The sequence below is a fragment of the Enterobacter cloacae complex sp. ECC445 genome (genome assembly GCF_021892025.1).
In the GTDB taxonomy this organism is placed as follows: domain Bacteria; phylum Pseudomonadota; class Gammaproteobacteria; order Enterobacterales; family Enterobacteriaceae; genus Enterobacter; species Enterobacter chengduensis.
This window is the reverse complement of record NZ_JAKLRZ010000029.1, coordinates 1-82,963: the sequence shown is the minus strand read 5'-3', so window position 1 is coordinate 82,963 and position 82,963 is coordinate 1. Positions and strand designations below refer to the sequence as shown.

At 56.7% G+C, this 82,963-nt stretch carries 76 protein-coding genes and 5 tRNA genes; 20 read left to right on the top strand and 61 right to left on the bottom strand.

Translation table 11 applies throughout. The features are described 5' to 3' along the window. Window positions 1-285 precede the first annotated feature (285 nt). Genes hemG through pepQ form a run of 4 tightly spaced genes read right to left on the bottom strand, consistent with a single transcriptional unit; the run spans window position 286 to window position 4,276 of the window. Window positions 286-828, bottom strand: coding sequence for a menaquinone-dependent protoporphyrinogen IX dehydrogenase (gene hemG, locus L6R44_RS20520; RefSeq protein WP_237425256.1), 543 nt, complete (start codon window positions 826-828; stop codon window positions 286-288). A 10-nt stretch (window positions 829-838) separates the two neighbouring features. After that, a complete protein-coding gene (gene trkH, locus L6R44_RS20515; RefSeq protein ID WP_032644767.1) occupies window positions 839-2,290 on the bottom strand; it encodes a Trk system potassium transporter TrkH in 1,452 nt (483 codons plus the stop codon). Between the two features lie 40 nt (window positions 2,291-2,330). Next, window positions 2,331-2,945, bottom strand: a complete 615-nt coding sequence (locus tag L6R44_RS20510; RefSeq protein WP_032644768.1) for an IMPACT family protein — start codon at window positions 2,943-2,945, stop codon at window positions 2,331-2,333. Beyond that, window positions 2,945-4,276: a Xaa-Pro dipeptidase gene (gene pepQ / locus L6R44_RS20505; protein ID WP_237425259.1), complete on the bottom strand. Its 1,332-nt coding sequence runs from the start codon at window positions 4,274-4,276 to the stop codon at window positions 2,945-2,947. The genes L6R44_RS20510 and pepQ overlap by 1 nt, the downstream gene beginning before the upstream one ends. Window positions 4,277-4,465: 189 nt before the next feature. Between pepQ and fadB the strand changes: the two genes are divergently transcribed. Together fadB and fadA are read left to right on the top strand one after the other, a co-directional pair. After that, on the top strand, window positions 4,466-6,655 hold the full coding sequence (gene fadB, locus L6R44_RS20500) for a fatty acid oxidation complex subunit alpha FadB (RefSeq protein ID WP_032644770.1): 2,190 nt from the start codon (window positions 4,466-4,468) through the stop codon (window positions 6,653-6,655). A gap of 9 nt (window positions 6,656-6,664) precedes the next feature. Next, a complete protein-coding gene (gene fadA / locus L6R44_RS20495; protein ID WP_032644771.1) occupies window positions 6,665-7,828 on the top strand; it encodes an acetyl-CoA C-acyltransferase FadA in 1,164 nt (387 codons plus the stop codon). 182 nt (window positions 7,829-8,010) lie between these two features. Here fadA and fre read toward each other — a convergent pair whose 3' ends face one another. Both fre and ubiD read right to left on the bottom strand, forming a co-directional pair. Continuing rightward, window positions 8,011-8,712 carry an NAD(P)H-flavin reductase gene (fre, locus tag L6R44_RS20490; protein WP_008501516.1) on the bottom strand — a complete coding sequence of 234 codons (702 nt, stop codon included), beginning with the start codon at window positions 8,710-8,712 and terminating at the stop codon, window positions 8,011-8,013. Between the two features lie 42 nt (window positions 8,713-8,754). Further along, window positions 8,755-10,245, bottom strand: coding sequence for a 4-hydroxy-3-polyprenylbenzoate decarboxylase (ubiD, locus tag L6R44_RS20485; RefSeq protein WP_237425258.1), 1,491 nt, complete (start codon window positions 10,243-10,245; stop codon window positions 8,755-8,757). A 173-nt stretch (window positions 10,246-10,418) separates the two neighbouring features. Here ubiD and rfaH point away from each other — a divergent pair, with 173 nt between their 5' ends. Continuing rightward, complete coding sequence (gene rfaH / locus L6R44_RS20480; RefSeq protein WP_032644774.1) at window positions 10,419-10,910, top strand: transcription/translation regulatory transformer protein RfaH; 492 nt, start codon at window positions 10,419-10,421, stop codon at window positions 10,908-10,910. On the opposite strand, the gene tatD is transcribed toward rfaH, so the two are convergent. The 9 genes from tatD to udp all read right to left on the bottom strand — a co-directional run bounded on the left by tatD (window position 10,907) and on the right by udp (window position 18,818). Next, window positions 10,907-11,689 (bottom strand): 3'-5' ssDNA/RNA exonuclease TatD, encoded by a 783-nt coding sequence (gene tatD / locus L6R44_RS20475; protein WP_237425255.1) that lies wholly within the window; start codon window positions 11,687-11,689, stop codon window positions 10,907-10,909. The two genes, rfaH and tatD, sit on opposite strands and share 4 nt — an antisense overlap. 41 nt (window positions 11,690-11,730) lie before the next feature. Next, window positions 11,731-12,501 (bottom strand): Sec-independent protein translocase subunit TatC, encoded by a 771-nt coding sequence (gene tatC / locus L6R44_RS20470; protein ID WP_032644776.1) that lies wholly within the window; start codon window positions 12,499-12,501, stop codon window positions 11,731-11,733. 2 nt (window positions 12,502-12,503) lie between these two features. Continuing rightward, window positions 12,504-13,046 (bottom strand): Sec-independent protein translocase protein TatB, encoded by a 543-nt coding sequence (gene tatB / locus L6R44_RS20465; RefSeq protein WP_237425254.1) that lies wholly within the window; start codon window positions 13,044-13,046, stop codon window positions 12,504-12,506. A gap of 3 nt (window positions 13,047-13,049) precedes the next feature. Beyond that, on the bottom strand, window positions 13,050-13,304 hold the full coding sequence (gene tatA, locus L6R44_RS20460) for a Sec-independent protein translocase subunit TatA (protein ID WP_023309609.1): 255 nt from the start codon (window positions 13,302-13,304) through the stop codon (window positions 13,050-13,052). 76 nt (window positions 13,305-13,380) lie between these two features. Beyond that, window positions 13,381-15,021 carry a ubiquinone biosynthesis regulatory protein kinase UbiB gene (gene ubiB, locus L6R44_RS20455; RefSeq protein WP_237425253.1) on the bottom strand — a complete coding sequence of 547 codons (1,641 nt, stop codon included), beginning with the start codon at window positions 15,019-15,021 and terminating at the stop codon, window positions 13,381-13,383. Next, window positions 15,018-15,623 carry a ubiquinone biosynthesis protein UbiJ gene (gene ubiJ, locus L6R44_RS20450; RefSeq protein WP_032644779.1) on the bottom strand — a complete coding sequence of 202 codons (606 nt, stop codon included), beginning with the start codon at window positions 15,621-15,623 and terminating at the stop codon, window positions 15,018-15,020. The genes ubiB and ubiJ overlap by 4 nt, the downstream gene beginning before the upstream one ends. Before the next feature lie 13 nt (window positions 15,624-15,636). Next, window positions 15,637-16,392: a bifunctional demethylmenaquinone methyltransferase/2-methoxy-6-polyprenyl-1,4-benzoquinol methylase UbiE gene (gene ubiE, locus L6R44_RS20445; RefSeq protein ID WP_008501525.1), complete on the bottom strand. Its 756-nt coding sequence runs from the start codon at window positions 16,390-16,392 to the stop codon at window positions 15,637-15,639. 66 nt (window positions 16,393-16,458) lie between these two features. Beyond that, window positions 16,459-17,916: a DNA recombination protein RmuC gene (gene rmuC, locus L6R44_RS20440; RefSeq protein ID WP_237425252.1), complete on the bottom strand. Its 1,458-nt coding sequence runs from the start codon at window positions 17,914-17,916 to the stop codon at window positions 16,459-16,461. 140 nt (window positions 17,917-18,056) lie between these two features. After that, window positions 18,057-18,818 carry a uridine phosphorylase gene (udp, locus tag L6R44_RS20435; RefSeq protein ID WP_003860792.1) on the bottom strand — a complete coding sequence of 254 codons (762 nt, stop codon included), beginning with the start codon at window positions 18,816-18,818 and terminating at the stop codon, window positions 18,057-18,059. A 255-nt stretch (window positions 18,819-19,073) separates the two neighbouring features. Here udp and L6R44_RS20430 point away from each other — a divergent pair, with 255 nt between their 5' ends. Continuing rightward, window positions 19,074-19,880, top strand: coding sequence for a dienelactone hydrolase family protein (locus L6R44_RS20430; protein WP_237425251.1), 807 nt, complete (start codon window positions 19,074-19,076; stop codon window positions 19,878-19,880). A gap of 81 nt (window positions 19,881-19,961) precedes the next feature. Here the strand turns inward: L6R44_RS20430 and metE are convergent, their stop codons facing one another. Next, entirely contained in the window at window positions 19,962-22,223 is a 2,262-nt protein-coding gene (gene metE / locus L6R44_RS20425; RefSeq protein ID WP_237425250.1) for a 5-methyltetrahydropteroyltriglutamate--homocysteine S-methyltransferase, read from the bottom strand. Window positions 22,224-22,339: 116 nt separating this feature from the next. On the opposite strand from metE, the gene metR reads away from it, so the two are divergent. Further along, window positions 22,340-23,293 (top strand): HTH-type transcriptional regulator MetR, encoded by a 954-nt coding sequence (gene metR, locus L6R44_RS20420; RefSeq protein ID WP_237425249.1) that lies wholly within the window; start codon window positions 22,340-22,342, stop codon window positions 23,291-23,293. Here metR and L6R44_RS20415 read toward each other — a convergent pair. From L6R44_RS20415 to pldB, 5 genes are all read right to left on the bottom strand, one after another. Continuing rightward, entirely contained in the window at window positions 23,181-24,080 is a 900-nt protein-coding gene (locus tag L6R44_RS20415) for a carboxylate/amino acid/amine transporter (protein ID WP_237425248.1), read from the bottom strand. The genes metR and L6R44_RS20415 overlap by 113 nt on opposite strands. Before the next feature lie 125 nt (window positions 24,081-24,205). Continuing rightward, window positions 24,206-24,478 (bottom strand): hypothetical protein, encoded by a 273-nt coding sequence (locus L6R44_RS20410; protein ID WP_223561826.1) that lies wholly within the window; start codon window positions 24,476-24,478, stop codon window positions 24,206-24,208. Beyond that, window positions 24,478-25,488: a DUF4258 domain-containing protein gene (locus L6R44_RS20405; RefSeq protein ID WP_237425247.1), complete on the bottom strand. Its 1,011-nt coding sequence runs from the start codon at window positions 25,486-25,488 to the stop codon at window positions 24,478-24,480. The genes L6R44_RS20410 and L6R44_RS20405 overlap by 1 nt, the downstream gene beginning before the upstream one ends. A 254-nt stretch (window positions 25,489-25,742) precedes the next feature. Then, window positions 25,743-26,543, bottom strand: a complete 801-nt coding sequence (gene yigL / locus L6R44_RS20400) for a sugar/pyridoxal phosphate phosphatase YigL (protein WP_021242854.1) — start codon at window positions 26,541-26,543, stop codon at window positions 25,743-25,745. A 31-nt stretch (window positions 26,544-26,574) separates the two neighbouring features. Then, on the bottom strand, window positions 26,575-27,567 hold the full coding sequence (pldB, locus tag L6R44_RS20395; protein WP_237425246.1) for a lysophospholipase L2: 993 nt from the start codon (window positions 27,565-27,567) through the stop codon (window positions 26,575-26,577). A gap of 109 nt (window positions 27,568-27,676) precedes the next feature. On the opposite strand from pldB, the gene rhtB reads away from it, so the two are divergent. Then, window positions 27,677-28,297 (top strand): homoserine/homoserine lactone efflux protein, encoded by a 621-nt coding sequence (gene rhtB / locus L6R44_RS20390; protein WP_045417644.1) that lies wholly within the window; start codon window positions 27,677-27,679, stop codon window positions 28,295-28,297. Here the strand turns inward: rhtB and rhtC are convergent. The 3 genes from rhtC to pldA form a co-directional block, all read right to left on the bottom strand. Continuing rightward, on the bottom strand, window positions 28,294-28,914 hold the full coding sequence (gene rhtC, locus L6R44_RS20385; RefSeq protein ID WP_032644787.1) for a threonine export protein RhtC: 621 nt from the start codon (window positions 28,912-28,914) through the stop codon (window positions 28,294-28,296). The two genes, rhtB and rhtC, sit on opposite strands and share 4 nt — an antisense overlap. Window positions 28,915-28,975: 61 nt before the next feature. Continuing rightward, on the bottom strand, window positions 28,976-30,805 hold the full coding sequence (gene recQ / locus L6R44_RS20380) for an ATP-dependent DNA helicase RecQ (RefSeq protein WP_237425245.1): 1,830 nt from the start codon (window positions 30,803-30,805) through the stop codon (window positions 28,976-28,978). 90 nt (window positions 30,806-30,895) lie between these two features. Then, window positions 30,896-31,765: a phospholipase A gene (pldA, locus tag L6R44_RS20375; RefSeq protein WP_032644789.1), complete on the bottom strand. Its 870-nt coding sequence runs from the start codon at window positions 31,763-31,765 to the stop codon at window positions 30,896-30,898. Window positions 31,766-31,928: 163 nt separating this feature from the next. Here pldA and yigI point away from each other — a divergent pair, with 163 nt between their 5' ends. After that, complete coding sequence (gene yigI / locus L6R44_RS20370; protein WP_032644790.1) at window positions 31,929-32,396, top strand: acyl-CoA thioesterase YigI; 468 nt, start codon at window positions 31,929-31,931, stop codon at window positions 32,394-32,396. Between the two features lie 51 nt (window positions 32,397-32,447). Further along, window positions 32,448-33,344 (top strand): EamA family transporter RarD, encoded by an 897-nt coding sequence (rarD, locus tag L6R44_RS20365; protein WP_023309622.1) that lies wholly within the window; start codon window positions 32,448-32,450, stop codon window positions 33,342-33,344. Window positions 33,345-33,427: 83 nt separating this feature from the next. Here the strand turns inward: rarD and corA are convergent, their stop codons facing one another. The 8 genes from corA to lptM form a co-directional block, all read right to left on the bottom strand. Continuing rightward, window positions 33,428-34,378 carry a magnesium/cobalt transporter CorA gene (gene corA / locus L6R44_RS20360; RefSeq protein WP_008501540.1) on the bottom strand — a complete coding sequence of 317 codons (951 nt, stop codon included), beginning with the start codon at window positions 34,376-34,378 and terminating at the stop codon, window positions 33,428-33,430. Window positions 34,379-34,528: 150 nt separating this feature from the next. Beyond that, window positions 34,529-34,672 carry a YsgD/CorL family protein gene (gene ysgD, locus L6R44_RS25055; protein ID WP_350190275.1) on the bottom strand — a complete coding sequence of 48 codons (144 nt, stop codon included), beginning with the start codon at window positions 34,670-34,672 and terminating at the stop codon, window positions 34,529-34,531. A gap of 62 nt (window positions 34,673-34,734) precedes the next feature. Further along, window positions 34,735-36,897: a DNA helicase II gene (gene uvrD, locus L6R44_RS20355; protein WP_237425244.1), complete on the bottom strand. Its 2,163-nt coding sequence runs from the start codon at window positions 36,895-36,897 to the stop codon at window positions 34,735-34,737. A 76-nt stretch (window positions 36,898-36,973) separates the two neighbouring features. After that, window positions 36,974-37,690, bottom strand: a complete 717-nt coding sequence (gene yigB / locus L6R44_RS20350; protein ID WP_237425243.1) for a 5-amino-6-(5-phospho-D-ribitylamino)uracil phosphatase YigB — start codon at window positions 37,688-37,690, stop codon at window positions 36,974-36,976. Continuing rightward, window positions 37,690-38,592 carry a tyrosine recombinase XerC gene (xerC, locus tag L6R44_RS20345; RefSeq protein WP_237425242.1) on the bottom strand — a complete coding sequence of 301 codons (903 nt, stop codon included), beginning with the start codon at window positions 38,590-38,592 and terminating at the stop codon, window positions 37,690-37,692. The genes yigB and xerC overlap by 1 nt, the downstream gene beginning before the upstream one ends. Beyond that, window positions 38,589-39,296, bottom strand: a complete 708-nt coding sequence (locus L6R44_RS20340; protein ID WP_032644795.1) for a DUF484 domain-containing protein — start codon at window positions 39,294-39,296, stop codon at window positions 38,589-38,591. The genes xerC and L6R44_RS20340 overlap by 4 nt, the downstream gene beginning before the upstream one ends. Continuing rightward, on the bottom strand, window positions 39,293-40,117 hold the full coding sequence (dapF, locus tag L6R44_RS20335; RefSeq protein ID WP_008501545.1) for a diaminopimelate epimerase: 825 nt from the start codon (window positions 40,115-40,117) through the stop codon (window positions 39,293-39,295). Before dapF ends, L6R44_RS20340 begins: the two co-directional genes overlap by 4 nt. Window positions 40,118-40,152: 35 nt before the next feature. After that, window positions 40,153-40,356 carry an LPS translocon maturation chaperone LptM gene (gene lptM / locus L6R44_RS20330; protein WP_024907980.1) on the bottom strand — a complete coding sequence of 68 codons (204 nt, stop codon included), beginning with the start codon at window positions 40,354-40,356 and terminating at the stop codon, window positions 40,153-40,155. A gap of 135 nt (window positions 40,357-40,491) precedes the next feature. Between lptM and cyaY the strand changes: the two genes are divergently transcribed. Continuing rightward, window positions 40,492-40,812, top strand: coding sequence for an iron donor protein CyaY (gene cyaY / locus L6R44_RS20325; protein WP_032644796.1), 321 nt, complete (start codon window positions 40,492-40,494; stop codon window positions 40,810-40,812). A gap of 138 nt (window positions 40,813-40,950) precedes the next feature. Here the strand turns inward: cyaY and cyaA are convergent, their stop codons facing one another. Continuing rightward, a complete protein-coding gene (gene cyaA / locus L6R44_RS20320; RefSeq protein WP_032644797.1) occupies window positions 40,951-43,491 on the bottom strand; it encodes a class I adenylate cyclase in 2,541 nt (846 codons plus the stop codon). Between the two features lie 350 nt (window positions 43,492-43,841). Here cyaA and hemC point away from each other — a divergent pair, with 350 nt between their 5' ends. The 5 genes from hemC (at window position 43,842) to L6R44_RS20295 (ending at window position 49,323) form a co-directional block, all read left to right on the top strand. After that, window positions 43,842-44,783: a hydroxymethylbilane synthase gene (gene hemC, locus L6R44_RS20315; RefSeq protein ID WP_237425241.1), complete on the top strand. Its 942-nt coding sequence runs from the start codon at window positions 43,842-43,844 to the stop codon at window positions 44,781-44,783. Beyond that, a complete protein-coding gene (gene hemD / locus L6R44_RS20310) occupies window positions 44,780-45,520 on the top strand; it encodes a uroporphyrinogen-III synthase (RefSeq protein ID WP_237425240.1) in 741 nt (246 codons plus the stop codon). Before hemC ends, hemD begins: the two co-directional genes overlap by 4 nt. A 20-nt stretch (window positions 45,521-45,540) precedes the next feature. Then, on the top strand, window positions 45,541-46,737 hold the full coding sequence (gene hemX / locus L6R44_RS20305; RefSeq protein ID WP_237425239.1) for a uroporphyrinogen-III C-methyltransferase: 1,197 nt from the start codon (window positions 45,541-45,543) through the stop codon (window positions 46,735-46,737). 2 nt (window positions 46,738-46,739) lie between these two features. Further along, window positions 46,740-47,939 carry a protoheme IX biogenesis protein HemY gene (gene hemY / locus L6R44_RS20300; RefSeq protein ID WP_032644801.1) on the top strand — a complete coding sequence of 400 codons (1,200 nt, stop codon included), beginning with the start codon at window positions 46,740-46,742 and terminating at the stop codon, window positions 47,937-47,939. A gap of 172 nt (window positions 47,940-48,111) precedes the next feature. After that, entirely contained in the window at window positions 48,112-49,323 is a 1,212-nt protein-coding gene (locus tag L6R44_RS20295; protein ID WP_237425238.1) for an MFS transporter, read from the top strand. Window positions 49,324-49,829: 506 nt separating this feature from the next. Here the strand turns inward: L6R44_RS20295 and L6R44_RS20290 are convergent. The 17 genes from L6R44_RS20290 to trxA form a co-directional block, all read right to left on the bottom strand. Continuing rightward, window positions 49,830-49,906: transfer RNA gene (locus L6R44_RS20290), tRNA-Pro, on the bottom strand. 46 nt (window positions 49,907-49,952) lie between these two features. Beyond that, window positions 49,953-50,038: transfer RNA gene (locus L6R44_RS20285), tRNA-Leu, on the bottom strand. Window positions 50,039-50,060: 22 nt separating this feature from the next. Beyond that, a tRNA-His gene (locus L6R44_RS20280) sits at window positions 50,061-50,136 on the bottom strand. A gap of 64 nt (window positions 50,137-50,200) precedes the next feature. Then, window positions 50,201-50,277 (bottom strand) — tRNA-Arg (locus L6R44_RS20275). A 102-nt stretch (window positions 50,278-50,379) separates the two neighbouring features. Then, entirely contained in the window at window positions 50,380-51,765 is a 1,386-nt protein-coding gene (thrP, locus tag L6R44_RS20270; RefSeq protein ID WP_237425237.1) for a bifunctional threonine/serine APC transporter ThrP, read from the bottom strand. Between the two features lie 197 nt (window positions 51,766-51,962). Beyond that, window positions 51,963-52,703, bottom strand: a complete 741-nt coding sequence (wecG, locus tag L6R44_RS20265; RefSeq protein WP_237425236.1) for a lipopolysaccharide N-acetylmannosaminouronosyltransferase — start codon at window positions 52,701-52,703, stop codon at window positions 51,963-51,965. 12 nt (window positions 52,704-52,715) lie between these two features. After that, window positions 52,716-54,068 carry an ECA oligosaccharide polymerase gene (gene wzyE, locus L6R44_RS20260; protein WP_237425235.1) on the bottom strand — a complete coding sequence of 451 codons (1,353 nt, stop codon included), beginning with the start codon at window positions 54,066-54,068 and terminating at the stop codon, window positions 52,716-52,718. Beyond that, window positions 54,065-55,144: a TDP-N-acetylfucosamine:lipid II N-acetylfucosaminyltransferase gene (locus L6R44_RS20255; RefSeq protein WP_237425234.1), complete on the bottom strand. Its 1,080-nt coding sequence runs from the start codon at window positions 55,142-55,144 to the stop codon at window positions 54,065-54,067. The genes wzyE and L6R44_RS20255 overlap by 4 nt, the downstream gene beginning before the upstream one ends. After that, on the bottom strand, window positions 55,141-56,391 hold the full coding sequence (gene wzxE / locus L6R44_RS20250; protein WP_237425233.1) for a lipid III flippase WzxE: 1,251 nt from the start codon (window positions 56,389-56,391) through the stop codon (window positions 55,141-55,143). The genes L6R44_RS20255 and wzxE overlap by 4 nt, the downstream gene beginning before the upstream one ends. Before the next feature lies 1 nt (window position 56,392). Beyond that, window positions 56,393-57,523, bottom strand: coding sequence for a dTDP-4-amino-4,6-dideoxygalactose transaminase (gene rffA / locus L6R44_RS20245; protein ID WP_237425232.1), 1,131 nt, complete (start codon window positions 57,521-57,523; stop codon window positions 56,393-56,395). A gap of 4 nt (window positions 57,524-57,527) precedes the next feature. Further along, the gene (gene rffC / locus L6R44_RS20240) at window positions 57,528-58,205 is read right to left on the bottom strand and encodes a dTDP-4-amino-4,6-dideoxy-D-galactose acyltransferase (RefSeq protein ID WP_237425231.1); all 678 of its coding nucleotides are present in this window, start codon (window positions 58,203-58,205) and stop codon (window positions 57,528-57,530) included. Further along, window positions 58,202-59,464 carry a UDP-N-acetyl-D-mannosamine dehydrogenase gene (gene wecC, locus L6R44_RS20235; protein WP_237425230.1) on the bottom strand — a complete coding sequence of 421 codons (1,263 nt, stop codon included), beginning with the start codon at window positions 59,462-59,464 and terminating at the stop codon, window positions 58,202-58,204. The genes rffC and wecC overlap by 4 nt, the downstream gene beginning before the upstream one ends. Further along, window positions 59,461-60,591 (bottom strand): non-hydrolyzing UDP-N-acetylglucosamine 2-epimerase, encoded by a 1,131-nt coding sequence (wecB, locus tag L6R44_RS20230; RefSeq protein ID WP_237425229.1) that lies wholly within the window; start codon window positions 60,589-60,591, stop codon window positions 59,461-59,463. The genes wecC and wecB overlap by 4 nt, the downstream gene beginning before the upstream one ends. 55 nt (window positions 60,592-60,646) lie before the next feature. After that, complete coding sequence (wzzE, locus tag L6R44_RS20225) at window positions 60,647-61,693, bottom strand: ECA polysaccharide chain length modulation protein (protein ID WP_237425228.1); 1,047 nt, start codon at window positions 61,691-61,693, stop codon at window positions 60,647-60,649. 13 nt (window positions 61,694-61,706) lie between these two features. Further along, window positions 61,707-62,810: a UDP-N-acetylglucosamine--undecaprenyl-phosphate N-acetylglucosaminephosphotransferase gene (wecA, locus tag L6R44_RS20220; RefSeq protein ID WP_032644814.1), complete on the bottom strand. Its 1,104-nt coding sequence runs from the start codon at window positions 62,808-62,810 to the stop codon at window positions 61,707-61,709. A 242-nt stretch (window positions 62,811-63,052) separates the two neighbouring features. Then, complete coding sequence (rho, locus tag L6R44_RS20215; protein ID WP_008501566.1) at window positions 63,053-64,312, bottom strand: transcription termination factor Rho; 1,260 nt, start codon at window positions 64,310-64,312, stop codon at window positions 63,053-63,055. A 346-nt stretch (window positions 64,313-64,658) separates the two neighbouring features. Further along, window positions 64,659-64,988, bottom strand: coding sequence for a thioredoxin TrxA (trxA, locus tag L6R44_RS20210; RefSeq protein ID WP_006179218.1), 330 nt, complete (start codon window positions 64,986-64,988; stop codon window positions 64,659-64,661). A gap of 144 nt (window positions 64,989-65,132) precedes the next feature. Here trxA and rhlB point away from each other — a divergent pair, with 144 nt between their 5' ends. Both rhlB and gppA read left to right on the top strand, forming a co-directional pair. Further along, on the top strand, window positions 65,133-66,401 hold the full coding sequence (gene rhlB / locus L6R44_RS20205; RefSeq protein WP_032644815.1) for an ATP-dependent RNA helicase RhlB: 1,269 nt from the start codon (window positions 65,133-65,135) through the stop codon (window positions 66,399-66,401). A gap of 6 nt (window positions 66,402-66,407) precedes the next feature. After that, complete coding sequence (gppA, locus tag L6R44_RS20200; RefSeq protein WP_032644816.1) at window positions 66,408-67,892, top strand: guanosine-5'-triphosphate,3'-diphosphate diphosphatase; 1,485 nt, start codon at window positions 66,408-66,410, stop codon at window positions 67,890-67,892. Window positions 67,893-67,947: 55 nt separating this feature from the next. On the opposite strand, the gene rep is transcribed toward gppA, so the two are convergent. After that, the gene (gene rep / locus L6R44_RS20195) at window positions 67,948-69,972 is read right to left on the bottom strand and encodes a DNA helicase Rep (RefSeq protein WP_237425227.1); all 2,025 of its coding nucleotides are present in this window, start codon (window positions 69,970-69,972) and stop codon (window positions 67,948-67,950) included. An 85-nt stretch (window positions 69,973-70,057) separates the two neighbouring features. Between rep and ppiC the strand changes: the two genes are divergently transcribed. Then, window positions 70,058-70,339 (top strand): peptidylprolyl isomerase PpiC, encoded by a 282-nt coding sequence (gene ppiC, locus L6R44_RS20190; RefSeq protein WP_008501570.1) that lies wholly within the window; start codon window positions 70,058-70,060, stop codon window positions 70,337-70,339. A gap of 86 nt (window positions 70,340-70,425) precedes the next feature. On the opposite strand, the gene ilvC is transcribed toward ppiC, so the two are convergent. After that, on the bottom strand, window positions 70,426-71,901 hold the full coding sequence (ilvC, locus tag L6R44_RS20185; protein ID WP_023333828.1) for a ketol-acid reductoisomerase: 1,476 nt from the start codon (window positions 71,899-71,901) through the stop codon (window positions 70,426-70,428). A 152-nt stretch (window positions 71,902-72,053) separates the two neighbouring features. On the opposite strand from ilvC, the gene ilvY reads away from it, so the two are divergent. After that, window positions 72,054-72,944, top strand: a complete 891-nt coding sequence (ilvY, locus tag L6R44_RS20180) for an HTH-type transcriptional activator IlvY (RefSeq protein ID WP_237425226.1) — start codon at window positions 72,054-72,056, stop codon at window positions 72,942-72,944. Here ilvY and ilvA read toward each other — a convergent pair. From ilvA to ilvL, 7 genes are all read right to left on the bottom strand, one after another. Continuing rightward, window positions 72,941-74,485: a threonine ammonia-lyase, biosynthetic gene (ilvA, locus tag L6R44_RS20175; RefSeq protein ID WP_237425257.1), complete on the bottom strand. Its 1,545-nt coding sequence runs from the start codon at window positions 74,483-74,485 to the stop codon at window positions 72,941-72,943. The two genes, ilvY and ilvA, sit on opposite strands and share 4 nt — an antisense overlap. Before the next feature lie 2 nt (window positions 74,486-74,487). Then, a complete protein-coding gene (gene ilvD, locus L6R44_RS20170) occupies window positions 74,488-76,338 on the bottom strand; it encodes a dihydroxy-acid dehydratase (RefSeq protein ID WP_237425225.1) in 1,851 nt (616 codons plus the stop codon). 60 nt (window positions 76,339-76,398) lie between these two features. Next, window positions 76,399-77,328, bottom strand: coding sequence for a branched-chain-amino-acid transaminase (gene ilvE, locus L6R44_RS20165; protein ID WP_023326297.1), 930 nt, complete (start codon window positions 77,326-77,328; stop codon window positions 76,399-76,401). Window positions 77,329-77,346: 18 nt separating this feature from the next. Then, complete coding sequence (gene ilvM / locus L6R44_RS20160; protein WP_003860184.1) at window positions 77,347-77,610, bottom strand: acetolactate synthase 2 small subunit; 264 nt, start codon at window positions 77,608-77,610, stop codon at window positions 77,347-77,349. After that, on the bottom strand, window positions 77,607-79,253 hold the full coding sequence (gene ilvG, locus L6R44_RS20155; protein WP_237425224.1) for an acetolactate synthase 2 catalytic subunit: 1,647 nt from the start codon (window positions 79,251-79,253) through the stop codon (window positions 77,607-77,609). The genes ilvM and ilvG overlap by 4 nt, the downstream gene beginning before the upstream one ends. A gap of 2 nt (window positions 79,254-79,255) precedes the next feature. After that, window positions 79,256-79,306, bottom strand: a complete 51-nt coding sequence (gene ilvX, locus L6R44_RS20150) for a peptide IlvX (RefSeq protein WP_166792073.1) — start codon at window positions 79,304-79,306, stop codon at window positions 79,256-79,258. Between the two features lie 86 nt (window positions 79,307-79,392). Next, window positions 79,393-79,491 carry an ilv operon leader peptide gene (gene ilvL / locus L6R44_RS20145; RefSeq protein ID WP_001311244.1) on the bottom strand — a complete coding sequence of 33 codons (99 nt, stop codon included), beginning with the start codon at window positions 79,489-79,491 and terminating at the stop codon, window positions 79,393-79,395. A 341-nt stretch (window positions 79,492-79,832) separates the two neighbouring features. On the opposite strand from ilvL, the gene L6R44_RS20140 reads away from it, so the two are divergent. After that, window positions 79,833-81,353, top strand: coding sequence for a YifB family Mg chelatase-like AAA ATPase (locus L6R44_RS20140; RefSeq protein ID WP_237425223.1), 1,521 nt, complete (start codon window positions 79,833-79,835; stop codon window positions 81,351-81,353). Between the two features lie 30 nt (window positions 81,354-81,383). Here the strand turns inward: L6R44_RS20140 and L6R44_RS20135 are convergent, their stop codons facing one another. After that, a complete protein-coding gene (locus tag L6R44_RS20135) occupies window positions 81,384-81,722 on the bottom strand; it encodes a DUF413 domain-containing protein (protein WP_023309658.1) in 339 nt (112 codons plus the stop codon). Between the two features lie 118 nt (window positions 81,723-81,840). Between L6R44_RS20135 and hdfR the strand changes: the two genes are divergently transcribed. Continuing rightward, window positions 81,841-82,662 carry an HTH-type transcriptional regulator HdfR gene (hdfR, locus tag L6R44_RS20130; RefSeq protein WP_023309659.1) on the top strand — a complete coding sequence of 274 codons (822 nt, stop codon included), beginning with the start codon at window positions 81,841-81,843 and terminating at the stop codon, window positions 82,660-82,662. 97 nt (window positions 82,663-82,759) lie between these two features. On the opposite strand, the gene L6R44_RS20125 is transcribed toward hdfR, so the two are convergent. Continuing rightward, window positions 82,760-82,835, bottom strand: a tRNA-Trp gene (locus L6R44_RS20125). Window positions 82,836-82,963 lie beyond the last annotated feature (128 nt).

The window sequence follows — 82,963 nt, the reverse complement described above, 5'->3', positions numbered from 1 at the left end:
TTGTCCGAAGACATTAAGAATCCATGTCACTTTGAGTGCCCACACAGATTGTCTGATAAATTGTTAAAGAGCAGTGCCGCTTCGTTTTCGCTGCGGCGCGGGGTCTGCATATTACGCTTTCCCGCTTCAGAGTCAAGCGTTTATTTTCGCTTATCTCTGCTGACCCGGCGGCTTGCGTGCCGTTGTTCCGTGTCAGTGGAGGCGCATTATAGGGAGTTATTCTGACGTGACAAGCACAAAATACAAAAAACTTTTCGTTCGCTCACTTTTCAAACTTAACGCTTATTAATGTCGCGAATCGCCCGTTAAATGTGCGATTTCCCGCGCAAAACTGGCAACCTGAGACCAGTCGGTATAAACCACTTCTTTACGCGTGTCGGTTTCTCCCCCCGTCATCTTCATAATGAGGCGGATCATAAAGCGGTCATACCATTTGTAGCGAGGGTAACGCAGCGCACCAGCAAAGACGGCGCACCGGTCCGGCTGCCACGGTGAGCTAAGTAAAAACTTGCGCGTGTAGCTATTGGTCTGCGGCGTGCGCTTCTCGGCTTTACGCGCGACGAGATTGACCGAGTAAAAGGCGCCAGGCAACGCGTTGAGCGTCGCCGTGTGCTTTTTGACAAAGCGATCCAGTGCCGGGTGGAAATGCCCGTAACGAATAGATGCGCCAATCACCACGCGATCGTAATCCTGCCAGGCAATCTGCTCCGCACGGTTCAGGTTTACCACATCCGAATAGATCCCCAGCTCTTTAAGTTCAGATGCCAGGTAAGCGGCAATCTCGCGCGTTTGCCCGTCTCGCGTGGAGAAAAGAATCAGTGTTTTCATTAACGGCTCCTTACTCGCGCCAGAATGTAGGGGTGAACAGCACCAGCAGCGTAAAGACCTCAAGACGGCCAAACAGCATATTGGCGATGAGGATCCATTTCGCGACGGGGTTCATACTGGCAAAGTTATCCGCCACCACCCCCAGGCCAGGCCCGAGGTTGTTCAATGTTGCGACCACGGACGCAAAGGCGGAGAAATCATCGACTCCCGTCGCGATAATGGCCAGCATACTGACGATAAAGACCAGCGCATAGGCTGAGAAGAAACCCCATACCGCTTCGAGGATACGTTCCGGCAGCGCGCGGTTCCCCAGCTTGATGCTGTAGACCGCGTTCGGGTGGACCAGGCGCTTCAGCTCTCGGTTTCCCTGCTTAAACAGCAGCAAAATACGAATGACCTTCAGGCCACCGCCCGTAGACCCCGCGCAGCCCCCGATAAATGCAGAGCATAAAAGCAGCACCGGCAGGAACAGCGGCCAGCGCGCGATGCTGTCCGTGGTAAACCCGGCGGTCGTCGCCATCGACACCACCTGGAAGAAGGCCTGGTTTAGCGTTGTCAGGGCGGAGTTGTAGACATCATGGAACCAGAGCACCAGGGTACAGATGACAACCAGCGTCAGCTGGACGCCAATGAACATGCGGAACTCTGGGTCGCGCCAGTACACCTTCAGGCTGCGTCCGCTCAGTAAAGAGAAGTGCAGGCCGTAGTTACAGCCGGAGATCAGCAGGAAAATGGCAATAATAGTGTTAATGGTTGGGCTATCGAAGTAGCCAACGCTGGCATCGTGAGTGGAGAACCCACCAATCGCAATCGTCGCGAAGCTGTGTCCGATAGCGTCGAAAGCGGGCATCCCGGCAAACCACAGCGCCAGCGCACAGGCCACCGTCAGTAAGACATAGATAAGCCACAGGGTTTTCGCCGTCTCGGCAATACGCGGGCGCATCTTGTTGTCTTTCAGCGGCCCGGGCATTTCAGCGCGATAGAGCTGCATGCCGCCCACGCCCAGAATAGGCAGGATGGCCACCGCGAGGACGATGATCCCCATCCCCCCAAACCACTGCAGCATCTGGCGATAAAAGAGAATGGCGTGCGGGAGCGAATCCAGCCCCACCAGCGTCGTCGCCCCGGTGGTTGTTAAACCAGAGAACGATTCAAAAAAGGCATCCGTGATGCTCAGGTTAGGCTGTTCCGCGAAGATAAACGGCAGCGAACCCACGCTCCCCAGCACCGTCCAGAACAGAACCACAATCAGAAATCCTTCGCGAGATTTCAGCTCACCTTTCTGACGACGGTTCGGCCACCACAGCAGGGAGCCAATCGCCAGCGCGACAAAGAAGGTCTGGGTAAATGCCCGCCCCGCGCCGTCCCGGTAGATAAGCGCCACCAGTCCAGGGAGAATCATCGTCCCGGAAAAGAGTATGACCAGCAGTCCAACGATTCGGGTTATGGCACGAAAATGCATCTCTGCCGCTTCCTTTGGTATTCAAAAAGTGAGGTGGGGATTATTCTTCAATCGGCAGCAATTGCAACGAACCACGACTAAAATCAGCCAGCTTAGCTGAAAAAGCAGCCAGTTCCGCCTGAGGAAGCGCCACGCGTAATTGCACCATCGCCTGATATTCACTGTGCGCGATGACGCCGTTAAACTGCCTCAGCAGCGCCTCGATGCCCGAAAGCTGGGCGTAATCGCATACTAAAGTATATTCGGTAAGCGGCGTTTTGCGGGCAGTGACCAACATATGAAGCGCCTGCTGCACGCCCCCGCCATAGGCTTTAACCAGCCCACCGGTCCCTAACAAAATGCCGCCGTAGTAGCGCACCACCACGGCGGTAATTTCCCCCACGCCGCTGCCCATCAGCTGCGAAAGCATGGGTTTACCGGCCGTACCCGCTGGTTCACCGTCGTCGGAAAACCCCAATTGCTGCGAATCGTCCGGCGGCCCTGCCACCCACGCCACGCAGTGGTGGCGTGCGTCAGGATGCTCAGCCCGAACGGATTCAACAAACGCCTTTGCCGCCTCTACGCCGTCGGTGTGCGCCAGCAGCGTAATAAAGCGGCTTTTCTTGATGTCCTCAACAAAGGTGACCGGTTCAGCCGGTATCAGCCAGCTTTCCATCAGGCGAGCTTCAGGTCTCGCGTCATGTTCTCGATACCGTTCTCGTGAATCACGACGTTATCTTCGATGCGAATACCGCCAAACGGCTTCAGCGCCTCAATTTTTTCCCAGTTGAAGTGCTTGCTGAACTGGCCTTCACGCCACGGCGCCAGCAGGGATTCGATGAAGTAGATCCCCGGTTCAATCGTCAGCACCATGCGCGGCTCCAGAATACGGGTGCAGCGCAGGTAAGGATATTTAGACGGTGCCGCCAGGTGCGTGCCGGTATCATCCTGCATAAAGCCCGCGACGTCGTGAACCTGCAGGCCCAGCGGGTGGCCAATGCCGTGCGGCATGAATGGCCCGGTCAGATCGTTCTCGACCATCGCCTCTTCGCTCATGTCTTTCACAATCTGATGCTTACGCAGCAGTTTTGCGATGCGCTGATGGAACTGGATGTGGTAATCCACATAGCTGGTTCCCGCCTTCATGGTGCCAATCAGCGCCAGCTGTTCTTCGTTCACGTCTTTGATCAGCTGTGCGAAATCGGTATCCGCGTTAGCTGCCCAGGTACGGGTCAGATCGGCCGCGTAGCCGTTGTACTCGGCGCCAGCGTCAAGCAGGAAGCTGCGCATCTCAGACGGTACATGGTGATCCAGTTTGGTGTAATGCAGTACGGAAGCATGCTCGTTTAGCGCGACAATATTGCTGTAAGGCACGTCGATATCGCGATGGCCGGTGGCGGTCAGATACGCCTGGTTGATATCGAACTCGCTCATCCCTGACTGGAACGCCTCATGCGCCGCGCGGTGACCGTTCACCGCGGTCTTTTGCGCTTCACGCATGCAGTAAAGTTCGTAGTCGGTTTTATACGCGCGGTAATAGTGGAGGTAATCCAGCACCCCTTTCGGGTTGAGTTTGTCTGCCGCAATATCCAGGCCTAATGCACGTTCCGGCACAGGGCCAATATAGGCGATGTTGCCACGCGCGGCAGGCAGCTGGCCGCCAATGCCGTCCGCTTTTGGCAGCGCAATCACCTCAATCTCTTCCGTCCAGAAAGAGGTCGGCAGCGGCTCAACGTTGTGCCAGTAATCAACCGGCAGGTAGAACCACAGTTTCGGCTTGTTCACGCCATCCACCAGCAGCCAGCAGTTAGGAACCTGCGTCACCGGCACCCAGGCCTTAAACTGCGGGTTCACCTTAAACGGATAAGCGTGGTCATCCAGAAAGGTATTCATCAGCTCGCCGGAGTGGATCAGTAGCGCATCCAGCTTAAAGCGGGCCAGTACATCGCGGGTACGTTCCTGTAGGGTACAGATATGATTTTTATAAAGCGAAGCCAGTGAGTCCATCATTATTCCTTTCGTTTTTTGACCTCAAGTCATCGCATCTTAGCACACCTCACTCCGCCTGCGTGATTTCCACCGACCGTGATCAATGCAGCATTTTCTTAATGAGTAATTTGCATTTTATTAACATAAATCCCACACTCCGATTCATCTGGTATGACCAGATCCAATTGCTGGATTCAGGAGACTGACATGCTCTACAAAGGCGACACCCTGTACCTCAACTGGCTGGAAGATGGCATTGCCGAACTGGTGTTCGATGCCCCCGGCTCAGTGAACAAGCTCGATACCGCGACGGTGGCCAGTCTTGGCCAGGCGCTCGACGTTCTTGAAAAACAACCTGAATTGAAAGGGCTGCTGCTGCGCTCGAACAAAGCGGCCTTTATTGTCGGTGCCGATATCACCGAGTTCCTTTCGCTTTTCCTGGTTCCGGAAGAACAGCTGAGCCAGTGGCTGCACTTCGCCAACAGCGTCTTTAATCGTCTGGAAGATCTGCCTGTCCCGACCCTTTCCGCCGTCAATGGCTATGCGCTGGGCGGTGGCTGCGAGTGCGTGCTGGCGACCGACTACCGTCTGGCGACGCCGGACCTGCGCATCGGCCTGCCGGAAACCAAGCTGGGCATCATGCCGGGCTTTGGCGGCTCCGTGCGTATGCCGCGTATGCTGGGTGCCGACAGCGCGCTGGAGATCATCGCCGCGGGTAAAGATGTCGGCGCAGAACAGGCGCTGAAAATTGGCCTGGTCGACGGCGTTGTCAAACCAGAGAAGCTTGTTGAAGGCGCACTCGCCATTCTGCGTCAGGCAATTAACGGCGATCTCGACTGGAAAGCCAAACGCCAGCCGAAGCTGGAGCCGTTAAAACTCAGCAAGATTGAAGCCACCATGAGCTTCACCATCGCCAAAGGCATGGTGATGCAGACGGCGGGTAAACACTACCCGGCGCCGATCGCGGCGGTGAAAACCATTGAAGCGGCGGCCCGTCTCGGTCGCGATGAGGCGCTGAAGCTGGAAAACCAAAGCTTTGTCCCGCTGGCGCACACCAACGAAGCCCGCGCGCTGGTCGGTATCTTCCTCAACGATCAGTTCGTGAAAGGCAAAGCCAAACAGCTGACCAAAAACGTTGAGACGCCAAAACACGCGGCGGTACTCGGCGCGGGCATTATGGGTGGCGGCATCGCCTACCAGTCGGCCTGGAAAGGCGTGCCGGTGGTGATGAAAGACATCAGCGAGAAATCCCTGACGCTGGGCATGACCGAAGCGGCCAAGCTGCTGAACAAACAGCTGGAACGCGGAAAAATTGACGGCCTGAAGCTGGCAGGGGTGATCTCCACCATTCAGCCGGTGCTGGAATACAGCGGTTTCGATCGTGTCGACGTAGTGGTCGAAGCCGTCGTCGAGAACCCGAAAGTCAAAAAAGCGGTGCTGGCGGAAACGGAAGACAAGGTTCGCCCGGATACCGTGCTCGCCTCCAACACCTCCACCATTCCAATCAGCGAACTGGCGAGCGTGCTTAAGCGTCCGGAAAACTTCTGCGGAATGCACTTCTTCAACCCGGTACACCGTATGCCGCTGGTCGAAGTGATTCGCGGGGAAAAAACCTCAGACGAGACCATCGCGAAAGTGGTGGCGTGGGCCAGCAAGATGGGCAAAACGCCGATCGTGGTCAACGACTGCCCGGGCTTCTTCGTCAACCGCGTGCTGTTCCCTTACTTCGCCGGCTTCAGCCAGCTGCTGCGCGACGGGGCGGACTTCCGCAAAATCGACAAAGTGATGGAAAAACAGTTCGGCTGGCCGATGGGCCCGGCGTATCTGCTGGATGTGGTCGGCATTGATACCGCCCACCACGCCCAGGCGGTAATGGCGGCAGGCTTCCCGCAGCGCATGCAGAAAGACTATCGCGACGCCATTGACGCGCTGTTCGACGCTAACCGCTTCGGTCAGAAAAACGGCCTCGGCTTCTGGCGCTATAAAGAAGACAGCAAAGGCAAACCGAAGAAAGAAGAAGATGCGGTGGTGGATGGCCTGCTGGCCGACGTCAGTCAGCCGAAGCGCGACTTTACCGACGATGAGATCGTCGCCCGCATGATGATTCCGATGATCAACGAAGTGGTGCGTTGCCTCGAAGAAGGCATCATCGCCAGCCCGGCAGAAGCCGATATGGCGCTGGTCTATGGCCTGGGCTTCCCTCCATTCCACGGCGGCGCGTTCCGCTGGCTGGACACGCTCGGCAGCGCCCGCTACCTCGATATGGCTCAGCAGTATCAGCACCTGGGCCCGCTTTATGAGGTACCGGAAGGGCTGCGTAATAAAGCGCGCCATAACGAACCCTACTATCCAGCAGTTGAGCCAGCCCGTCCGGTTGGCGAGCTGAAAACGGCTTAAGGAGTCACAATGGAAAAGGTTGTCATTGTTGATGCGATTCGCACCCCGATGGGCCGTTCAAAAGGCGGCGCATTCCGTAACGTGCGTGCGGAAGACCTCTCCGCGCACCTGATGCGTAGCCTGCTGGCGCGTAACCCGTCGCTGGATCCTGCTGCGCTGGACGATATCTACTGGGGCTGCGTGCAGCAGACCCTGGAGCAAGGCTTCAACATCGCCCGTAACGCGTCGCTGCTGGCGGAGATCCCGCATTCGGTTCCGGCCGTCACCGTTAACCGCCTGTGCGGTTCGTCAATGCAGGCGCTGCACGACGCGGCCCGCATGATCATGACCGGTGACGCGCAGGCCTGCCTGGTGGGCGGCGTGGAGCACATGGGTCACGTGCCGATGAGCCACGGGGTCGATTTCCACCCGGGCATGAGCCGTAACGTGGCGAAAGCCGCAGGGATGATGGGCCTCACCGCCGAGATGCTCTCCCGCCTGCACGGCATTAGCCGCGAAATGCAGGACGCCTTTGCCGCGCGCTCTCACGCTCGCGCATGGGCGGCGACGCAGTCCGGTGCCTTTAAGAATGAGATCATCCCGACCGGCGGTCACGACGCAGACGGCGTCCTGAAGCAGTTCAGCTACGATGAAGTCATCCGTCCGGAAACCACCGTCGAAGCGCTTTCCACCCTGCGCCCTGCGTTTGATCCGGTTACAGGTACGGTCACGGCGGGAACCTCGTCGGCGCTGTCCGACGGTGCCGCCGCGATGCTGGTGATGAGCGAAAGCCGCGCCCGCGAGCTGGGGTTAACCCCTCGCGCTCGGGTACGTTCCATGGCGGTCGTGGGCTGCGATCCCTCAATCATGGGTTACGGCCCGGTTCCGGCCTCGAAGCTAGCGCTGAAAAAAGCGGGGTTAACTGCCAGCGACATCGATCTCTTTGAGATGAACGAAGCCTTCGCCGCGCAGATCCTGCCGTGCATTAAAGATCTGGGGCTGATGGAGCAGATCGACGAGAAAATTAACCTCAACGGCGGCGCGATCGCCCTCGGTCACCCGCTGGGCTGCTCCGGGGCGCGTATCAGCACAACGTTGATTAACCTGATGGAACGCAAAGATGCCCAGTTTGGTCTGGCAACGATGTGCATCGGGCTGGGTCAGGGTATCGCGACGGTGTTTGAGAGAGTGTAAATCAGGAAAAGTATCTCAAAGCCAATGACGTCAGAACAAGGCGGCAAGCGAGCGAATCCCGATGAGCTTACTCAAGTAAGTGATTCGGGTGAACGAGCGCAGCCAACGCAGCTATGGCGTCATTGGCGAAGAGAGACAGTTTAGTTGCCGTTCTTCCCGCCTGTCAGGGGCGGGTTTTTTATTTAAATGAAGGCAAACGCATCGCCGAACAGGCGGTCTTCACGCGCGTCACGTTCGTTACAGAACAGGTCGCGGGCAATTTTCGCCATCTCGAAACGGCCAGCGATATAGATATCATGCCCTGCCAGCGTGCCGTGATCCTGCAATACCGCCGTCAGCACGGTACCGCTACGCCCGCGCCAGCCCTCTTCCGGCTGCTCAACCACCGGCTCAATGCGCAGGTTTGGATGAGTAACGCTCAGCGCTTCCAGCTCAGAGAGATCGTACAGGTGTTTCTCTTCGCGCCCCCCCCAGTAAATGGTGATGTCACGGTCCGGGTTACGCGCCAGGGCGGTTAACAGAATAGAACGCACGTAGGAGAAGCCGGTACCGCCCGCAATCAGGATCAGCGGACGGTCTTCGTCATCGCGCAGCCACGCGTCACCGTGTGGAATATCCACCACGATCTCGCGTTCTTTCAGAATGCGGTCCATGACGGCCATCGCATACAGGTTAAGCTCTGACGCACCAATATGAAGCTCAATAAATTCCTGCTCCGCTGGCGTTGAGGCCATAGAGAAAGGACGCTTATCACGCTCATCCATCACAACCATCAGGTACTGACCCGCGCGGAAAGAGAATGGCGCTTCTGGCACTAAACGGACGCGATATACGGTGTCGGTGATGGCATCTACCGAGGTCACTTTACAGCTTAAGGTTGTCATTCGCTCTCTCTGTCGGGAAGTCTATAGGTCTTAACGGTCAGCTCAGGGTTTACCGTTATTCATTATGGCCAGTTCGTCCCAGATCGCGTCAATGCGCGCGGTCACGGCAGGATCTTTTTTGATCGGGCGACCCCATTCACGGTCGGTTTCGCCAGGCCATTTATTTGTGGCATCCAGTCCCATCTTTGAGCCAAGACCGGAAACCGGCGAGGCAAAATCCAGGTAATCTATCGGCGTGTTTTCGACTAACACCGTATCGCGCGCCGGGTCCATTCGCGTGGTAATGGCCCAGATGACGTCATTCCAGTCGCGGGCGTTTACGTCATCATCGCAGACAATAACAAATTTGGTATACATAAACTGGCGCAGGAAAGACCATACGCCCATCATCACGCGTTTTGCATGACCCGGGTACTGTTTCTTCATCGTAACAACCGCCATGCGATACGAGCATCCCTCAGGCGGCAGATAAAAATCAACAATTTCCGGGAACTGCTTTTGCAGGATCGGCACAAACACTTCATTCAGCGCCACGCCCAGCACCGCGGGTTCATCCGGTGGACGCCCGGTATAGGTGGAGTGATAAATCGCATCTTCACGCTGCGTAATGTGCGTCACGGTAAACACCGGGAAGTGATCCACTTCGTTGTAATAGCCGGTATGGTCGCCGTAAGGGCCTTCTGGCGCCATTTCACCCTGCTCAAGATAACCTTCCAGCACAATTTCAGCACTGGCGGGCACTTCAAGATCGTTAGAGATGCACTTCACGACTTCGGTCTTCGTGCCGCGCAGCAGGCCTGCAAAGGCATATTCAGAAAGGGTATCCGGCACGGGCGTGACGGCCCCGAGAATGGTGGCCGGATCGGCGCCCAGCGCAACGGACACCGGGAAACGTTCCCCCGGATGCGCAGCGCACCACTCCTGGAAATCCAGCGCGCCGCCGCGATGCGACAGCCAGCGCATGATGAGCTTATTCTTGCCAATCAGCTGCTGGCGGTAAATACCGAGATTCTGGCGTTCTTTGTGCGGACCACGCGTAACGGTCAACCCCCAGGTGATCAGCGGCGCGGCATCTTCCGGCCAGCACTGCATGATAGGGATTTTGGTCAAATCAACCGCATCGCCTTCCAGCACTTTCTGCTGGCACGGCGCGCCGCGCAGGCGCTTGGTGGGCATGTTCAGCACCTGCTTAAACTGCGGCAGCTTGTCGAACAGATCGCGGAAGCCTTTCGGCGGCTCCGGCTCTTTCAGAAATGCCAGCAGCTTACCCACTTCACGCAACGCGGTAACGTCTTCCTGCCCCATCCCCAACGCAACACGACGCGGTGTACCAAACAGGTTGCACAGCACCGGCATGGCGTAACCTTTCGGATTTTCAAACAGTAATGCGGGGCCACCGGCACGCAGGGTGCGGTCAGCAATTTCTGTCATCTCCAGATAGGGATCAACAGGAAGTGTAATACGTTTGAGTTCACCCTGCTTTTCCAGCAGCGTCAGGAAGTCGCGGAGATCGTGGTATTTCATGCAGTTAATCATGGCCTCTCTGTAAGCGCTTCATTATACGGCGTAAGCCTGCTTGATGCTGTAATTTTGTTAAATAAGCGTGAACTTATGCGTTCTGTTCCATTTTCCCCCATTATAATCAACTTAGCGATCCCGCCAGGGTTTTGATATGCTTGCGCCCCGAACTAAGGGAAAGAGTGATTATGCAGGCCTGGTATTTACTGTATTGCAAACGCGGGCAACTTCAGCGCGCGCAGGAACATCTTGAACGTCAGTCTGTCAATTGCCTGACGCCCGTGATCACGCTTGAAAAAATGCAGCGCGGGAAGCGCACAACCGTCAGCGAGCCGCTGTTCCCGAACTACCTGTTCGTGGAGTTCGACCCGGAAGTCATCCACACCACCACCATCAGCGCAACCCGTGGCGTCAGCCACTTCGTGCGTTTTGGCGCTCACCCGGCAATGGTTCCGTCGACGGTTATTCACCAGCTGTCGATTTATCAACAGCCTGAGGGGATCACCGACCCCGAAACCCCGTACACAGGCGATAGCGTCGTGATTACCGAAGGGGCGTTCGAAGGCCTGCAGGCGATTTTTGCCGAACCGGACGGGGAAGCGCGCTCTATGCTGTTGCTTAATCTGCTGAACAAGCAGGTGCTGCAGAGCGTGAAAAACACCGACTTCCGCAAGCTTTAAACGCTTATCCCGAACAGATTCCGCACGTTGTCATCCGTCTGCGCGGAAAGCCAGCCCGGATCGTCTCCGCGCCACTTCGCGACGCTCTCTACAATGTGCCCGAGATAAGCGGGTTCATTTCGCCGCGATGCCGGTTTGGGTTTCATATCGCGCGGGAGCAGATAGGGTGCATCGGTTTCAAGGAGCAGCCGGTCAGCCGGGATTACCGGCAACAGCGCCCGAAGTTCAAGCCCGCGGCGTTCATCGCAAACCCACCCGGTAATCCCCAGATAGAGCCCACGCTCCAGACATTCCAGCGCTTCCTGCCGGGAACCCGTGAAGCAGTGCAGTACCGCGCCGGGCAGTTTATCGAGCCACGGATCCAGTAGGGCCAGGAAACGCTCATGCGCGTCGCGGCAGTGCATAAATACGGGCATTTCAAGCTCTGCCGCCAGCGCAAGCTGGGCAGTAAACGCCTTTTCCTGCTCTTCAGGCGTGGAAAAGTTACGGTTGAAATCGAGACCGCATTCGCCAATCGCCACAACGTCTGGCGTCTTCGCTAGCCTGTACAGGATGTCTCCACTCTCCGCGGTCCACTGGCTGCTGTCGTGAGGATGGACGCCAGCGGTAGACCAACAGCGATCGTAGCGTTGTGCCAGCTGCTGCGCCTGCTCGCTCTCATGCAGGTTGGTGCCCGTCAGCAGCAGTCCTTTTACCCCGGCGGCAAACGCACGCGCAACCACCTCATCGCGATCTTTCGCAAACTGCGAGCTGGTCAGGTTGAGTCCGATATCAAACATGCAAATCCCCATGTAACAACCGCCCTGACGGGCGGCTGGTTTTACTCTTCAGTGGTCTTGTCGGACGTATCGTCTTCGTCATCCGAGCGACGCCCTTTACCCACGTAGAAACGGGAGAAGAAGACCCCGACCTCAAACAGACAGTACATCGGTATGGCCAGCAGCGTCTGGGAAAACACATCCGGTGGTGTCAGCAGCATGCCGACGACAAACGCGCCAACCAGGATATACGGACGCTTCTTGCGCAGGTCATCCGGGGTCGTTACCCCAACCCAACAAAGCAGCACAATGGCCACCGGCACTTCGAATGCCACGCCAAACGCCATAAACAGCGCCATCACAAAGCTGAGGTAGCTGGCGATATCCGTCGATACCTGGACCCCTTCCGGCGCGGTATGCGTCAGGAAGCCGAAGGCCAGCGGGAAGACAACGAAATAGGCAAACGCCATGCCGATATAGAACAGCAGCGAGCTGGACACCAGCAGCGGTATCACCAGCTTGCGTTCATGCTTATACAGCGCAGGCGCGACAAACGCCCACACCTGGTAAAGAATGACCGGTGCAGAGGCAATCAACGACACCCAAAAGGTGAGCTTGATAGGGGTAAAGAACGGAGAAGCAACGTCTGTTGCAATCATCGTTGCGCCCAGCGGCATCTGCTTGATCAGCGGCGCAGAGACCACCTGATAGATATCGTTGGCAAAATAGACCAGGCACAGGAATATGAGTAAAACCGCAATAATGCAGTTTAACAGGCGCTTACGCAGCTCAATGAGGTGCGTAATCAGCGGTTGAGTATCATCTACTGCCATGTTTACGCTTTATCACTCGACGAGGGGGATGATTCGGAAACGGGCGCAGCGGGCTTCACTTCCGCTGTTTTTGCCGCCGGATCTTCCGGCTGCGCCTGCTTTTTCACTTCGGTTTCCTGAGGCGTCTGTTCTGGCGCGACAGCCTGATGTTCAGCGGTGGCTGGCGTCACGCCCTCGCGCTGCGCCTCGCTGCCCTTCACCACCGGATTATGGATGGTGTTCGCTTCATCGCTCGCTTTTTCAGGGTCGTTAACGCTATAGGAGCGCTTCATCGATTCCGCCGCTTCGCGCAGCTCATCCATTGACGCTTTCAGTTCTGGCGTCAGGTTATCCATGCTCGCCTTCTCAACCTTTTTCAGGCTTTCCTGAAATTCCTGCAGCTTAAGCTCCTGCGCCAGTTCATTCTGAACGGTCGATGCCAGCGATCTCAGCGCACGAACCCAGCCCGCAACGGTTTTCACTGCCACCGGCAGACGCTGCGGCCCCAATACAATCAGGCCAATCACAAAGACCAGCAGAAGCTCACTAAAACCAATGTCGAACACGACTTACACCTGCTCTTTATCGTGGCGTTTAGCGTCTTCCTTTTTGGCTTCTTCCTGCTTGTCGGCGATGGATTTAGCAGTAAAGTCAGCGTCCTGGCTGGTTTTATCCTGCTTGCTCTCATCATCGCTCATCGCTTTCTTGAAGCCTTTGATAGACGCGCCCAGGTCGGAACCAATAGAACCGAGCTTTTTGGTGCCAAACAGCAGCACGACGATGACGGCAATAATGACTAATTGCCAGATACTGATACCACCCATACATGTTCCTCAGGGATAGATGATTAATGAGTCAGGTCGCATTATACGTTTACGACCCGTCGATAGCGACGCACGCTTAGCGCGTTTTTCTCCATCCGGCTAGCCAGACAACCGCCCCGCCAGCCATCAGCCAGGCGGGCATCATCTGCCAGTCCGGGCGGTTGATCAGCAGCAGCGTACCGCTCAGCAGCAGCGTTGCGCCAATCCCAAAGAGATAGCGTGACTGGCCCTGGCGAACACGGCTGGACTGAAGTTCGCGGGCGATTTTATCCATGCTGTGCTGAAGGTTCTTGCTCTGACGCAAACTGTCGTAAACCAGTTCAGGAATTTCAGGCATTTTTTCTATCCAGAACGGGCCTTTCTCTTTCAGCGATCGCACCAGCGCCGGAAGGCCAACCTGATCCTTGATCCAGGATTCAAGGAAAGGTTTCGCGGTCTTCCACAAGTCTAACTGAGGATAGAGCTGCCGGCCTACACCTTCAACGTAAAGTAATGTTTTCTGGAGTAAAACTAGCTGCGGCTGAACTTCCATATTAAAGCGGCGAGCCGTATTAAACAGGTTTAACAGCACGTGTCCAAAGGAGATTTCCGCCAGCGGCTTTTCAAAAATCGGTTCACAAACGGTTCGGATCGCGAACTCGAACTCTTCGACGTTGGTGTCCGGCGGCACCCAGCCGGAATCGACGTGCAGTTCGGCCACCTTGCGATAGTCGCGGTTGAAGAACGCGATGAAATTCTCCGCCAGGTAGCGTTTATCTTCTTTGTTCAGCGACCCCACAATCCCGCAGTCGATACCGATATACTTCGGATCCTCAGGATGTTCGTAGCTGACAAAGATATTGCCCGGGTGCATGTCCGCATGGAAAAAGCTGTCGCGGAACACCTGGGTAAAGAACACCTGTACGCCACGCTCAGCTAAAAGCTTCATGTTCGTACCCTGTTTCTCCAGGGCCGCCACATCCGAAACCGGAATACCGTAAATACGCTCCATCACCATCATGTTCTGACTGCAGTAGTCAGAATAGACTTCAGGTACATAGAGCATCGGGCTGTTTTCAAAGTTGCGACGAAGCTGAATGGCGTTGGCCGATTCACGCAGCAGGTTAAGCTCATCAATCAGCGTTTTTTCATATTCCCGCACCACTTCCATCGGACGCAGACGACGCCCGTCCGGCAGCAAGCGTGGCACCCAGCGCGCCAGACGATAAATCAGCTTCATGTCCGCTTTGATGATCGGCAGGATGTCTGGACGAATGACCTTAATAACGACTTCTTTGCCGTTTTCTTTCAAACGCGCGGTGTGCACCTGCGCGATAGAGGCCGATGCCAGTGGCTTAATGTCGAAATCGTCAAACCACGCCTCAATGGGAATATTGCCCATCGCCTCTTCAATTTGCTTTTTCGCGCGCGCGCCGTCAAACGGTGCGACGCGATCCTGCAGCATCGCGAGCTCGTCGGCAATCAGCGGCGGGAAGAGATCGCGGCGGGTCGACAGCATCTGTCCAAATTTGATCCACACCGGACCGAGCTCCTGCAGCGCCAGGCGCAGACGCTCACCCAGCGGTTGTCCTTTATGGCGATTGGGCATCCAGAACAGCATCCGCCGCCAGATACGAAGCGGCAGCGTGATACGCATTTTGGGGATAAGCTCGTCGAGCCCGTAGCTCAAAAAGGTGCGAATAATGAAATAGAGGCGCCGAATTTCACCAGGCGTCATTTGCCCTCCAGTTTTTCCAGCCGTTTGGTCAACGCATCAACCGCACGTTCAACAGCAGCGGTCTCTTCCGCAAACCATGCCACTTCGAGTGGACCGGGTGCCATTCGCCACTCCTCTGTCAGCACTTCCGCCGCATAGCGTTGCTGGCGTTGAAGGCTTTTACGCGCAAAAGATGCGCCACCATGAAGGACTTTCCCGATACCTTCAGCGGCAATGTCGCCGATAAAAGGCGCGAGCAGCTCTGCCGGATCAAACTCCGCCAGATCGGTGAGCGCAACAAAGTTCTGCACGACCTGAATGTCGCCTTCCACTTCCAGCTCACCGCTGCGGATAAGCGCCGTTAATTGCTGGCGATCGCGCAGTTTTGGCAGCACGCTCATATGCGTAATGACCGAGCAGTCGGCTTCGCCTTCCCACGCCCCGAGAACGTCAAGCTGACGTTCGCTGAAGACCAGCACAAGCGGCGTCGAGAACTCTTTCAGAACAATGCGTAAGACCTTCCCGTTAAGCCGCTGACGCGCAGCTTTCAGCGCCGGAGCACGATACAGAAAAGCGTTCAGTACATTCTCGATGCCTGCGGAGACTAAAGGTTTAAAGGGCACGGGACACCTCCACTCAGAATTTGTAACCGCGATGCAGCGCGACGACACCCGCCGTCAGGTTGAAGTATTCAACGTTCTCAAATTCCGCGTCCTGCATCATGGCTTTTAACGTGTCCTGATCCGGGTGCATACGGATGGATTCCGCCAGATAGCGGTAGCTTTCAGCGTCGTTGGCTACCAACTCACCGATGCGCGGCAGCACGTGGAAGGAATAGGCGTCGTAAGCTTTGCTCAGCGGCTCAATAATCGGTTTGGAGAATTCGAGCACCAGCAGGCGTCCACCCGGCTTCAGCACGCGGTACATGGAGCGGAGCGCTTTTTCTTTATCGGTCACGTTACGCAGGCCGAAGGAGATCGTGATGCAGTCGAAGGTATTGTCCGGGAACGGCAACGCTTCGGCGTTTGCCTGCACATATTCCACATTCCCCACCACGCCGATGTTACGCAGCTTTTCGCGTCCCATTTTCAGCATGGAGTCATTGATATCGGCGAGAACAACGCGACCGGTTTCGCCCACCAGACGGGAGAATTTCGCGGTTAAGTCGCCCGTACCGCCGGCTAAGTCCAGCACCGTTTGACCACGACGTACGCCGCTACAGTCAATGGTGAAGCGCTTCCACAAGCGATGAATGCCGAACGACATCAGATCGTTCATCACATCGTACTTCGCCGCCACGGAATGAAATACGTGGGCCACCATGTCAGCTTTCTGCGCTTTGGCGACAGTCTGAAAGCCAAAGTGCGTTGTGTCTTGTGAATCGTCAACCATCTCAGAGCCTGCTCATCAGTAAATTGTTCGTGAAGTGTAACAGATTGGGCGCAATTGCCCTACGTTTCAACCACCGCGAAAGAAACGCGCCGGCGGCTCGTCCGGTGGCAAATCCACCGCTAACGCGTTGTCTTCACTGTTTGTCTTTTGTTCACCCGCACCTTCTCGCAGGCGAAACTCGTCGTCCTGGGCAGTGGCCTGCTCAACCAATTCCGGATTAATCTCGCGTTTAACTTCCACCCCCAGGCTGCGGAATGATTCGGCCTGCGCCAGCAGGTTGCCGCGTCCGGAGGCGAGTTTTTTCATCGCCTGGCGGTAGTTATCCTGCGCACGATCCAGGCTCTGCCCAACGGAAGACATGTCGTCCACAAAGAGGCGCATTTTGTCGTACAGCTTGCTGGCACGATCGGCAATCTGCTGCGCGTTGCGGCTCTGGTGCTCATAGCGCCACAGGTTGGCAATGGTACGTAACGCCACCAGCAGCGTGGTAGGGCTGACCAGCATGATGTTATTTTTGAGCGCTTCGGTGATGAGTTCAGGCTGCCTGTCGAGCGCCAGCAGAAATGCGGGCTCTACCGGGATAAACATCAGGACGTAGTCCAGCGAGCGCAGCCCCGGCAGCTGCTGGTAATCCTTTCTGCCGAGCAGGCGGATATGGTTACGCACGGAGGCGATGTGCTCCTGCAGCGCAGATTCGCGGGTATAGTCATCCTCGGCGTTGAAATAACGTTCGTACGCCACCAGCGTCATTTTGGCGTCAATCACCACATCTTTGCCCTGCGGCAGCCGCACGATCACATCCGGCTGCATGCGAGAGCGGGCATCGTTTTCGATACTTACCTGCGTTTCATATTCGTACCCTTCCCGCAGACCAGAGGCCTCCAGCACGCGGGTCAGCACCACTTCTCCCCAGTTGCCCTGGGTTTTGTTATCCCCCTTCAGCGCGCGGGTCAGGTTGACCGCTTCCTGCGCCATCTGGGCATTCAGCTGCTGAAGATTGCGAATCTCATGCGCCAGCGTGTGCCGCTCGCGGGCTTCCTGACCAAAGCTGTCCTGCACCTGACGGCGGAAGCCGTCCAGCTGTTCGCGCAGGGGCGTCAGCAGGCTGTTCAGGCTCTGGCGGTTCTGTTCATCAACGCGGCGGTTGCTGTGCTCAAAAATTCGGTTGGCGAGGTTCTCAAACTGTTCGCTGAGTCGCTGCTCGCTGTTGATCATCTGGCGGATTTTATCTTCCGCATGCAGCTGGGTGGATTCCAGGCGGGTGGTCACTTCGCGGAGATCGGCCTCCAGCGACGTGTTGATATCACGCAGGTTGCGCAGCTCGTTGTTGAGCAGCTCACACTCGTCGCGCCAGTGCTCGCTCAGGGCAAGCTGCTGTTTTGTCGCGCTTAGGTCGGCGACGATCTCTTCACGTTCAGCCAGCCGATCGGCCTTCTGCTGCGCGTGCTGGTAGCTGGACATCAGCCAGCCTATCGCCACGCCCGCCAGCGCAATCACCGCATAAATCAGGATTGAGATATCCACAATGCCCCCTGCATCAACGTATTACCCGCACAAAATAGAATTGTGCTGTATAAACGTCCAGTTTGGAAGGGTTTTCCTGCGAGGCGCTACGCAAAAAATAAAGGCCGAACGCGTCGGCCTTTGATTTCGAAAGGAGAGGACTAGATCAGGCGACGCGCGGCTTCTACCACGATTTTCACGGCATGGCTTTCGGTCTGCTTCATCGTTTCGGCGTTCGGGATTTCCTGCTGGGTACGGTTGACGATAACGCCCGCCACCATACCGGCACGCAGACCCTGGCTTGCACACATGGTCAGCAGCGTGGCGGATTCCATTTCGTAGTTCATTACGCCCATGGACTGCCACTCTTCCATTGAGCCTTTGAAGCGGCTTACCACGCGGCCTGAGAAGGTGTCGTAACGCTCCTGGCCCGGATAGAAGGTGTCGGACGACGCGGTTACGCCTACGTGAGTGGTTGCGCCCACCGATTTCGCGGCTTCAACCAGCGCGGTGGTGCATTCGAAATCAGCCACTGCCGGGAATTCCATCGGTGCAAAGTGCAGGCTTGCCCCGTCCAGACGGACTGATGCGGTCGTGACCAGCACGTCGCCCACGTTGATGTGCGGCTGGATCGCGCCGGTGGTACCGATACGCAGGAAAGTACGAATGCCCAGCTGCGCCAGCTCTTCAACAGCAATAGAGGTAGACGGACCGCCGATACCGGTAGAGCACACGATCACCGCTTTGCCATCCAGCTCTGCACGCCAGGTGGTGAACTCACGATGGGCAGCCAGCTTGACCGGCTTATCCATCAGCGCGGCGATCTTTTCCACACGCTCAGGGTCGCCAGGGACGATAGCGAGCGTAGCCCCTTGTAAATCGTTTTTAGTGAGGCCGAGATGAAAAACATCAGACTTAGACATAGGTGACTCCTCTGTGGGTCGGTTAGTCAGAAGAAGTAAAACGGTACTTTACAGAAGCAGTAAGCATATTTTCGTGACGCACCTCACCATGAATGAAAATGGTTACATTGAATTTCCATAAAAAAGTGATTTACATCACATTAACAAGTTATATCGCCAGGTGCTGCACAAAAGATAGACCGTTTAAGGCACTGTGAGTTGTTAACCTGGTGTCTATATTTACCTTTGCGCTAACTCATTGGTACGGAGAATGCCATGACTGAAAAAACCGGTTTTGCACCTGCTGCGGCCCCGCTTGCTTCAACCATCGTTTCAACCTCAGAAGAGGCCATCACGGCGGGCGAGACCTCCATTCCCTCGCAGGGGGACAATATGCCTGCTTATCACGCGCGGCCAAAATCGGCAGAGGGTCCGCTGCCCATCGTGATCGTGGTTCAGGAGATTTTTGGCGTTCACGAACATATTCGCGACCTCTGCCGCCGTCTGGCGCTGGAAGGCTATCTGGCCGTTGCGCCAGAGCTCTACTTCCGTCAGGGCGATCCGAACGACTACAGCGATATTCCGACATTGCTCAGCAACCTGGTCAGCAAAGTCCCGGACGCGCAGGTGCTGGCCGATCTCGACCACGTCGCCAGCTGGGCGGCGCGCAACGGGGGCGACCCGCACCGTCTGCTGGTCACCGGTTTCTGCTGGGGTGGACGCATTAGCTGGCTGTATGCCGCGCACAATCCGCAGCTCAAAGCCGCTGTCGCCTGGTACGGCAAACTGGTGGGTGAAAAAACGCTGAATTCGCCGAAACATCCCGTGGATATCGCTACCGAGTTAAATGCCCCGGTGTTAGGCCTGTACGGCGCTCAGGACACCGGTATTTCACTTGATTCGGTAGAGACCATGCGTCATGCGCTTCGTGCGGCAAACGCAAAGGCGGAGATTGTGGTGTACCCGGATGCCGGGCATGCGTTTAACGCCGACTATCGTCCGAGCTATCACGCGGAATCAGCCAAAGATGGCTGGCAGCGGATGCTGGCGTGGTTTAGCCAGTATGGCGGGAAGAAAGCATAAAAAAGCCCGGTGGCGGCTGCGCCTTACCGGGCCTTCAGGTAGGCCGGGTAAGCGTTAGCGCCACCCGGCAACCCAGCACCACTACGCCTGACGCAAATTCTGCGCCGCCTTCACCATGTTGGCGAGCGCCGCACGCGTCTCCGGCCAGCCGCGTGTTTTCAGGCCGCAGTCCGGGTTCACCCACAGGCGCTCTGCCGGAATGCGCTGGGCGGCTTTTTTCAGCAGGGCCTCAATCCACTCCACGCTCGGCACGTTCGGGGAGTGGATGTCGTACACGCCCGGCCCGATCTCATTCGGGTAGTCGAACTCTTCAAACGACTCCAGCAGCTCCATGTCTGAACGCGAGGTCTCAATGGTGATCACGTCGGCGTCCAGCGCGGCTATGGAATCCATGATGTCGTTAAATTCGCAGTAACACATGTGGGTGTGGATCTGCGTGTCGTCCTTCGCCACCGATGCATTAATGCGGAACGCCTCTACGCCCCACTTCAGGTAGGCATCCCAGTCGCTGCGGCGCAGCGGCAAACCTTCTCGCAGCGCCGGTTCGTCAATCTGGATAATGCCAATGCCCGCCGCCTCCAGATCCGCCACCTCATCGCGCAGCGCCAGCGCGATTTGCTTCGCAATGGTTTCACGGGTCACGTCTTCGCGCGGGAACGACCAGCAAAGAATGGTCACGGGCCCGGTGAGCATGCCCTTAACCGGCTTGTCGGTCAGAGACTGGGCATATTTGGCCCACTCCACGGTGATCGCTTCCGGACGGCTGACGTCGCCGATCACCACCGGCGGCTTCACGCAGCGGGAGCCGTAGCTCTGCACCCAGCCGTTCTGGGTAAACACAAAGCCGTCAAGGTGCTCACCGAAGTATTCCACCATGTCGTTACGCTCGGCCTCACCGTGCACCAGCACGTCCAGACCTAAACGCTCCTGCTCGATAATCGCCTGCTTGATGTGCTCCGCAATGCCGGTACGGTAATGATTCGCGTCCAGATTGCCCTTTTTGAAATCGAGACGCAGGCCGCGGATCTCCGTAGTCTGCGGGAAAGAGCCGATCGTCGTGGTTGGCCACGCAGGCAGGTTGAAACGCGCACGCTGCGCTTCCGCGCGCACCTCATACGGACTCTGGCGCTGGCTGTCCTGGGCGGTAATAGCTGCCAGACGTTTTTCCACCGCCGGGTTGTGCACGCGCGCCGAATGACGACGCGCCTGGATCGGGGCGCTCCATTCGGCAATCGCCGCCGTGTCACCGCTGTTCAGCGCGTCGCGCAGCAGCGTCAGCTCTTCACATTTTTGCAGGGCGAAGGCAAACCAGCTTTTCACCTCGGGGTCGAGACGGGTCTCTACGCTGAGATCGATCGGGCTGTGCAACAATGAACAGGACGAGGCCACCCACAGCTCACGTTTACCGACGATGTCTTTGATTTGTCCGTATTTCTCGGTGAGATCGGCACGCCAGACGTTACGACCGTTAATCAGCCCGGCCGAGAGCAGCCAGTCTGCGGGCAGACGCTTGTGCAGCTCCGCCACATCATCTTTACCGTGTACCAGGTCAACGTGAAGGCCCTGAACCGGCAGCGCGGTAATGGTGTTCAGGTTCGGCGTGACGCCTTCAAAATAGGTGGTCAGCAGCAGCTTCACCTGCCCGGTAAGCGCGTCATACGCCGGTTTGAAGGCATCGAGCCATTCCTGGGGCAGCTCAAGCACCAAAGCAGGTTCGTCGATTTGCACCCACTGAATGCCGCGCTTGCCCAGCTCAATCAGCACCTGCCTGTAGACCGGCAGAATGTCCTTCAGCAGGCTGAGGCGGTCAAACGGCTCGCCTTTGACCTTACCCAGCCACAGATACGTTACCGGCCCGAGCAGCACCGGCTTCACCTGGTGGCCCAGCGCCAGCGCTTCGTCCACCTCGTCCAGAAGCTGCGTCCAGGTCAGCCTGAACTGCTGGCCTTTTACGAACTCCGGCACCATATAGTGATAGTTGGTGTTAAACCACTTGGTCATTTCCGCCGCTGCCGCTGGCTCACCCGTTGGCGCGCGGCCACGGCCGATGCGGAACAGGGTATCGATATCTACCGATCCATCTTTGTTCTGATGACGAGCCGGCACGTTGCCCAGCAGCAGGCTGGTCGTCAGAACATGGTCGTACCAGGCGAAATCGCCCACCGGCAGCAGGTCAATGCCCGCCTGTTTTTGCTGATCCCAGTGACGGGCGCGCAGCTCTCGCCCCACCGCGAGCAGTTCTTCACGGGTGGCGTTCCCTGCCCAGTAGCTTTCTTGCGCTTTTTTCAGCTCGCGACGCAGGCCAACGCGAGGGAAACCGAGAGTGTGATTACGGATTGTCATGGTATGCCCCTTGTGGAAATTCGTTATTTAGACGTCCAGATGTTTACACATCTATAATTGGCAGGTACTGTATATTCCTCAAGCGCAAAATATTCACAGCGAAGTGAAGGACTTTCATGATCGAGATTAAACACCTGAAAACGCTACAAGCGTTGCGGAACTGCGGTTCTCTGGCGGCGGCGGCGGCCACGCTGCACCAGACCCAGTCCGCCCTTTCTCACCAGTTCAGCGATCTGGAACAGCGCCTCGGCTTCCGTCTTTTTGTGCGTAAGAGCCAGCCGCTACGCTTTACGCCGCAGGGTGAAATTCTGCTTCAGCTGGCGAATCAGGTCCTGCCGCAAATCGCCAGCGCGCTGCAGGCGTGTAACGAACCGCAGCAGACCAAACTGCGTATCGCCATTGAGTGCCACAGCTGTATTCAGTGGCTGACCCCCGCGCTTGAGAACTTCCGCCAGAAGTGGCCGCAGGTGGAGATGGACTTTAAATCCGGCGTCACGTTCGACCCACAGCCCTCGCTGCAGCAGGGCGAGCTGGATCTGGTGATGACCTCTGACATCCTGCCGCGCAGCGGCCTGCACTATTCGCCGATGTTTGATTATGAAGTGCGTCTGGTGCTGGCGCCGGACCATCCGCTGGCGACAAAAACGCGCATCACGCCGGAAGATCTTGCGACCGAAACGCTGCTGATTTATCCGGTCCAGCGCAGTCGTCTGGATATCTGGCGACACTTCCTGCAGCCAGCAGGCATTAGCCCGCAGCTAAAAAGCGTGGATAACACGCTGCTGCTGATCCAGATGGTGGCGGCCAGAATGGGGATTGCAGCGCTGCCGCACTGGGTGGTGGAGAGCTTTGAACGCCAGGGCCTGGTGGTGACCAAAACCCTGGGTGAAGGACTGTGGAGCCGACTGTACGCCGCCGTGCGTGATGGCGAGCAGCGTCAGCCGATTACGGAGGCGTTTATTCGCTCAGCGCGGAACCACGCGTGCGACCATCTTCCGTTCGTGCGGAGCGCGGAGCGACCCAGCGGCGATGGACCCACAGTGAAGCCAGGATCACCGCTCCCCCAATAAGGAAGCTCGGCCAGTGCGGCTGCTGCTGCCAGATGGCGAGGTTAACCAGCAGCCCTGCCGGGACATGCACGTTGTTCATGATCCCGAGCGTACCGGCGTCGACCTGCGTCGCGCCGTAGTTCCACATGAAGTACCCCAGCCCGGACGCCACGACGCCTAGCCAGACCAGAACGCCCCACTGCACGCCGGTGGTCGGCAGCTTTTGCGGGTTCCCCAGCATAAACCACGCCGCCACCGCGACGATCGCCGCGCCCATATAGAACCACGCAAACGCGTTATGCTGCGGCATCGGCCGGGTTTCCATCAGGCGCTTGTAGCCCACCATGCCGATGGCGAAACTGATGTTGGCGAGCTGGACGAACATCAAGCCGGTCCAGAAGTGATCGCTCACTTTGTCGTAGCGAATAATTGCCGCGCCAATCACCGCCAGCGCCGCGCTCAGGAGGTATCCCCCGCGCAGGCGGCGTCTGCTGAGCAGATCGTAAATCAGCGTGATGTAGAGCGGCGTCAGCACGGTAAAGAGCAGGAATTCGGAGACGGACAGATAGAGGTAGGCCCGGAAGCTGAACAGATACATGATGCCGAGCTGCATCGCCCCCACCAGCATATACAGCACAATCGTTTTCAGCGATTGTCCGCGCGTGCGCAGAAACGGCAGGAACACCAGCGCCGCCAGCCCCACGCGCATCAGCACCGAGAAGTAGCTGTCGACCGAGCCGGCAAGGTACTCGCCAATCAGGCTAAAGGAGAAGGCCCACAGGATAGTGGTGATAATGAGTAGCGCCACAATGCTTGTCTCTCAGAAAGAAGGACAGGCATTGTAGCGAACTATCAGGTTGACAACTGAATGATAATTATCCAGTCGTTGCGTTATGAACATTATAGAGCTCTGTGCCGGAATCCCTGATTTTGTTATGACGGATCCGCTGGGACAGAGACAGATGCAAGCCTTTCTGCAATTGCTTGCTCTGTAGCTCCATCTGCGTCAAGGCACATGGAGTCAGTTATGAATCGAAGGTAATGTTGAATCTCAATGGCACTTTTCCCTTCCGCAATAAGTTCGCATATTGGTTCTATATACGCGTCATATTCGTCATTAGCTTCTTCAAACTCACCGATCCCAATTGGGTCCCACTCATTTAATAGTATGGATTTAACGGCATCGTGCAGCATTTCATTGTTCATTATTTAGGTGCTCCTGGTATGACGGTAACAATGTTTCCTGTCTTTGAATTGACGATTACGCGGAGATTATTAATTGAGTCGTAGTACCCCGTTGTTCCCGCTTTTGTCGAAAACAGATCGCCTGTGCTAAGCGCATTTTCTATCGCTGAAGGCGGTACTCCTCTTCCTTGCATGCGGTCAATCGCATGGGCTGAGTAGCTGAAATCACCAATAATAGTTGGGGGATTTGCTCCTATCGTATTCATAGGATTGCCCATTCGACCTGTAGGTAAGTATGCACCAGAATCGCCTTTCGATATTTTTGTTAGTGCTTCCATCTCGCTTAGGCTCCCTAAACGACCAATTCCGAGGCCAGCGGCGACAGACGCACCAGCGATGATAAGCCCTTTATTGTCCATAACCTGATCGTAGCCCGCTGGCGCATCGCCGCCGAGTTGCTGTGCGGTCTGATGAAAACCTTCGATATTACCGTTGTAGATGCCTCCTGCAGCCAGAAGTCTCCCTGCTGCTTTACTGTTGATTTTTTTGGCTACCTGATCGTGCTGCACGGGATCACCGGAAGGGCGATATTTCTCAGTTGGTGCGGGTTTTCTGCCGTTCTGATTATTAATGACTATCTGATATGCCCTCTGAAAGTCACTGATAACCCAACAGAAAGGGTCTGCGTTATCAAAAATGAGCTGACTGTCGGCATCGATGTGAAAAGGATTTAGGGTGTCATCCCAGTATTCATCTGTGTCCAGACCAATTACCCAGCCTTCCATCAGGTTCATTTCCAGATCGTCATAAACCGGGTCGTACACTGAACGATCTGCCCGAGTGTAAGGCTTGTCTTTTGGAATACTCAGTTCTCTGGGGACCTCACCTAATGGCGGATATGTGTAATTCCTGTAGTTCAGATCATAACTTACCGTCGCTTTTTCCAGTGCTGCTTCCGGTGTCAGGATGTGCTGGAAATCTTCGGGAGACAGCTCCCGCGCCAGTTCCCACAGCGTGTAAAGTCTGAGCATCAAACGTCCCTTTTATCCATGCTATTTGCATGGATTTTCCGCTCTTTTTGTTTGTTAATCAAACAATCAATACAAGCAAAATGCCCCATGATGAGTGCATCAAAACACGGGAGTGGAGCGTTCAGTGTCAGGCCGTTCGGTTTTGATTCTTATTGTGTGAATGTCGCACTAGAGCGACGCAGAGCAGAGGCACTTAGAGCGTCTACCGATACGGGGCACAGGGGGAGGTTCCCCCTGTGCCACCCAATAACCCATTATTCAAGGAACAGCTTGCGCAGATACTTCGGCACCGCGTTGTCAGCGTTGGAACCAATCACTTCCAGCTCCGGGTGCAGATCCTTCAGACGCTGATGCGCGTTCTGCATGATGCAGCCCTTGCCCGCCATGGAGAGCATTTCGGCATCGTTCATGCCGTCACCGAAGGCGATACAGTCTTTCAGCTCGAAGCCCAGACGTTTCGCAACCGCTTCCAGCGCGTGACCTTTGGAGACGCCACCCGCCATCACTTCCAGGCAGGTCAGGGTTGAGAAGCTCACGTTCACGCGATCGCCCCAGCGGGCGTTGATCGCCTGCTCCAGCGGGAGCAGCTCTTCGTGGCTGTCGCAGGTGAAGAACACCTTGCTGATCCCTTCCGGCTCGAGCAGGCCCGGCTCGTACAGGGAGTAGTTGAATACCGCTTCCTTGAAGAAACGCATTTCATCCGGGCGGTGGCGGTTCATAAACCAGTCGTCGTCGCGGTAAACGTTGGTGACGATAGCCGGGTTGTTATGCACCACGCCGAACAGATCGGCGGCAATATCGCGATCCAGGTTATGGGTAAAGATCAGGTTGCCGTCAGTATCATGCACGCGCGCACCGTTGGAGGTGATCATGTACGATTTGATCTCAAGATTATCGCGGATCTGCCCCACGTCGACGTGGTGACGGCCGGTGGCGAACACGAAGTTCACGCCGCGGGCGGTCAGAAGCTTCAGGGTCTCTTTCGCGTAAGGCGACAGGGTGTGGTCAGGGGAAAGCAGCGTGCCATCTAAATCAGATGCAACAACCTGGTACATAGGGATTTCAACCTCTGGTGGAAAACAAGAATCAATTATGCCCGTTGAAAAATTCAACGATGGCGTTGAGCGCGACTGAGCGCATAGCGTCCTTTTCAAAAAGGATCTCATGGTACGCACCGTTAATGACCAGCGGTTTTTCCCCTTCACAAGGGTGACCCGCGGCAGCGCGCAGTTCACAATAGCGGTCATGCATGCGGTTATCGACCACACGCTCTTCTTCCGCCTGAATCAGGAGCGTTGGCGTGTCGTCATTGCCGACCCCCGCCAGCACCTGCTCACCGGCAAGGATACCTTCCCGCACCCAGTGCCAGGTCGGGCCGCCCACGCGTAAACGTGGTTCATCGGCATAAAAGCGCAGGTTGCGGCGATAACGCTGCCGACTGTGGGTTAAGACGTTGATGGCGAACGGCAGCGCGCGCCAGCGTCCTGTCCCGATGGCATAGCCTTCACGAATACGCTGATGGCCCTCAGCCCAGTCGAGAAGATGGCGTACCATCCAGTCGGGGAAACGTATGACGATACCGTACATCGGCGCGGTCAGCGCAATGGCATCGCACTGGTGTTCATAACGCTGCAAAAACAGCGTCGATATCGCGCCCCCCATGGAGTGCGCAAGGATGTACCGCTTACGCCAGGGGCCGGGCTGCACTTCCTGCTGCCAGAACGCGGCAAAATCGTCGACGTAATCGCTGAAGCGATCGACGTGCCCACGGTGCGTGTCCGGCAACATGCGTCCGGACAGCCCCTGCCCACGATGGTCGATGATAAGCACATCGAACCCCATATGGACCAAATCGTAGGCCAGTTCGGCGTATTTAACGTAGCTTTCTATGCGCCCGGGGCAGACCACGATCACCCGGTCATTTTTTTCATCACGGAAACGTACGAAGCGTACCGGGATGCCCCCGACGCCCGTAAACTCATCTTCCTCACGCTGGCGCCAGAAATCGGTCAGCGGCCCCATGGAGAAAGCAGCAAATGCGTTTTCTCGTGTTTCCCAGTCCTTTTTCTGCTGAAACATCGGGTTTCTACTCACCTAAGCCAAGGAATATCGTTTTTTCGTCACCGATCACAAAATGACTCAACAATAGCGTATTGTGGCATAAAAACAGACAATTCGGGAGTTTCAAATGACCTTTGAGTGGTGGTTCGCTTACCTGCTGACATCCATCATCCTCAGTCTTTCACCGGGCTCGGGCGCCATTAACACCATGACCACCTCCATCAACCACGGGTATCGCGGGGCGGCGGCATCCATTGCCGGTTTGCAGACCGGGCTGGCCATTCATATCGTGCTGGTCGGGATTGGTCTGGGAACCCTGTTCTCCCGCTCCGTACTGGCGTTTGAAGTGCTGAAATGGGCCGGGGCGGCGTATCTGATTTGGCTTGGCATCCAGCAGTGGCGCGCGGCAGGCTCCATCAACCTGAATACGCTCGCTCAGACGCAAAACCGCGGCCATCTGTTTAAGCGCGCGGTGTTCGTCAACCTGACCAACCCGAAAAGCATCGTATTCCTCGCCGCACTGTTCCCGCAGTTTATCGTGCCGCATCAGCCCCAGGTGATGCAGTACGTGGTGCTGGGCGCGACCACCATTATCGTCGATATCATCGTGATGATTGGTTACGCGACGCTCGCGCAGCGGATTGCGGCATGGATAAAAGGGCCTAAGCAGATGAAGGCCCTGAATAAAGTCTTTGGTTCGCTGTTTATGCTGGTTGGCGCGCTGCTTGCGTCAGCGCGTCATGCTTAGCGAGAAATGATGAGATGAATGCCGAAGCCGGCGAACAGCGCGCCGGCGAAGCCGTCAATCCACTTCGCAATGCGCTGGTAGCCGCGGCGCATTGCCGGTAAGGCGAACAGGCTGGCGACGACAGTGAACCAGGCAAAGGTCTCAACGACGATCAGCAGGAAGATGCCCCAGCGCGCGCCCGCGCCAACGCTATCGCCGACAAACAGCGAGAATACCGAGCCGAAATAGATAATCGCTTTCGGGTTCGCCAGGTTGGTCAGCAGCCCTTTCACAAAGCTGCGGCCGCCCGTTGCCAGCTCCACCTTTGGCTCTTCCGGCTTTTTCTCTTCTTTCTTCAGCGCCCCGCGCAGCATCTGGTAGCCCATCCAGCACAGGTACAGCCCGCCGCCCACCATAATGATGTTATGCAGCCAGGCCATCTTCGCCAGGATCAGGTTCAGACCGAGCAGCGCAACGGCCGCCCAGACCATAACGCCCATGGTGATACCGAGCACGCCCATCATCGCCTCTTTGCGGGAGCGGCTGACGGCCGTTTGTGATACGAAGAAAAAGTCAGGGCCCGGGCTCATCAGCGCAACGATGTGCACTAGCGCCACGGTGAGAAATAGCATCAGCATAATTAACTCGCGGGGAAATAATTCAGTGAGTCATCATCCTGGCACTTTTTTGCCCGGCTGACTACTCCTCATCATCACCGTCGGCGTGAGAGCGGATGAGCGCCATAAACTCTTTCCCGAAGCGCTCCAGCTTGCGCGTTCCCACGCCGTTGACGCTGAGCATTTCGCTGGCGCTGAGCGGCATCTGCTCGGCCATCTCAATCAGCGTCGCGTCGTTGAACACCACGTAAGGCGGGATGTTCTCTTCGTCGGCGATGGCCTTACGCAGCTTGCGCAGTTTGGCAAACAGCTTGCGGTCGTAGTTGCCGCCGTAGGATTTCTGCATCACGCGCGGCTTGAGGGCGACCACGCGCGGCACGGCGAGCTTGATTTCCATTTCGCCACGCAGCAAAGGACGCGCGGCATCAGTTAGTTGTAGCGCGGAATGCTGGGCAATATTTTGGGTGGCAAAGCCTAAATGGATAAGTTGACGGATCACGCTCACCCAGTGCTCGTGGCTTTTATCCCGGCCCATACCGTAGACCTTGAGCTTATCGTGTGCGAAATCACGAATGCGCTGGTTATTCGCGCCACGAATCACTTCCACGACATAACCCATACCAAAACGCTGATTCACCCGTCCGATGGTAGAGAGCGCGATTTGCGCGTCGTTCAGACCATCGTACTGTTTCGGCGGATCCAGGCAGATATCGCAGTTGCCGCACGGCTCCTGTCGCCCTTCGCCAAAGTAGTTGAGCAGCACCAGTCGGCGGCAGGTTTGCGCTTCGGCAAACGCGCCCATCGCGTTGAGCTTGTGGCGTTCGATATCCTGCAGCTGTCCCTGCGGTTTTTCCTCGAGACAGCGGCGCAGCCACGCCATATCGGCCGGATCGTAAAACAGCATCGCTTCCGCAGGCAGACCGTCACGCCCGGCGCGGCCGGTTTCCTGATAGTAGGATTCGATGTTGCGCGGGATGTCGAAATGCACCACAAAGCGCACGTTGGGCTTGTTGATGCCCATCCCGAACGCCACCGTCGCGACCACTATCTGCAGGTCGTCACGCTGGAATTTCTCCTGCACGTCGGCGCGGATGTGGTTCTCTAATCCGGCGTGATACGCGGCGGCACTAAAGCCGCGGTTTTGCAGGCGCGCGGCGGTGTCTTCCACCTTCGCGCGGCTGTTGCAGTAGATGATGCCGGACTTGCCGCGCTGCTCCTGGACGTAGCGCAGAAGCTGATCCAGCGGCTTGAATTTTTCCATCAGCATGTAGCGGATGTTAGGGCGGTCGAAGCTGCTGACCTGAATATAGGGGTCGTTCAGCCCTAACAGGCGAACGATATCCAGACGGGTGGTATCATCCGCCGTAGCGGTCAGCGCCATAAACGGCAGCTCGGGGAAGCGCTGACGCAGCTGGCCAAGCGCCGCGTATTCCGGGCGGAAATCGTGTCCCCACTGGGAGATACAGTGCGCTTCATCCACCGCCAGCAGGACCGGGTTCCAGTGCGCAAGGTGATCGAGGAAGTTATCCAACATCAGGCGTTCCGGCGCGATATACAGCAGGCGGATCTGCCCGGTGCGGCACCCGGCCATCACCTCTTGCTGCTGCTCCCGGGTTTGCGTGGAGTTAAGACAGGCCGCCGCCACGCCGTTGGCGAGCAGCTGATCAACCTGGTCTTTCATCAGCGAAATGAGCGGAGATACCACCACCGTGAGGCCATTAAGCACCAGCGCGGGCACCTGATAGCAGAGAGATTTCCCGCCGCCGGTCGGCATCACCACCAGGCAATCACGGCCTTCCAGCACCGTTTCAATGATGGTTTCCTGGCCAGGGCGGAACTGCTGGTAGCCAAAGGTTTCATGCAAAACCTGTTTAGCCAGCGACTCCTGATTTAATACTTCCGCCTGCGCCACGTTAACCCCATATGCCTGAAATGAAACAGGCGCTATTTTCAGCGCCTGAGAGAGAAACTTCAACGTTTAACGCAAAAACATTCGAGAAGCCTAGAGAATATCGTTCAGCATCACGCCCACGCCGACGCGGGTCTGGTTGAAGTTATAATCGATAAGCGACTCGCCGTAGCCGCTGTAGACTTGCGTATAAAGGCGGACATGCTTGCTTACCGGATAGCTTAAGCCCACTTCCGCACCGCCGTAGCCGGTGTTCCAGTTGTACTGGCCTTTCGCACTCAGCACGGCATCGCCCAGCTGATAGCCGACTTTGAGCTGGTAGTAGCCCATGTATTTGGTGATGTCCGGGTTGTCATCCGTGCTGCCAACCACGTACCACGGCTTCACTTCCACCATCCAGTTACCGTTCTGCGCCATCAGACGCGTATAGGCACGGTTCCAGCTGCGGGATGTCGGATCGGAGCGTCCGTTAGAGTCGTGGTTAAAGCCCACTTCGACGTCGCGCAGCGTCCAGCCGGCAAATTCATAATCCGTTGCGAAGCCGAGGAACAGCTGCGGCTCATAGTTGGTTTCGCGGAACGGCGAAGATTCGCCGCTGTTAGAGAGCTGCCACCAGGATTTCTGCGTATAAGAGCCACCGAGCACCGAGTTCGGTCCCAGAATGCCGCGCCAGAACGGGAAGGCGAGGCTCAGCTGGAACTTCACCTCGTCTTTACGCGCATTATCAGACCAGTTATAGGAGCTTATTGCCTCCTTGTTCATATCGCTGGTCTGGGTGTAAATCACGTAGTTGGTGTCGTACGGATAGAGCGTGAACGGATTGTCATGCTCCTGAAGAAGGTTCGCGATAATGCTACCGTGCACGGCAGGCTTATCATGCACCTCTTTGATTGTCGCTTCCTGCGCATAGGCTGTGAGGGGCAGCGAAACCGCCGCCAGTAACCAGGCCAGATACGTCCGCATCGGTGGTGTTCTCCTGCAAAAGAGTAAAATTGATTGAATAGTTATGTGGCGGACATTCTACAGACTTCTGCGACAACTGCTGCATCCTCGTTTCTGAAAGTGGAAATCCGTATTATTGAGGCATAAAATCAACATTTCATTAACAATAGGGATGTGAAGCCTCATGTCAGCCATGCTTACCGCCGAAGAAGTGTTAAAGCTCGTGGGCGAGATTTTTGTTTACCATATGCCGTTCAACCGCGCGCTGGGACTGGAGCTGGAGCGTTACGAGAAAGATTTTGCCCAGCTGAGCTTCAACAATCAGCCGATGATGGTGGGGAACTGGGCGCAAAGTATTTTGCACGGCGGGGTGATTGCCTCCGCGCTGGACGTGGCGGCAGGGCTGGTTTGCGTGGGCAGTACGCTGACGCGCCATGACACCATTAATGAAGACGAACTTCGCCAGCGTCTGGCGCGCATGGGCACCATTGATTTGCGCGTCGACTATCTTCGCCCGGGGCGCGGAAATCGCTTTACCTGTAGCAGCAGCCTGCTGCGCGCGGGGAATAAAGTTGCCGTGGCGCGCGTTGAATTACACAACGAAGAGCAGGTGTATATCGCCAGCGCAACCGCCACTTATATGGTGGGTTGAGGCGGCAAAATCGGGTAAAATTGATTCACTTTTTTGTAACGGATTTTCCCGATGGATGCTAAACAGACGCGGCAGGGCGTTTTACTCGCCCTTGCCGCTTATTTTATTTGGGGTATCGCCCCGGCGTACTTCAAGCTTATCGCCTACGTTCCGGCCGATGAGATCCTCACTCACCGCGTTATCTGGTCGTTTTTCTTCATGATCGCGCTGATGAGCCTCAGCCGTCAGTGGTCGGGCGTCAAAACGCTGCTTCAAACCCCGAAGAAGATCTTCCTGCTGGCGCTCTCTGCCGTGCTGATTGGCGGCAACTGGCTGCTGTTTATCTGGGCGGTGAATAACCATCACATGCTCGAAGCGAGCCTGGGTTACTTCATTAACCCGCTGGTGAATATAGTCCTGGGGATGATTTTCCTCGGTGAGCGCTTCCGCCGGATGCAGTGGGTGGCGGTGATTCTGGCCTTCTGCGGCGTGCTGGTGCAGCTCTGGACCTTCGGCTCGCTGCCGATTATTGCCCTCGGCCTGGCGTTCAGCTTTGCGTTCTACGGTCTGGTGCGTAAGAAGATTGCGGTGGAAGCACAGACGGGGATGCTGTTTGAAACCCTGTGGCTGCTGCCGGTGGCGGCGATCTACCTCTTCGGCATCGCCGACAGCGCCACCAGCCATATGGGCAGCAACCCGTGGTCGCTGAACCTGATGCTGATGGCGGCGGGCGTGGTAACCACCATTCCCCTGCTGTGCTTCACCGGCGCGGCAACGCGCCTGCGCCTCTCCACGCTGGGCTTCTTCCAGTACATTGGTCCGACGCTGATGTTCCTGCTGGCTGTGGTGTTTTACGGCGAAGTGCCGGGTGCGGATAAGATGGTGACGTTTGCCTTTATCTGGGTGGCGCTGGCGATTTTCGTCGCGGATGCGATTTATACCCAGCGCAGGGTGCGTAAAGGGCTGTGATGTTGCCCTCGCCCTAACCCTCTCCCACAGGGAGAGGGAATTCGATCGTAGGGCGGGTAAGCGCAGCGCCACCCGCCAGATTTTTACAGCCAGTTACGACGCTTAAAGTACAGATACGGCGCCAGCCCCGCGAGGATCATAAAGATAATCGCCCCCGGGTAGCCAAAGCTCCACTTCAGCTCCGGCATAAACTCAAAGTTCATCCCATAGCTCGATGCCACCAGCGTCGGCGGCAGGAACACCACGGATACCACCGAGAAGATCTTGATGATGCGGTTCTGCTCGATGTTGATAAAGCCCATCGCCGCCTGCATCAGGAAGTTCACCTTCTGGAACAGGGATTCGTTGTGCGGCAGCAGGGATTCGATATCGCGCAGGATCTCACGCGCCTGCTCCAGCTGACCGCCCGGCAGACGCGCCTTGCGCACCAGGAAGTTCAGCGCGCGCTGGGTATCCATCAGACACAAACGCACCTTCCAGCCGATATCTTCCAGCTCCGCCAGCGTGGAGAGCGCTTCATCGTACTCATCGCCCTGATGGCCTTCCATGATCACGCGGCTCAGCTTTTCCAGATCGCTGTAGATGTTTTCAATTTCGTCCGCCAGCTGTTCAATTTTGGTTTCGAACAGGTCGAGCAGCAGTTCGTAAGCGTTGCCGTCCACCATCGCCTGGCTGCGGGCGCGCATGCGGTAGAGACGGAATGCAGGAAGCTCGCGCTCGCGCAGGGTAAACAGACGGCCGTCGCGAATGGTAAACGCCACGGTGGAGTTGCCCGCGTGGTCTTCCGCATCTTCAAAGAAGAAGAAGGAGTGAATGTGCAGGCCGTCTTCGTCTTCAAAAAAACGCGCGGAGGCTTCGATGTCTTCCAGTTCCGGGCGGGTTGCCAGGCTTTGCCCCAGCTCAGATTGTACGCGAAGGCGCTCATCGTCGTCCGGCTCGACCAGATCCACCCATACGGCATCAATGAGGGGCTGTGACTCTTCGGCTTCAAGCCGAGTCAGTCGGTTATTTTCGAGTTGAAATGCGCTCAACATGACCGGGACTCCCAATGCAAAAAATATCGGACAGTTCGGTGGGCACACAGAAACAAATTGGGTTTCAGACCATTAAACAGCCTGACTCAGCGCGACGGGAATAGTGCAGTCGCTGACAACCACTAAGGCCATCAGCAAGAGGAGATAGCCTTAGGAGTTGTTCCTGGATGACAGGGAATTGAGCCAGCATCTACTGGGTGTGTCCAAGGCGAATGTCCTCTTAGCGTAATCGTGCGCGCATGTTACGCCAGCTATAACTGTGGCGTCAACACGCAACGGAACGCTGAAGGGCATTAATTGACCTTCACCGTATAAGGCTAGCAGATTATTACAAAATAATGATATTTTTCTGAAAGTTAGACTGTTTCCAGCTTCGCATAGGCCGCCACCAGCCATTTGATCCCCTGCCCCTGGAACGCCACCTGCAGGCGGCTGTGCTCGCCGCTGCCTTCCAGATTCACAATGGTGCCTTCGCCAAACTTCGAATGGCGCACGCGCTGGCCCAGCTTGTAGCCAGTGTCGGTTTCAGAGATCGGTGACCCCATACGCGGATGGCTGACCGGACGGCTGATGCTGGCCCGCAGACGCACCTCTTCCACGCACTCCTCCGGCAGTTCGCCGATGAAGCGCGACGGACGGTGGTAAACCTCTTTTCCGTACAGGCGGCGGGTTTCGGCGTAGGTTAGCGTCAGCTTTTGCATCGCACGCGTCACGCCCACGTAGGCCAGACGACGCTCCTCTTCCAGACGACCGCCTTCATCCAGCGACATCTGGCTCGGGAACATCCCCTCTTCCATCCCGACGATAAACACCTGCGGAAACTCCAGGCCTTTGGCGGAGTGCAGCGTCATCAGCTGAACCGCATCCTGCCAGGTGTCCGCCTGCCCTTCCCCCGCCTCCAGCGCGGCATGCGACAGGAACGCCTGAAGCGGCATCAGGTCTTCGTCTTCTTCGTTATAGCTGAACTGGCGCGTTGCCGTGACCAGTTCCTCTAAGTTCTCAATACGGGTCTGGCCCTTCTCGCCTTTTTCCTGCTCGTACATGGTGCGCAGACCGGAGTCTTTAATTACCCGGTCGGTCTGCACGTGCAGCGGCATGTCGACGGTTTCCTGCGCCAGGGCGTCAATCAGCTCAAGGAAGCGCTGCAACGCGCTGGCGGCACGTCCGGCGAGGGCTTTTTCCTGCAGCAGCTCGCGGCACGCCTGCCACAGCGTCAGCTGGCGGTCGCGCGAGGCCTGGCGCACCACGTCCAGCGTGCGGTCACCGATGCCGCGCGTAGGCGTGTTCACCACGCGCTCAAACGCCGCGTCGTCGTTACGGTTCGCAATGAGGCGCAGATACGAGAGCGCGTCTTTGATTTCCTGACGTTCGAAGAAGCGCATGCCGCCGTATATGCGGTACGGCATGCCCACCTGCAAGAGCGCCTCTTCCAGCACGCGCGACTGGGCGTTGCTGCGGTAGAGAATGGCGCACTGCTCCAGCGCGCCGCCGTCGTCCTGCCAGGTTTTAATGCGATTCACCACGAAGCGCGCTTCGTCGAGTTCGTTAAACGCGCAGTAAATCGAAATCGGCTCGCCGTCGACGCCGTCGGTCCACAGCTTTTTACCCAGACGCCCGTTGTTGTTCTCAATCAGGGCGTTGGCCGCGCTCAGGATGTTGCTGGTTGAGCGGTAGTTCTGCTCCAGACGGATGGTTTGCGCGCCGGGGAAATCGTTGAGGAAGCGCTGGATGTTCTCCACCTGCGCCCCGCGCCAGCCGTAGATCGACTGGTCGTCATCGCCCACGATCATCACCTTGCCGGTATCGCCGGCCAGCAGGCGGATCCACGCGTACTGGATGTTGTTGGTATCCTGGAATTCGTCCACCAGGATGTTGGTGAAGCGTTCGCGGTAGTGCTGCAGGATGTGCGGCTTGTTGAGCCACAGCTCGTGGGCGCGCAGCAACAGCTCGGCGAAATCCACCAGGCCGGCGCGATCGCACGCTTCCTGATAGGCTTTGTAGACGTTCTGCCAGGTCTGCTCCACCGGGTTGCCGAAGCTCTGGATATGGTGCGGGCGCAGCCCCTCGTCCTTTTGGCCGTTGATGTACCACATCGCCTGACGCGGCGGCCACTGCTTCTCGTCGAGGTTCATCGCCTTGATCAGGCGCTTCAGCAGGCGGAGCTGGTCTTCGCTGTCGAGAATTTGAAAATCCTGCGGCAGGTTGGCGTCCATATGGTGCGCGCGCAGCAGGCGGTGCGCCAGACCGTGGAAGGTGCCGACCCACATGCCGCCCTGGCTGGTGCCCATCAGCTGGGCGATACGGTGGCGCATCTCTGCCGCCGCCTTGTTGGTGAACGTCACCGCCATGATGGAGTACGGCGAGCAGTTTTCCACGCTCTGCAGCCAGGCGATACGGTGAACCAGCACGCGCGTCTTACCACTGCCCGCCCCAGCCAGCACCAGCAGGTTGGTGCGCGAGGCGGCAACCGCGTCACGCTGTTTGTCATTAAGGCTGTCGAGCAGGTAAGAAACGTCCATTGGCACCGTCACGTCATGTCGGGCAGGCGAAGAGCATTCGCCAAAACCCTGTTAATTTATACAGAACAATTGATGATTATATCAGCGTCGTGAGGGATGCCAACCGCGAAATTTCCACGTGCGGCAGAAGACGGCTATCGGAGGCGATCATCAGGTCGGCGTTTTCCGGCTTGATCCAGCAGGCCTGCATGCCGCAGCGGATAGCGCCCGCCACGTCCGTGGTGAGGTCATCCCCCACGTGCAGAATCTCACCCAGCGGCAGGCTAAGCTTATCCGCAGCCAGATGGTACATATCGCTGAACGGCTTCGCGCGCCCGTGAGGACCCGCGCGCAGCACGAATTCAAAGTAATCGCTGAGGCCAAACAGCTCCGGCTGGGCATTGCCGTTGGTGATGGCCACCAGCGGCCACTTTTCGGCAAGCTTCGCCAGCGTGTCGTGGGTCTCCTGCGGCACGTCGATACGGCTGCGCCATTTGGCAAAGTTTTCCATTGCCGCTTCGGCACCGATGGCAGCATCCTGGGCACTCAGACCCGCGTTCAGCATCGCCTGCTCCACCGCGCGGCGACGCCATTCGGTCACGTCGTGGTAGATGTCCGGCTCGGTTTCCCGCAGGGACTGGCGCAGCGTCTGGAAGTCCTTGTTCTGCATCGCCTTCAGCGCGGGATGGTAGTTCTGCACAAACGCCAGCGACTCCTGCTCGGTACGCAGGATCACCTCGCGGTTGTCATAAAGGGTGTCATCAAGGTCAAACGTCAGCGCGGAGATCTGACCCAGTGGGCGGTAAAAACGCATTATTTCCCCCGTTTGGCGCGTGGATGCGCCGCGTCATACACCGAGGCAAGGTGCTGGAAGTCTAAGTGGGTATAAATTTGAGTGGTGGACAGATTCGCGTGGCCGAGCAGTTCCTGCACGCCGCGCAGATCGCCGCTCGACTCAAGCATGTGTGTCGCAAAGGAGTGGCGCAGCTTGTGCGGGTGAACGTGGCTATTCAGCCCCTGCTTAATGCCCCACTCCGCAAAGCGCTTCTGTACGTTACGCGCCGAGATCCGCTTGCCGAGTTTCGACAGGAACAGCGCATCTTCTTCCGCGCCAAACAGCCCGCGCAGGTCAAGCCAGTGCTCAATCCAGGCGACGGCATTGCGGCCAATGGGCAGGCGGCGCTCTTTGCTGCCCTTCCCCATGACCCACACTTCGCCCGATTCCAGATCGAGATGCTTTAGGTCGAGGTTGACGAGTTCAGACAGACGCAGCCCGGCACCGTACATCACCTCCAGCATCGCGCGGTCGCGCACGGCAAGCGGATCGTTAAGGTCAATATCCAGCAGGCGGTTTACGTCGTCGACGTCGATATTTTTCGGCAGATGGCGCGGGGCTTTCGGCGTGGCGATGCCTTTCGCCGGGTTGGCTTTTAAGCCGCCCTGGCTGACCAGCCAGTCGAAGAAGCTGCGCAGCGCGGAGAGCCTGAGCGCAAGGCTCGCCGGGCTGAGATTTTTTTTACGGCTGCGCACGACGAACCCGCGCACCGTAGCGGCGTCACATTGTTGCCAGCTTTTCAGGCCGATCTCCTCGGCAATCTGCATGATGGCATCAAGCTGACGCTGATAGTTAAGCAGCGTAATGGGGCTAAGCTGACGCTCCACGCCGAGATAGCGCAGAAAGCGCGAGACGTCAGTGGCGAGCAGTCCGTCCGTCATACGCGCTCAATCCAGCGCTCCAGCAGCTCGGGCAGCATCAGGGCGATCTCCTGCAGCAGATGGGTGGCTTGCCCCTGCTCATAGTGATGCGCGTCGCGGCTGGTAAACAAAATGACGCCCAGATCACCATCGCGGCCCATCAGTGACATCGCTACCGAGCCAATCGCTTTGGCTTCCGGCAACACCACCAGCAGCTCGGGCCCGTTCAGCGGCCCCAGATAGTGGTGCTCGTGTCCCAGACGCTGAATGCGCAGCGGTTCAAAGGCCTGACGGCTGAGTGCCAGATGGGTAAACCCCGACGGCGCGCCGATGCGCCAGCGGTCAGGGAACAGACGAAGCGTTGCACCCGCCAGCCCAAGCTCACGCGCCCAGCGGTGGAAGCGGCTGAGGAACTCGTCGAGGCTATGCGCCGACGCCAGACGCGCCTGCAGATGCAGTAGACGATAAAACAGGCTTTCGTTGGTGCTGGCCTGCTCCATCAGCAGCGTCATGTTCTCTTCAAGCTGATTGATGTGGTTGCGCGAGCGCGCCATGTGCCATTCGACCAGCGACACGGTCCCGCGAACCGGATGCGGCACGCGCATCTCTTCGACGACGCGTGCATTGCGAATAAAAAACTCAGGATTGCGCAGCAGATAATCAACAACAGCTCTGTCGTCCAGTTCCGTCACTGTTTCCTGCAGTTCTTCCCCTGGTTGTTTCATAGATGGATAAACCCGTCATAGACATGTGCCGCCGGGCCAGTCATATACAGTGGATGACCCGGTCCTTTCCAGGCGATATCAAGCCGACCGCCCGGTAATTCCACGCGAACCTCTTCCGCCAGTAACCCCTGGGAGATGCCCACGGCCACCGCCGCACACGCGCCGCTGCCGCAGGCCTGAGTTTCGCCCGCGCCGCGCTCGTAAACCCGCAGACGAATGTGCTCGCGCTTCACCACCTGCATAAAGCCGATGTTCGCACGCTCCGGGAAACGTTCGTGGCTTTCCAGCACCGGACCGAGCGTTTCGACCGCCGCGGTTTCCACATCATCAACCTGAATCACGCAGTGCGGGTTACCCATTGAGACGACGCCGCACAATACTGTCTGCTCGGCCGCACGCATAATATAGGTCTTTTCCGCTTTGTTTGCGCGAAACGGCACGACGGAGGGCTCGAAGTTAGGCTCGCCCATGTTTACGCGCACCAGTTCATCGTCGGTGACGCTGAGCACCATGCGGCCATTGGCCGTACTGACGCGAATATCACGCTTGTTGGTCAGCCCTTTCAGGCGGACAAAGCGGGCAAAGCAGCGCGCGCCGTTGCCGCACTGGTTAACTTCGCTGCCGTCGGCGTTAAAGATACGGTAGTGAAAATCGAGGTCGGGATCGTACGGCGGCTCAACCACCAGCAGCTGATCGAACCCCACGCCCAGATGCCGATCCGCCAGGCGACGGATCAGTTCCGGGGAGAAAAACACATTCTGCGTTACCGCGTCGACGACCATAAAATCGTTGCCAAGGCCATGCATTTTAGAGAACTGCATCATTTGCTCCATTGCGCGGGTACAGAACGTTGTCGTCAGAGATTAACCTGAGTCGGGCCGCCGTTGTCGCCACGGTCGTTGGTATTTGGCGTGGTAGACTCAATGCCGCTGTTTACGGGTTTCGTCGGCGGCGGTGCGGTTTTGTCCGCAGGTGGGAAGTACAGTGGTCCCTTCAGTCCGCAGCCCGTCAGGCTAAACAGCGTGATGAGAACGGCAAGCGTTCGGAAAGCGTTTTTCATTATAAAGTTGCCCGTAAGTTCAAATCTGTTTCTATCATCGCAGGAGAAGACACAAAAGCAAGAGTTTGCCGCTCTCCTGCAACGGGAATTATTTAGGGTTATACTGCCGGCATCACGAAAAACAGGAACAAAACCATGAACGACAGTGAATTCCATCGCCTTGCCGACAACCTGTGGATGACCATCGAAGAGCGTATTGACGACTGGGACGGCGACAGCGATATCGATTGTGAAATCAACGGCGGCATTCTGACCCTGAGCTTCGAAAATGGCAGCAAAATTATTATTAACCGCCAGGAGCCGCTTCACCAGGTCTGGCTGGCGGCTAAGCAGGGCGGCTATCATTTCGATCTGAAAGACGGGGAATGGGTTTGCGACCGCAGCGGCGTGCCGTTCTGGGATCTGCTGGAACAGGCGGCGACCGCGCAGGCGGGTGAGGACGTGCGTTTCAGATAGTTTTGTTGCCCGGTGGCGGCTACGCCTTACCGGGCCTACAACGGCTCGAATCGTAGGCCGGGTAGGCGTTAGCGCCACCCGGCAACAGCGGCTCGGACCGTAGGCCGGGTAAGCGTCAACGCCACCCGGCGAAAAAACTCAGGAGAAATACTGCTGCAACAGCGGGGCGGTATCCTGGTTTGCGGGAACTGGCGCGATCGTTTGGGTTCGGAATGGGATCACCTGCGCTCGCCCGTCCACGTTCACAATCTGGTAGAACTGCGGCAGGTTAAAGTTGATAAAGCTTGAGCCGTAGGTGAAGCGGTCATGCGAAGAAGAGTAGAAGCGGCTGACGTCGCGCACCAGCTCCTCTTTACTGCCTTCACAGTGGTGATACACCTCGGCGCGGTTGGTCTCATCCAGAATGTAAATGTTGAACCCGGCGTCGTCGCCCGACTCTTCAAAGAAGAACTGAATGATCCCTTCACTGGCGAATCCGTCCACCACCTGCGGCAGCTTAACGTGGTTGGTTTCCACCTGCACCGACAGGCCATGCAGCTTGTTGTGCGAAATCGCGCCGTAGAACTCGATGGCGTTTTCCAGCTTCTGCACCGACACGTTCAGGCGCTCGAAGAACAGGCCCCAGGTCTGGCCGGAGACGCGCAGCGCCTTAAAGCGCCCGGTTTCCTGACGGGTACTGGAGAGGCGCAGTTCGATACACTCGGAGACCAGCTGCTGCACGCGGGTACGAATCAACCCACGCAGGTGCTGGCTGTAGCAGAACACTTCCACGCTGTCCGGCGGCGCGGCATCCTGGTGCATCTTGCCGAGAATGGTTTTCAGCGCTTCAATCATCGCCTGCTCGCCGTTGAAGTGCAGGGTACGCACTTCGTTCCACGAGTTGCGATACAGCAGGTCTACGCTGCCCACCAGGCAGTTTTGCTGCTCGCCAAAGCTAAAGACGTCCAGCTTGCGGAAGTCAAAATGGACCACCTGATTGCGGAAGGCCGCCGTCGGGTCGTATTCCAGGTTGACGATAATCGCCAGATGGCGAATCTCGCACGGGCTGTAGAGCGCTTTTGGCGTTGGGGCAGGCAGACGCAGCGGGAAGTGGTGCGAGACATCCGCCACCATCTCCTGCAGCTTCGCGAGATCGACCACCTCGTTGCCTTTAATAAACAGGCGCGTGCGCGAGGTCAGCAGGCCGTTAAACCAGGCCCAGGCCACCAGCTTGTTCAGATAGCGGTTATATTCCAGCGGCTGATGGCTGATGATGGAATCCATGCTGGGCGCACGGTTGTACAGATACCACCCGGTGCGGTTCGCGCGGCCCGGCGGAACATAGATAAAGGTCAGGTTCGGTTCTGACAGGTCTGGCGAAATCTGCGGGTTAACCAGCGTGACTTTGCCCGGCAGCGCTTCAAACGCGGCGTACAGCTTACGGGTCAACACCCCGATGTCCTGCGGGCTGGCGGAAACGCTGAGGTTGTTACGGCGCGCAAAGCGGATCAGGTTACGGTAGCTCTGCATCATCGCGTCGAGCAGTTCGTTGTGCGCTTCACGCACCTGATCGATTTTCCAGTTGGCCCGGTTGTCGAGCATGGAGAGACGCGCTTCGTCCCATCCCCACTCTTTCACTAACTGACTGACCACTTCACGACGCCAGCCCACGCAGGCGCGCTCGCGGCTCAACTTCTCACAGACTTTGAGATAGAAACATCGACGCACCAGGTCAAGACGCGTGGTGTCGTCAATGGCTTTCAGGTATTCGGTCACGCGCTCCAGCATCATGCAGTAGGCGTCCAGCCCGAAGGAGACGATTTCCCCGTCGTGCAAACGCTGCTTGATATCTTTCGCCAGCAGGCGCGGCGTAGGGTATTCCCAGGAATAGGCTTCAAGCAGCAGCGTTTTGAGCACCGCTTTGTACGGCGAGTCGATGCTCTTGTAGAGCTGCCAGAGGCTTGCGCCAAAATACTCTTCCGCAGACAGCGAGCTGAGGCCGCCGAGGTCCAGCCATTCGTTTGGCGTCAGCACGCCCTGCGCGTAAAGCGACATGACGTAATCGTCGTAATGCTCTTCTTCTTCGCACGGGACCATATTCCACAGAATACGCTTCCCGGCCAGGCGCACGGCAGTACGGTAGAATTCATCCAGCAATAAGATGTGCTGGGTCGAGCCGCAGTCTTCACCACCCAGACTGCCGCTTTCGTTATGGCGGAAACGGTTTTCATCAATCAGGAAGAAGCTCACTTCCACACCGAGCGACGCCGCCCAGCTTTCCAGCAGGCTGCATTTACGCTGCAGCAGCTGTCGCTCGTCGTTATCGAGCCAGGATTGATGGCAGACCCAGATATCCAGGTCAGAAGAACAGCTTTGTCCTACCGATGAGGTGCTCCCCATGGAGTAAACGCCGGTAATCGGCAATTCACCTTTTGGGGACTCCTGTGGCGGCATGCCGCGGTAGAGTTCCAGCTCGTTCAGGTAATGCTGTTGGGTTTCATCAGGCGTGAAAAGGCAAATGCCCTGGGGAACGTTACCGTCAAGGTAGCCAGGCATCAGCGGGTGGTGATAGTGCAATAATGTCGGCAGCAGACTGTATACCTGCTGGAAAGCAGGGCCCATAGCAGCAAGCGCGCGATCCACACGCAGTTGATTTATGGCATCCAGTCTCTGTTTCAGAGTCTCAATATAGAGGTACAAGACGTATCGCCTGATGTTTCCGGGTGTCGCAAGCTATTCAAAACACGAATGACAGCGGGCCCGCAGTATTTCAAAAAAATAACCGTTACCCTTTTTCGCCCTTAACATTTTCGGTGGTACCGACGAAAAAATGGTCTAAAACGTGATCAATTTAACACCTTGCCGGTTGACCGTAAAGAAAGATGCGCTACATACAAGTGTAGCACCGTTCTGTACGTGTAAATTCCTGAATACGGCTATGGCTGACGAAACCGCCGCCTTGTCCCTCTCACGCTTCATCAACCGTAAAACTGCCATCCCAGAGTCAACAATGTTAGGATGGTTAGCGATTGATAATGACGGTAACAAGCATGTTAGACAATGTTTTGAGAATTGCCACACGCCAAAGCCCTCTCGCGCTCTGGCAGGCACATTATGTGAAGCAGCGCCTTGAAGCCTGCCACAGTGGATTGCGCGTCGAGCTGGTGCCGATGGTCACGCGCGGTGATGTGATCCTCGATACGCCGCTGGCGAAAGTGGGCGGCAAAGGCCTGTTTGTCAAAGAGCTTGAACTGGCACTGCTTGAGAACCGCGCCGATATCGCCGTACATTCGATGAAAGACGTGCCCGTCGAGTTCCCGGAAGGGCTGGGGCTGGTGACCATCTGCGAGCGCGAAGATCCGCGCGACGCGTTTGTCTCTAACCGCTATGACTCGCTCGACGCGCTGCCAGAAGGAAGCGTGGTTGGCACGTCCAGTTTACGCCGTCAGTGTCAGCTGGCGGAGCGTCGTCCCGATCTGATCATTCGCTCCCTGCGCGGTAACGTCGGCACGCGTCTGGGCAAGCTGGATAACGGCGATTACGATGCCATTATTCTCGCCGTTGCTGGCCTGAAGCGTCTGGGTCTGGCGTCGCGCATTCGCGTGGCGTTGCCGCCAGAGCTGTCGCTGCCGGCCGTGGGCCAGGGCGCTGTAGGCATTGAGTGCCGTCTGGACGATACGCGCACCCGCGAACTGCTTGCCCCGCTGAACCATGACGAGACCGCTATCCGCGTAAAAGCCGAGCGGGCGATGAATACCCGCCTCGAAGGCGGGTGCCAGGTGCCGATTGGCAGCTATGCTGAATTAACGAATGGCGAACTGTGGCTGCGCGCGCTGGTGGGTGCTCCTGACGGTTCGCAGATGGTGCGCGGCGAACGTCGCGGCAAAGCGCAAGATGCCGAGCAGCTTGGCGTGTCCCTGGCGGAAGAATTACTGGATAACGGCGCCCGCGAGATCCTGGCTGACGTTTATAATGGAGAACCCCCTGCATGAGTATTCTCGTCACCCGCCCTTCTCCCGCAGGAGAGCAGTTAGTGAGCCGTCTGCGCGCACTGGGGCAGGTGGCCTGGAGTTTTCCGCTTATTGAATTCTCCCCCGGCCGCGAGCTTTCTGCGCTCGTCGACCAGATGAATACGCTTCAGGAAGGCGACCTGCTGTTTGCGCTGTCGCAGCATGCCGTGGAATTTGCCCACGCGCAGCTGCAGCAGCAGGGCCTGGCCTGGCCAACCGTCCCCCGTTATTTCGCGATTGGCCGCACAACGGCACTGGCGCTGCATACCGTAAGCGGCGTCGACGTTCGTTACCCGTTAGATCGGGAAATCAGTGAAGTCTTGCTACAATTACCTGAATTACAAACCGTTGCAGGAAAGCGCGCGCTCATTTTACGCGGCAACGGTGGCCGCGAGCTGCTGGGCGAAACGCTGCGTGAACGGGGTGCGAACGTGACGTTCGTTGAGTGCTATCAGCGCTGCGCAAAACACTACGATGGCGCGGAAGAGGCGATGCGCTGGCACGCGCGAGGCATCAACACGCTGGTGGTCACCAGCGGTGAAATGTTACAACAGCTTTGGACGCTGATACCGCTTTGGTATCGCGAAAACTGGTTACTCCGCTGTCGGCTTCTTGTCGTCAGTGAGCGTCTGGCGAACCAGGCCCGGGAACTGGGCTGGCAGGATATTCGGATCGCTGAAAACGCCGACAACGATGCGCTGCTGCGCGCATTACAATAACTCTCAAATGGGAAGCCATAATGACGGAACACGACAAATCCTCCGCCGTGGTTGAAGAAACCAGGGAGACTGTGGAGACGACGCCACAGCCAGAGACGACTGAGAAAACCGCTGAGAAGAAAAACGGCAGCAACAAAACCAGCCTCGCGCTGAGCGCGATTGCCATCGCCATTGCGCTGGCAGCGGGCGTTGGCCTGTACGGGCTGGTGAAGCAACAGAGCGCGAATCAGACGTCCACCAACGACGCGCTGGTCAATCAGCTCACCGCCCTGCAAAAAGCGCAGGAATCGCAGAAAACCGAGCTGGAAGCGGTAATTAAGCAGCAGGCCGCTGCGCTTGCCGAAGCGAACAGCAAACAGGAAGCGCTGACCAAACAGCTGGGCGACGTGCAGCAGAAGGTCGCCACGATTTCCGGCACCGATGCCAAAACCTGGCTGCTCTCGCAGGCTGATTTCCTGGTGAAGCTCGCCGGGCGTAAGCTCTGGAGCGATCAGGACGTTACCACCGCCGCCGCGCTGCTGAAAAGCGCCGATGCGAGCCTGGCAGACATGAACGACCCGAGCCTCATCACCGCTCGTCGCGCGATCACCGAAGATATCGCCAGCCTCTCCGCCGTTTCGCAGGTGGATTACGACGGCATTATCCTCAAGGTGAACCAGCTTTCGAACCAGATCGATAACCTGCAGCTGGCGGATAACAACGACGACGACTCCCCCATGGATTCCGACGGTACCGAGCTTTCCAGCTCTCTGAGCGAATGGCGCATTAACCTGCAGAAAAGCTGGCAGAACTTTATGGACAGCTTTATCACCATCCGTCGTCGCGATGAAACCGCCGTACCGCTGTTAGCGCCGAATCAGGATATCTACCTGCGCGAAAACATCCGTTCCCGCCTGCTGGTGGCGGCGCAGGCCGTGCCGCGTCATCAGGAAGAGACCTACAAACAGGCGCTGGATAACGTCTCGACGTGGGTACGCGCTTACTACAACACCGATGATGCGACGACCACCGCGTTCCTCGAAGACATCGACAAGCTGAGCCAGCAGAACATCACCATGAACGTGCCGGACAAGCTGGCCAGCCAGCCGATCCTGGAGAAACTGATGCAGACGCGCGTGCGTAACCTGCTGGCACAGCCGGGCGTACCGGCAGAGCAGATGGGCGGAGCTGCACCGGCTCCGGCTCCAGCGCCTGAAAGCGCACCACAAGGAGAGTAATGATGCTAAAAGTCCTCTTACTCTTCATCCTGCTGATCGCGGGGATCGTGCTGGGACCGATGCTTGCGGGGCACCAGGGCTATGTCCTGATCCAGACCGATAATTACAACATCGAAACCAGCGTAACGGGTCTGGTGATTATTCTGATCCTCGCCGTGGTGGTGCTGTTTGCGATCGAATGGATCCTCCGCCGTATTTTCCGTACCGGCGCGCATACGCGCGGCTGGTTCGTTGGCCGTAAGCGCCGCCGCGCCCGTAAGCAGACCGAGCAGGCCCTGCTGAAGCTTGCAGAGGGTGACTATCAGCAGGTTGAAAAGCTGATGTCGAAAAACGCCGACCATGCCGAACAGCCGGTGGTGAACTATCTGCTGGCGGCCGAAGCGGCGCAGCAGCGCGGTGATGAGGCCCGCGCCAATCAGCACCTGGAGCGGGCGGCTGAGCTGGCTCACGGCGACCCGATTCCGGTGGAAATCACCCGCGTTCGTCTGCAGCTGGCGCGCAATGAGAATCATGCGGCTCGCCACGGTATCGACCGTCTGCTGGAAGTCGCACCACGTCATCCTGAAGTACTGCGTCTTGCCGAGCAGGCCTATATTCGTACCGGCGCCTGGGGCTCGCTGCTGGACATCATCCCGTCCATGGCGAAAGCCGGGGTAGGCGACGATGAACATCGCGACGAGCTTCAGCGTCTGGCGTGGATTGGCCTGATGGATCAGGCGCGCGCCGACCTGGGCAGCGACGGCCTGAAAACGTGGTGGAAGAATCAGAGCCGAAAAACGCGCCAGCAGGTTCCTCTGCAGGTTGCCATGGCGGAACATCTTATTGAATGTGACGATCATGACACCGCCCAGGAGATCCTCCTCGATGGTCTCAAGCGCCAGTACGACGATCGTCTGGTGATGGTGATCCCGCGCCTGAAAACCAATAACCCAGAGCAAGTCGAGAAAGTGCTGCGCCAGCAGATCAAGACCGTCGGCGACCGCCCGCTGCTGTGGAGCACGCTGGGTCAGTCGCTGATGAAGCACGGCGAATGGCAGGAGGCGAGCCTCGCCTTCCGCGCGGCCCTGAAGCAGCGTCCGGATGCTTTCGACTACGCGTGGCTTGCCGATACGCTGGACAAGCAGCATAAGCCGGAGGAGGCTGCCGCCATGCGGCGTGATGGGCTGCTGCTGACGCTGCAAAATAACGGTACGCAGCAGTAATCGATCGGGAGGCCAAATGGCCTCCTTTTTTTATCGCCTTTCTCCTGCAACATTCTTTACACCTGCATCCGAAAACGAACCCGCCAATGTAACGATGTCTTTTCATTAACCTTTTTTCGCACACGCGCACTTTCTGCAGCGTGGACTAAATCGTTTTTGAAAGGAAATCTTCATGAACTCGCTTTTATATGCGCTTATCCAGGCGCTGCGCTGCCACCGCTGGCTGCGCCTGCTTGCCTGTGCTTTTATCTTTTCATCGCTGGGGAATGGCTTAACCCAGGTTGTGGTCTTCGGCTTGCTGTTAGCGTGGTCAGCGCCGCCCGCTCTGCTCACCCTCGCTTTTCTTTTCGCTACGGTACCGGGGTTCATCGGCAGCAAATTCGGCGAAAAGCTGTGCTCACACTGTTCTCCGATAACCCTGCTGATACTGACCGAGGGGCTGGGCCTGATCGCCCTGCTCTTTCCCCTGCTTGGCGTGGGTTATCACAGCATTGCCGCGCTGCTGGCCGTGCAATCCGCCGAAGCGCTGCTCGGCGGGATGAGCTGGCCCGCGCTAACGCTGCTTTTCAAGCGCGGTCTCAGCGAAGCGGAGCTGCCTGCTGCGACCTGTCTGGAAAATGTGATTTTTGCTTCACAGGTGTTGCTGGGGACCGGCCTGGGCGTGGTGCTGTTTGAAAAGACATCCGTATTTACCCTGCTGGCCATCGACGCCGCCAGCTTTTTGGGGTCATTGTTACTGCTATGGCTGGCTGGGCGCCGGTTTTCTTCGCCATCGCTGCCTGCACCCGGTGAAGAGGAGGCTCCCGCGGCATTACGCTGGCAGACGTTAACCGTTCGACAGAAGCGCAGCCTGCTCATTTTGCCGGCGCTGGCCGCCGTCGGGTCACCTGCGATGGCGCTTCTTCCGGCGCTGGCCCAGCAGCTCCGCCCCCAGGATGCGGCGGGCCTTGCTCTGCCGCTGCTGTTCGCGAGAAGCATGGGGCAGCTGTGCGGCCCTTTACTGTTAAAAAGAGACAGCCTGGCGCGTTTTGCAACTCATACGCCTCGATTATTGCTTTGCCTTAGCATCTTTCTGGTCGCTTATGGGATGCTGCCGTTTATGGCCGGTTGGATAGGGTATGCGCTGGGGATAATCTTTGTCGCGCATCTGGCCTCGAACGTTCTCTTCGCGGCCGGGACGTTTGGCGTACTCAGTAGTTTTCATATCACGCAAACTGCATCGGCCAGCGGTAAAGCGTGGCGCTGGCAAACGCTTAGCGCCTCTCTTTTCACCGGCATTGCTGCGGTGGTGGCCTCAGCGTTTGGCTCAGTAGAGGCGCTCTATGCTGTCTCGTCAGCGGCCCTGCTGATAGTTGCCCCGATCGTGCGCCGGTATCAGGAATAAGGCATAAAAAAACGCCTGCTATAAAAGCAGGCGTTAAAACAGGTCTGTAAGACAACATATTTGGTGCTTCACTCAACGTTATGCCCATGGTGTCTGATGAGGCCGAAGCGACATCTGTCAGTGGACGATAAGCACCGTAAATGGCTCTGCGTCATTCCTGAGTTTATGAGGCACTAAGGCGAACATAAGAGATGGAATGAGCATCTACACGCATATTATTGCACGTAACGTGCCAACATAACACCAGGAACTTTTACATAACGCAACATTTTAAGATAAAAGGAAATTATGCTGTTAAGCGGCGTCTTAAGCCCCACAATGTGCCGATAAAGGCAGAAATCTGTCGCCAGGCGGAGACAGCAAAACAGATAAAAGAATAATTCTTTGATTTTCAATCGATTGGATGTCGCTGAATCGCGACAATGAAACAGGGCGCTGTCGGGGAATCACTACAGGGATAAAAAGTGGCAGAAAACAAAAAACCCCGCCGAAGCGGGGTTCAAAATTGGTCGGCGAGAGAGGATTCGAACCTCCGACCCACTGGTCCCAAACCAGTTGCGCTACCAAGCTGCGCTACTCGCCGATGTACTGCTTTTTTGAATTTTTAGTTCAATTCATCTAAAAAGTCGTGGTGCGAGGGGGGGGACTCGAACCCCCACATCCAAAGGACACTAACACCTGAAGCTAGCGCGTCTACCAATTCCGCCACCTTCGCAATTCACAACTCTTTCAAATAATGGGGTGGCTAATGGGATTCGAACCCACGACAACTGGAATCACAATCCAGGGCTCTACCAACTGAGCTATAGCCACCACTGTATTCTTTCACGCGGTACTGACTACTTCTCAGACCACCGCAGCTCCAGCACCGGGTTAATGGTGCGCCCGACAGGATTCGAACCTGAGACCTCTGCCTCCGGAGGGCAGCGCTCTATCCAGCTGAGCTACGGGCGCTTAGCGCCGTTGCGGGGCTGGATATTACGTACCTCCGTCCCCGCTGTCTAGTGCTTTTTTGAAAAAAATGCGCGTTTGGTTATGGTTTGCACATTTTGCCGCTTATTCCTCCACTTTCTGCGTGGTGGCGCGGCGACCCAGGCCAAAAAGCTTATACGCAGCCGTCACGGCCGCCAGGAAGATCACCCCGACAAACAGCGACATGCGGGTATCTTCATTAAAGTACATCCCGATTAATACGCAAATCAGGAACGCCATCGTCAAATAGTTCGCATAGGGGAACAGAATGGAGCGGAACGGATGGCTTTCAATTGCCTTTTTATGCGCATGACGGAAACGCAGCTGGCTGATGAGGATAACAAACCATGGCACCATGCCCGGCAGTACGCTGGCGCTGTAGACGTAAACAAACACGCGCTGAGGGTTGGGAATGATGTAGTTCAGGCAAGAGCCAATCAGCAGGATCGCAATAGAAACCGCCACACCCGCTACCGGCACGCCGGCACGTGAGACTTTACTCATCGCCGCAGGCAGCTGGTTATTCTTCGAGAGCGCATAGAGCATGCGGCCACAGCTGTACATTCCGCTGTTACAGCCTGACAGCGCGGCCGTCAGGACCACAAAGTTGATGATACCCGCCGCTGCCGTGATACCAATTTTGGCAAAGGTTAATACAAACGGGCTGCCCGTTGTGCCAATTTCATTCCACGGGAAGATGGTCACGATCACGAAAATCGCGCCCACGTAGAAAATCAGGATACGCCACAGCACTTTGCCTACCGCGCTACGCAGCGTGACCTGCGGATTTTTCGCTTCACCGGCGGTAATACCAATAAGCTCCACGCCCTGATACGAGGCCACAACGATACACAGCGCCGTCAGGAAGCCCTTCCAGCCGCCAGCAAAGAAGCCGCCGTTTTCGGTCAGGTTGCCAAAGCCGATAGCGTGTCCACCGTTGCCAAAGCCGAAGAAAATCACGCCCAGGCCGACGACAATCATCACGATAATGGTGGTGACCTTGATCATCGCGAACCAGAACTCAATTTCACCGTAAAGGCGCACGGCAGCGAGGTTTGCCAGCGCTACCAGCCCCACGGCAATGAGCGCGGGTATCCACTGAACCATGTCCGGGAACCAGAACTGGACGTAGACTCCTATCGCGGTGATCTCTGAGATGCCCACCGCCATCCACATAAACCAGTATGACCAGGCCGTGAGGTAGCCGAAGAAGGGGCTCATATAACGGTGCGCGTAAACGGCGAAAGAGCCGGTTACCGGCTCCAGGAAGAGCATTTCACCCATGGAGCGCATGATGAAGAAGACAAACAGCCCGGCGATGATATATGCCAGTAAAACGGAAGGGCCTGCCCACTTGAGCGTGCTTGCGGAGCCCATAAACAGGCCTACGCCGATAGTGCCGCCCAGCGCTATCAGTTCAATATGACGAGCTTCCAGCCCACGCTGTAGCTCCGGTTGTTTCTCTGCCATAGATCCTCGATTGTGTTTGCTGTTTCCCGGCTTAATACCGGGTATTGTTTTTTAGGGGGACTAAAATACGGTGCGAATGGTTTCTTAAAATCGACCAAATGGCAAACGATGCATAAAAAAAATGAATGCATTGCACAGATTATCAGCAGTTTTGCAGGCGAGTTGCAGCGCGAATAGCATATCGCGCTACATTTTGATTACATTTTGCCGGTGTAATGCCAGGCGAGGTAGCGAAGCAGTCGGATCTGTCGTTTAATACGCGTCGGTTGCGATAGCAGGCGGTACAGCCACTCCAGCCCCAGATTTTGCCAGACCTTTGGCGCACGCTTAACGTGGCCGGTAAAGACGTCGTAGGTGCCGCCGACGCCCATGTAGAGGGCATCCGGACAGACCAGACGGCAGTCACGCATTAGGATCTCCTGCCGCGGGGACCCCATCGCCACGGTGACAATTTTCGCCCCGCTGTCGCGAACGCGCTCAAACAGCGCCTGCCGATCTTCCGGTTTGAAGTAACCGTCCTGGCTGCCGACAATATTAACATTCCATTGACGACGCAGTTTCTCCTCCGTCTGGGCCAGTATCTCCGGCTTCCCTCCAATCAGGAACACGGGCGTACCCTGCGCACCGGCGCGGGCCATAAGCTGCTCCCAGAGATCGGCACCCGCCACGCGGGAAACATTAGCATCAGGATACTTTTTACGGATAGAGCGGACCACGCTGATGCCGTCCGCGTATTTAAATTCGGCCGCGTCTATCAGGCTTTTGACCTCGGCGTTGTCCTCCACCGCCAGCATCTTTTCCGCATTGATGGCGACCAGCGTGCCGGATTTCATCTGGCCGTCGGCGAACAGAAAATCCAGCGCGTGCTGCATATCGCGCCAGCCAATAAGCTGCAGACCACGAAGCGCATAGCGCGGTGCAGAAGTATTATCAGTCATTACTATCCTTACTCAGACTTGCGACAGCGTTGTGCTGCCCTGCCGCTCGCGCTTGTGCACAAGCCCTGCGCTGTCAAACAGCCAGTACAACAGTTTGGCCAGCAACAGGCAGAGGCCGAAAACGACCATGAAAAACACCACGCGCGAAACGAATGAATCCAGTCCTTCACGCGCCAGAACGATCATATTGAAAATGGCACCAAAGCAGAAACTGTGCAAAATGGCCGCTTTGTAGCGGTTGGTCTCTTCGTTACCGCGCAGGTAAAGCCAGTCGAACCACTTAATAATCAACCCCACGGCAACCGCACCGGGCAGAATGAACCACGCTCCGCCCATCACCACCAGGGAACCGATCAGCGTAGGTGAAATTGCCAGTCCGGAATGGTTGTTCAGCACTTCCCAGGTAAAATAGTTCGCGGTATTGAGCACCACGCCTGGCCGGTCCGGCCATAGCCACGTCGGAATAAACACGTAGAAGTCGCGAACAATCGGCGCCAGCCCCTGGAAATCAATCTTGTCGTAATTTTGCAGCAGCAGCGCCAGGTTTTCCCACGGCGAGAACGTATCGCGCGTCAGGTAGAGGAACGTGTAAAACGCTTCATCACCTGCCACGTTCATCCCATACCGCTTCAGCGCCAGCCAGAACATCCCCACGATGCCAAACACGCCTGCTGCAGCCAGCATCCACAGCGAGATCCAGCCGCGGATGATGCCGATAAACAGGAAGATGGCGAAGGCGATGATGATGTTCGCACGCGTGCCGCCCACAATCATGTAGGTCAGGATACCAAACGCGACGGTGCTCACCAGGAAGAACAGCCACGCTTTGCTGTCCTGGCGCAGGAAGAAGATCACCAGCATAGCCGGGATGAAGAAGTAGAAGAAACGCTTAAGCGCCACGCCCGAGACTTCGGCAGAAAAAATCTGGCTGTAGGAGTGGAGCTTAAACAGCAGGAAGCCGTTATGCATGAAGAAGATACCGACGCTGACCAGGGCGATGGTCATCAGCATCACCCACGTCAGATGGGTCTCCACCCGATTCATGGTAAAAAGCGCGCGACGCGGGGCCGAGGCCTGCGCCGAACGCAGACGCGTTTTATAGGTAACATAGTAAACCGCATAGAAGCAGGTCGCGGCCAGAAGCGCCTGAAGCAGGATTTCCGGCGGCGCGACGCTCACGTCAAATCGGAAGACCAGAATGCTGGTGAGCGGGAAGCCGAAAAAGAAGGTCAGCAGAAACAGTAACGAGAAGAACACGTTAAAGTTGAAGCGCACCCGGCGGAATTCAAACCAGGTCAGCGTGGCGATAAACAGGGTGCTCAGAAGCCAGACAACCAGTAAGCCGCTGAATTGCAACTGACTCATGCTTTGTCTCCTGAAGCGATACGCAGCGCGCGATGCCACGGCGTGAGGTAGTTCGGGCTAAAGAAGTTGATGGTACTTTTATCCACCAGCGCCAGCTGGCGTTGGGCTTCCCGCACGACCTCAACGCTCAGCGCGTCTGAGGTAAACAGCACCGGAATATGCTGTTCGGTCATGTCCTGCCAGAACGGGTTGTCGCGGTTGAGCACGCACGGTACCCCCGCCTGAATCAGCAGACACAGCGTGCCAATGCCCTGCTGCCGGGCAAAGATGAAATAGCCGAGATCGCATTTTCTCAGCAGCGCAAGATATTCATCAAAATCCAGCTTATCGCTGAGGATGTTGAGATTCTCAGCGCTAAACAGCGCCAGCCCCTGCTGGCGTACCTCATTGATGTAGGCATCGTTATTGGCCGGATACCCCATCGGCACCACCACGTTCACCGTGTCGCCAAACTGCTGATGCACCGCCCGCAGCGCCGCGACGTGTTCATTACTGCGATCGCCGGAATTTCCCACCAGAATGGTCAGCTTACCTTCACGCACCGCGTCATGTGCCATGGCGTTCAGCGACGGATCCATGCGGGTGGGGAAATAGAGCAACTCGCCGCGCACGTTCGGGTGCTGTTTAGCAAAATAGTTGAGATCGCCGCGGGTAGCAAAAACGCAGCCCACGCGCCCCTGGGCCATGCGGCGCAGAGGATAGAAAAGACGGAATTTCCAGCCGCGGGAGACTTCGTAGAGATCGGCTCCCCAGATATGCCAGCTGAACTGGGAGGGTTTAATCCCCCCGCCGAGCAGTGCCAGCCACAGGCCGGTATTAAACTGCCCGTGGAAGAAGAAACGTTGCTTACGATCCGCTTTGGCTCTGGCAACGACCGCCTTCGCCAGCGTGGCCTTATCCGGCCAGAAGCGAATCGTCAGTGCCGGAAACGCCTCGCTCAGGCCCTTATCCTGACCTGCAACCATAAACTCACGGGCATCGGGATTACCCGGTGCCAGCGCGTCGTTGAAGAACCGCAAAACGGTCTGGTTATGGTGTGGGATATCCGATCCCAGGATGTGAATCAGTGCAGTCATGCGCGTTTACGCCACAATAAAAATACGCCGCAACAGGCAGCGAAATAAACGATATAGGTTGCCATATAGGCCTGAGCCGCCCCCAGCGCACCGTGCGCGGGTATCAGCCAGTGCGAGAACGACGTCAGTAATACAAACTGGCTGATTTCCGCCAGGATATACAGCCGCAGGGACGCTTTTGCTATCACCAGATAGCCGAAAACGTAAGCACCTACTTTCAGCACATCACCCACCAGCTGCCAGGCAAAGAGATCGCGCATGGCGGTGAACTTCGCCGAGAACAGCAGCCAGATGGCGACATCGCGCAATAGCCAGACGGTAAAGCTGGCCGCCGCGACGGCCGGCAACACAAAGCGCAGCGAGCGAAAAATCTCGCGCGTAATATCCTGTCTGGACGTCAAGCGCGATAAGGTTGGCAGCAAATAAACGCTAAAGGAAGCCGTAATAAACTGTAGGTAGGCGTCGGAAATACTGCTTACGCCCTGCCAGATCCCCACTTCATCCCAGCTGTAGTGCGCCGCCAGCAGGTTTCGCATCATCACGTAGGCCACCGGCAGCGTGACGGATGTAATGAGCGCCATCAGGGTGAATTTACCCAGCTGGCTGGCAAGCGCCTTGTCCCACTGCGGTTTGAGGTAGCTCAGAGGAATGACGCCCCGACGCATCAGCATCAACGCCGCAGGCACAACAACCAGCGCCGGAACCAGCGCTAAGCCCAGCAGTGCGCCTTCATAGCCACCCAGGCGATAGCAAAAGTAATAGGCGATCACGCCGATGACGCTGCCCAGGATTAACGCCAGCGCGTTTCCGGCGGCATCGCGAAAGCCTTTCATCAGCGCCAGCAGCAGGTTCGCCCAGGCAATGCCCATCTGAACCAGCGCCACCAGACGCACCAGCCCCTGATAGTGGGTGTGGCCGAACAATCCTTGGCTGATGGGCGCCGCCGCCAGCAGAAAGATAATCGCCATCAGGGTCGAAAAACCCGTGACCATGGCCGAAGAGGTGCCCACCACCCTGCGCAGCTGAGCCGCATCATCATGATGCTGAGCAACGTATTTGGTCACGCCGTTGAAGATTCCCGCACCGGCCAGCACCCCAAGGACGGTGACAAGCTGGCGGAAATTTCCCGCTAGCCCCACGCCAGACGGGCCAAATGAGACGGCCAGGAGCTTGACGACCAGCAGCCCGGCGCCAATTTTTACAAGCGTGGACGCGGCGGTCCACACCGATGCTTTTGCCAGAGACATATCAGCCGAAATAGCTCAGAAGGGTATTAATCACCGTACGCTGGTTAACAGGCGCGAGGTTGTAGAACAGCGGCAGGCGAAGCAAACGCTCACTTTCTTTCGTAGTGTAACGGTCTTCACCCGTAAACGTGCCAAACGCTTCTCCGGCCGGGCTTGAGTGCAGCGGGATATAGTGGAACACCGCCATAATTTCGGCCTCTTTCAGCCAGGCGATGAGATCGCTGCGATCGTCGTTATCGCGCAGCTTGATGTAGAACATATGCGCGTTGTGGACGCAATCTGCCGGGATGGTCGGCAGCTCGATACGCCCGGCTTTAGCCAGAGGCGCAAGCGCATCGTAATAGGTTTGCCACAGGGAGAGACGCTGCAGGTTGATACGCTCCGCGGCCTCCAGCTGCGCCCACAGGTACGCCGCCTGCAGATCCGCCATCAGATAGCTGGAGCCAATATCGCGCCAGGTGTATTTGTCTACCTGACCGCGGAAGAACTGGCTGCGGTTGGTGCCTTTTTCGCGGATCACTTCCGCACGCTCCACGAGCGCCCGGTCGTTAATCAGCGTCGCGCCACCTTCACCACCCGCCGTGTAGTTTTTGGTTTCGTGGAAGCTAAAGCAGCCGATATGGCCGATCGTGCCCAGCGCGCGTCCCTTGTAGGTGGACATCACGCCCTGCGCGGCATCCTCCACCACAAACAGGTTATGCTTTTTGGCGATGGCCATAATGGTGTCCATTTCACAGGCCACGCCCGCGTAGTGAACCGGCACGATTGCGCGCGTTTTGTCGGTGATCGCCGATTCAATCAGCGTCTCATCAATGTTCATGGTATCCGGGCGGATATCTACAAAGACAATTTTCGCCCCGCGCAGGACAAAGGCATTCGCGGTGGAGACGAAGGTATAGCTCGGCATAATCACTTCATCGCCGGGCTGAATATCCAGCAGCAGCGCCGCCATCTCCAGGGATGCCGTACAGGACGGGGTCAGCAACACTTTGGCGCTGCGAAAACGCTGCTCCATCCACTGCTGGCAGCGACGGGTAAAACCGCCGTCACCGCAGAGCTTGCCGCTGCCCATGGCAGACTGCATATAGTCGAGTTCCGTGCCGACGACGGGGGGAGCGTTAAATGGAATCATCTTGTCACCTGTATAACCAGTAGGCGGTGGCGTCGATGTTGGCACCACTCGCAATATAACGTTTAAGCGCGGCGGTGTTGCCCAGCTGGGTCGCTACCCGCAGCGTCACAAGCTGCTGCTGCTGCGCCCAGTGCAGCGCCGCCTGCATGAGTTTCTCACCCATGCCGCGCCCGGCTAATAAGCCAATACGCGCCTCGCGCGCGTTGAGCTTACGCAGCGAAACGAAACCCTGGATCTGACCGTCTCCTGTGCGGAAAACCAGACAGACATGGTCAAAGGTGCCTTTAACCGCATTCTCAATCCACTGGGCATAGAAACGTCCGCTATCGTCTGGCGCGTACCAGGGCGCGCGAAAGCGGCTCTGCGCAAAGGCCTGGGCCGCCATCTCACGCAGCGCGGGAATATCCTGTTCCGTTGCCGTTTCCGCGCCGGACGCATCGTGCCGGGAAAGGGTAATGGAAAGATCGACCTCACCTTCAACCAGCTGAAAGCCGTATTGCTGGAGCGCGTCAAGCAGATCGGCACGCTCCGCCGGGATCTTCGCCTGCACCCGTTGCCAGGCGGTGAAATCCGATTCAGCCAGTACCGGCGCGTCGTCGCGCAGGCGCACGATGGCCGACGGCAGGCCGAAAAAGGCACTCTCCCACTGCAGGGACTCGAGCACCCCATTCAGGCTGTTCAACGCCAGACGCCTTTAGTATCGACAATATACTGCTGACGAACGGCATCTCCGGACGTCGCTTTAAACGCTTTGTGATCCACCAGCAGCACCAGCACGTCCGCCGTCGCCAGCGCGTCGTCCAGCGCCGTCAGCGTGCAGTGCCCCGCCAGTTTTGACGGTAATTCATGAATGTTCGGCTCAACCACCAGCGTTTCACCCTTGTGCCATTCGGCAATCATCTCGGCAATTTCCATCGCCGGGCTTTCACGCAGATCGTCAATATTGGGTTTAAATGCCAGACCAAAGCAGGCAATCTTCAGCTCGCTGGCGCGCTTGCCGCTCTCTGCCAGGCAATCCGCTACCGTCGCTTTAACCTGACTGAGCACCCAATGAGGCTTGCTGTCGTTCACTTCACGCGCGGTGCGGATCAGGCGTGCCTGCGCTGGATTTTGCGCCACGATAAACCACGGGTCGACGGCGATACAGTGTCCGCCCACGCCCGGGCCCGGCTGGAGTATGTTTACACGCGGATGGCGATTCGCCAGGCTAATCAATTCCCAGACGTTAATTCCCTGATCGGCACAGATCAGCGACAGTTCGTTCGCAAAAGCGATATTCACGTCGCGGAAGCTATTTTCCGTCAGCTTGCACATCTCGGCAGTGCGGGAGTTGGTTATCACGCACTCGCCTTCGAGGAAAATCTTGTACAGCGCGCTGGCGCGTTCGGAACAGACAGGCGTCATACCGCCAATAACGCGGTCGTTTTTAATCAGTTCGACCATGACCTGACCCGGCAGCACGCGCTCCGGACAGTAGGCGATGTTGATATCCGCCTGCTCTCCCGCCTGCTGCGGGAAACGTAAATCAGGGCGCGCGTCGGCCAGCCACTGTGACATCTGCTCGGTGGCCCCCACCGGAGAGGTCGACTCCAGGATCACCAGCGCCCCTTTCTTCAGCACAGGTGCGATGGATTTTGCCGCCGCCTCGACGAACGCCATGTCGGGCTCGTGGTCGCCTTTAAAGGGCGTTGGAACGGCAATCAGGTAGGCATCCGCTTCTACCGGGATCGTGCTGGCACGCAGGAAGCCTCCCTCCACCGCCTCTTTCACCACGCGGTCAAGATCGGGCTCCACAATATGAATTTCGCCACGGTTAATGGTCTCCACCGCGCGGGCGTTGATATCCACACCGACAACCTGTTTTTGACGAGAGGCAAACGCCGCAGCGGTGGGCAGGCCGATGTAGCCAAGACCAATGACAGAGATGGTATTAAAACTCATAGCGATACCCGATTGTGTTTAAGTGCATGCAAAATACGGCCACAGGCCTGCCCGTCTCCATACGGATTATGGGCCCGGCTCATCGCCTGGTAGGCTTCATCGTCGTGCAGCAGGTGCGTGACCTCTTCGACGATGAGCTGCGCGTTGGTGCCGACCAGACGGACGGTACCGGCTTTGACCGCTTCCGGACGTTCAGTCGTTTCACGCATCACCAGCACCGGTTTACCGAGGGAAGGCGCCTCTTCCTGAATGCCGCCGGAATCGGTGAGGATCAGCCAGGCATGGTTCATCAGCCAGACAAACGGCAGGTAATCCTGAGGTTCAATCAGCAGGACATTGTCGACATGACCCAGAATGCGGTTAACCGGCTCGCTGACGTTAGGATTGAGGTGAACCGGATAGACAATTTGCACATCGTCGTTCTGCGCGGCAATTTCCGCCAGCGCGTGACAGATTTGCTCAAAACCGCGGCCAAAGCTTTCGCGCCGATGGCCTGTGACCAGGATGGTTTTTTTGCCGTTGTGGAGGAACGGATAGCGGGCAGCGAGTTCTTTTTTAAGATCGTCATTGGCGAGGACGCGGTCACGTACCCAAATTAATGCATCAATGACCGTATTGCCGGTGACAAAGATTTTGTTATCGGCGATATTTTCACGCAGCAGGTTCTGACGTGAGTTTTCCGTTGGCGCAAAGTGGTACATCGCCAGATGGCCCGTTAACGTGCGGTTGGCCTCCTCCGGCCACGGCGAATAAAGATTGCCGGTACGCAGACCCGCTTCAACATGCCCCACGGGAATACGCTGGTAAAACGCGGCCAGACTGGTCGCCACGGTCGTGGTGGTGTCGCCGTGTACCAGCACCACGTCAGGCTTGAATGACTCCAGGATCGGCTTAAGATCTTGCAGAATGCGGCAGGTTATCTCCGTCAACCCTTGCCCCGGCTTCATAATATTAAGGTCGTAATCCGGGGCGATGGAGAAGAGCGTTAAAACCTGATCGAGCATCTCACGGTGCTGGGCCGTGACGCACACTTTCGCTTCAATATCAGGATCGCTGGCCAGCGCATGAACCAGAGGTGCCATCTTGATGGCCTCAGGCCGGGTGCCAAATACGGTAAGTACTTTCACATCGATTCTCTTCGATTAGACGATGAAGGCTATGCCTTCATCGTAAACGGCGTTCTTAGTTTGTACGACGACGCGTTAACGCCACGCCAGCACCAACGAGTGCCCCCACAATCCCCCACATGATCATCAGGAATGCGCGGCGCGGACTGTCGCGTTTTACAGGTTCTTCAGGCGTTCGCAAATAACGATAGGTCTGAAAACGCGGGTCCAGGGATGGACCGACATTGAGCGTATTAAGCATCGCGCGATTTTGATCGTAGTCGAGGTCAAAATCAGGCCCAACGGCCTTCAGGTTTTCCAGGCGCGCCTGCAGCATAGGGCGACCAAGCAGGAACATTTCAGAATCAGGCAGCTCATCAGCCGGCACGTCCGTCTCCGTACGGGAAATATTGTGCTGTTCCGCAATTTTCAGCGCCTGCTCAACGTTATGCACGCGACGACCGAAAATGGTATTCGCCACCTCTTCCTGACGTTTCACCTGCGCTTTCATCTGAATGTTGCGGGCCGCCCAGGCGCCTTTAAGCTCTTCGTTAAGATGGCTTGCGGCACGCTGGCTGGCAAACGCGACGTACTGGCGCAGCAGGTTGTTGGCGTCAGGCGCGGTTTCTGCAATCAGCTTGACGCTGTCATTCACGTTACGCAGCGCGTCGCCCGGCATAAACTGAATATTGTTAATCAGATCGTCCAGCAGGGCGGCATCGGCTTTGGTGTTATCCACCCGGCGCTGCTTGAAGTAGTCAGTCTGGGACCAGAAATCGCGGCGGGTATCCCACGAAGCCAGCTGCATCACAAACTCTTTATAGGCTTCATCCATAACGGAAGCCTGGTCAGGTGTGGCAAGACTGGCTTTAATATCCAGGTTTCGCAGGAATTGCTGCTGGGAATAATATCCCCCGAGCATGTTAACCGTTGGTTTATCCGTGATTGCCGTGGCGCTCCACTCTTGCTTTGCAAAGAAGGTATAAGCCAGCGCCAGGAGCGCAAACCCCAGCGCGATCCCCGCAATCCAAAGTTTGCCTGCCCATAACACGCGAAACAAACCCCGAATATCCAGTTCATTCTCAGTTACCACTGATTTCGCTCCCGCCAACGGTTGAGTCATCATAGTCCCGGTTTTACTTAGTTAATGTTGTATGTTTGCCACTGTTACGACGCATCCTGCGCTTAATACGTTTAATGAAGCGTGCTACTTTCCATGCGCGCTTGATGCAGTAGCCATAGAGAGAAAAAGCTAGCAAGAACAATACCAACATAGCCCATTCAGGCACAAAATGTGTATATTCCGCCGTCACGCCAATCCCCGCCAGAATAGCAGCCGCCAGCGTAATAAGCACAAATGCCTGTCTGGAAGTGAACCCGGCTCGCATGATCAAGTGATGAATGTGCTGGCGGTCAGCAGAGAAAGGACTCATCCCTTTACGCAGGCGGCGATACATAATCGCAACCATATCCATTAACGGGATAGCGATAATCCATAATGCCGTCACCGGGCTAACAGGATGAACATCACCCTGAGTGGTTTCCAGCAAGATCCAAATGATAGTAAAGCCGATAAGGGTGCTACCCGCATCACCCATGAATACCTTATAGCGCCGTCCCAATGCGCCGAGGTTTAACAAGATATAAGGCAGGATGGCCGCAATCATGGCAAAACACCACATAGCAAGGCTATATTGCCCATCGAACCATAAAATGAAACCTATTGCGGCAAACGAGACGCAGGACAAGCCTCCCAGCAAACCATCAATACCGTCAACCATGTTGAACGCGTTGATCGCGACCCACACGGCAAATAGCGTCAGGAAGTAACCGAACGGACCGAGTTCCATCTCCCAGGAGCCAAAAATATAGCCAAGGCTGCTCAAGTGCAGTTTAGCGAAAACCATCATAGCGATCGCCACAGCAGCCTGAACGAAGGCGCGGATTTTGACGCTAATATCATAACGGTCATCAAGAGCGCCAACCACCACCAGTACCGTCGCGCAGGTCAGATACAGCCTGGCATGCGGAATATAGTAATCCGCGATAGCAAACGTGAAGCAGATCCCCGCGAAAACAGAAATGCCACCGACCAGAGGGATCATGCCTTGATGACGTTTACGAAAGTTGGGTTTATCCACTAACCCCAGATATTTCGCCACCTTACGTGCCAAAAACAAAAAGCAGGTGGTAAATAAGAAAATACTGGTTAGTTCAGCAAACGTATCAAGTAGGTTCACAATGGATGTTCTCAACAAATGTTAGTCAAGGAAGTATAACCATCAAGGCGCTGAGCCTGAAGTTATAAAGCAAACCTCTTACAGTTCCATTTGTTTATTATTCAAGCTATTAATGTTTTTACTGTGCGAATTATCTTATTGTCGCACCGCCCAGTCAAAAATTGGGAGTACAGGGTACTAGCGTATAATCCATAAAAGAAAAACGCCACGTAAAAACGTGGCGTTCGCTGGCTTTATTTGCGTTACGAGCGCTTCATCATGTCGAAGAAATCGTCGTTGGTTTTGGTCATCGCCAGTTTGTTAATGAGGAACTCCATCGCGTCAATTTCACCCATTGGATGGATGATTTTGCGCAGGATCCACATTTTCTGCAGCTCTTCCTGCGTGGTGAGCAGCTCTTCTTTACGGGTACCGGAACGGTTGTAGTCGATAGCCGGGAAGACGCGTTTTTCAGCGATCTTACGAGAAAGATGCAGTTCCATGTTACCTGTACCTTTAAATTCTTCGTAAATCACTTCGTCCATTTTTGAACCGGTATCGATCAGCGCCGTCGCGATAATGGTCAGGCTGCCGCCCTCTTCCACGTTACGCGCGGCACCGAAGAAGCGTTTCGGACGGTGCAGGGCGTTAGCATCCACACCACCGGTCAGCACTTTACCGGACGCCGGAACCACGGTGTTGTAGGCGCGCGCCAGACGGGTAATGGAGTCAAGCAGGATGATCACGTCTTTCTTGTGCTCAACCAGGCGTTTCGCCTTCTCGATGACCATTTCCGCAACCTGAACGTGGCGAGAGGCTGGCTCGTCGAAGGTTGAAGCAACCACTTCACCTTTAACCAGACGCTGCATCTCGGTCACTTCTTCCGGACGTTCGTCAATCAGCAGCACCATCAGTACGCAGTCTGGGTGATTATAGGCGATGCTCTGCGCGATGTTCTGCAGCAGCATGGTTTTACCCGCTTTTGGCGGCGCCACAATCAGACCACGCTGGCCGCGACCAATAGGTGATGCCAGATCCAGAACGCGCGCCGTTAAGTCTTCGGTCGAACCGTTACCACGCTCCATGCGCAGGCGAGAGTTCGCGTGCAGCGGCGTTAAGTTCTCAAAGAGGATCTTATTACGCGAGTTTTCAGGTTTGTCGAAGTTAACTTCGTTGACTTTCAACAGCGCAAAGTAGCGTTCACCCTCTTTAGGAGGACGAATCTTACCTGAAATGGTGTCACCAGTGCGGAGGTTGAAACGGCGGATTTGGCTAGGGGATACGTAGATGTCGTCAGGGCCGGCGAGGTAGGAGCTGTCTGCAGAGCGGAGGAAACCAAATCCGTCTTGCAATATCTCCAGCACACCGTCGCCAAAGATATCTTCGCCACTCTTAGCGTGCTGCTTCAGGATGGCGAAAATGATGTCCTGCTTGCGCATACGAGCCTGGTTTTCCAGCCCCATATTTTCGCCGAGAGTGATCAGCTCAGAAACCGGCGTATTCTTTAATTCGGTAAGATTCATAATGGTGTGGGTTCTTAAACTCGGGGTGATTCTCGAACTTAATGTTGTGAATGGTATGGCAGGGTCATCCATGCCTGTTTAGCGGCCATCAACTCATGTCTGTTCGCTGTCTGGTCACAGGGAAAGAACGCAGAACTGAAACGACAAGACGGATTTGAGTGACAAGCCCGGAATTTAGCCACTTCACGCACTGTTCATGTCAACAACGGGAAGTATCGGGTAAAACAAGATTCAAACAACAAGATATGTTTAAAACGAAGTCATAGCTAACTTAGCACGACTTCAGCCGGGCGTCCAGAGTTCCACATCATTTAGCCGGGAGCTCTGAACGCGCAGCGGAGAAACCTTACGCCAGGTTAGCGTCCAGGAACTCTTTCAGTTGACCTTTGGACAGCGCGCCCACTTTGGTCGCTGCCACTTCGCCGTTTTTGAACAGCAGCAGGGTCGGGATGCCACGGATACCGTATTTTGGTGCGGTGCCCGGGTTCTGGTCGATGTTCAGCTTGGCAACGGTCAGTTTGCCCTGATATTCGTCAGCGATCTCATCCAGAATCGGGGCGATCATTTTGCAAGGACCACACCATTCAGCCCAGAAATCGACGAGGATCAGCCCGTCAGCCTTAAGTACGTCCGTGTCAAAACTGTCGTCAGTCAGGTGAATAATTTTATCGCTCATATATAACTCCACAGGAATAAGCCTGGTACGTTGGTTTTGTCTCCACCAACGACGTGTTGATGTCGCATTAACCAACTAAAGGTTGACTTTATTTCACCGGATACGCTTTCGTAAAGCAATAGTAAGCTGATATTCTACCACACTATGAGCAAAACACATTTAACAGAACAGAAGTTTTCCGACTTCGCCCTGCACCCAAAAGTGATCGAAGCCCTTGAAACTAAAGGGTTTCATAACTGCACGCCCATTCAGGCCCTCGCGCTGCCGCTGACGCTGGCCGGTCGCGATGTTGCAGGGCAGGCGCAAACCGGTACCGGCAAAACGATGGCGTTTTTGACGTCAACGTTTCATTATTTACTTTCTCACCCAGCGATTGCAGACCGCAAAGTTAACCAGCCGCGCGCGCTCATTATGGCCCCGACGCGAGAACTGGCGGTACAGATCCACGCAGACGCTGAACCCCTGGCACAGGCTACTGGTCTCAAGCTTGGCCTGGCCTATGGCGGTGACGGCTACGATAAGCAGCTGAAAGTGCTGGAAAGCGGCGTGGATATCCTGATCGGTACCACCGGCCGTCTTATCGATTACGCCAAACAGAACCACATCAACCTCGGCGCAATCCAGGTTGTGGTGCTTGATGAAGCCGACCGTATGTACGATCTGGGCTTCATTAAAGATATCCGCTGGCTTTTCCGCCGCATGCCGCCGGCCAATCAGCGTCTGAATATGCTGTTCTCTGCCACCCTCTCTTATCGCGTGCGTGAACTGGCGTTTGAACAGATGAACAACGCCGAATATGTGGAAGTGGAGCCTGAGCAGAAAACGGGTCACCGCATTAAGGAAGAGCTCTTCTATCCTTCTAATGAAGAGAAAATGCGTCTGCTGCAAACGCTGATCGAAGAAGAGTGGCCGGACCGCGCCATTATCTTCGCAAACACCAAACACCGCTGTGAGGACATCTGGGGCCATCTGGCTGCGGACGGTCACCGTGTTGGCCTGCTGACCGGCGACGTAGCGCAGAAAAAACGCCTGCGCATCCTTGACGAATTTACCCGTGGCGATCTTGATATTCTGGTCGCAACCGACGTGGCGGCACGTGGTTTACACATTCCAGCCGTGACGCACGTCTTTAACTACGATCTGCCAGACGACTGCGAAGACTACGTACACCGTATCGGTCGTACCGGTCGTGCGGGCGCAAGCGGTCACTCAATTAGCCTTGCGTGTGAAGAGTATGCGCTGAATCTTCCAGCCATCGAGACCTATATCGGTCACTCTATCCCGCAGAGCAAATATAATCCGGAAGCGCTGTTAAGCGAACTGCCGCCGCCTAAGCGTCTAACCCGCCCACGCTCCGGCAATGGTCCGCGTCGTTCAGGCGGCGCACCGCGTAATCGTCGTCGTTCAGGTTAAAAAAATATGCTCAGCTCCACCTCGCTTTATGCGGCAATTGATCTCGGTTCGAATAGTTTTCATATGCTGGTTGTGCGCGAGGTGGCGGGAAGCATACAAACGCTGACGCGCATCAAGCGTAAGGTCCGCCTCGCGGCGGGCCTGAGCAGCGACAATCACCTCTCACCTGAAGCCATGGAACGTGGCTGGCAGTGTCTGCGACTCTTTGCCGAGCGTCTGCAGGATATCCCTCATGCCCAAATCACCGTGGTGGCTACAGCCACGCTCCGCCTGGCGGTTAACGCCGTGGATTTTATTGCCAAAGCGCAGGAAATTCTGGGTTGTCCGGTACAGGTTATCAGCGGTGAAGAAGAAGCTCGCCTGATTTATCAGGGCGTTGCACACACCACGGGGGGTGACGATCGCCGCCTGGTGGTGGATATCGGCGGTGCCAGTACCGAGCTTGTGACCGGCACCGGCGCGCAGGCAACGTCGCTCTTCAGCCTGTCGATGGGCTGCGTGACCTGGCTTGAGCGCTATTTTACCGATCGTAATCTGGGTAAAGAAAACTTCGACGAGGCGGAAAACGCCGCGCGCGACGTGTTGCGCCCGGTGATGGACGAGCTGCGCTATCACGGCTGGAAGGTCTGCGTGGGCGCCTCGGGTACCGTGCAGGCTCTGCAGGAAATCATGATGGCGCAGGGAATGGACGAGCGGATCACGCTTGCCAAACTTCAGCAGCTAAAACAGCGCGCTATTCAGTGCGGACGCCTGGAAGAGCTGGAAATTGAAGGCCTGACGCTGGAGCGCGCCCTGGTCTTCCCGAGCGGGCTGGCTATCCTTATCGCCATTTTCACCGAGCTGAATATCCAGTGTATGACCCTGGCCGGCGGCGCGCTGCGCGAGGGTCTGGTCTACGGGATGCTGCATCTGGCGGTCGATCAGGATATCCGCAGCCGTACCCTGCGCAACGTGCAGCGTCGTTTTCTGGTTGATATCGATCAGGCAGGGCGCGTATCGCAGCTGGCGTCACGTTTCGCCGATCGGGTCGCTAACGTCTGGGATCTTGATAATCTGAGCCGGGATCTGCTGCTGAGCGCCTGCGCGCTACACGAAGTGGGGTTAAGCATAGATTTTAAGCAGGCACCGGCGCATGCAGCGTATCTGGTACGGAATCTCGATCTGCCGGGCTATACGCCCGCGCAGAAAAAATTGCTGGCAACGCTGCTGCTGAACCAGACCAATGCCGTCGACCTCTCCTCTCTGCATCAGCAAAACGCCGTACCGCCGCGCGTGGCCGAGCATCTGTGCCGCCTGCTGCGTCTGGCGATTCTGTTTGCCAGCCGTCGCCGCGACGATCTGCTGCCTGCCATTAATCTGGTAGCGAATGACGAGACGCTTTCGCTGACGCTGCCGGAGAACTGGATCGATCGTCACCCGTTAGGGGCAGAGATGATCGAGCAGGAGTGCCAGTGGCAGAGCTATGTGCACTGGGTGCTGGAAGTGAAATAAGATCGTGAAAAATGCCGGGTGGCCTATGCTTACCCGGCCTACAAGCCTTTCGGACTCATCCTTTCTCTTTGGCTTTTGCCAGCATGGCGCGGATATTCGCCACGTTAGCCTGGCCCTTGTGCATCCGCTCTTCCGCGGTAATCACTTTGCGCTCTTGTTCCCAAATCAGGTCATCCTGCGGCAGTTCCAGCAGAAAACGGCTCGGCTCCGGGCGGACCAGCTCACCGTACTGGCGGCGCTCTTTGCACAGCGTGAACGTCAGCTCTTTCTGCGCGCGGGTGATCCCCACGTAGGCCAGGCGGCGCTCCTCGTCGACGTTGTCTTCATCAATGCTGCTCTGGTGCGGCAATAAACCCTCTTCCATGCCGACCAGATACACATACGGGAACTCCAGACCTTTCGACGCATGCAGCGTCATCAGCTGCACCTGATCGGCCTCTTCTTCGCTCTCGCCGCGCTCCATCATGTCGCGCAGGGTGAAGCGGGTGACCACCTGGGTCAGGGTCATCGGCTCGTCGATTTCCGAGCCTTCCAGCATTTCGGTCATCCAGCTAAAGAGCTGGTTAACGTTTTTCATCCGCATCTCAGCCGCTTTCGGGCTGGCGGACGTTTCGTATAGCCAGGATTCGTAATCAATACCGTGGATAAGATCGCGCACCGCCGCCACCGGCTCACGCTCTGCGAGACGCTGCACGTCGCCAAGCCAGTGGGTGAAGCGGGTGAGATTATCGTATCCGCGCCCCGTCAGCGTCTGGCTCAGGCCCATATCAAAGCTGGCGGTAAACAGGCTTTTATTGCGGGTCATCGCCCACTCGCCCAGCTTTTGCAGCGTCGCCGGGCCAATCTCGCGCTTCGGCGTATTCACGATGCGCAGAAACGCGCTGTCGTCATCCGGGTTAGTGAGCACGCGCAGGTAGGCCAGCAGATCTTTAATTTCAGGCCGTGAGAAGAACGACGTACCGCCCGAGATTTTGTACGGAATGCGGTTCTGCATCAGCATCTTTTCAAAGACGCGGGACTGGTGGTTGCCGCGATAAAGGATCGCGTAATCCTTATATTCGGTTTTGTTGACGAAGTGATGGGCGATGAGTTCGCCCGTGACGCGCTCCGCTTCATGTTCTTCATTGTTGGCGCTGAGCACTTTCAGCTCTGTGCCGTAGCCCAGCTCGGAGAAGAGACGCTTCTCAAACACGTGCGGGTTATTGGCAATCAGGATGTTGGCCGCCTTCAGGATACGCCCGGAGGAGCGGTAGTTCTGCTCCAGCTTAATCACCTGCAGCGCCGGGAAGTCTTTGCTCAGCAGCACCAGGTTTTGCGGACGCGCGCCGCGCCAGGAGTAAATTGACTGGTCGTCATCGCCTACCACGGTGAAACGCGCGCGCTGGCCCACCAGCAGCTTTACCAGCTCGTACTGGCTGGTGTTGGTGTCCTGATATTCATCCACCAGCAGGTAGCGAATTTTATTCTGCCAGCGCTCGCGCACTTCTTCATTGCGCTGTAAAAGCAGCGTCGGCAGCAGGATCAGGTCGTCGAAGTCCAGCACGTTGCACGCTTTCATGTGCGCGTCGTACAGGCCATAACAGTGGGCGAAGATGCGATCCCGTTCCCCTTTGGCGATCGCCGCGGCCTGAGCCGGGGTCATCAGATCGTTCTTCCAGTTCGAGATCGTCGAGATCAGCTGCTGAAGCAGCACCTTGTCATCTTCGATCAGCCCCTCGGTGAGCTCTTTGAGCAGCGCCACCTGGTCGGTGTCATCGAAGAGGGAGAAGTTGGACTTCATTCCCAGCGCGGCATACTCGCGCTTAATGATATCCAGCCCAAGCGTGTGGAAGGTGGAGATCATCAGCCCGCGCGCCTCTTTACGGCCCAGCGTCTGACCGACGCGCTCTTTCATCTCGCGCGCCGCTTTGTTGGTAAAGGTGACCGCCGCAATGTGCCGCGCCTGATAGCCGCAGCCGCGGATCAGGTGGGCAATCTTGTTGGTGATCACGCGCGTTTTACCGGATCCCGCGCCCGCCAGCACCAGACAGGGTCCAGTGACAAATTCGACGGCTTGTTGTTGTCCGGGGTTTAGACGCATAAGTGATCGCTCAATGAAAGTCAGGAGGGGAGAATAACAGCGTGATAGTATAGCGAGCCTAATCCATACCACTCAAGGCACGATCATGGCAAAAACAGCAGCAGCACTGCATATTCTTGTTAAAGAAGAGAAACTGGCTCTGGATCTTCTGGAGCAGATCAAAAACGGCGCCGACTTCGGCAAGCTGGCGAAGAAACACTCTATTTGTCCGTCAGGCAAACGCGGCGGTGATTTAGGTGAGTTCCGCCAGGGCCAGATGGTGCCGGCATTCGATAAAGTGGTCTTCTCCTGCCCGGTGCTGGAGCCAACCGGCCCGCTGCACACGCAGTTCGGCTACCACGTGATTAAAGTACTGTATCGCAAATAAAAAAGCCGGGTGGCGGCTGCGCCTTACCCGGCCTACATCTTACGGTTTTGTAGGTCGGGTAAGCGAAGCGCCACCCGACAGACCGATTAACCTGCTACTGCGATACGCTTCATATCGGTCATGTAGCCACGCAGTTTGTGACCCACTTTCTCGATCTGGTGGCTACGAATCGCTTCGTTCACATCGCGCAGCTGCGCGTTATCCACCGCGCCTTCCGCAATCGCTTTGCCCAGATCGCCCGTCTGCAGGGTGGTCATAAATTCTTTCAGCAGCGGCACGCAGGCGTAAGAGAACAGGTAGTTACCGTATTCTGCGGTATCCGAGATAACCACGTTCATTTCGTACAGACGCTTACGGGCGATGGTGTTCGCGATCAGCGGCAGCTCGTGCAGTGATTCGTAGTACGCGGACTCTTCGATGATGCCGGAATCCACCATGGTTTCGAACGCCAGCTCAACGCCTGCTTTCACCATCGCGATCATCAGGACGCCTTTATCGAAGTACTCCTGCTCGCCGATTTTGCCTTCATACTGTGGCGCGGTTTCGAACGCGGTTTTACCGGTCTCTTCACGCCAGGTCAGCAGGTTTTTATCGTCGTTCGCCCAGTCCGCCATCATCCCGGAAGAGAACTCGCCGGAGATGATGTCGTCCATGTGTTTCTGGAACAGCGGTGCCATGATGGTTTTCAGCTGTTCAGACAGCGCGTAAGCACGCAGTTTTGCCGGGTTAGACAGACGGTCCATCATCAGCGTAATACCGCCCTGCTTCAGCGCTTCGGTGATGGTTTCCCAGCCGAACTGAATCAGTTTTTCCGCGTAGGCCGGGTCGGTGCCCTCTTCCACCAGCTTGTCGAAGCACAGCAGGGAGCCCGCCTGCAGCATGCCGCAAAGAATGGTTTGCTCGCCCATCAGGTCGGATTTCACTTCAGCGACGAAGGAAGATTCCAGAACGCCCGCGCGGTGGCCGCCGGTCGCCGCAGCCCATGCTTTGGCAATCGCCATGCCTTCGCCTTTCGGATCGTTTTCAGGGTGAACCGCGATCAGGGTCGGCACGCCGAAGCCACGCTTGTACTCTTCGCGAACTTCGGTACCCGGGCACTTCGGCGCTACCATCACCACGGTGATGTCTTTACGGATCTGCTCGCCCACTTCAACGATGTTGAAGCCGTGGGAGTAACCCAGCGCCGCGCCGTCTTTCATCAGCGGCTGTACGGAACGCACAACGTCTGAGTGCTGCTTGTCCGGGGTCAGGTTAACCACCAGATCCGCCTGCGGGATCAGCTCTTCGTAGGTACCCACTTTGAAGCCGTTTTCGGTCGCTTTGCGCCAGGAAGCACGCTTCTCGGCAATCGCTTCTTTACGCAAGGCGTAGGAGATATCCAGACCGGAGTCACGCATGTTCAGGCCCTGGTTCAGACCCTGTGCGCCACAGCCGACGATGACCACTTTTTTACCCTGAAGGTAGCTCGCGCCATCGGCAAATTCATCGCGCGCCATGAAGCGGCATTTGCCCAGTTGCGCCAGCTGCTGGCGCAAGTTCAGTGTATTAAAGTAGTTAGCCATGGGTGATACCTCGTGATGTTGTGTGTCTTATTGTTCGGTTCGCGTTTCAGCGAGAATGTACCCACATTACAACAGGAAATTTATTGCGGAAATTGATATATTCACAACGTCATGTTGCAATTTTTGCAATGTAAAAAGAGGGAGTGAAATCGGTGGATTTACGCGATCTGAAAATGTTTCTTCACCTGGCGGAAAGCCGTCATTTTGGCCGCAGCGCCCGGGCGATGCACGTTAGCCCCTCCACGCTTTCACGCCAGATCCAGCGCCTTGAGGAAGACCTCGGCCAGCCGCTGTTCGTGCGCGACAACCGCACCGTCACCCTCACGGAAGCGGGCGAAGAACTGCGCATTTTTGCCCAGCAGACGCTGTTGCAGTACCAGCAGCTGCGGCACTCAATTGACCAGCAGGGGCCGTCGCTTTCCGGTGAGCTGCATATTTTCTGCTCCGTGACCGCCGCCTATAGCCATCTGCCGCCCATCCTCGACCGCTTCCGCGCCGCGCATCCGTCGGTTGAAATTAAGCTCACCACCGGCGACGCCGCTGACGCGATGGAAAAAGTGGTGACGGGCGAAGCGGATCTCGCCATTGCCGGGAAACCCGAAACGCTGCCGGGCGCGGTAGCGTTCTCAATGCTGGAGAACCTGGCGGTGGTGCTGATCGCCCCGGCGCTGCCCTGCCCGGTGCGTAACCAGGTGTCGGTGGAAAAACCGGACTGGTCCACGGTGCCGTTTATCATGGCCGATCAGGGGCCGGTGCGCCGTCGTATCGAGCTATGGTTCCGCCGCCAGAAAATCAGCAACCCGTCGATTTACGCCACGGTCAGCGGCCATGAGGCGATGGTGTCGATGGTGGCGCTCGGCTGCGGCGTGGCGCTGCTGCCGGAGGTGGTGCTGGAAAACAGCCCGGAGCCGGTGCGCAATCGCGTAATGATTCTGGATCGCAGCGATGAGAAAACGCCGTTCGAACTTGGCGTGTGCGCACAAAAAAAGCGGCTGCATGAGCCGCTTATTGACGCGTTCTGGACGATATTGCCGAACCACTAACCTGCCAGGAAGAACCTGAAGGCCGGGTTATGGGTTTCGTCGTGACACTCATAGCCCAGCTCGTTCAGCCGCGTTTCGAAATCCGGCTCGTGCTCGCCCAGTTCGAACGCCGCCAGCACGCGGCCGTAGTCGGTACCATGGCTGCGGTAGTGGAACAGGGAGATGTTCCAGTGCGTGCCCAGCGTGTGCAGGAACTTGAGCAGCGCGCCCGGTGACTCCGGGAACTCAAAGCTGAACAGACGTTCCTTAAGCGGCTTAGAGGGACGCCCGCCGACCATGTAGCGCACGTGCAGCTTCGCCATCTCATCGTCAGAGAGATCGACCACGCTGTAGCCACCTTCGTGCAGGAGGTTCAGGATCTCCTTACGCTCTTCCAGCCCGCGGCTCAGACGCACGCCGACAAAAATGCAGGCGTCTTTGGCATCGGCAAAGCGGTAGTTAAACTCCGTCACCGAACGACCGCCCAGCAGCTGGCAAAACTTCAGGAAGCTGCCCTTCTCCTCCGGAATGGTCACCGCCAGCAACGCTTCACGCTGTTCCCCCAGCTCGCAGCGCTCGGACACGTAGCGCAGGCCGTGGAAGTTCACGTTGGCACCGGAAAGCACGTGCGCCAGACGCTCGCCGCGAATGTTGTGCTGGGCGATGTATTTTTTCATTCCCGCCAGGGCCAGCGCGCCGGAGGGTTCCGCCACCGCACGCACGTCTTCGAACAGATCTTTCATCGCCGCGCAGATCGCGTCGCTATCCACCGTGACGATATCGTCGAGATATTCCTGGCAGAGACGGAAGGTTTCATCCCCGATGCGTTTTACCGCCACGCCTTCGGCAAACAGCCCAACGCGCGGCAGATCCACCGGATGTCCGGCATCCAGCGCCGCTTTCAGGCAGGCAGAGTCTTCCGCTTCCACGGCGATGACTTTGATCTGCGGCATCAGCTGTTTGATCAGCACCGCCACGCCCGCCGCCAGCCCGCCGCCGCCCACCGGGACGAAGACGCGGTCGAGATGGGCATCCTGCTGCAGCAGTTCCAGCGCCAGCGTGCCCTGACCGGCAATCACCATCGGGTGATCGAACGGCGGCACCCAGGTGAAGCCCTGCTGCTGCGCCAGCTCGATCGCTTTGGCTTTGGCTTCGTCAAAGTTAGCGCCGTGGAGCAACACTTCGCCGCCGAAACCGCGCACCGCGTCAACTTTGATGTCTGCGGTAGCCACCGGCATCACGATCAGCGCTTTCAGCCCCAGACGCGCCGAGGAGAACGCCACGCCCTGGGCGTGGTTACCCGCCGACGCGGTAATGACGCCGCGCGCTTTTTGTTCCTCGGTCAGTCCGGCCATCATCGCGTAGGCGCCGCGCAGCTTAAAGCTGTGCACCGGCTGGCGGTCTTCGCGCTTCACCAGAATGACGTTATCGAGGCGCGACGAGAGCTTTTCCATTTTCTGCAGCGGCGTGACCTGCGCCGCTTCATAGACCGGCGCGCGCAGCACCGCTCTCAGATATTCCGCCCCCTCGGGGGCGGCGGATAAGGGTTGTGACTCGGCCATCATTAGCCCCCAAGTTTCGATTTATCGCGCACCGCACCTTTATCTGCACTGGTGGCAAGGCTCGCGTAGGCGCGCAGGGCGAAAGAGACTTCACGCTGGCGGTCTTTCGGCGTCCAGGCTTTGTCACCGCGGGCTTCCTGCGCCTCGCGACGGGCCGCAATTTCCTGGTCGCTCAGCTTGAGCTGAATGCCGCGGTTCGGAATATCGATTTCGATCAGGTCGCCATCTTCGATGATGGCGATGTTGCCGCCGCTTGCCGCTTCCGGCGAGACGTGACCGATGGAGAGGCCTGACGTACCGCCGGAGAAACGGCCGTCGGTGATCAGCGCACAGGCTTTGCCGAGCCCCATGGACTTCAGGAAGGTGGTTGGGTAGAGCATCTCCTGCATGCCCGGGCCGCCTTTTGGACCTTCATAGCGAATGACAACCACGTCGCCTTCCACCACTTTGCCACCGAGAATCGCCTCTACCGCGTCGTCCTGGCTTTCGTACACTTTCGCCGGACCGGTGAATTTCAGAATGCTGTCGTCCACGCCAGCGGTTTTCACGATACAGCCGTTTTCCGCAAAGTTACCGTACAGAACGGCCAGACCGCCGTCTTTGCTGTAGGCGTGCTCCAGCGAGCGGATGCAGCCTTCGGCGCGGTCATCGTCCAGCGTGTCCCAGCGACAGTCCTGCGAGAACGCCTGGGTGGTACGAATACCTGCCGGGCCGGCGCGGAACATCTTTTTCACCGCGTCGTCTTTGGTCAGCATGACGTCGTACTGGTCCAGCGACTCCGGCAGCGTCAGGCCGAGCACGTTTTTCACGTCACGGTTCAGCAGCCCGGCGCGATCCAGCTCGCCGAGAATACCGATGACACCACCGGCACGATGCACGTCTTCCATGTGATACTTCTGGGTACTTGGCGCGACTTTACACAGCTGCGGCACCTTGCGGGACAGCCTGTCGATGTCGCTCATGGTGAAATCGATTTCGGCTTCCTGCGCGGCGGCCAGCAGGTGCAGAACGGTGTTGGTCGAACCGCCCATGGCGATATCCAGCGTCATGGCGTTTTCGAACGCCGCTTTGCTGGCGATGCTGCGCGGCAGCGCGCTGGCGTCGTCCTGCTCGTAGTAGCGCTTGGTCAGCTCAACGATGCGCTTGCCGGCGTTGAGGAACAGCTGCTTGCGGTCGGCGTGGGTCGCCAGCAGGGAACCGTTGCCCGGCTGCGACAGGCCCAGCGCTTCGGTCAGGCAGTTCATGGAGTTCGCCGTGAACATCCCGGAACAGGAGCCGCAGGTCGGACACGCGGAGCGTTCCACCTGGTCACTCTGCTCGTCAGAGACTTTCGGATCCGCGCCCTGGATCATCGCATCGACCAGGTCGAGCTTGATGATTTTGTCGGAGAGCTTGGTTTTCCCCGCTTCCATCGGACCACCGGAGACGAAGATCACCGGAATATTCAGGCGCAGGGAGGCCATCAGCATCCCCGGGGTGATTTTATCGCAGTTGGAGATACAGACCATCGCATCGGCGCAGTGGGCGTTGACCATGTACTCCACCGAGTCGGCGATCAGCTCGCGCGACGGCAGTGAATAGAGCATGCCCCCGTGGCCCATTGCGATACCGTCATCCACCGCAATGGTGTTGAACTCTTTCGCCACGCCGCCGGAGGCTTCGATTTGCTCGGCAACCAGCTTGCCGAGATCGCGCAGGTGTACGTGGCCCGGTACGAACTGGGTGAAGGAGTTCACCACGGCGATAATCGGTTTGCCGAAATCGGCGTCGGTCATCCCGGTGGCGCGCCACAGTGCGCGGGCACCCGCCATGTTACGGCCGTGAGTGGTGGTGGCTGAACGATACTTAGGCATGCTTTATTGACTCCCGTCTGACTATGTAATGGGACGGTGCGTGCCGTCCCAAATTTATATTTAGTGATTAACCTGATCCAACCAGCCGTATTTATCTTCTGTTTCGCCGGTGAAGAGGCCAAAGAACGCTTGCTGAATGCGTTTAGTGACCGGGCCACAGCGGCCTTCACCCACCTGGATGCCGTCTACGCTGCGCACCGGCGTGATTTCAGCCGCGGTACCGGACATGAAGACTTCATCGGCCAGATACAGGGATTCGCGGGACAGCACCTGCTCGCGCACTTCGATACCCAGATCTTTCGCCAGCTTGATGATGGCGTCACGGGTGATACCCGGCAGCGCGGACGAGGTGAATGGCGGCGTGAACAGGATGCCGTCTTTCACTTCAAACAGGTTTTCACCCGCACCTTCAGAGATGTAGCCATTCACGTCCAGGGCGATACCTTCCTGATAGCCGTGACGGCGCGCTTCGCTACCGACCAGCAGAGAGGAAAGATAGTTACCGCCCGCTTTCGCAGCGGTCGGGATGGTGTTTGGCGCCACGCGGTTCCAGGAAGAGACCATTGCGTCGATCCCCTGCTCCAGGGCTTCTGCACCCAGGTAGGCACCCCATGGGAACGCGGCAATGATCACATCGGTGTTGTAACCGGCTGGCGGGTTCACGCCCATACCGACATCACCCACGAACACCAGCGGACGAATGTAGGCGCTGGTCAGGTTGTTCTTGCGGATCACGTCGCGACAGGCTTCCATCAGCTCGTCGACGCTCTGGGAAACCGGGAAACGATAAATTTTGGCTGAGTCATGCAGACGCTGCATGTGTTCGCGATGGCGGAACACCACTGGCCCTTTGTGAGAATCGTAGCAGCGGATGCCTTCAAAGACGGAGGTACCGTAGTGCAGCGCGTGGGACATCACATGGACCTTCGCGTCCTCCCAGCGAACCATCTCACCGTTGAACCAAATGTAATCAGCTTTTTTTGTCGTCATTTTTTTGTCCTGTCACGCTTAAGCGCGGATTTGTTGTGATGTGGTTGTGCTCTGGCAGATGGCAACATGGGCAACGTCTACCAGCTTTGATAACTGACTAAACAGTAAGTCGACCGGCCGCGGGCTGGCAACGGTTAATTCGATACTGATGTTCTGCGCGTCGGTGGCCGTCTCCATATTCATAGAGCAAATCTGAAAACCACGATGACGCACCACGCGCAAAACGCGTTCTAAGGTTTCCGGGTTGAAGCGAGCCTGTACGGCGACCTGATGCTGCATCATGATAATTTCTCCATCATTTGTGAGTTACTGGCACCTGGCGGTACCAGCGGCCAGACGTTCTCGAGTTCATCGATTGAGACATGAAGCAGGTAAGGCCCATCGCTGTTCAGCATGGTGTCGAGCGCCGCTTCAACCTGATCTTTACGGGTGATGTGCTGGCCAGGAATGCCAAAGGCGCTGGCCAGCATGAGGAAATCGGGGTTATCGGTGAGCGTCGTTTCGCTGTAACGCTCCTGGAAGAACAGCTGTTGCCACTGGCGGACCATCCCTAAGCGCTGGTTGTCGAGCAAGACGATTTTCAGCGGCAACTGCTTGCGCTTAACGGTGCCGAGCTCCTGGACGTTCATCATGAAGGAGCCGTCACCGGAGATACAGATAACGGTATCGTTCGGGCGGGCAACCTGCGCGCCAACGGCTGCCGGCAGACCAAAGCCCATCGTCCCTAACCCGCTGGAGGTGATGAAGTTTTCCGGGCGGGTGTAGGTCATGTGCTGTGCGGACCACATCTGGTGCTGACCGACGTCGGTAGTGACGACGCTATCTGCCGGTTTACGCTCGGACAGCTGCTTCAACAGCAGCGGCGCGTAAATAGCATCCCCAGGATGATCGTAGCGCCAGGCGTGCTCGGTGCGCATCTCTGCGGTGTGCTGACGCCATGCGTTGATATCCAGCGGCTGCTGCAATGCCGGCAACAGCGCGTTGAGATCGCCCTGCAGCGCAACGTACGCCTGACGCAGCTTGTTCATCTCCGCCGGGTCGATATCCATATGAATGACTTTGGCGTTCGGCGCAAAGGTATTCAGCTTGCCGGTGACGCGGTCGTCAAAACGGGCGCCGACGGCGATGAGCAGATCGCATGCCTGCACCGCCAGGTTTGCCGCTTTGGTGCCGTGCATCCCCAGCATGCCCAGATAGTAGGGATAATCCGCCTCGATAGCGCCGAGACCTTTCAGCGTGCAGGTGGCGGGCATTTGCGTTACCGCGATAAATTCGCGCAGGGCGGGAACGGCCTGCGCCATGCCTACGCCACCGCCGACGTACAGCATCGGCTGTTTCGCCTGCGCCAGCATCTGACGGGCCTCTTCAACCTCTGCGTGCGGGAACGCATTGTCGTTTTCAACGGTAGAGAAGTACGGTTCCAGATCGCCAACTGCCACCTGGATATCTTTCGGGATATCGACCAGAACCGGCCCCGGACGACCTGAGCTTGCCACGTCGAACGCTTCTGCCATCACGCGCGGCAGCTCTTCCAGAGACTGGACGAGGAAGCTGTGTTTGGTACAGGCCAGCGATAAACCGAGGACGTCCACTTCCTGGAAGGCATCGGTACCGATGAATGGAGAGGCCACCTGCCCGGTGATGGCGACAACGGGAACAGAGTCCAGCAGCGCATCAGCCAGGCCGGTAATCAGGTTGGTTGCGCCCGGGCCTGACGTCGCCATACACACGCCGGTTTTACCGGTCGCTCGGGCATAGCCAATGGCCGCCATCGCTGCACCCTGCTCGTGTCGGCACAAGAGATGTTCCACGCCGCCGTCATACAGTGCATCGTAAATCGGCATAATTGCGCCACCCGGATAACCGAATACGGTTTCGACTCCCTGCGCGCGCAACGCATGTACTACCCACTGTGCCCCATTCATAGTTAGTTCCCCGTCATAAATCGGGAGAAACAGAATTTTGTGCTAGTCGTCATTCTCTGCTCCTCATATACGTTTTTTAGTCATAAAAAAACCCCCGGACCTTTCGGTGCGGGGGTCTTAGTTCGTTAAGGCTTGATTTCTAAGCCTTTCCTCGTCCAAGTGCAGCCCCGCACGGTGGGATAATAATCACCACCACGCTAATCACGACCAGGCTAATCACTCGTAGAAGGGCTGTCATTTTCAGTTCTTTTTGCATCTTGTTCGAAGGAATACCTAAAGAGGTATCACAGTTTTTAAATTAAACACAAGATTTATTTATGACGGATTTGATTAGGCAGCGAATCATTTTTCTTAAAACCGTTGTTTTATATACAGAAAATAGATAATGAATATTTTTCATTTTTTTACTGCGGTTCTAACCGTCAAAACGGCGCTTTTTACATTCTGCGAGGAGGCTTCCACGGTTATGTAATGGTTTCAATGCGCCCCTAAAATCTCTGAACAGGCAGCGTAAATTCATAAAATGACGCTAAACAGACAAAAATGACGCTGGCATAGTCACACCAGGAGGTAGTGAAAATGTCACTGTCAGTTGTTTATACGCGTGCGGCGCTCGGGGTGAAGGCACCGCTGATTTCCGTCGAGGTTCACTTGAGTAATGGCCTACCTGGACTCACGCTCGTCGGGTTGCCAGAAACGACGGTAAAAGAGGCCAGGGATCGCGTTCGCAGCGCAATAATAAATAGCGGTTATACCTTCCCCGCGAAGAAGATCACTATCAACCTTGCCCCCGCCGATCTGCCTAAAGAGGGGGGACGATACGATTTACCTATCGCAATTGCCCTTCTCGCGGCTTCTGAGCAGCTTAATACGACACGGCTAGGCTCGTATGAGTTCGTTGGCGAACTCGCGCTTACAGGCGCGTTAAGAGGCGTTCCCGGTGCGATCTCGGGCGCGCTGGAAGCCATACGAGCAGGGCGGCAAATCATTGTGGCCAATGAAAACGCATCAGAAGTGAGTCTTATTGCCGAGAAGGGGTGTCTCATCGCGGGGCATTTACAGGAAGTGTGTGCCTGGCTGGAAGGGCGACATGAACTGTCCGAGCCGGAGGAGTGTGATGATGTTATCGCGGATGCTTCAGAGGATCTCCGTGAGATTATGGGGCAGGAGCAAGGGAAACGGGCGCTGGAGATTACGGCTGCAGGTGGACACAATCTTCTGCTAATTGGCCCACCGGGTACGGGTAAAACCATGCTGGCAAGCAGATTGAGCGGGTTGCTTCCACCGCTCAATAACCGTGAAGCGCTGGAAAGCGCCGCCATATACAGCCTGATCGGTTCTACGTCGTTGCAAAAACAGTGGCGACGGCGTCCTTTTCGTTCCCCACATCACAGCGCTTCACTGACGGCAATGGTCGGCGGTGGGTCTATCCCCGGGCCGGGTGAGATCTCGCTGGCACACCATGGCATTCTGTTTCTTGATGAGCTGCCTGAGTTTGAGCGCCGCGTGCTGGATGCACTGAGGGAGCCGATTGAATCCGGTGAGATACATATCTCACGCACGCGCGCCAAAATAAGCTATCCCGCGCAGTTTCAGCTGGTCGCGGCGATGAATCCCAGCCCGACGGGTCACTACCAGGGCAACCATAACCGCTGTACGCCAGAGCAGACGCTGCGCTATCTTGGGAAGCTATCCGGACCGTTCCTCGACCGTTTTGATTTATCCCTGGAAATCCCCCTTCCCCCGCCGGGTCTCCTCAGGCAAACGGGCATGACGGGCGAAAGCTCGGCGGAGGTGCGCGAGCGGGTGATTGCTGCCCAGTCGCGACAATACGCTCGTCAGAACAAGCTGAATGCGCGGCTGGATAATGCCGGGATCCGACAGTTTTGCTTTCTTACCGCAGAGGATGCAGGATGGCTGGAAGAGACGTTGACGCGGTTCGGACTGTCCATACGTGCGTGGCAGCGTTTGCTGAAAGTGGCCAGAACCATTGCTGACGTAGAGGGATGCACTGACATTCAGAGAAAACATTTGCAGGAGGCGCTGAGCTATCGCGCCATCGATCGTTTGCTGCTGCATTTGCAGAAACTACTGGCATAAAAAAAGGGGCCGTAGCCCCTTCTCTTCATTTTAGTCATCAGACTCGGTGTAGTCTTCTGCACCTTCCATCTGCGGCTTGCCGCCAGACAGCGTATGGAAGCGCTTTGGACGCTTAATGCGCGCCATGTACTTGATCCATACACGTTCCGCTTCAGACTCCGGCTCACGCTCACCACGGCAAACAGAAACAAACTGTTTTTCGTCTTCGGTAGCAGGTTCACGCTTACCCAGATCCAGCTCGTTAAAGGCATAACCATGGCGCTCAAGCAGTTGAGCTTCTTTGATGGTGAAATCGCCGTGACGAGAGAACCCGCGCGGATAATGTTTATTGTCGAAAAAACGATTAGTCGTCGTAAAGCTTTCCGCCATCCTACACGCTCCTAATTCTTTGGCCGAGCTATTTATGGCGCGGAGTATTAGTTACGCTTGACAGAGTGTAAAACAAAACATTTAAATCATAACGACAAATAATTTTGCGGAGAAAGATGTGGATACGGAATTGCTTAAAACTTTCCTTGAAGTGAGCAGAACGCGCCACTTTGGGCGAGCAGCTGAAGCCCTTTACCTGACGCAGTCAGCAGTCAGTTTTCGTATTCGACAGCTGGAAAATCAACTCGGTGTGAATCTTTTTACCCGCCATCGCAACAATATTCGCTTAACGCCGGCGGGTGAGAAACTGCTGCCGTACGCAGAAACGCTCATGAATACCTGGCAGGCAGCACGTAAAGAGGTTGCTCATACGTCGAGACACAATGAGTTTTCGATAGGAGCCAGCGCTTCTCTGTGGGAATGCATGCTAAGTCAGTGGCTTACCCGGCTGTATCATTCTCATGGGCATCTGCAATTCGAAGCGAGAATTGCACAGCGGCAGTCGCTGGTTAAGCAACTTCATGAGCGCCAGCTTGATCTTCTGATCACAACTGAAGCCCCCAAGATGGACGAATTTAGCAGCCAGATTGTGGGTCAGTTTGGCCTGGCGCTTTATGCTTCTGAACCGTCGATGATGAAGGCAGACCTGACCTATTTGCGCCTGGAATGGGGGCCGGATTTTCAGCAACACGAGACGGGATTGATTGCGCCAGATGATGTTCCGCAGTTAACGACCAGCTCTGCAGAGATCGCCTGTCAGCAGCTGCCCTTACTGAAAGGTTGTACCTGGTTACCTGTTCGCTGGGCAGACACGAAAGCGGGGCTGCACACCGTGATGGACTCCACCACGCTCACCAGGCCGCTGTATGCGATTTGGCTGCAAAACAGTGATAAGCAATCGCAGATAAAAGATCTTCTAAAAATCAATGTAATGGATTGATATAACGGCCAGCAAGGATGCTGGCTGAAATTAAGAAGAACGTTTTCTGCCGTATTTCAGGCAAAAAAAATCCTTTGCCGAAGCAAAGGATTATATATGGCAGGGGCGGAGAGACTCGAACTCGCGACACCCGGTTTTGGAGACCGGTGCTCTACCAACTGAGCTACGCCCCTAAAGTTTTTTGCCATTAAGCCTGCCAGTTAGGCAGGCTTAATGTCTTAATAAGTGGCGGAACGGACGGGACTCGAACCCGCGACCCCCTGCGTGACAGGCAGGTATTCTAACCGACTGAACTACCGCT

Bases quoted from the DNA above. Each gene is read 5' to 3' on its own strand.
- hemG (WP_237425256.1), bottom strand. From the start codon at position 828: ATGAAAACACTGATTCTTTTCTCCACGCGAGACGGGCAAACGCGCGAG.
- trkH (WP_032644767.1), bottom strand. From the start codon at position 2,290: ATGCATTTTCGTGCCATAACCCGAATCGTTGGACTGCTGGTCATACTC.
- L6R44_RS20510 (WP_032644768.1), bottom strand. From the start codon at position 2,945: ATGGAAAGCTGGCTGATACCGGCTGAACCGGTCACCTTTGTTGAGGAC.
- pepQ (WP_237425259.1), bottom strand. From the start codon at position 4,276: ATGGACTCACTGGCTTCGCTTTATAAAAATCATATCTGTACCCTACAG.
- fadB (WP_032644770.1), top strand. From the start codon at position 4,466: ATGCTCTACAAAGGCGACACCCTGTACCTCAACTGGCTGGAAGATGGC.
- fadA (WP_032644771.1), top strand. From the start codon at position 6,665: ATGGAAAAGGTTGTCATTGTTGATGCGATTCGCACCCCGATGGGCCGT.
- fre (WP_008501516.1), bottom strand. From the start codon at position 8,712: ATGACAACCTTAAGCTGTAAAGTGACCTCGGTAGATGCCATCACCGAC.
- rfaH (WP_032644774.1), top strand. From the start codon at position 10,419: ATGCAGGCCTGGTATTTACTGTATTGCAAACGCGGGCAACTTCAGCGC.
- tatD (WP_237425255.1), bottom strand. From the start codon at position 11,689: ATGTTTGATATCGGACTCAACCTGACCAGCTCGCAGTTTGCGAAAGAT.
- tatC (WP_032644776.1), bottom strand. From the start codon at position 12,501: ATGGCAGTAGATGATACTCAACCGCTGATTACGCACCTCATTGAGCTG.
- tatA (WP_023309609.1), bottom strand. From the start codon at position 13,304: ATGGGTGGTATCAGTATCTGGCAATTAGTCATTATTGCCGTCATCGTC.
- ubiB (WP_237425253.1), bottom strand. From the start codon at position 15,021: ATGACGCCTGGTGAAATTCGGCGCCTCTATTTCATTATTCGCACCTTT.
- ubiE (WP_008501525.1), bottom strand. From the start codon at position 16,392: ATGGTTGACGATTCACAAGACACAACGCACTTTGGCTTTCAGACTGTC.
- udp (WP_003860792.1), bottom strand. From the start codon at position 18,818: ATGTCTAAGTCTGATGTTTTTCATCTCGGCCTCACTAAAAACGATTTA.
- L6R44_RS20430 (WP_237425251.1), top strand. From the start codon at position 19,074: ATGACTGAAAAAACCGGTTTTGCACCTGCTGCGGCCCCGCTTGCTTCA.
- metE (WP_237425250.1), bottom strand. From the start codon at position 22,223: ATGACAATCCGTAATCACACTCTCGGTTTCCCTCGCGTTGGCCTGCGT.
- metR (WP_237425249.1), top strand. From the start codon at position 22,340: ATGATCGAGATTAAACACCTGAAAACGCTACAAGCGTTGCGGAACTGC.
- L6R44_RS20410 (WP_223561826.1), bottom strand. From the start codon at position 24,478: ATGAACAATGAAATGCTGCACGATGCCGTTAAATCCATACTATTAAAT.
- L6R44_RS20405 (WP_237425247.1), bottom strand. From the start codon at position 25,488: ATGCTCAGACTTTACACGCTGTGGGAACTGGCGCGGGAGCTGTCTCCC.
- yigL (WP_021242854.1), bottom strand. From the start codon at position 26,543: ATGTACCAGGTTGTTGCATCTGATTTAGATGGCACGCTGCTTTCCCCT.
- pldB (WP_237425246.1), bottom strand. From the start codon at position 27,567: ATGTTTCAGCAGAAAAAGGACTGGGAAACACGAGAAAACGCATTTGCT.
- rhtB (WP_045417644.1), top strand. From the start codon at position 27,677: ATGACCTTTGAGTGGTGGTTCGCTTACCTGCTGACATCCATCATCCTC.
- rhtC (WP_032644787.1), bottom strand. From the start codon at position 28,914: ATGCTGATGCTATTTCTCACCGTGGCGCTAGTGCACATCGTTGCGCTG.
- pldA (WP_032644789.1), bottom strand. From the start codon at position 31,765: ATGCGGACGTATCTGGCCTGGTTACTGGCGGCGGTTTCGCTGCCCCTC.
- yigI (WP_032644790.1), top strand. From the start codon at position 31,929: ATGTCAGCCATGCTTACCGCCGAAGAAGTGTTAAAGCTCGTGGGCGAG.
- rarD (WP_023309622.1), top strand. From the start codon at position 32,448: ATGGATGCTAAACAGACGCGGCAGGGCGTTTTACTCGCCCTTGCCGCT.
- corA (WP_008501540.1), bottom strand. From the start codon at position 34,378: ATGTTGAGCGCATTTCAACTCGAAAATAACCGACTGACTCGGCTTGAA.
- ysgD (WP_350190275.1), bottom strand. From the start codon at position 34,672: ATGCCCTTCAGCGTTCCGTTGCGTGTTGACGCCACAGTTATAGCTGGC.
- uvrD (WP_237425244.1), bottom strand. From the start codon at position 36,897: ATGGACGTTTCTTACCTGCTCGACAGCCTTAATGACAAACAGCGTGAC.
- yigB (WP_237425243.1), bottom strand. From the start codon at position 37,690: ATGCGTTTTTACCGCCCACTGGGTCAGATCTCCGCGCTGACGTTTGAC.
- xerC (WP_237425242.1), bottom strand. From the start codon at position 38,592: ATGACGGACGGACTGCTCGCCACTGACGTCTCGCGCTTTCTGCGCTAT.
- L6R44_RS20340 (WP_032644795.1), bottom strand. From the start codon at position 39,296: ATGAAACAACCAGGGGAAGAACTGCAGGAAACAGTGACGGAACTGGAC.
- dapF (WP_008501545.1), bottom strand. From the start codon at position 40,117: ATGCAGTTCTCTAAAATGCATGGCCTTGGCAACGATTTTATGGTCGTC.
- lptM (WP_024907980.1), bottom strand. From the start codon at position 40,356: ATGAAAAACGCTTTCCGAACGCTTGCCGTTCTCATCACGCTGTTTAGC.
- cyaY (WP_032644796.1), top strand. From the start codon at position 40,492: ATGAACGACAGTGAATTCCATCGCCTTGCCGACAACCTGTGGATGACC.
- hemC (WP_237425241.1), top strand. From the start codon at position 43,842: ATGTTAGACAATGTTTTGAGAATTGCCACACGCCAAAGCCCTCTCGCG.
- hemD (WP_237425240.1), top strand. From the start codon at position 44,780: ATGAGTATTCTCGTCACCCGCCCTTCTCCCGCAGGAGAGCAGTTAGTG.
- hemX (WP_237425239.1), top strand. From the start codon at position 45,541: ATGACGGAACACGACAAATCCTCCGCCGTGGTTGAAGAAACCAGGGAG.
- hemY (WP_032644801.1), top strand. From the start codon at position 46,740: ATGCTAAAAGTCCTCTTACTCTTCATCCTGCTGATCGCGGGGATCGTG.
- L6R44_RS20295 (WP_237425238.1), top strand. From the start codon at position 48,112: ATGAACTCGCTTTTATATGCGCTTATCCAGGCGCTGCGCTGCCACCGC.
- thrP (WP_237425237.1), bottom strand. From the start codon at position 51,765: ATGGCAGAGAAACAACCGGAGCTACAGCGTGGGCTGGAAGCTCGTCAT.
- wecG (WP_237425236.1), bottom strand. From the start codon at position 52,703: ATGACTGATAATACTTCTGCACCGCGCTATGCGCTTCGTGGTCTGCAG.
- wzyE (WP_237425235.1), bottom strand. From the start codon at position 54,068: ATGAGTCAGTTGCAATTCAGCGGCTTACTGGTTGTCTGGCTTCTGAGC.
- L6R44_RS20255 (WP_237425234.1), bottom strand. From the start codon at position 55,144: ATGACTGCACTGATTCACATCCTGGGATCGGATATCCCACACCATAAC.
- wzxE (WP_237425233.1), bottom strand. From the start codon at position 56,391: ATGTCTCTGGCAAAAGCATCGGTGTGGACCGCCGCGTCCACGCTTGTA.
- rffA (WP_237425232.1), bottom strand. From the start codon at position 57,523: ATGATTCCATTTAACGCTCCCCCCGTCGTCGGCACGGAACTCGACTAT.
- wecC (WP_237425230.1), bottom strand. From the start codon at position 59,464: ATGAGTTTTAATACCATCTCTGTCATTGGTCTTGGCTACATCGGCCTG.
- wzzE (WP_237425228.1), bottom strand. From the start codon at position 61,693: ATGACTCAACCGTTGGCGGGAGCGAAATCAGTGGTAACTGAGAATGAA.
- rho (WP_008501566.1), bottom strand. From the start codon at position 64,312: ATGAATCTTACCGAATTAAAGAATACGCCGGTTTCTGAGCTGATCACT.
- trxA (WP_006179218.1), bottom strand. From the start codon at position 64,988: ATGAGCGATAAAATTATTCACCTGACTGACGACAGTTTTGACACGGAC.
- rhlB (WP_032644815.1), top strand. From the start codon at position 65,133: ATGAGCAAAACACATTTAACAGAACAGAAGTTTTCCGACTTCGCCCTG.
- gppA (WP_032644816.1), top strand. From the start codon at position 66,408: ATGCTCAGCTCCACCTCGCTTTATGCGGCAATTGATCTCGGTTCGAAT.
- rep (WP_237425227.1), bottom strand. From the start codon at position 69,972: ATGCGTCTAAACCCCGGACAACAACAAGCCGTCGAATTTGTCACTGGA.
- ppiC (WP_008501570.1), top strand. From the start codon at position 70,058: ATGGCAAAAACAGCAGCAGCACTGCATATTCTTGTTAAAGAAGAGAAA.
- ilvC (WP_023333828.1), bottom strand. From the start codon at position 71,901: ATGGCTAACTACTTTAATACACTGAACTTGCGCCAGCAGCTGGCGCAA.
- ilvA (WP_237425257.1), bottom strand. From the start codon at position 74,485: ATGGCCGAGTCACAACCCTTATCCGCCGCCCCCGAGGGGGCGGAATAT.
- ilvD (WP_237425225.1), bottom strand. From the start codon at position 76,338: ATGCCTAAGTATCGTTCAGCCACCACCACTCACGGCCGTAACATGGCG.
- ilvE (WP_023326297.1), bottom strand. From the start codon at position 77,328: ATGACGACAAAAAAAGCTGATTACATTTGGTTCAACGGTGAGATGGTT.
- ilvM (WP_003860184.1), bottom strand. From the start codon at position 77,610: ATGATGCAGCATCAGGTCGCCGTACAGGCTCGCTTCAACCCGGAAACC.
- ilvG (WP_237425224.1), bottom strand. From the start codon at position 79,253: ATGAATGGGGCACAGTGGGTAGTACATGCGTTGCGCGCGCAGGGAGTC.
- ilvL (WP_001311244.1), bottom strand. From the start codon at position 79,491: ATGACAGCCCTTCTACGAGTGATTAGCCTGGTCGTGATTAGCGTGGTG.
- L6R44_RS20140 (WP_237425223.1), top strand. From the start codon at position 79,833: ATGTCACTGTCAGTTGTTTATACGCGTGCGGCGCTCGGGGTGAAGGCA.
- L6R44_RS20135 (WP_023309658.1), bottom strand. From the start codon at position 81,722: ATGGCGGAAAGCTTTACGACGACTAATCGTTTTTTCGACAATAAACAT.